The organism is Pseudomonas sp. WS 5078, assembly GCF_012985745.1.
GTDB classification, from domain to species: domain Bacteria; phylum Pseudomonadota; class Gammaproteobacteria; order Pseudomonadales; family Pseudomonadaceae; genus Aquipseudomonas; species Aquipseudomonas lundensis_A.
In genome coordinates, this window is record NZ_JAAQWX010000003.1 from 172,798 (window position 1) to 288,140 (window position 115,343).

Annotated in this window: 96 protein-coding genes, 1 tRNA gene and 4 pseudogenes (2 of these 101 only partly in view); 44 read left to right on the forward strand and 57 right to left on the reverse strand. The window is 57.4% G+C overall.

From position 1 onward, the window contains the following. The 3 genes in view from HBN68_RS06190 to HBN68_RS06200 are tightly spaced (at most 8 nt apart) and all read left to right on the forward strand, a layout consistent with a single transcriptional unit that may run on beyond the window. Positions 1-906, forward strand: the final stretch of a protein-coding gene (locus HBN68_RS06190) for an ATP-binding protein (protein ID WP_169963201.1). It extends 999 nt beyond the left edge of the window; 906 of the gene's 1,905 nt are visible here — the last part of the coding sequence; the start codon falls outside the window, past its left edge; it ends in the stop codon at positions 904-906. Then, a complete protein-coding gene (locus HBN68_RS06195; protein WP_169963198.1) occupies positions 903-2,228 on the forward strand; it encodes a sigma-54 dependent transcriptional regulator in 1,326 nt (441 codons plus the stop codon). The genes HBN68_RS06190 and HBN68_RS06195 overlap by 4 nt, the downstream gene beginning before the upstream one ends. Positions 2,229-2,236: 8 nt before the next feature. Next, positions 2,237-2,563, forward strand: coding sequence for a GlpM family protein (locus HBN68_RS06200; RefSeq protein WP_169963354.1), 327 nt, complete (start codon positions 2,237-2,239; stop codon positions 2,561-2,563). Between the two features lie 218 nt (positions 2,564-2,781). Here HBN68_RS06200 and metE read toward each other — a convergent pair whose 3' ends face one another. After that, positions 2,782-5,094, reverse strand: a complete 2,313-nt coding sequence (metE, locus tag HBN68_RS06205; RefSeq protein ID WP_169963196.1) for a 5-methyltetrahydropteroyltriglutamate--homocysteine S-methyltransferase — start codon at positions 5,092-5,094, stop codon at positions 2,782-2,784. Positions 5,095-5,201: 107 nt separating this feature from the next. Here metE and metR point away from each other — a divergent pair, with 107 nt between their 5' ends. Beyond that, a complete protein-coding gene (gene metR, locus HBN68_RS06210; RefSeq protein ID WP_094993772.1) occupies positions 5,202-6,119 on the forward strand; it encodes a transcriptional regulator MetR in 918 nt (305 codons plus the stop codon). Positions 6,120-6,151: 32 nt separating this feature from the next. Here metR and HBN68_RS06215 read toward each other — a convergent pair whose 3' ends face one another. From HBN68_RS06215 to HBN68_RS06225, 3 genes are read right to left on the reverse strand one after another with little or no spacing between them, the layout of a single operon-like run. Continuing rightward, complete coding sequence (locus tag HBN68_RS06215; protein WP_094993771.1) at positions 6,152-6,682, reverse strand: GNAT family N-acetyltransferase; 531 nt, start codon at positions 6,680-6,682, stop codon at positions 6,152-6,154. A 12-nt stretch (positions 6,683-6,694) separates the two neighbouring features. Next, complete coding sequence (locus HBN68_RS06220) at positions 6,695-7,333, reverse strand: LysE family translocator (RefSeq protein ID WP_169963352.1); 639 nt, start codon at positions 7,331-7,333, stop codon at positions 6,695-6,697. Positions 7,334-7,362: 29 nt separating this feature from the next. Beyond that, complete coding sequence (locus HBN68_RS06225) at positions 7,363-7,800, reverse strand: NUDIX domain-containing protein (protein ID WP_346010201.1); 438 nt, start codon at positions 7,798-7,800, stop codon at positions 7,363-7,365. A 362-nt stretch (positions 7,801-8,162) separates the two neighbouring features. On the opposite strand from HBN68_RS06225, the gene HBN68_RS06230 reads away from it, so the two are divergent. The 3 genes from HBN68_RS06230 (at position 8,163) to HBN68_RS06240 (ending at position 16,297) form a co-directional block, all read left to right on the forward strand. Beyond that, positions 8,163-9,782 carry an FMN-binding glutamate synthase family protein gene (locus HBN68_RS06230; protein WP_094993768.1) on the forward strand — a complete coding sequence of 540 codons (1,620 nt, stop codon included), beginning with the start codon at positions 8,163-8,165 and terminating at the stop codon, positions 9,780-9,782. A 209-nt stretch (positions 9,783-9,991) separates the two neighbouring features. Further along, on the forward strand, positions 9,992-15,016 hold the full coding sequence (locus HBN68_RS06235; protein ID WP_169963192.1) for a DUF6543 domain-containing protein: 5,025 nt from the start codon (positions 9,992-9,994) through the stop codon (positions 15,014-15,016). Positions 15,017-15,190: 174 nt separating this feature from the next. Beyond that, positions 15,191-16,297, forward strand: coding sequence for an OpgC domain-containing protein (locus HBN68_RS06240; RefSeq protein WP_169963190.1), 1,107 nt, complete (start codon positions 15,191-15,193; stop codon positions 16,295-16,297). A 53-nt stretch (positions 16,298-16,350) separates the two neighbouring features. Here HBN68_RS06240 and HBN68_RS06245 read toward each other — a convergent pair whose 3' ends face one another. Beyond that, on the reverse strand, positions 16,351-17,781 hold the full coding sequence (locus HBN68_RS06245) for an amino acid permease (RefSeq protein WP_094993765.1): 1,431 nt from the start codon (positions 17,779-17,781) through the stop codon (positions 16,351-16,353). 370 nt (positions 17,782-18,151) lie between these two features. Between HBN68_RS06245 and HBN68_RS06250 the strand changes: the two genes are divergently transcribed. From HBN68_RS06250 to HBN68_RS06260, 3 genes are all read left to right on the forward strand, one after another. Next, the gene (locus HBN68_RS06250; RefSeq protein ID WP_169963188.1) at positions 18,152-21,250 is read left to right on the forward strand and encodes a transglycosylase domain-containing protein; all 3,099 of its coding nucleotides are present in this window, start codon (positions 18,152-18,154) and stop codon (positions 21,248-21,250) included. Between the two features lie 132 nt (positions 21,251-21,382). After that, positions 21,383-21,958, forward strand: a complete 576-nt coding sequence (locus tag HBN68_RS06255) for a PadR family transcriptional regulator (RefSeq protein WP_094993763.1) — start codon at positions 21,383-21,385, stop codon at positions 21,956-21,958. After that, positions 21,955-22,740, forward strand: coding sequence for a siderophore-interacting protein (locus HBN68_RS06260; protein WP_169963186.1), 786 nt, complete (start codon positions 21,955-21,957; stop codon positions 22,738-22,740). The genes HBN68_RS06255 and HBN68_RS06260 overlap by 4 nt, the downstream gene beginning before the upstream one ends. Positions 22,741-22,797: 57 nt before the next feature. Here HBN68_RS06260 and HBN68_RS06265 read toward each other — a convergent pair whose 3' ends face one another. Both HBN68_RS06265 and HBN68_RS06270 read right to left on the reverse strand, forming a co-directional pair. Further along, the gene (locus HBN68_RS06265; protein ID WP_094993761.1) at positions 22,798-23,445 is read right to left on the reverse strand and encodes a Pr6Pr family membrane protein; all 648 of its coding nucleotides are present in this window, start codon (positions 23,443-23,445) and stop codon (positions 22,798-22,800) included. A gap of 7 nt (positions 23,446-23,452) precedes the next feature. Beyond that, the gene (locus HBN68_RS06270; RefSeq protein ID WP_094993760.1) at positions 23,453-23,683 is read right to left on the reverse strand and encodes a VF530 family protein; all 231 of its coding nucleotides are present in this window, start codon (positions 23,681-23,683) and stop codon (positions 23,453-23,455) included. A gap of 222 nt (positions 23,684-23,905) precedes the next feature. Here HBN68_RS06270 and HBN68_RS06275 point away from each other — a divergent pair, with 222 nt between their 5' ends. From HBN68_RS06275 to HBN68_RS06300, 6 genes and pseudogenes are all read left to right on the forward strand, one after another. Beyond that, complete coding sequence (locus HBN68_RS06275) at positions 23,906-25,942, forward strand: TonB-dependent receptor (protein ID WP_094993759.1); 2,037 nt, start codon at positions 23,906-23,908, stop codon at positions 25,940-25,942. 448 nt (positions 25,943-26,390) lie between these two features. Further along, positions 26,391-27,773 (forward strand): carbohydrate porin, encoded by a 1,383-nt coding sequence (locus tag HBN68_RS06280; RefSeq protein WP_169963184.1) that lies wholly within the window; start codon positions 26,391-26,393, stop codon positions 27,771-27,773. Positions 27,774-27,911: 138 nt separating this feature from the next. Continuing rightward, positions 27,912-30,341 (forward strand): glucose/quinate/shikimate family membrane-bound PQQ-dependent dehydrogenase, encoded by a 2,430-nt coding sequence (locus HBN68_RS06285; RefSeq protein WP_169963182.1) that lies wholly within the window; start codon positions 27,912-27,914, stop codon positions 30,339-30,341. Between the two features lie 426 nt (positions 30,342-30,767). Then, a pseudogene (locus HBN68_RS06290) lies at positions 30,768-31,428 on the forward strand (IS5 family transposase). 182 nt (positions 31,429-31,610) lie between these two features. Then, a pseudogene (locus HBN68_RS06295) lies at positions 31,611-32,108 on the forward strand (Hcp family type VI secretion system effector). Then, entirely contained in the window at positions 32,105-32,812 is a 708-nt protein-coding gene (locus tag HBN68_RS06300; protein ID WP_169963180.1) for a DUF4225 domain-containing protein, read from the forward strand. The pseudogene HBN68_RS06295 and the gene HBN68_RS06300 overlap by 4 nt, the downstream one beginning before the upstream one ends. A 251-nt stretch (positions 32,813-33,063) precedes the next feature. Here the strand turns inward: HBN68_RS06300 and HBN68_RS06305 are convergent, their stop codons facing one another. The 3 genes and pseudogenes from HBN68_RS06305 to HBN68_RS06315 all read right to left on the reverse strand — a co-directional run bounded on the left by HBN68_RS06305 (position 33,064) and on the right by HBN68_RS06315 (position 35,999). Next, positions 33,064-33,252 (reverse strand): hypothetical protein, encoded by a 189-nt coding sequence (locus tag HBN68_RS06305; protein ID WP_094993754.1) that lies wholly within the window; start codon positions 33,250-33,252, stop codon positions 33,064-33,066. A 159-nt stretch (positions 33,253-33,411) separates the two neighbouring features. Then, positions 33,412-33,600, reverse strand: a pseudogene (locus tag HBN68_RS06310) (transposase); the annotation flags it as partial. A gap of 56 nt (positions 33,601-33,656) precedes the next feature. Beyond that, positions 33,657-35,999 (reverse strand): GGDEF domain-containing phosphodiesterase, encoded by a 2,343-nt coding sequence (locus HBN68_RS06315; protein WP_169963178.1) that lies wholly within the window; start codon positions 35,997-35,999, stop codon positions 33,657-33,659. A gap of 400 nt (positions 36,000-36,399) precedes the next feature. Here HBN68_RS06315 and lon point away from each other — a divergent pair, with 400 nt between their 5' ends. The 7 genes from lon (at position 36,400) to cmoB (ending at position 43,011) form a co-directional block, all read left to right on the forward strand. Further along, positions 36,400-38,829: an endopeptidase La gene (gene lon, locus HBN68_RS06320; RefSeq protein WP_094993752.1), complete on the forward strand. Its 2,430-nt coding sequence runs from the start codon at positions 36,400-36,402 to the stop codon at positions 38,827-38,829. Between the two features lie 259 nt (positions 38,830-39,088). Continuing rightward, positions 39,089-39,484 carry a hypothetical protein gene (locus HBN68_RS06325; RefSeq protein WP_346010202.1) on the forward strand — a complete coding sequence of 132 codons (396 nt, stop codon included), beginning with the start codon at positions 39,089-39,091 and terminating at the stop codon, positions 39,482-39,484. Positions 39,485-39,573: 89 nt separating this feature from the next. Then, positions 39,574-39,966, forward strand: coding sequence for a protease inhibitor I42 family protein (locus tag HBN68_RS06330; RefSeq protein WP_094993750.1), 393 nt, complete (start codon positions 39,574-39,576; stop codon positions 39,964-39,966). A gap of 1 nt (position 39,967) precedes the next feature. Continuing rightward, positions 39,968-40,603, forward strand: coding sequence for a lysoplasmalogenase (locus HBN68_RS06335; protein WP_169963174.1), 636 nt, complete (start codon positions 39,968-39,970; stop codon positions 40,601-40,603). 90 nt (positions 40,604-40,693) lie between these two features. Continuing rightward, entirely contained in the window at positions 40,694-41,203 is a 510-nt protein-coding gene (locus HBN68_RS06340; RefSeq protein ID WP_094993748.1) for a hypothetical protein, read from the forward strand. Between the two features lie 111 nt (positions 41,204-41,314). Then, positions 41,315-42,058 carry a carboxy-S-adenosyl-L-methionine synthase CmoA gene (cmoA, locus tag HBN68_RS06345; protein WP_169963172.1) on the forward strand — a complete coding sequence of 248 codons (744 nt, stop codon included), beginning with the start codon at positions 41,315-41,317 and terminating at the stop codon, positions 42,056-42,058. Then, complete coding sequence (gene cmoB / locus HBN68_RS06350; RefSeq protein ID WP_094993746.1) at positions 42,055-43,011, forward strand: tRNA 5-methoxyuridine(34)/uridine 5-oxyacetic acid(34) synthase CmoB; 957 nt, start codon at positions 42,055-42,057, stop codon at positions 43,009-43,011. Before cmoA ends, cmoB begins: the two co-directional genes overlap by 4 nt. Before the next feature lie 29 nt (positions 43,012-43,040). Here cmoB and tadA read toward each other — a convergent pair whose 3' ends face one another. The 7 genes and pseudogenes from tadA to treP all read right to left on the reverse strand — a co-directional run bounded on the left by tadA (position 43,041) and on the right by treP (position 52,350). Continuing rightward, the gene (gene tadA / locus HBN68_RS06355) at positions 43,041-43,538 is read right to left on the reverse strand and encodes a tRNA adenosine(34) deaminase TadA (RefSeq protein WP_094993745.1); all 498 of its coding nucleotides are present in this window, start codon (positions 43,536-43,538) and stop codon (positions 43,041-43,043) included. After that, complete coding sequence (locus tag HBN68_RS06360; protein ID WP_094993744.1) at positions 43,538-44,914, reverse strand: multicopper oxidase family protein; 1,377 nt, start codon at positions 44,912-44,914, stop codon at positions 43,538-43,540. The genes tadA and HBN68_RS06360 overlap by 1 nt, the downstream gene beginning before the upstream one ends. Positions 44,915-45,034: 120 nt before the next feature. Next, positions 45,035-45,301 carry a PTS transporter subunit EIIB gene (locus tag HBN68_RS06365; protein ID WP_169963170.1) on the reverse strand — a complete coding sequence of 89 codons (267 nt, stop codon included), beginning with the start codon at positions 45,299-45,301 and terminating at the stop codon, positions 45,035-45,037. A gap of 2 nt (positions 45,302-45,303) precedes the next feature. Further along, positions 45,304-47,826 (reverse strand): phosphoenolpyruvate--protein phosphotransferase, encoded by a 2,523-nt coding sequence (gene ptsP, locus HBN68_RS06370; protein WP_169963168.1) that lies wholly within the window; start codon positions 47,824-47,826, stop codon positions 45,304-45,306. 59 nt (positions 47,827-47,885) lie between these two features. Beyond that, positions 47,886-49,109 (reverse strand): carbohydrate porin, encoded by a 1,224-nt coding sequence (locus HBN68_RS06375; protein WP_169963166.1) that lies wholly within the window; start codon positions 49,107-49,109, stop codon positions 47,886-47,888. A gap of 111 nt (positions 49,110-49,220) precedes the next feature. Next, positions 49,221-50,867 (reverse strand): alpha,alpha-phosphotrehalase, encoded by a 1,647-nt coding sequence (gene treC / locus HBN68_RS06380; RefSeq protein WP_169963163.1) that lies wholly within the window; start codon positions 50,865-50,867, stop codon positions 49,221-49,223. Positions 50,868-50,915: 48 nt separating this feature from the next. After that, positions 50,916-52,350: pseudogene (gene treP, locus HBN68_RS06385) on the reverse strand (PTS system trehalose-specific EIIBC component). Between the two features lie 267 nt (positions 52,351-52,617). On the opposite strand from treP, the gene treR reads away from it, so the two are divergent. Beyond that, positions 52,618-53,322 carry a trehalose operon repressor gene (gene treR / locus HBN68_RS06390; protein ID WP_094993738.1) on the forward strand — a complete coding sequence of 235 codons (705 nt, stop codon included), beginning with the start codon at positions 52,618-52,620 and terminating at the stop codon, positions 53,320-53,322. A 149-nt stretch (positions 53,323-53,471) separates the two neighbouring features. Here treR and guaA read toward each other — a convergent pair whose 3' ends face one another. The 4 genes from guaA to HBN68_RS06410 all read right to left on the reverse strand — a co-directional run bounded on the left by guaA (position 53,472) and on the right by HBN68_RS06410 (position 58,169). Continuing rightward, entirely contained in the window at positions 53,472-55,049 is a 1,578-nt protein-coding gene (gene guaA / locus HBN68_RS06395; RefSeq protein WP_169963159.1) for a glutamine-hydrolyzing GMP synthase, read from the reverse strand. A 102-nt stretch (positions 55,050-55,151) separates the two neighbouring features. Further along, positions 55,152-56,621: an IMP dehydrogenase gene (guaB, locus tag HBN68_RS06400; RefSeq protein ID WP_094993730.1), complete on the reverse strand. Its 1,470-nt coding sequence runs from the start codon at positions 56,619-56,621 to the stop codon at positions 55,152-55,154. A 150-nt stretch (positions 56,622-56,771) separates the two neighbouring features. After that, positions 56,772-57,320: a sugar ABC transporter ATPase gene (locus HBN68_RS06405; protein ID WP_169963157.1), complete on the reverse strand. Its 549-nt coding sequence runs from the start codon at positions 57,318-57,320 to the stop codon at positions 56,772-56,774. A gap of 102 nt (positions 57,321-57,422) precedes the next feature. Next, on the reverse strand, positions 57,423-58,169 hold the full coding sequence (locus HBN68_RS06410) for a sulfite exporter TauE/SafE family protein (protein WP_169963155.1): 747 nt from the start codon (positions 58,167-58,169) through the stop codon (positions 57,423-57,425). An 80-nt stretch (positions 58,170-58,249) separates the two neighbouring features. On the opposite strand from HBN68_RS06410, the gene xseA reads away from it, so the two are divergent. The 3 genes from xseA to leuA all read left to right on the forward strand — a co-directional run bounded on the left by xseA (position 58,250) and on the right by leuA (position 62,466). Next, on the forward strand, positions 58,250-59,629 hold the full coding sequence (gene xseA / locus HBN68_RS06415; protein ID WP_169963153.1) for an exodeoxyribonuclease VII large subunit: 1,380 nt from the start codon (positions 58,250-58,252) through the stop codon (positions 59,627-59,629). A gap of 3 nt (positions 59,630-59,632) precedes the next feature. Next, entirely contained in the window at positions 59,633-60,457 is an 825-nt protein-coding gene (locus HBN68_RS06420; RefSeq protein ID WP_169963151.1) for a M23 family metallopeptidase, read from the forward strand. 329 nt (positions 60,458-60,786) lie between these two features. After that, the gene (leuA, locus tag HBN68_RS06425; protein ID WP_094993101.1) at positions 60,787-62,466 is read left to right on the forward strand and encodes a 2-isopropylmalate synthase; all 1,680 of its coding nucleotides are present in this window, start codon (positions 60,787-60,789) and stop codon (positions 62,464-62,466) included. A 111-nt stretch (positions 62,467-62,577) separates the two neighbouring features. On the opposite strand, the gene HBN68_RS06430 is transcribed toward leuA, so the two are convergent. From HBN68_RS06430 to trmJ, 21 genes are all read right to left on the reverse strand, one after another. Beyond that, positions 62,578-63,372: an amidohydrolase gene (locus HBN68_RS06430; RefSeq protein ID WP_094993111.1), complete on the reverse strand. Its 795-nt coding sequence runs from the start codon at positions 63,370-63,372 to the stop codon at positions 62,578-62,580. Then, on the reverse strand, positions 63,360-64,508 hold the full coding sequence (locus tag HBN68_RS06435; protein WP_094993100.1) for a pyridoxal phosphate-dependent aminotransferase: 1,149 nt from the start codon (positions 64,506-64,508) through the stop codon (positions 63,360-63,362). Before HBN68_RS06435 ends, HBN68_RS06430 begins: the two co-directional genes overlap by 13 nt. Before the next feature lie 123 nt (positions 64,509-64,631). Beyond that, positions 64,632-66,101 (reverse strand): ribosome biogenesis GTPase Der, encoded by a 1,470-nt coding sequence (der, locus tag HBN68_RS06440; RefSeq protein WP_047273868.1) that lies wholly within the window; start codon positions 66,099-66,101, stop codon positions 64,632-64,634. Between the two features lie 139 nt (positions 66,102-66,240). Continuing rightward, positions 66,241-67,392, reverse strand: coding sequence for an outer membrane protein assembly factor BamB (bamB, locus tag HBN68_RS06445; protein ID WP_222931617.1), 1,152 nt, complete (start codon positions 67,390-67,392; stop codon positions 66,241-66,243). Beyond that, the gene (locus HBN68_RS06450) at positions 67,385-68,026 is read right to left on the reverse strand and encodes a tetratricopeptide repeat protein (RefSeq protein ID WP_094993098.1); all 642 of its coding nucleotides are present in this window, start codon (positions 68,024-68,026) and stop codon (positions 67,385-67,387) included. Before HBN68_RS06450 ends, bamB begins: the two co-directional genes overlap by 8 nt. A 41-nt stretch (positions 68,027-68,067) precedes the next feature. Beyond that, complete coding sequence (gene hisS, locus HBN68_RS06455; protein ID WP_047273862.1) at positions 68,068-69,357, reverse strand: histidine--tRNA ligase; 1,290 nt, start codon at positions 69,355-69,357, stop codon at positions 68,068-68,070. A gap of 22 nt (positions 69,358-69,379) precedes the next feature. Continuing rightward, positions 69,380-70,489 (reverse strand): flavodoxin-dependent (E)-4-hydroxy-3-methylbut-2-enyl-diphosphate synthase, encoded by a 1,110-nt coding sequence (gene ispG, locus HBN68_RS06460; protein ID WP_169963147.1) that lies wholly within the window; start codon positions 70,487-70,489, stop codon positions 69,380-69,382. A 3-nt stretch (positions 70,490-70,492) separates the two neighbouring features. Then, the gene (locus tag HBN68_RS06465) at positions 70,493-71,491 is read right to left on the reverse strand and encodes a RodZ family helix-turn-helix domain-containing protein (RefSeq protein WP_169963145.1); all 999 of its coding nucleotides are present in this window, start codon (positions 71,489-71,491) and stop codon (positions 70,493-70,495) included. Beyond that, positions 71,491-72,249, reverse strand: a complete 759-nt coding sequence (gene pilW / locus HBN68_RS06470) for a type IV pilus biogenesis/stability protein PilW (RefSeq protein WP_169963143.1) — start codon at positions 72,247-72,249, stop codon at positions 71,491-71,493. The genes HBN68_RS06465 and pilW overlap by 1 nt, the downstream gene beginning before the upstream one ends. A gap of 12 nt (positions 72,250-72,261) precedes the next feature. Continuing rightward, positions 72,262-73,398: a 23S rRNA (adenine(2503)-C(2))-methyltransferase RlmN gene (gene rlmN / locus HBN68_RS06475; RefSeq protein WP_094993094.1), complete on the reverse strand. Its 1,137-nt coding sequence runs from the start codon at positions 73,396-73,398 to the stop codon at positions 72,262-72,264. A gap of 28 nt (positions 73,399-73,426) precedes the next feature. After that, positions 73,427-73,852 (reverse strand): nucleoside-diphosphate kinase, encoded by a 426-nt coding sequence (ndk, locus tag HBN68_RS06480; protein WP_047273854.1) that lies wholly within the window; start codon positions 73,850-73,852, stop codon positions 73,427-73,429. 94 nt (positions 73,853-73,946) lie between these two features. Further along, entirely contained in the window at positions 73,947-74,147 is a 201-nt protein-coding gene (iscX, locus tag HBN68_RS06485) for a Fe-S cluster assembly protein IscX (RefSeq protein WP_003443363.1), read from the reverse strand. A gap of 107 nt (positions 74,148-74,254) precedes the next feature. Then, on the reverse strand, positions 74,255-74,596 hold the full coding sequence (fdx, locus tag HBN68_RS06490; protein WP_094993093.1) for an ISC system 2Fe-2S type ferredoxin: 342 nt from the start codon (positions 74,594-74,596) through the stop codon (positions 74,255-74,257). 3 nt (positions 74,597-74,599) lie between these two features. Further along, entirely contained in the window at positions 74,600-76,462 is a 1,863-nt protein-coding gene (hscA, locus tag HBN68_RS06495) for a Fe-S protein assembly chaperone HscA (RefSeq protein ID WP_169963141.1), read from the reverse strand. 50 nt (positions 76,463-76,512) lie between these two features. After that, entirely contained in the window at positions 76,513-77,034 is a 522-nt protein-coding gene (hscB, locus tag HBN68_RS06500; RefSeq protein WP_169963139.1) for a co-chaperone HscB, read from the reverse strand. Positions 77,035-77,042: 8 nt separating this feature from the next. Continuing rightward, positions 77,043-77,366: an iron-sulfur cluster assembly protein IscA gene (gene iscA, locus HBN68_RS06505; protein ID WP_169963137.1), complete on the reverse strand. Its 324-nt coding sequence runs from the start codon at positions 77,364-77,366 to the stop codon at positions 77,043-77,045. Positions 77,367-77,428: 62 nt separating this feature from the next. Continuing rightward, positions 77,429-77,815, reverse strand: a complete 387-nt coding sequence (gene iscU / locus HBN68_RS06510; protein ID WP_007929523.1) for a Fe-S cluster assembly scaffold IscU — start codon at positions 77,813-77,815, stop codon at positions 77,429-77,431. 94 nt (positions 77,816-77,909) lie between these two features. Further along, positions 77,910-79,124 (reverse strand): IscS subfamily cysteine desulfurase, encoded by a 1,215-nt coding sequence (locus tag HBN68_RS06515; protein WP_094993090.1) that lies wholly within the window; start codon positions 79,122-79,124, stop codon positions 77,910-77,912. A 49-nt stretch (positions 79,125-79,173) separates the two neighbouring features. Continuing rightward, complete coding sequence (gene iscR, locus HBN68_RS06520; RefSeq protein WP_094993089.1) at positions 79,174-79,665, reverse strand: Fe-S cluster assembly transcriptional regulator IscR; 492 nt, start codon at positions 79,663-79,665, stop codon at positions 79,174-79,176. 238 nt (positions 79,666-79,903) lie between these two features. Continuing rightward, positions 79,904-80,680: a serine O-acetyltransferase gene (gene cysE, locus HBN68_RS06525; protein WP_094993088.1), complete on the reverse strand. Its 777-nt coding sequence runs from the start codon at positions 80,678-80,680 to the stop codon at positions 79,904-79,906. Between the two features lie 2 nt (positions 80,681-80,682). Continuing rightward, on the reverse strand, positions 80,683-81,453 hold the full coding sequence (gene trmJ / locus HBN68_RS06530; RefSeq protein WP_169963135.1) for a tRNA (cytosine(32)/uridine(32)-2'-O)-methyltransferase TrmJ: 771 nt from the start codon (positions 81,451-81,453) through the stop codon (positions 80,683-80,685). A 143-nt stretch (positions 81,454-81,596) separates the two neighbouring features. On the opposite strand from trmJ, the gene suhB reads away from it, so the two are divergent. Continuing rightward, complete coding sequence (gene suhB / locus HBN68_RS06535; protein WP_094993086.1) at positions 81,597-82,412, forward strand: inositol-phosphate phosphatase; 816 nt, start codon at positions 81,597-81,599, stop codon at positions 82,410-82,412. A 118-nt stretch (positions 82,413-82,530) separates the two neighbouring features. Here suhB and HBN68_RS06540 read toward each other — a convergent pair whose 3' ends face one another. The 6 genes from HBN68_RS06540 to queA form a co-directional block, all read right to left on the reverse strand. Then, a complete protein-coding gene (locus HBN68_RS06540; protein WP_094993085.1) occupies positions 82,531-83,058 on the reverse strand; it encodes a glycine zipper 2TM domain-containing protein in 528 nt (175 codons plus the stop codon). A gap of 121 nt (positions 83,059-83,179) precedes the next feature. Continuing rightward, the gene (secF, locus tag HBN68_RS06545; protein WP_094993084.1) at positions 83,180-84,094 is read right to left on the reverse strand and encodes a protein translocase subunit SecF; all 915 of its coding nucleotides are present in this window, start codon (positions 84,092-84,094) and stop codon (positions 83,180-83,182) included. Positions 84,095-84,103: 9 nt separating this feature from the next. Then, the gene (gene secD / locus HBN68_RS06550; RefSeq protein ID WP_094993083.1) at positions 84,104-85,972 is read right to left on the reverse strand and encodes a protein translocase subunit SecD; all 1,869 of its coding nucleotides are present in this window, start codon (positions 85,970-85,972) and stop codon (positions 84,104-84,106) included. A gap of 67 nt (positions 85,973-86,039) precedes the next feature. After that, on the reverse strand, positions 86,040-86,375 hold the full coding sequence (gene yajC, locus HBN68_RS06555) for a preprotein translocase subunit YajC (RefSeq protein WP_047273832.1): 336 nt from the start codon (positions 86,373-86,375) through the stop codon (positions 86,040-86,042). A 42-nt stretch (positions 86,376-86,417) separates the two neighbouring features. Beyond that, on the reverse strand, positions 86,418-87,533 hold the full coding sequence (gene tgt, locus HBN68_RS06560) for a tRNA guanosine(34) transglycosylase Tgt (protein WP_047281236.1): 1,116 nt from the start codon (positions 87,531-87,533) through the stop codon (positions 86,418-86,420). Between the two features lie 11 nt (positions 87,534-87,544). After that, positions 87,545-88,606, reverse strand: coding sequence for a tRNA preQ1(34) S-adenosylmethionine ribosyltransferase-isomerase QueA (queA, locus tag HBN68_RS06565; RefSeq protein WP_169963133.1), 1,062 nt, complete (start codon positions 88,604-88,606; stop codon positions 87,545-87,547). Positions 88,607-88,712: 106 nt separating this feature from the next. On the opposite strand from queA, the gene HBN68_RS06570 reads away from it, so the two are divergent. The 9 genes from HBN68_RS06570 (at position 88,713) to HBN68_RS06610 (ending at position 96,913) form a co-directional block, all read left to right on the forward strand. Then, positions 88,713-88,797, forward strand: a tRNA-Leu gene (locus HBN68_RS06570). 164 nt (positions 88,798-88,961) lie between these two features. Next, on the forward strand, positions 88,962-90,203 hold the full coding sequence (locus tag HBN68_RS06575) for a tyrosine-type recombinase/integrase (RefSeq protein ID WP_169963131.1): 1,242 nt from the start codon (positions 88,962-88,964) through the stop codon (positions 90,201-90,203). A gap of 273 nt (positions 90,204-90,476) precedes the next feature. Continuing rightward, positions 90,477-91,322, forward strand: coding sequence for a hypothetical protein (locus HBN68_RS22120; RefSeq protein ID WP_262373463.1), 846 nt, complete (start codon positions 90,477-90,479; stop codon positions 91,320-91,322). Between the two features lie 92 nt (positions 91,323-91,414). After that, the gene (locus tag HBN68_RS06585; RefSeq protein WP_169963129.1) at positions 91,415-91,696 is read left to right on the forward strand and encodes an AlpA family phage regulatory protein; all 282 of its coding nucleotides are present in this window, start codon (positions 91,415-91,417) and stop codon (positions 91,694-91,696) included. After that, positions 91,693-92,034, forward strand: coding sequence for a hypothetical protein (locus HBN68_RS06590; protein WP_169963127.1), 342 nt, complete (start codon positions 91,693-91,695; stop codon positions 92,032-92,034). Before HBN68_RS06585 ends, HBN68_RS06590 begins: the two co-directional genes overlap by 4 nt. Positions 92,035-92,562: 528 nt before the next feature. Continuing rightward, on the forward strand, positions 92,563-92,847 hold the full coding sequence (locus HBN68_RS06595) for a hypothetical protein (protein ID WP_169963126.1): 285 nt from the start codon (positions 92,563-92,565) through the stop codon (positions 92,845-92,847). Continuing rightward, positions 92,844-95,726 (forward strand): DUF927 domain-containing protein, encoded by a 2,883-nt coding sequence (locus tag HBN68_RS06600; RefSeq protein ID WP_169963124.1) that lies wholly within the window; start codon positions 92,844-92,846, stop codon positions 95,724-95,726. The genes HBN68_RS06595 and HBN68_RS06600 overlap by 4 nt, the downstream gene beginning before the upstream one ends. 93 nt (positions 95,727-95,819) lie before the next feature. Beyond that, positions 95,820-96,662 (forward strand): chromosome segregation protein SMC, encoded by an 843-nt coding sequence (locus tag HBN68_RS06605; protein WP_169963122.1) that lies wholly within the window; start codon positions 95,820-95,822, stop codon positions 96,660-96,662. Between the two features lie 62 nt (positions 96,663-96,724). Next, a complete protein-coding gene (locus HBN68_RS06610) occupies positions 96,725-96,913 on the forward strand; it encodes a hypothetical protein (RefSeq protein WP_169891710.1) in 189 nt (62 codons plus the stop codon). Between the two features lie 587 nt (positions 96,914-97,500). Here the strand turns inward: HBN68_RS06610 and HBN68_RS06615 are convergent. Next, a complete protein-coding gene (locus tag HBN68_RS06615) occupies positions 97,501-99,900 on the reverse strand; it encodes a membrane-bound PQQ-dependent dehydrogenase, glucose/quinate/shikimate family (RefSeq protein WP_088500413.1) in 2,400 nt (799 codons plus the stop codon). Between the two features lie 874 nt (positions 99,901-100,774). Here HBN68_RS06615 and HBN68_RS06620 point away from each other — a divergent pair. From HBN68_RS06620 to HBN68_RS06630, 3 genes are all read left to right on the forward strand, one after another. Further along, positions 100,775-102,067, forward strand: coding sequence for a carbohydrate porin (locus tag HBN68_RS06620; protein ID WP_047292077.1), 1,293 nt, complete (start codon positions 100,775-100,777; stop codon positions 102,065-102,067). A gap of 791 nt (positions 102,068-102,858) precedes the next feature. Then, positions 102,859-103,575 (forward strand): Cthe_2314 family HEPN domain-containing protein, encoded by a 717-nt coding sequence (locus HBN68_RS06625; protein WP_169963120.1) that lies wholly within the window; start codon positions 102,859-102,861, stop codon positions 103,573-103,575. Between the two features lie 240 nt (positions 103,576-103,815). Beyond that, on the forward strand, positions 103,816-104,145 hold the full coding sequence (locus HBN68_RS06630; protein WP_169963118.1) for a hypothetical protein: 330 nt from the start codon (positions 103,816-103,818) through the stop codon (positions 104,143-104,145). Here HBN68_RS06630 and HBN68_RS06635 read toward each other — a convergent pair. After that, complete coding sequence (locus HBN68_RS06635) at positions 104,139-104,534, reverse strand: cytochrome c family protein (RefSeq protein ID WP_094993080.1); 396 nt, start codon at positions 104,532-104,534, stop codon at positions 104,139-104,141. The genes HBN68_RS06630 and HBN68_RS06635 overlap by 7 nt on opposite strands. Positions 104,535-104,714: 180 nt before the next feature. On the opposite strand from HBN68_RS06635, the gene HBN68_RS06640 reads away from it, so the two are divergent. From HBN68_RS06640 to HBN68_RS06650, 3 genes are all read left to right on the forward strand, one after another. Further along, positions 104,715-105,221, forward strand: coding sequence for a sigma-70 family RNA polymerase sigma factor (locus HBN68_RS06640; protein WP_094993079.1), 507 nt, complete (start codon positions 104,715-104,717; stop codon positions 105,219-105,221). Further along, positions 105,218-106,186: a FecR domain-containing protein gene (locus tag HBN68_RS06645; protein WP_169963116.1), complete on the forward strand. Its 969-nt coding sequence runs from the start codon at positions 105,218-105,220 to the stop codon at positions 106,184-106,186. Before HBN68_RS06640 ends, HBN68_RS06645 begins: the two co-directional genes overlap by 4 nt. A gap of 99 nt (positions 106,187-106,285) precedes the next feature. Beyond that, on the forward strand, positions 106,286-108,718 hold the full coding sequence (locus tag HBN68_RS06650; RefSeq protein WP_169963114.1) for a TonB-dependent receptor: 2,433 nt from the start codon (positions 106,286-106,288) through the stop codon (positions 108,716-108,718). Between the two features lie 41 nt (positions 108,719-108,759). Here HBN68_RS06650 and HBN68_RS06655 read toward each other — a convergent pair whose 3' ends face one another. Further along, a complete protein-coding gene (locus tag HBN68_RS06655) occupies positions 108,760-109,374 on the reverse strand; it encodes a LysE family translocator (protein ID WP_047273822.1) in 615 nt (204 codons plus the stop codon). A 159-nt stretch (positions 109,375-109,533) separates the two neighbouring features. Here HBN68_RS06655 and HBN68_RS06660 point away from each other — a divergent pair, with 159 nt between their 5' ends. Further along, the gene (locus HBN68_RS06660) at positions 109,534-109,986 is read left to right on the forward strand and encodes an Lrp/AsnC family transcriptional regulator (RefSeq protein ID WP_047273821.1); all 453 of its coding nucleotides are present in this window, start codon (positions 109,534-109,536) and stop codon (positions 109,984-109,986) included. A gap of 26 nt (positions 109,987-110,012) precedes the next feature. On the opposite strand, the gene HBN68_RS06665 is transcribed toward HBN68_RS06660, so the two are convergent. The 6 genes from HBN68_RS06665 to HBN68_RS06690 form a co-directional block, all read right to left on the reverse strand. Continuing rightward, the gene (locus tag HBN68_RS06665) at positions 110,013-111,563 is read right to left on the reverse strand and encodes a hypothetical protein (protein ID WP_141232176.1); all 1,551 of its coding nucleotides are present in this window, start codon (positions 111,561-111,563) and stop codon (positions 110,013-110,015) included. A gap of 72 nt (positions 111,564-111,635) precedes the next feature. Further along, positions 111,636-111,956, reverse strand: a complete 321-nt coding sequence (locus HBN68_RS06670) for a hypothetical protein (protein WP_094993075.1) — start codon at positions 111,954-111,956, stop codon at positions 111,636-111,638. Between the two features lie 159 nt (positions 111,957-112,115). Then, positions 112,116-113,216, reverse strand: coding sequence for a polyamine ABC transporter substrate-binding protein (locus HBN68_RS06675; protein ID WP_169963112.1), 1,101 nt, complete (start codon positions 113,214-113,216; stop codon positions 112,116-112,118). A 417-nt stretch (positions 113,217-113,633) separates the two neighbouring features. Beyond that, the gene (gene cyoE, locus HBN68_RS06680; RefSeq protein WP_047273811.1) at positions 113,634-114,521 is read right to left on the reverse strand and encodes a heme o synthase; all 888 of its coding nucleotides are present in this window, start codon (positions 114,519-114,521) and stop codon (positions 113,634-113,636) included. A 10-nt stretch (positions 114,522-114,531) separates the two neighbouring features. Then, positions 114,532-114,858: a cytochrome o ubiquinol oxidase subunit IV gene (gene cyoD / locus HBN68_RS06685; protein ID WP_047278868.1), complete on the reverse strand. Its 327-nt coding sequence runs from the start codon at positions 114,856-114,858 to the stop codon at positions 114,532-114,534. Then, positions 114,859-115,343, reverse strand: partial view of a cytochrome o ubiquinol oxidase subunit III gene (locus HBN68_RS06690; RefSeq protein ID WP_094993072.1) — the 3' portion only. 142 nt of this gene lie beyond the right edge of the window; the window shows 485 of its 627 coding nt (coding positions 143-627); its start codon lies beyond the right edge, outside the window; its stop codon occupies positions 114,859-114,861.

Below are 115,343 nucleotides of genomic sequence, written 5' to 3' on the forward strand. Positions count from 1 at the left end.
CTGCTGATCGCGTGGAACGAGCGGCGCAAGGTGATCGCCACCCGACTGGCCGCCCGGGAAGCCCTGCAAGAAGCCAACAATCAGCTGGAACGCAAAATCACTGAACGCACGACGCACCTGCGCGCCAGCAACGAACGTCTTAAAGGGCAGATTCGCGAACGTCGTCAGGCCGAAGACACCCTGCGCCGCGCTCAGGATGAGCTGGTGCAAGCTGGCAAACTCGCCGCCATCGGGCAAATGTCCACCAGCATCGCCCACGAGCTCAACCAACCCTTGGCCGCCTTGCGCACGCTGTCGGGCAACACGGTCCGGTTTCTGGAACGCGGTGACTTCAAGGTTGCGGCTGAAAACCTCGGCACCATTAACAACCTGGTGGACCGCATGGGCCGGATCACGGCCAACCTGCGTTCGTTTGCACGGCGCGGCGACGATCATGGTCACGCCAACCTGAGTCACGCCGTCGATGCCGCCCTCCAGCTGCTCGATAGCCGGCTCGAGGCGTCGGGTGCGCAAGTGCACCGTGAGTTCAGCGACGCCGATCTGAGAATCGACCAGACGCGGCTCGAACAAATCCTGATCAACCTGATCGGCAATGCGCTTGATGCCATGCACGGTCAGAGCGCGCCGCAACACGTGTGGCTCGAAGGCCATACCAGCGAGGGCAAATACCGCCTGCAAGTGCGCGACAACGGCCCCGGTATTGACCCTGAAACCCGAAAGCATCTGTTTGAACCGTTTTTCACCACCAAACCCGGTGAGCAAGGTCTGGGCCTTGGCCTGACCCTGTCGGCCAGCCTCGCGGCCGCCGCCGGTGGCAGCTTGAGTGTTGAATTTCCGGCCAGCGGTGGTGTTGCGTTTGTCCTTTTATTACCGTTGCTGCAACCCGTTAAGGCCGAGCCGCTATGAACCCTGAATTAAGCGTCCTGATTGTCGAAGACGACCCCCATGTTTTGCTGGGTTGCCAGCAGGCACTGGCCCTTGAAGACATTCGCAGTGAAGGCGTAAGCAGCGCCGAGCAAGCGTTGGCGCTGGTGGGTGACAACTTCCCCGGCATTGTCATCAGCGATATCCGCTTGCCCGGCATTGATGGCCTTGAACTGCTCAAGCGCCTCAAGGCCCGCGACCACAGCTTGCCTGTGGTGCTTATCACCGGGCATGGCGACATCTCCATGGCCGTGGGTGCGATGCGCGACGGTGCCTATGACTTCATGGAAAAACCGTTTTCCCCCGAGCGTCTGGTGGACGTCGTGCGCCGTGCGCTGGAGCAGCGCAGCCTGGCCCGTGAGGTCTGGTCCCTGCGTCGGCAACTGGCTGAGCGCGACTCCCTCGAAGGCCGCATCATTGGCCGCTCGCCGGCTATGCAGAACTTGCGCGAACTGATTGCCAACGTCGCCGATACATCTGCCAACGTGCTGATTGAAGGCGAAACAGGCACTGGCAAAGAGCTGGTCGCCCGCTGCCTGCACGACTTCAGTCGGCGCCACCCCCAGCAGTTCGTCGCCCTGAACTGCGGGGGCCTGCCCGAGAACCTGTTTGAAAGTGAAATCTTCGGCCACGAAGCCAACGCTTTCACCGGGGCGGGCAAGCGGCGAATCGGCAAAATCGAACATGCCGACGGCGGCACGCTGTTCCTCGATGAAGTCGAAAGCATGCCCCTCAATTTGCAGATCAAACTGTTGCGCGTGCTGCAAGAGCGCACCTTGGAGCGGCTTGGTTCCAACCAAAGCATTGATGTCGATTGCCGGGTGATCGCGGCCACCAAGTCCGACCTCGACCAACTGGGCAAAGCTAACCAGTTTCGCAGCGACCTGTATTACCGGTTGAACGTTGTCACCCTCGAACTGCCGCCCTTGCGCGAGCGCCGTGAAGACATCCTGCAATTGTTCGAGTACTTCCTGCAGCAGTCTTCGCTGCGCTTCGACCGCACCGCACCGGAGCTCGACAACCAGACCCTCTCCAGCCTGATGAGCCATGACTGGCCCGGCAACGTGCGGGAACTTCGCAACGTGGCCGAACGCTTTGCACTCGGGCTGCCCGCATTTAAAAAGACCGGCGGCACGGTCGCGCAAGGGTTGGGGTTTTCTGAAGCGGTGGAAGCCTTCGAACGCAATCTGCTCAACGACGCCCTGCAACGCAGTGGTGGCAACTTGACTCAAGCCAGCCAGGAACTGGGGATGGCCAAGACCACACTGTTCGACAAAGTTAAAAAATACGGTTTGGCACACTGATGGATCTGATTTTAAAAGCCGCGCTCGGGGCCGGCGTGGTGATCATTCTGGCCATGCTCGCAAAAACCAAAAACTATTACATCGCCGGACTGGTGCCGCTGTTTCCGACGTTTGCCCTGATCGCTCACTACATCGTGGGCAAAGGCCGGTCCATTGAGGACCTGAAAACCACCATCGTGTTCGGCATGTGGTCGATCATCCCCTACTTTGTGTATTTAGCGGCCTTGTACCTGCTGGTCGATCGCATGCGCCTTGAAGCTTCGCTGGCGCTGGCTGCCGTGGCCTGGCTGATGGCTGCAACCGTGTTGGTCAGCGTCTGGGTCAGGCTCCACTAACCCAAAACCGGCAGCGCCGTTCTCCTCATTGAGGCTTCTGCCCGCCACTCGACGTTCCCCGTTAAAGCCCGCCGAAGTAAACCCGGCGGGTGTTTAACGGGGTGCATCTGAGGTTGAATACACTCGATCTCGATTCCAGCCTGACGGTGCAAGAGCCATCGCTCAGCGTCTGGGGGCCACCGAGCGCACCCAGCGGACCGAGTGCGCCTGGCGACAGATCAGGCCGCTTCGGCCCGCAGCTTGCGGGCCGCCGCGACCATATTGATTAACGCGGCTTCGGTCTCGGCCCACGCGCGGGTTTTAAGGCCGCAATCGGGGTTGACCCACAACCGTTCAGCCGGGATGCGCTGTGCGGCCTTGCTCAGCAACGTCACCATCTGCGCCGTGTCCGGCACCCGTGGCGAGTGAATGTCATAAACACCCGGGCCAATGTCGTTCGGGTAATCGAACGCTTCGAACGCCTCCAGCAGCTCCATGTCCGAGCGCGAGGTTTCAATGGTGATGACGTCCGCATCCATCGCCGCAATCGACTTGATGACGTCGTTGAATTCGCTGTAGCACATATGGGTGTGGATCTGGGTGGCGTCACCCACGCCCGAGGCACACAAACGGAACGCTTCCACCGCCCAGTCCAGGTACTCTTGCCACTGCGCACGGCGTAACGGCAAGCCTTCTCGAAACGCCGCTTCGTCGATTTGCACAATTTTGATACCCGCGTTTTCCAGGTCCACCACTTCGTCACGCAGGGCCAGCGCCAGCTGTTGCGCCTGGACTTTGCGCGAAACGTCTTCGCGCGGGAAGGACCACATCAACATGGTCACCGGGCCGGTCAGCATGCCCTTCATCACTTTGTCAGTCAGGCCTTGAGCGTAGGTGATCCAGTCCACGGTCATGGCTTTCGGACGGCTCAGGTCACCCACAATGATTGCCGGTTTCACGCAACGCGAGCCGTAGCTCTGCACCCAGCCATATTGTGTGAACGCGTAGCCGTCCAGTTGCTCGGCAAAGTATTCAACCATGTCATTGCGTTCGGCTTCGCCGTGAACCAGCACGTCCAGACCCAGGCGCTCCTGAGTCTCTACAGCGTTTCGGATTTCGCTGTGCATGGCATCGGTGTATTCGCTGGCCGACAACTTGCCCTGCTTGAAGGACTGACGCGCCAGACGAATCGAAGCTGTCTGCGGGAAGGAGCCGATGGTGGTGGTCGGAAACGCTGGGAGATTCAAGCGCGCACGTTGCACTTCAATACGTTCGGCAAAGGGCGATTGACGCTGACTGTCAGCGGCCGTAATGGCATCCAGGCGCGCTTGCACCGCCGGTTTGTGAATGCGCGGTGAGTGGGCGCGGCGCTGCTCTACAGTGCGGCTTTCGGCCAGCGCCTGTTGCACCTGTGGGGCTTGCGGGATGTTCAAAGCGTCACGCAGCACGGCGATTTCGCTGCATTTTTGTTTGGCGAAGGCCAGCCAGCTTTTCAGTTCCGCATCCAGTTTGGTCTCGCGGTCCAGATCCACCGGACTGTGCAACAGCGAACACGAACCGGCGACCCACAGGTTGTCCCCAAAACGTTCTTCGGCCAGTTGCAATTGCGCCAAGGCATTTTCCAGATCGCAGCGCCAGACATTGCGGCCGTTAACCAGTCCTAGCGACAGCACCTTGTAGGTGGGCAGGCGATCCAGAATCCCGTGCAACTGGTCCGGGGCACGTACCAGGTCAACGTGCAGCCCTTCCACCGGCAGGCTGACCGCCAGACCGAGGTTGTCTTCCAGGCCACTGAAGTAGGTCGCCACCAGCTTTTTAAGCGGGGAATACTGAAGAATGTGATAAGCGCGCTCGAACGCGCTTTTCCAGGCTTGCGGCAAGTCCAGCGACAGGATCGGTTCGTCAATCTGCACCCACTCCACACCTTGCTCAGCCAGACGCGACAGGATCTGGGCGTACACCGGCAGCAGGTTTTCCAGCAGCTCAAGTTTGTCGAACGCGTTACCTTTGGCCTTGCCCAGCCACAGGTAAGTCAGCGGGCCGATGATCACCGGTTTGACCCTATGGCCTAGCGCCAACGCTTCATCGACCTCTTCAAACAGCGCGCTCCAGCTCAACTCAAAACGCTGATCGAGACTGAACTCCGGGACCAGGTAGTGATAGTTAGTGTCGAACCACTTGGTCAGCTCCTGAGCGTACTGGCCTTGGCTGTGTTCTGCACCGCAGCAACTGTGGCTGGCGCCACGGGCCATGCCGAACAGGGTGTCCAGCGTCGGACGGCCGTTGTTGTCCCGCGTATTGGCAAAGCGCTCCGGGATAGCACCGAAGGTCAATGAATGGGTCAGCACCTGGTCGTACCACGCGAAGTCACCTACGGGCACCAAGTCGATGCCAGCGTCTTTTTGCAGTTGCCAGTGTTTGGCGCGCAATTCACGGCCCACGGCTTGCAGCGCGGCTTGATCGATGTCGCCTTTCCAATAGGCTTCAAGGGCTTTTTTAAGTTCGCGATCCGCGCCGATGCGTGGGAAACCAAGATTGTGGGCCAGGGCCATGACGGCATTCCTCCATGTCAGTAATGGCCCAATTATCGACAGACGGCACAACATGAGACAAACTCAACGTTTTCGTGTTGATCATCAAAATTACTCATGGAGCACCCGTGCTGGAAATTCGTCACCTCAAAACCCTGCACGCCTTGCGCGAATCCGACAGCCTGGTGGAAGCGGCAGAACGCCTGCACCTGACCCAGTCAGCCTTGTCTCATCAATTCAAAGAGCTGGAAGAGCGCATGGGCATGCCGTTGTTCGTGCGCAAGACCAAACCCGTGCGCTTCACCAGTGCCGGTTTGCGCCTGTTGCAACTGGCCGACGCCATGTTGCCGCTGATGCGCAGCGCCGAACGTGATATCGCACGCCTGGTGGGTGGCACGGCCGGGCGTCTGCACATGGCCATCGAATGCCACAGTTGCTTTCAGTGGCTGATGCCCACCATTGACCAGTTCCGCGATGCATGGCCCGAGGTGGAACTCGATTTGGCGTCGGGATTTGCCTTCGCGCCACTCCCGGCACTGGCCCGTGGCGATCTGGACCTGGTGGTGACCTCCGACCCGCAAGAGATTGCGGGCCTGACGTATGTGCCGCTGTTCACCTACGAAGCCATGTTGGCGGTGGCCAATCAGCACCCATTGGCCAGCAAAGCGTTCATCGTGCCCGACGACCTGAAAAGCGAAACGTTGATTACGTACCCGGTCGAGCGGGATCGTCTCGATATTTTCACGCGTTTTCTGGAGCCCGCAGACGTGGAGCCGGCGCAAGTGCGCACCTCGGAGCTGACCGTCATGATGATGCAACTGGTGGCCAGCGGGCGCGGGGTCTGCGGCATGCCGCACTGGGCGTTGCACGAATACAGCTCGCGGGGCTATGTGAAGGCCAAGCGTTTGGGTGAAAAAGGATTGTTCGCCACGCTGTACGCGGCCATCCGGGCAGACATGCTGGATGCGCCCTATATGCGCGACTTCCTGCTGACCGCCAAGGACACCTCGTTCTCGACGCTTGATGGCGTCAGCGCGGTGCGTTGAACCCTCTGCGCACCTGTAAACGCCAGGCGCAGCTACCCAACTGCGCCTGCCGGATCATCCGCTTGATTCACGCGCCGGCGCATGTGCACACGGTCGTAATAATTCTCGCCCACCCTGATAGCGCAGTCTTCCAGGCCCGATTGTTGAAACCCGCAGCGGGTGTACAACGCCAATGCCGGGAGGCTGTTCGCACTCACGGTCAGCTCAATCACGTTGATGTCGGGCTCTTCTTCGGCCAATGACAGCACGGCGTGCACCAGTTGCTCGCCCAGGCCCTGCCCGCGGCAGCGCTCACACACGTACAAGCCAAATAAGGTGGCCTTGTGTTGCATGTCTTCCCAGGGTTCAAACGCCAGGCCGACAATCCCAACTAACTGCCCTTCCACAAACGCGCCATACAGCGTGCTCAGTTCGTCGTCCAGTTGTGATTCCCACCAACTCAGGGGCAATTTCTCACGATGGGCAATGCGGGAGACAAAGGCCTCCGGGTGCTGTGCGTACGCCTCAAGCATTAATTGGCGATACGCCCTGGCGTGTGAAGGATCAAGCAGTTCTATAGCCATTACAGGTCCACGTCATACGGTTTTACGTTGCTCCAGCATCAGTCTCACGGCCAGCGCAGCCAGCACGCCGCCCATCACATAACGCTGCACGGACAACCACAGCGGGTTACGCACGAACCAGACGGCGATGGCGGAAGCGAACAGTGCAATCAAGAAATTCACGGTGAAACTGACACTGATTTGCGTCAGGCCCAACAGGATACTTTGGATAAACAGCGAACCGTGCGCCGGGCTGATGAACTGCGGAAAAATCGACAGGTAGAACATCGCCACCTTGGGGTTCAGCACGCTGGTCAAAAAACCCATCATCACCAACCTGGACGGGGTGTCCGGCGCCAGCGCCCGGGCTTCGAACGGCGAGCGCGCGCCGGGCCGCACCGCCTGCCAGGCCATCCATAACAGATACAGCGCGCCTGCCCACTTCAAGGCTTCATAGGCCAGTGGAACGGCGAGAAACACAGCTGTAAGCCCTACAGCCGCCGCCAGCATGTGCACGAAAAAGCCTGCAACCACACCAAGCAGCGAGGTGACGCCGGCTTTGCGGCCCTGACAGATTGAACGTGAGATCAGGTAAATCATGTTCGGCCCGGGGGTCAGCACCATCACCAGGCACGCGGCGGCAAACATCAGCACATCATGGACAGGCATCAGGGACAGTCCTTGTCAGCAGTGAGTCGGGATCAAGCAGGAATAATCTGGCGGTAAAACGGCAAAATCACGTCACGGGTCAAGGGCGCCAGCGTCAGACCGCCGTCCCCCTGCGGATCAATCCACTGCACTTCCTCGATCTCGGCGGCAGGCGACACCCGTGCGTCGATGTGCAGCAAAAACAGTTCGGCCTGCACCTCAAAGCCGGGTTCGTTCACAGCCGGTGCACAAAAGTGCCCTAGATAAGTGGCACGCGTCGGGTCGATCACGAGCGCCAGTTCTTCTTGCAGTTCCCGGACAAGTGCCTCAATGGGTTGCTCATGGGCATCAATCTTGCCACCCGGTTGCATGAACGCTTGCGTGCCGCGTTTGCGCACCAGCAGTGTCTGGCCGTCAGGCCCAATCAGTACGGCCGCGGCAATGCGAAGGGTGTTGGGGGGAACAACGCGGGAAATATCTGAAACACTCACGGGCATCTGCCAACAAACCGGAAAGGGCGCGAAGGATCACATGCCAGCAGGCTGACGAAAAGACACAGATAGCGTGGTGTCAGCATCCGTCTGTATGGTGACTCGCTGAAAAGGCCACCATTGGCGTTGGCGGGACTCAACCCGCGACTTTCGTCGGGATGCTGCGTGCTGCGAAATCTCGTTCAATGGCTAGTCTGCTTTCTGTGCGGCGTTTACTTGATGCAAAGCAAGCGCCTCCCCCGGGAAACCTCCAGGCTAAAGAGAGGGTCCTAACCACACCGTGAGTCTCCCGCTCGTGTTCTGCGCGAGCCCTTCAGGCGCAATGGCCTGACTGAACAAATAAGCCTGAAACAGGAAACCGTATGAGCCTGTCACTGTTGAGCCGTTATGCGTTTTTTGCCTTTTGCGTGATTTTCACCCTCGCCAGCCTGCCGTTTATGCACCACGAGTGGTTGTGGCCGTTCACCGCGGTCACCCTGGTGTTGAGCCTGATCGGTATTTTCGATCTGCTGCAAACACCCCACGCCGTGCGTCGTAATTACCCGATTCTGGGCAATATCCGCTACATGGTGGAAACCATCCGCCCGGAGATTCGCCAGTATTTGCTGGAGTCCGACAGCGACGCGCTGCCCTTCTCCCGCGCCCAACGCTCGCTGGTCTACTCCCGCGCCAAGAATGAAAGCGCCGACAAACCGTTCGGCACACTGATTGACGTGTACCAGTCAGGCTTCGAATTCATCGGTCATTCCATGCGTCCCGCGCCGCTGAGCGACCCGGCCAGTTTTCGGGTGATGGTCGGCGGCCCGCAGTGCACCCAGCCTTACTCAGCATCGGTGTTCAACATTTCGGCCATGAGTTTTGGCTCCCTTAGCGCTAACGCGATCCGCGCGCTGAACCAGGGCGCAAAACTGGGCAACTTCGCCCATGACACCGGCGAAGGCAGCATCAGCCCCTACCACCGGGAAAATGGCGGCGACCTGACCTGGGAACTGGGCAGCGGCTATTTCGGTTGCCGCACCGCCGATGGCCGCTTCGACCCGGAACGTTTCGCCGTCCAGGCGCAAAACCCGCAAGTGCGCATGATTGAAATCAAGATGAGCCAGGGCGCCAAACCCGGCCATGGCGGGATTCTGCCCAAAGACAAAGTCACCCAGGAAATCGCGGAAACACGCGGCATCATGATGGGCGAAGACTGCATTTCACCGTCGCGCCACAGCGCATTTTCAACCCCCCTTGAGCTGATGCACTGGATTGCACAACTGCGCGCGTTGTCCGGTGGCAAACCGGTGGGCTTTAAATTCTGCCTGGGCCATCCATGGGAGTTCATGGGCATCGCCAAGGCCATGCTCGAAACCGGCATCCTGCCAGACTTTATCGTGATCGACGGTAAAGAAGGCGGGACGGGCGCAGCCCCGGTGGAGTTCACCGACCACATGGGCGCGCCGATGCGTGAAGGGCTGCTGTTCGTGCACAACACACTGGTGGGGTTGAACCTGCGCAACAAGATCAAACTGGGCGCCAGCGGCAAAATCGTCAGCGCCTTCGACATCGCCAGCGTACTGGCCATCGGCGCTGACTGGGCCAACTCCGCACGAGGGTTTATGTTCGCCATCGGCTGCATTCAGTCCCAGTCGTGCCACACCAACAGATGCCCTACCGGGGTTGCTACCCAAGACCCTTTGCGTCAGCGCGCACTGGTGGTGCCCGATAAGGCGCAACGGGTGTTCCACTTCCACCGCAACACACTCAAAGGCCTGGCGGAGATGCTGGCAGCTGCCGGCCTAGAGCATCCCTCCCAGCTCCAGGCCAAGCACTTGGTTCGCCGGGTATCGGCAACCGAGGTGAAACTGTTCTCCCAATTACATGTGTTCCTCAAACCCGGTGAACTGCTGACCGGCGAAGTCAACGGCGAGTTTTATTCGCGCATGTGGCAAATGGCGCGAGCCGACAGTTTTGAACCCAACGTGATCGCGGCGGCCTAAACTGACTCGCATTGCGCCGGGAGAAATAAAGACATTCTCCCGGCGCATTTAACCCCTTTAACTTTTTTTATAAAACCGGGTATTAAATAACTATACCTTCAGCGCAAAAATAGCGTCGAAGCGTAACTTGCCCCATCAACTATTTAACCTTTTTAGCCCCCCGCAAACTTTCTAAACTTGACGTCTCCCCCCCGACTGGACGTTAACGCATGCCCTCTTACTTGCCTTCACCCGCCTCCGAACTTGCTCCCGACTTACCGATTCTCGGCATCCATCACGACCTCATTAAAGAGGCCGTGCATGAGCCAATACGCCAAGCGCCGCATCAAATTATTTCCCGCCTGCCTCATCATCAACTGGAACTTCCACTCTGGTTTACCGACGCCACCGATGCTCAGCGTGATGCCCTCAAAGAAATTCACGCCCTTAATAATCTGTCGCTGGCAGCGGTCAATAATTACTTGAACGACATCCGCTCGGTTAACGAATTCGCCGCACCGTTATTAAGCGCCGCCTTGCACGCCCGGTTCGGTATTGCGTGCGATGTCGAACACAACATCATCACCCAAACCAGCCTTAACTTTTTCACCCAGGAAGTTGAAAGCACCGCGACGCAAACCTTACTGCAAGCGGCTTTGCATAATTTTGATGACAGTCAGGCCCAGCCCGCCGGCATGCCCAGAGGCTCTCACCTGTGGAGTCATCAATCCGGGGGCTATGATCAACCGGCGCCCAGGTTGATTGAGATCGAACCCGTGGATTTTGCCCGCCTGTGTCGGGACCTGGATATCGGAGGGCAATACCAAACGCATTTAAACGGAATTTTCATCCCCGTCGATACGGCGGCAAAGCATCAACTGCTGTACACCTTTGAACGTCACGAACGCCACACGTTGATGCTGCAATCGCAAATTGCATTGATGAAAGGCGATATCAGCGCCAGCACGCACACGCTGTTGTTAGCGTATTGCCGGGGCGAAGAAAACCTTTTATTTAACGGATTTCCGCTGACGTGCAACGCCTTGCACATGGACGATATTCTTTTTCCGTCAATGATTTTGTCCCACGGCTCTGCGCTTGAACGTGACCGGCGGTGCATTCTTTATATTCCAGGGGACCCGGTCAGTTGTATTAAAGAGTACGACTCCATCCGTCTGGCATCTTCAGACTGGATGCGCAAGATGCAAGATCCCACCTATCGCCAATTCTTTATTCACCTCGTCCCTCAACGCCAAAAATTACAACTGACTAAACGGTTGAACGCACGCTTTGTCGATAAGAACAATGACCCGCTGGAAATGACGCCTAACCCGATACAGGACAATCTGTTTCGCTACCTGTTTGAACAAAAGAAATTCCAGATCATCAATGACGCACGTTTTCTGGCTGTGCCCACCGCGGAAATTAACCGCCTCTCGCTCCTCAAGCGCATCGAGCATTACTTCGACGTCAGCCTGAATGTATTGAACGTGGCTGCCCTGTTTTTTCCCGGGCTTGGGGAAATCATGACCGTCGTGTTTGCCGCGCAAATCATGACGGACATCTATCACGGCATTGAGGCTTGGGAACAGGGCGATCAGGCGCTGGCCTGGTCCTATACCCGCAGTGTGCTGATCAATGTGGCATTCATCGCCGCTGCCGGAAAGCTGGCCAAAGAATTCACGGCCCCCCCGGCCATTGAGAAATCGCCGCTTGTGGAAGAGCTGGAGATCCTTGAACGGCCAGAGGGCAAGAGGCAGTTGTGGAAGCCGGACCTCGCCCCCTTTGAACACGATGTGCCCCCGGAGGCCGCTGACAAAGCGGATGAACGCGGGCTTTATAGGCATCAGGGCAAACAGTACCTGCAACTCGAAGGCAAGCACTACCGAGTGCATCACGAAGCCCATCATGCCTACCGCGTGCTACACCCCACCCGTCCCAATGCCTACGCCCCGCTGATCACATCAAACGGTCAAGGGGCATGGACCCACGAATTTGAGGAAATCGAGGCTTGGGAGACGTCGACTTTTGTTCGTCGCCTGGACGCCTCACTTCAAGATTTGAGTGATGGACAGGCACTGAATTTTTTAAACGCTTCCGGCACCGATGAGTCAGTCCTGCGGCAGGCGTTCGTCGATCAGCAACCTCCCCCGGCTCTGCTAGGTGACTGTGTGCAACGATACAACGCACGCGCAAAGCTCAAAGCGTTCGTGACAAAAATGCGTGCCGGCGATGTGACAGCCGATCCTTTGATGCAAATCCAGGTGCTGGCGCATGCTGACCTGTGGCCATCAACCAAGATCCTGCGCTGCGTCGACAGTGCGGGGAAAACCCTTATCGAGTACGGGCCGGTCAAGGCAGGCCATGTATCGGTTGTTCAAGTGCTCGACAGCCAGGTGCGCCGCGGGGAGTTGTTCAAGACGGTGCTGATGTCCCTGGACACCGCGCAAATACGTCAGTGGATTGGAACCGATCCTCTTACCGGTACGTTTGTCTCGGACATCGACGAGCAGGTCAGGCTGTTGAGTGCCAAGGTGGCCGATCACGCCGAGGTGCTGCAAGAAGATCTGCTGCGCGCGCAATACGACCAATCTCAGGCGAGCGATGATCCCCTGATAAAAACCCTGACTCATGCATCGCCCGGTCTACCGGTATCGGCCGCCAGCGAAATGATCGGTGCTGCCACGACCTCTGAAATCGAGCAACTGACGCAAGGGCGTATCCCCTTACGGTTAAAAGAAGAATCGACGATTTTTGAACAGGAAAATCGCTTGATGCGCGCGTACGAAGGGTACTACTTCGATGATGCCCTCTCGCTGGACTCACAGAAACTGATCCTGCACAGCCTGGCGGACATGCCGGGCTGGCCGCAAGACGTCAGGCTGGAGGTGCATGACAGCGTGCTGTCCGGCCCCCTGATCGATGAAATTGGCGCCCCCGATGCCACGGTTCGCAAAGTACTGGTCAAACAAGGCAACCGTTACGAGACCTACAACGGCCAGGATCAAATGCTGCATCCGCTGGATGATGTCTACGCATCCGTTCTGCACGCCTTGCCGGACGCGCAAAGAGCCGCACTGGGTTTTCCAGCAACCAATCAGGGCCAAATGCTCAAACAAGCCCTCAAACAACGCCCGCCCCTGTCACGCGCCACACTCAGACGCCTCTTGGGGATGCCCCCGGAACAGCCGCACGCGCACTCCCCGCTTCGCCTGGCAAAGGGGCGCGCCGGGTATCCGCGCCGTGACACAGAGGGCCTGCGTTGTGCGCGCGCCCCGTTTGCCTGTATCTCCACCCATCCTCGAAGGATCAGGCACCTGAAGTCCAAGTTGTACCCGGCGCACAGCACGGAAGAGGTTCAAGGCTTTATCGGTGTTGATAGCTTGTTCAGCCGCGAAGGGTTGAGCCGACTTGAAGCCCTGAACAAGGAGTTCAAGGGGCTGAAAATGAGCCTTGAAGAATGGCAAAGGGAACCCTTGGAGTTTGTGCAGTTCAGCGAACACCACATCCGTCCGGTGCATCTGCGGGACAAAAATATTTTTGCGCAACGTTTAATCAAATGCTGGCAGCGAATCCCCGAGCCAGATGTCCCGATTCCGGGGTCCCGTCTCAATATCAGCAGTGTTCAGCTCGGCAGACTGCCAACCCTTGATGCCGATTTCAGCCATGTCACCTCGCTGGAAGCGAACCACCTGTTTTTGGGCTCGCACTTTGAGACGTTTTTGAAGCGGTTTCCCAAATTGCGAACACTTTCCATGGAATCGGCCAACCTGCGAGAACTGCCCTCGACAGTGTTTAACTTGCAGGAACTGACTGAACTCAAATTGCATATGAACAAGCTGACACTCACCCAAGCGAGCGCCAGCAAACTGGCCAGTCTCAAAAACCTCAGGGTGCTGGACCTCAGCCACAACAAACTCAACCTCGCGCCTGACTTCAGCCAGATGACCGAGCTGCGCAGCCTGAACTTGAGTCAAAATCGACTGACCCAGTGGCCTGCCGGTGTAGGCAACCTGCCGCACTTGACCCATCTCGACCTGCGCGCCAACCGGCTCGTTACCGTACCTGATGCGTACTTCCAACTGCCGGCAAGCAGGCTGAGTTCCACCTCTTTGCATGACAATCCACTGGAATTGCGAACCCTGGAGGCCGTCAATGAGCTCAGAACACGGCTCGGGCTTGCTTTGGAGTCACGTACCCATGTGCCTGACGCACCGCCCCCTGGCGGTCTATGGTTGAGCCAGGAGTTGCCCGCCGCCGAACTCAGCTTGAAACGTGACCTGTGGGAAGCCTTGAGTGCAGAGCCACACGCCGAAAACTTCTTCAAAGTCATTCGAGACCTGGTCGCCAGTGCGGACTTCGAACATGACCGGGCACTGTTGACCGATCGCGTGTGGCGCGTCCTCGAAACCGCAGCAGAAGACAGTGAGTACCGCGCAACGGTGTTTGCACATGCGATCGAAAACGAAACCTGTGTCGACCGTGTTGCAACTATTTTCAGCCGTTTTGGCTACCGAGTGCTGCTGCGCGAAGCATTGCTGGCTGAAGGGGCTGAAAGGGAACTTAAATTACTCAAATTGATGAAAAGTGAAGTTCGCCTGATTGAACTCAATGACATCGCTGAAACCCAGATTGCCTTGCAACAAGAGGCCTATGACACCGCGTTGCGCGAAGGCGTAATGCCCATGTCGGACGTTAGCCGGCTCAAACCCGATCCCCTGCAGGTGAAACTGATTTATCAAGTGGACTTGGCAAAACGGCTTGAGTTGCTATGGCAGCCTGCCCACATGAAATTCAGGATCAGCGCAAAAATCACGCCGGTTCAAATCGAGGAGGCGTATCACATCATCCTCAATAAAGAAGCCACCCCAGGCTTCATGGCCAAACAGCTTCTGGCGCAGGAGCCGTGGCGAAACCATATCGAATCGGCCTACAAGGGCAACATCAAGACCACCAATGCATTGTTCGATCAGCGCTATCTGGACCTTGAAACCCTGCGTGAAACTCATACGCTGTGGGTCGCCGCCGTGGAAGCCGGGGATCAAGCCGAGGTGTCGAGCCTGGAAAGCGAGCTCAACGCGCTGTCACAAACGCTGGTAATCGATGAAAGCAAGGTATTCACGCAAACCACGGCGTTTGAAGATCTTTACAGCAGGGAACTCACCGCGCTGGCCAACAACAAAGCCAAAACCCTGGAAGTCATCACCCAAGGCATCCTGGATAAAAAACCGCTGGAGACGATCCTCGAAGAATGACCGGATGCCAAGCCCTGTGTGCCGCCCATACGCGTAATGATTGGCCACAATACGTCCTGTCAAAGCTTTGCATTTACCGTGGTTTCCCTTCACCCTGCGCGCCGCCGTTGTGCGGCGCGCAACCTCTGCCGTATAGGCAGGTCTTTTTATAACCTTTGTCTGAGAACTGCCGTGATGACGACCGGACGCGACCACCGCATCGATTTCTTCCGCGGGCTGGCGCTGATTTTTATTTTCTGGGATCACATTCCGCACAATCCGCTGGCCGAATTAACCGTGCGCAACTTCGGCTTCAGCGATGCCGCGGAAATTTTTGTCTTTCTGGCGGGGTACGCCGCCGTACTGGCTTACGGCAAGATTGCGCAACGTGATGGCTTTGTTCGGGCCGGGATCAAAATCCTGCGCCGCGCCTGGGTGCTGTACGTGGTTCACATTTTTTTGCTGGCGGTGCTGATGGGCATTGTGTTCTTCGCCAACAGCCACGTCGAAACCCGCGATCTGGTGCAAGAAATGGGCTTGCAGTACTTCTTGAGCAACCCGCAACAGGCGCTCACCGATGAACTGTTATTGCGCTTCAAACCCAACCTGATGGACCCGTTGCCCCTTTACATTCTGCTGTTACTGGGTTTACCGCTGGTGTTGCCACTGCTACTGCGCAGGTGCGCCCTGGTAGTGGGTATTTCGTTTCTGGTGTACCTCACGGCCCCTTACTGGAACTTGGCGGCACAAGAAGGCGGCGTGTGGTTTTTCAACCCGCTGGCCTGGCAGTTTCTGTTTGTACTGGGGGGCGCGGCGTCCCTGTGGGCGCAACGCGACAAGGTGCCTGATAGTCGTCCCCTGACACGTCAACCGCTGTTCATGGGCGCTGCGCTGTACCTGTTGTTGACCGGGCTGCTGGCGTTGTCCTGGAAATGGCCTCAGCTACACGATGCCATCATCCCGCTGTGGCTGGGCGAGTACCTCTATCCGATCAGCAAGACCAACCTGTCCCCGGTGCGTTTAGTGCACTTTCTGGCACTGGCGTATGTGGCGGCAAAACTGGTCCCCCACAGCCATTGGCTCAACCTCTGGGTGGCACGCCAAACCTGTCGAATGGGGCGCTATTCGCTGGAAGTGTTTTGTCTGGGGGTAGTGCTGGCGCCGCTGGCTGACATGCTCAATGCACTGGGCGGTGACACGCTGGCGATCAAACTGATCAGCGCCGTGATGGGCGTGGGGGTGATGGTGCTACTGGCAGCGTGGCTGGACTGGAACAAGCGGTTGAATGCCCCTGCAACATGACAGTGCCGCAGCGAGGTCACTCGCTGCGGCACGTTGTACTACGGGGTTAGCGATCAGCTTTTTTTAAGCTGCGCACCCTGGTTCGACTCGCTCACTTGAGTCGGCTGCAACTTGAACACGTAAAACAGCACGGTCAGCAGGATCAAGAAAGCAGGGCCAACAAACAGCGCCACGCGGGTTTCTTCGAAGTACGCCATCAGCCCGACCACCAACAACAAGAACGCCAGTGCAGCGTAGGAGCTGTACGGGTACAGCCACATGCGGTATTTCAGGCCAGCGGCTTCTTCCGGGCTCAGGTTTTTGCGAAAGCGCAATTGTGCCAGCAGGATCATCAACCAGGTCCAGATCGCACCGAAGGTGGCAATGGCGGTTACCCACACAAAGACTTTTTCCGGGGCCAGGTAGTTAAGGACCACGCCCAGCAGCAACATCGCAATCGACAGAAGCAACGCCTGACGCGGCACGCCGTTTTTGGAGGTTGTACCGAAGTTGGCCGGTGCCTGACCATTTTGCGCCAGGCTGTAGAGCATGCGACCGGTGCTGAAAATGCCACCGTTGCAAGACGACAACGCCGCCGTGATGACCACGAAGTTGATGATCCCCGCGGCAGTTTTGATGCCCAGACGCTCAAAGGTCATCACAAACGGGCTGCCCTGAGTGCCGATTTCGTTCCACGGGTAGATCGACAGGATCACGAACAACGCGCCGACGTAGAACAGCAAAATACGCCAGAACACCGAACCAATCGCGCTCGGGATGGTTTTTTGCGGGTTCTTGGCTTCACCGGCGGTCAGGCCGATCATCTCAACGCCCAGGTACGCAAACATCACCATCTGCAGGGACATCAGCACGCCCTGCACACCATTGGGCATGAAGCCGCCGTGGGTCCACAGGTTAGAAATACCCAGCGCGACGCCATCGTTGCCAAAACCGAAGGCGATGATCCCGATGCCGCCAAGCACCATCGCAATGATGGTCACAATCTTGATCAGGGCAAACCAGAACTCGAACTCACCAAACGCCTTGACCGCGATCAGGTTGATCGAGCCCATGCTGATCAGCGCGGCAAGCGCCCAGATCCAACGCGGGACATCCGGGAACCAGATCCCCATGTACACCGCCACTGCAGTGATTTCCGCGACGCAGGTCACCAGCCACAGGAACCAGTAGTTCCAGCCGGTCAAAAAGCCCGCCAGCGGGCCCAGATAATCTTGTGCGTAGCGGCTGAACGAACCGGCTACCGGGTTGTGCACGGCCATTTCGCCGAGCGCACGCATGATCACCAGAATGGCCAAGCCACCGATGATGTAGGACAGCATGATGGCAGGCCCTGCCATTTCAATTGCCTTGGCCGAGCCCAGGAACAGGCCTACGCCGATACAGGCGCCAAGCGCCATCAAGCGAATATGACGTTCGCCCAGTTCACGCTTGAGCGGACCGCCCTGAGCGGTGTCGCTGTGGGGCTGGTGGTTGCCGACTGGCATAAAAGTACAACCTCATATTGTTATTGGATGTGGCATCAATCGGGCGCTCTACCAAGCCGGGCGTGTGACCCGGCTCCCCTCTTGATCGGCCCGGACCTCGTGGGTCGACAGGTCAAAAGGGAAATGCCCTACTGAGATCGGCGGCGAGTATTGCACAGCGTTGGTGCACAGTCATGCCCCTACCTAGGACGTATTTACCTGACTTGAAGGCTCTATCCCTATGCTTTCAGGCAAATTATCTGACAGAAGGAAGTGCGGCGCGTGTCGGAAAACCAGAGTAAAGAACGGCGCACAAAGTGCTCGCCTCTTTGGGGGCAGCGTCTACGCTTGATTCAAGCGCAGCCAAAATGCGTAGGTGGATCGGTCGACTATGGGCGCACTGTGGCATTCAAACTCCAGCAAACTCGCAGTGCCTGAAACGGCAGTGGAAGACGTCCCGTCCCCGCCGCCCAGGTCGCGCGGGCGGCGTTATGGCTGGATGTTGTTTGGCCTGCTGCTGTTGATCGCGCTGGGGGTGCTGGGAGTTGCCGTGGAGAAGGAAGTCCGTACTTCAAGGCTACAAGCGCAGGAATTCAGTCGCTTTGCCGCAGCCCTGAACTACTCGATACACGCAGGCGCCAGCGATTCCATGCTGTATCCCGGCGCAGGACCGTTCGACAAGCGTTTGGGCTACAGCTCGCTGGGCGACTTTTTGCCGCGCCTGTTAAAACGCGACTACGTAATTGCAGAGCAAACTCGTTTCTCGCCAGCGCTATTGAGCTACAGCAAAAAAGGGTTTTTCGTCCCCTACTCAGAAAAGATTCAGGCCGGACTGTCTATCACGGACTGCTCGGGGGCGCCGCTGTACCACTACAACTACCCGCAGCAGCTTTATTCCAACTTCGCCAGCATCCCGCCCGTGGTGGTGCAGAGTTTGCTGTTCATTGAAAACCGCGACTTGCTCGACCCCGCAAAGCCGCTGGCCAACCCGGCGGTGGACTGGCCGCGCTTTGCCATGGCTGCGTGGTCACAAGTGGCAAAAATACTTCATTTACCCGGTCAGTCGGCAGGGGGCAGCACGTTGGCCACCCAGCTTGAGAAATACCGGCATTCCCCCGATGGCCTCACTGTATCTGGCAGTGAAAAACTGCGGCAGATGATTTCTGCCAGCGTGCGCGCGTACCAAGACGGCCCCGATACCCTGCAGGCACGCGAGACAATTGTGCGCGACTACCTCAACAGTGTGCCCTTGTCGGCTGTACCGGGGCATGGCGAGGTTCACGGCATGGCCGAAGGCTTGCGCGTCTGGTACGGCGCGGACTTCAATCAGGTCAATCAGCACCTGGCAAGCACCGCCAGCGATCCGCAAAGCCTTGCGCAGCGCGGGTTGGCGTTACGCGAAGTGCTGTCACTGATGATTGCCCAGCGCCGCCCTTCGCATTACCTGGCCAAAGGCCGCGACGAGTTGGCGGTGCTGACGGACAGCCATATCCGCCTGCTGGCCCAAAACAAGGTGATCGATCCCGCGCTGACGACCGCCGCGCTGGCCAGCCGTGTGACATACCGTGACTGGAACGCCGCGCCGACGATCCAGCCGATCGAAACCAACAAAGGCATCAGCGTGGCCCGCGGTCGTTTGTCGGCCCTGCTCCAACGCCCTTTGTACGACCTTGACCGCCTCGACTTGTCTGCCACCAGCACCTTGCAATACGACTTGCAGCGCCAGGTCAGTGAATACCTGCGCAAATTGGCCGATCCCGCCTTTGCCGGCCAATTGGGGCTGCTGGGCGAGCGCTTGCTCACCCCCAGCAGCACGGCGCAGGTGCGTTACAGCTTCACCTTGTTTGAACTCACGCCCGATGGCGCCCGTGCCCGGGTACAAACCGACAACACAGATCAACCATTCGACATCAATGAAGGCAGCAAACTGGAGCTGGGCTCGACCGCCAAACTGCGGGTGCTGACCACTTACCTGCAAATCATTGCCGAATTGCATGCGCGTTACGGCGGCCAGTCCAGCGCCAATCTGAAAAAAGTTCAGGTCGAAGATCAAGACCGCTTGAGTCGCTGGGCGCTGGATTATCTGATCCGCGACCCTGACGCGAGCCTTGCCAGCATGCTCGATGCAGCGCTCAACCGTACCTATTCGGCAAACCCGGGCGAGCGGTTTTTCACTGGCGGCGGCATGCATCACTTCAACAACTTTCGCAATCAGGACAACGGCCGCAACCCGACCCTGCGCGACGCCATTCGCGAGTCCATCAACCTGCCGTTTGTACGGTTGATGCGCGATGTGGTGCGTTACACGACGTATCAGGCGCCGAGCAACAGCGCAGAACTGCTCAAGGACGACCTAAACCCCCGTCGGCAGGAATACCTGGCACGCTTCGCTGACCGTGAAGGCACCACCTACATGCTCAAGTTCTGGAAAAAATACAAAGGCAAGGACACCCAGGCGCGCCTCGATACCTTTCTGGACAGCATGCACCCGACGCCGATTCGCATGGCGGCGGTGCACCGTTATCTGTTTCCTCATGCCGATCAGGCGACCTTCAACAGTTTCGTCCGTTCGCATTTACGCACTGACAAGGTGCCTGACGAGCGTCTGACCACGCTGTATCAAAGCTACGGTCCCGGCGCTTATGACCTGCCGGATCAAGGCTACATCGCCAAGGTGCACCCGCTGGACCTGTGGCTGATGGGCTATTTGCTGAACAACCCGCAAGCCACGTTTCAACAGGCCGTAGCCGCCAGCCAGTTCGAGCGTCAGGAGGTTTACAGCTGGCTGTTCAAAAGCCGACACAAGAGCGCGCGGGACAGCCGGATCCGCACGATGCTGGAGATCGAAGCGTTCCTTGATATCCATCAACGCTGGCAGAAAGTGGGTTACCCGTTTGATCACTTGGTGCCTTCGCTGGCGACCGCGCTGGGCAGCTCAGGGGATCGCCCGGCAGCGCTCTCCGAGCTGATGGGGATTATCTTGAACGATGGCGTGCGTTTGCCGGTGTTGCGCATCGATACGTTGCATTTCGCCGCTGGCACACCCTATGAAACCCGCTTGGTCAATGACCCGGACAAGGGCGAACGGGTAATGCCCAGTGAAGTGGCCACCGCGCTGCGCGAGGCCCTTTCGCAGGTGGTGGACGCCGGTACGGCACGCCGTGTGTCGGGCAGCTTTAAACAACCCGACGGCAGTGTGCTGGCCATGGGCGGCAAAACCGGCACTGGCGATAACCGCATTGAAAGCATGGGGGCTGGCGGGCGGCTTATCAGTTCCAAGTCGATCAACCGCACAGCGACGTTTGTGTTCTACATCGGCGAACAACACTTTGGCACCCTGACCGCATTTGTGCCGGGCCGCTCGGCCGAAGCCTTCAAATTCACTTCCGCGTTGCCAGTGCAAGTGCTCAAAGGCATGGCGCCCATCCTCACTCCCTACCTACAACCCGCCACCCACACGTTATGTAATTCGCCCACCGCGCAACTGTAGCCCCTGCCAAGCACCCGTGAGTGAAAAAAGCCCTCCGTGCATTTGAGAACCATTACCGTTCATCACTTCATCTTGAACAGTCTTAAGATATATCTTAGGTTGTATCTAATTTATACAAAGAGCGAAGAGAAAATGAGAGAACACCATCACCCCCGAGAGCATGGCGTGCACGCGGATGGTTTCGAGAAGCGCCCCGGCCGTGAACGCGGTGGCCGGGGGCCTCGCGTATTTGCACCGGGCGACCTGAAACTGCTGTTGCTGGCCCTGATCGCCGAACAGCCTTGCCACGGGTATGACCTGATCCGCCAGATTGAAACCCTGTTCGATGGCGCGTACAGCCCAAGCCCCGGCGTGATTTATCCGACCCTTACGTTCCTTGAAGAAAGCGAGATGATTGAGGGCGATACCGAAGGCGGCAAAAAACGGTATTGCATCACCGACGCGGGTCGCCAGTCGTTGACCGAACAGGCGATTGCCCTGGAAGGCGTGCGGATGCGCATTGAAGTGAGTAAACGCTCGTTGCGTGGCCATGACCGGCCGCAAGAAATCCACGAGGCCGTTCACAACCTGCGCCATGCCCTGCAAATGCACCACGGTCGTTGGAATCCGGAAGAAATCCTGCGTGTGCGCGACCTGCTCAATAGCACCGCCAAAGCCATTGTCGATGGCACCGTAACTGCACGGCCTGCGCAGGAGAATGCTCAATGAATGCCGTAACCGCCCAGACCATTCACCGCGTCATGCATGAAATTAAACGCCGAAAACTGGACGTACTGCGTGTCGTCGAGCTGACCCCACGCATGCGCCGCATCACCCTAGGCGGGCCTGAGCTGGCCGGGTTTATCAGTTTGGGCAGCGATGACCACGTGAAGCTGTTCTTCCCGCAAAACGCCGAAGAACAAGCCGCACTGGAAAGCCTTGAACTGAGCGCAGGCCTGAAAAGCCAGGCCATGCCGCCGATGCGTGATTACACGCCGCGTCGCGTTGATCTGAAGGCACTCGAACTGGACATTGATTTCGTGCTGCACGGCGATGGCCCTGCGTCCACTTGGGCGGCGCAGGCCCAACCCGGTCACACCCTGCACATCGGTGGCCCGCGCGGTTCGATGGTGGTGCCGGACATGTTCGACAGTTACCTGCTGATCGGGGACGAAACGGCCCTTCCCGCCATCGCCCGCCGCTTGGAAGAGCTGCCGGCCAACCGCCGTGCCACTGTGGTGATCGACATCGAAAATGCCGCAGAAGAGCAACCGCTCAACAGCGCGGCGACCGTCGAAGTGATTTGGGTGCACCGCGATGAGCCCGGGGAAGAATTGCTCAGTACGGTCGCGCAATTGAAAATGCCTGAAGGCCAGTTGTATGCATGGGTGGCGACCGAAAGCGCACTGTCGCGCAAGGTACGCAAAGTGTTGCTCGATACCCATGGGCTGGAGGAGGCGTGGATAAAGGCCGCAGGCTACTGGCGGCTGGAGACCGGTGCCGAAGAATGAGTGACCTGGCCGATTGCTGGCTCAGCCAGAGGGCCATGATTACCCGCTGCTCAGCCCTTACTTCCAGCGATCCAGCCCCACCACAATGACCGCCACGGCGATAAAGCCTGCCAATATGCCGCTGGCATTCATGATCGTCAGCGCATAACCCAGCTTGTCGACATCGACAAACGGATACGGGTAGACCCCTAACAGATGCCCGCGTAACAGGATGTAGCCGAAATACACGATCGGGTACAGCACCCACAGACCGATGTGCCGGATACGCAGCGCGCCCTTGGGCACGCACCACCACCAATACAACGCGTACAACACCGGCATCACATCGTGCAGCAGTTCATTGGCCAGCCATTGCAGCCCCTCGGGTTGCCAGAGATTGCGCAACAACAGGCTATAGGCCCCGCCCACAACAATGATGCTCACGCATATCCCGCTGCTGACCTTGGGTTGCAGGAAGAACCGCCTGCCAGCTGATTCACGCCGCGTGGCTTCGCAGGTCAACACCACAGCAGCCAGGGTGTTGGTGAGGATGGTGAAAAAGCCGAAGTAATTGACCAACCCGCCCAACACGCTGGCGCCTGACGTCCAGCGCGCCAGCAGAATCAGATCGAGTTGAATCGCCAAGCCGCTCCAGCCGAGGATCGCCAGCCAGGTGCACAGCGTGCGGACCGTTGCTGCGCTCAATTTCACCGGGCGAGACGTCATGAGGGCGTCAAATATCGCGCTTGGTGCGGGCGTATTTCACATACAGCTTCTCGACCTTTTCCCGCGCCCAAGGGGTCTTGCGCAGGAAAGTCAGGCTCGACTTGATGCTCGGGTCACTCTTGAAGCAGCGAATATCAATGCGCTGCGCCAGCCCGTCCCACGTGTAGTGCGCCACCAGCGCGGTCAGGATCTGCTCCAGCGTCACGCCGTGCAGGGGATCGTTGTTGGGTTCAGTCATGCCGAGCCTTAAGTAAGCAAATGTAGGAAAGCCGCGCACCTTAGCCGAGCGCTGGCTCAGGGGGAAGTGCGCGTGCCTTGGCGCAGTTTAGCCCTGAGTGGGCATCCGGGATGAAAGTTCCCCATGGTTACAATTAAAGAGATGTTATATTGTAACTATTGATATCCCTAAAGAGCGTACGCCTCGCCCGATTTCCCTGCCCACTTTGCCAAGGAACTTGCAATGCCGTCCCCCGTTTTCCCACGACATTTCCGCCGTTTACCCCTTACCCCGTTAGCCGCCGCCCTCTTCATCACCTCTCCCGTCTACGCACTGGAACTGCAACCCCAAGTGATTACCGGCAACCCGCTGGGCAGCCGCCAACTGGCGTCACCCACCAGCGTGCTGGAAAGTGACGACCTGACCCTGCAACAGCAAGGCAGCCTGGGAGAAACCCTGAACAAGCAACCCGGCGTGTCGTCGTCCTACTTTGGGCCGGGCGCCAGCCGCCCGATCATTCGCGGCCTGGATGGCGACCGTATTCGCATTCTGCGCAATGGCGTGGGCGCGCTGGACGCTTCGTCGCTGTCCTACGACCACGCCGTGCCACTGGACCCGGTCAATGTCGAACGGATTGAAACAGTGCGCGGCCCCGCCGCCCTGCTATACGGCGGCAATGCCATGGGTGGCGTGGTCAACACCTTCGACAATCGCATCCCGACACAAGCCATAGAGGGCATTCAGGGTGCGGGGGAACTGCGCTATGGCGGCGCCGCCACGACCCGCAGCAGCGCCGGCAAACTCGAAGCCGGTAATGGCACTTTCGCCCTGCATCTGGACGCCAATGCGCGGGCGTTCAATGACTTGAGAATCCCCGGCGATGCTCGCAGCCGTCATGCACCGCAAAGCGAAAGCGGCGACGAAAAGAAAGGCCGTTTGGGCAATAGCAATGGCCGACAAGATGGCGGCGCAGTAGGCGGTTCCTACACCTGGAACGACGGATACGCGGGCCTGTCCTACAGCAACTACGACGCCAATTACGGTTCACCGGCTGAGCAGGACGTGCGCATTCGCATGAAACAGGACCACTACGCCTTCGCGTCAGAACTGCGCAACCTGCAAGGCCCCTTCAGTTCGCTGAAATTCAACGCGGGCTACACCGACTATGAGCACCGTGAAATTGAAGACGGCGAAGTCGGCACCACCTTTAAAAACAAGGGGTATGAGGCGCGTATGGAGGCAAGACACATGCCCCTTGGCTCACTCAATGGGGTAGTCGGCGCACAGTTCAATCGAAACGCGTTTTCCGCCTTGGGCGAAGAAGCGTTTGTCCCGCACACCGACACCACCAGTGGCGCGCTGTTTATTCTCGAAGAGTTTCAGGCCACCGACCGCCTCACATTCAGCCTGGGCGGGCGACTGGAGCACACCGTGGTTGACCCGGACGCCAAAGGCAATGAGCGCTTCGAGGCAACGGACAGCTCAAAAAGCTTCACCGCCGGCAGCGTGTCTTCCGGTGCGCTGTTGAGCCTCACCCCGGTCTGGTCGCTTGCAGCTACGCTGGGCTACACCGAGCGCGCCCCGACGTTCTATGAGCTGTTCGCCAACGGGGCACACGTGGCCACTGGAACCTATGAAGTGGGGAGCGCGAACCTGTCGAAAGAAAAAGCTGTCTCCAGCGACCTGGCACTGCGTTTTGACACTGGCACCCACACCGGCAGCGTTGGCGTGTTCTACAGCCACTTCTCCAATTACATCGGCCTTCTGGGCACAGGTCGCACGCTCAATGACGAAGGCGTACCCGACGCCGATGGCATTCCCGAATACATCTATTCCGGGGTTCGCGCACGTTTCACCGGATTTGAAGCGAAAGATCACTGGAAGCTAGGCGAAAGCGCCTACGGTAAGTTCGCTCTGGAACTGGCTGGCGATTACACCCGCGCCACCAACCTCGACACGGGCCAAGCCCTGCCCCGGATTGCCCCCTTGCGCTTGCGCAGCGGCGTCCTCTGGGAGCTGAACCGCTGGCAGGCGCGAGTGGACGTCGAACACGCCAGCAATCAGGGGCGCGTCCCGGACAACGAGTCTGGCACCGACGGCTACACCACGTTGGGCGCCAGCGCCGGTTATCACTTTGAGGTGGGCAACAGCCAATGGCTGGCGTTCGTCAAAGGCGAGAACCTGACCAACCAGACCGTGCGTTACGCCAGTTCGATTCTGCGAGACATCGCGCCAGCCCCCGGCCGCAGTATTGAAGTCGGCTTGCGCACGACGTTTTAAGGCATCAATCCGGACGCACGGCTGCAGGTTAAACCCTCAGTTGTGCGGTTTGCTCAACGTGCGGCTACGCCTCGATTCGAGTCTTTCTAGCGAAGGGGAAACACCGTTCACGCACGAAAAAAGGCCTCAAACCTTCATTTCGCCGCCGTGCGTGGAAGATCGACGAAGATTTTTTTCTAGCCGGACAGGTTGCGACGGGGGACCGACGAAGGCCAGTAAATACTGGGCGAAACAGCCTGAGACGATCGGTCGCAGCACACTGTTACCAATTACGAAATGATCCATGTCATTTAAAGTGCTGTTTCAAAACGTTACAGCACTTTATCATTCCATTTTTAGAGGCTGAACCGATTCATTCCGCCTCAAAATCTTGAAGGGCTAGCACCGTCTCCACCAGACAGCGCTACCACAGCCACAGCCATACCTATAAAGACTCACACCTCAACCTATGTCCAAATTTTTGATGTTGCGCAAACACAGTGCGTTGTTTCCTATTGCCGGGCAAAAAGCCCTGAACCTGATGGGCGGACTCACCGCTCTCGGTCTGGCGACCTGCGTTCAGGCGGCCCCCGCCTTCGACAGCGATTCCAAATGGATGCTCGGCGACTGGAACGGCACCCGCAGCGAGCTTGAGCAAAAAGGCTATGCCTTCTCCCTCGATTACGTGGGCGAAGTGGGTTCCAACCTGCACGGCGGCTATGACCACGACCGTACGGCGCGCTACAGCGATCAGTTCGGCCTGGGCACGCACTTGGACCTGCAAAAGATTTTGGGGTGGGACGATGCTGAGTTCCAGCTGACGATTACCCACCGCAGCGGCAACAACATTAGCAACGACCGCATCAACGACCCGCGCGTGGGCGGCTTCACGTCGGCTCAGGAAGTCTGGGGCCGCGGTCAGACCACTCGCCTGACGCAGATGTGGTACCAGCAAAAATTCTTTGACCAGAAGCTCGACATCAAAGTCGGCCGCTTTGGTCAGGGCGAAGACTTCAACAGCTTCCCGTGCGACTTCCAGAACCTCGCGTTTTGCGGTTCGCAAGTCGGCAACTGGGCTGGCAGCATCTGGTACAACTGGCCTGTCAGCCAGTGGGCGTTGCGCGTCAAATATCACCTGACGCCCGAGCTGTATGCGCAGGTTGGCGCTTACGAACAGAACCCGTCCAACCTGGATCGCGGCAATGGTTTCAAGCTCAGCGGCAGCGGCACCCAAGGCGCAGTGTTGCCGGTTGAATTGGTGTGGACGCCAAAAATCAATGGCCTGCCGGGGGAATACCGTGCCGGTTACTACTACAGTAGTGCCAAGGCAACCGATGTTTACAAAGATGCCAATGGCCAACCTGCCGCCCTGAGCGGTGAAGCCTACCGCAGCAGTTCGAGCAAGCACGGCATGTGGCTGGGTGTGCAGCAGCAACTCACCAGCCGCGCCAGCGATCAGTCGAGGGGCTTGAGTGTGTTCGCCAATGCCACTGTGCACGACAAGAAGACCAACCCTATCGACAACTATGTCCAGGCGGGCATCGTCTACAAAGGCGTATTCGATTCACGCGCCAAAGACGATATCGGCTTTGCCGTGGCACGGGTTCACGTCAACCCGGCGTATCGCAAGAACGCCCAGGCGACCAATCAGGCTCGCGCTGTCTACGATTTCGACAACGCCGATTACCTGCCCCCTCAGGACACTGAATACAGCGCCGAACTCTACTACGGCGTGCACGTGACCAACTGGCTGACCGTTCGGCCGAACCTGCAATACATCCGTCACCCGGGCGGCGTCAGCCATCTGGACGACGCGCTGATTGGCGGGTTGAAGATTCAAAGCTCGTTCTGATCCAAGAACGGACTAACGCGACGAGCACGAAGCTTGAAGCTGACTCACAAGGACTTATTTCACTGATTCATACCCGCGTCGCGCCATGCTCTGCAGGGCCCGCGCGGGGACACTATCAACGTAACGGAGAACCACACTATGAGCACTGAAGGTGCTTCAAGTCGTAGCCGCCTGTTACCGACGTTGCTCGGTATCCTGCTGCTGCTAATGGGCCTGGCCATGCTGGTCGGGGGTATCAAGCTGGTCACGCTGGGCGGGTCGATGTACTACCTGCTGGCGGGTATCGGCTTTGGTCTGTCGGGCGCATTGCTGATGGCGGGACGCCGCGCGGCGCTTGGCTTGTATGCAGTGGTGCTGTTCGCCAGCACCGTGTGGGCACTGATGGAAGTGGGCCTGGACTGGTGGCAGTTGGTACCGCGTCTGGCCCTGTGGTTTGCGATCGGTATCGTATTGCTGCTGCCTTGGTTCCGTCGTCCGCTGACCGGCGGCCAATCGGCCCCTGTCACGACCGGCGCGCTGAGCGTTGCTGTCGTGCTGGCCGGTCTGGCAGCATTGGCCAGCCAGTTCACCAGCCCTGGCGAAATCAAGGGCGAACTGGACCGCGATGCCGTTCCAGGCATGACCAACACTGCACCGGCCATGCCGGACGGTGACTGGCAGTCCTACGGGCGCACCGCCCATGGCGACCGCTACTCGCCGCTGAAAGAAATCACCCCGGAAAACGCCCACAAGCTGGTTCCAGCGTGGACCTTCCGCACCGGTGACATTCCAGGCGAAGGCGATCCGGGCGAAACAACGGCCGAGAACACCCCGCTGAAAGTCAACGGCATGCTGTATGTGTGCACCCCGCACAGCCAGGTGATTGCCCTTGACCCGGATACCGGTAAGGAAATCTGGCGTTTCGATCCGAAGATCAGCACTCAGAACGCTGAAAACTTCAAGGGTTGGGCCCACATGACTTGCCGTGGCGTGAGCTATCACGACGAGGCGGCCTATGCCAAAGCCAGCACCGAGCAGAGCGCTGCCGAGCCAGCGGTTGAAGCAGCCACTGCCACTGCCAGCAACTCGTGCCCGCGTCGCCTGTTCCTGCCGACCGCCGACACCCGTCTGATCGCCCTGAACGCTGACACCGGTAAAGTGTGTGAAGAGTTCGGTGACCACGGTTCTGTCGACCTGCGCCACAACATCGGCAGCTTTGCACCGGGTGGTTACTACTCCACTTCGCCACCTGCCGTGACCAAAGATCTGGTCGTGATTGGCGGCCACGTGACCGATAACATCTCGACTGACGAGCCATCGGGCGTGATCCGTGCGTACGACGTACGTACCGGCAAACTGGTGTGGAACTGGGACAGCGGCAATCCGGACGACACCACGCCGATTGCTGAAGGTAAGCACTACACCCGCAACTCGCCAAACATGTGGTCGATGTTCGCGGTCGATGAAAACCTCGGCATGCTGTACCTGCCGATGGGCAACCAAATGCCCGACCAATACGGCGGCGACCGTACCGAAGACTCCGAGCGTTACAGCGCTGGCGTGACTGCGCTGGACATCAACACCGGTAAAGTTCGTTGGTATCGTCAGTTCACTCACCATGACCTGTGGGACATGGACGTGGGCGGTCAGCCAACCCTGATGGACATGAAAACTGCCGATGGCGTGAAACCGGCCCTGCTGGCGTCCACCAAACAAGGCAGCATCTACGTTGTTGACCGTCGCACCGGCGAAGACATCGTACCGATCCGTGAACTGCCGGCTCCGGGCGGCGCTGTTGAAGGCGACCACACCGCACCGACCCAGCCACGTTCGGACCTGAACATGATTCCGCCGGAACTGACCGAGCGCGACATGTGGGGCGTAACACCGTTTGACCAAATGCTGTGCCGGATCAACTTCAAGTCCCTGCGTTACGATGGCATGTACACCCCGCCATCGCTGCAAGGTTCGATCGTTTACCCCGGCAACTTCGGTGTATTCGACTGGGGCGGCATCTCGGTTGACCCAGTACGTCAAATTGCTTTCCTGAACCCGAGCTACATGGCCTTCACTTCCAAACTGGTTCCTCAGGCGGACGTGGCGGCAATGGGCCCTCGTAAAGGCGAAACATCCGGTGTACAACCGAACAAAGGCGCACCTTACGGTGTGATCCTGGAACCTCTGTTGTCCCCTGTCGGCCTGCCTTGCCAGGCACCCGCGTGGGGTTACGTTGCTGCGGTCGACCTGACCAACAACAACGTGATCTGGAAACACAAAAACGGCACCGTGCGTGACAGCTCGCCGGTACCAATTCCATTGTCGATGGGCGTTCCAAGCCTGGGCGGGACCTTCACCACTGCCGGTGGCGTAGCCTTCCTGAGCGGTACCCTCGACCAATACCTGCGTGCCTACGACGTCCGTAACGGCAAGCAGCTGTGGGAAGGTCGCCTGCCAGCAGGCGGTCAGGCCACCCCGATGACCTACACCGGCAAAGACGGCACGCAATACGTCGTCGTCATGGCGGGCGGTCACGGCGGCCTGGGCACCAAAAAAGGTGACTACATCATGGCGTTCAAACTGGCCGACTAAGTAACACGGCTCGTTGAAAGAGAAGCGGCTATCGAGAGATAGCCGCTTTTTTTATGGGTAAACACCGCCACGTGCTCTGAGCGACACATTTATTAATTGATCTTAATGGTGCTCCGCCTCGCTCTATATGCCGCGCTAAAGACGCTAGCCGAGGCATACGCCAAGCCAATTCATAGCATTGGCATGCGATATATCACTGCTTTTAGGGGAAGTGGATTTGCCGTTTAGGTGACTTGCGACGTACTCAACTGCATGCAGCTAAGTACACGCAGGAAAAATACCCATCGCCACAATCTAGGCTCTGTACGAAATCAGCTGAAACCAATTTGAATTCCGCGGGCGTTGAGATTCAGTAAAGTCCGCGACCATCAAAGGCAGGAGCCCATGATGGCCAAACGGTACGAACTACCCGACGCAGCCTGAGATTTGGTTGCAGATATCTTCTATGAGCCACGCCGTAGCGGGCGCCCACGAACAGATGATCGCTTGATGCTCAACGGCGTCCTTTGGGTGCTCTGCTGCGGCGCTGCCTGGCGCGACATGCCCGAGCGCTTCGGCCCTTGGTCAACGGTGTTTCAGCGCTTTCGTGATTGGCGCAACCGAGGTGTCTTCGATCAATTACTCACACGTCTCCACATCAAACTTAACGAGCAAGGCTTGATCGAACTTGACACCTGGATGATCGACTCCAATGCAGTACGTGCAACCCGAGCCTCGTCAGGCGCCGGAAAAAAAGGGGGCCTGATGAATTGCAAGATCACGCGCTCGGACGCAGCCGTGGTGGCCTGACAACCAAATTCACATGCTGTGTGATGCCAATGGCGTCCCCCTGCGCTTTCTACTTTCAGGCGGGCAGACCAGCGATATTGCCTATGCTCAACCGCTGCTGGATGAGGCTTATATTCCAAGCCTGCGCGGTCGCCCCAAATACCGGCAGCGCAACATCATCGAGCGCATGATCGGATGGTTGAAAGAGAACCGCCGCATCGTTACGCGTTTCGACAAGCTCCCGAAAAGTTTTGCGGCGATGGTCTCATTGGCCTGTGCCATGCGGTGTTTGCGGCATTACTTTTCGTACAGAGCCTAAGGCAAATCGGCTTTGCGCCAGAGTCGATCTGGTTCGCGAACAACCTCAGCTGTGATTACGGCAGGAGGGGGTTAATAGGAATTAAATAATTTCAAGGATACTAAACTTAACATTTAGGAATCATCCTACAGCAAGCTGGTCACGACTGTCATATGATGATTAGTAAATACAGGGGGTATTAAATGGCCAACCATGGATACATATCTATTACAGGAAAAAAACAAGGCCTAATCTCTTCGGGCTGCTCTAGTCAAGATTCCATCGGCAATAAATGTCAGATCGGCCACTTTGATGAAATCATGGTATTGGCTTACTCGCACGACATGGTTGCGGGGAGCGATGGAACAGTTACAGGTGGTCGTGGGCAACACAGGCCTGTTGTTATAACTAAAAATATTGACAAGTCCTCTCCGCTGATTTCCGGCGCTTTGCATGATGGTGAAGAAGTTTAATGCGTAATTGACTTTTATCGCACTTCACCAATAGGGAGTCAGGAAAAATACTTTGTTGTTCGTTTATCCGGCGCACGAATTGCGTACATAAACTTTCAAGTACCGCATGTGATCAATATGTCGGAAGGTCAGCCGCAAGAAGTCGTCGCGATTCGCTATCGGGATATTACGTGGACACACGTTGGGGCCGGCACCAGCGCGCACAGCTCATGGAATAATGATGTATGAGCGACCAACAGTGCGACATCCATGATGTCACGAAAGCAGCCTCTGACCTGATGTCGTTGGGCTGCACGACGAGCGCTACTTACCTTGATAGCATCATGCAGCTGAAGTTCAGCTCGATTATTGCGAACTACGTAAACGAACTCATTCGCGAAGTTAATGACGGCGTTATTAGTGCCTGGGACGGGATGCAGGAACTGATCAAAGAATATGACGAGCTAGCCAATAAAGCGTGGTTTTATGCCAAAAATAATGCAGGGATTGCCGGTGGATTCATGCAATTCAAAACAGGCATTGAATCTGCTGTTATCACAAGAGGTTTTAGCCTCCCTTATAGCGGACCGATGATTGCGCACGGACTTAATAATATATACGAAGGCGGAATGAATATTTATAACAGCACCAATAACACTGCAGGACCAGTTAAGGAATTCTACAGGGAAATATTTAGAAGCGACTATTATGGAGATATGACATATTATTCTTTTGACTTAGCGCTAGCTGGAGTGGGGCTTGGGAGAAAAGTCCAAAAAGAAAATACATTTAAGCTATTTAAAAACATCCCAGAAGATTATGAGCGAGCTTACAAGCAAACAGGGAAAATCGCTCTAACATTAGAAGCTTTTGTTGATGCAATAAACATACAATCAATACACACATTAAAAACAGAGCACCATCCTAAAGATGGTGCTGATGGTCAGCACTAAAGCTGCACTCATCAGAAAATTCCTCTTAATCGGGGGATAGCATGAATTAATCCTACTACGCATATGACAGTATAAGTCACAGCAGCTGTGGCGTAGAGAGCGCTATCAGACAATATGAAAAGCCTCTCAATCACCCAAAGTACAATCATAGTATTTAAACCTGCCGACCCTAAAACCAGCAGTGTTACTACTGTGTAATACCGAATATCTTCCATTTTCATAAAAAACCTTTAGATGTATTTAGTTACGACTTATTTGTAATAAATTCTCAATCCCCACCATGGCCGTACCGTGTTGCTCCAGCCTATTTCGATTTCATCAGTTAGCTCATCAGGTTCACGCTCAATTAAACGCAAAGCCTGCCTAAGTTTAGCTACTTTTCTTGTAATAGCCTTAAGGATGGTCTGAAGTAGGCCGTTATCTTTCGACTGCTGAGCCATAGGTGCTTTCAATAAACGGCAGCCGTTCAAAACCGATCAAGTCTGCCACCTCTTCCATCCAAGTTTGCCGCTGAACGCTCCTCGCAGCAACTATCTCCCTCATTACGGACGCACCTCTCCTGCGCTGGAGAGTAAATATCGACGCGCCATCCAAAGGCTCTACAGGACGAACAGCGTCATCCTCTGAGCAGTGTTTTTCACCAAGCCTCGGAAACGCACTTTCGTATAATCAAACTCACGCTTGATCACTCGAAATGGATGCTCAACCTTGTAGGTACTGCGCAGGGATGCAATCTGCCAGATGACGTGGCGCCCAGCATGCTCTTCGCGCTTCTCGACACCGGTATAGCGGCATGGACTCTGGAAAGTTAATGCCGCCACGAAGCCCGTCGCAAAACGTATTTTCAGGCCGTTTCCTCCAGTCGCGACAGCCATGTTTCAAACGCTGAAACCTCCAACGGGCGACTGATCAGGTAACCCTGGGCCGTGTCGCATTGCCAGCGCTGCAGGAGGTCAAGGGTGTGCTGGTACTCCACGCCTTCGGCCACGACCTTTAACCCCAGGTTATGGCTCATCTCCAGGGTCGAACGCACGATGACCGCGTCTTCACTGCGCTCGTCAAGGTTACGAATAAATGACTGGTCGATTTTCAACTCTTGTACCGGTAGCCGTTTGAGGTGCGCCAGTGACGAATAGCCGGTGCCGAAATCGTCCACCGACAGGCCAATGCCGCCCTCGCGCAGTTTTTCCAGCACGCTGAGTGAATGCTCCGGGTCGCGCATGACCGCACTTTCGGTGATTTCGAAAATCAATTGCCCGGCCGACACTTGATAGCGCGAGAGCAAGGCTTCGACGCTCAACAGCAAGTCTTCGCCCTGTAAATCCGCCGCCGATATGTTGAGTGAAAGTTGCAGGTGCAGCCCTTTGCGGTTCCACTCGGCCAATTGGCGCACGCCCTCCTCAATGACCCATTGCGTGAGCAACGGCATGCTGCCAGTGCGTTCGGCCAGAGGGATGAATTCGGCAGGCGACACCACGCCCAGCTCCGGATGGCGCCAGCGCAGTAGCGCTTCCGCCTGATGCACTTGGCCGCTGCGGATATCCAGCTTGGGCTGGTAGAGCAAAAACAGCTCGCCCTCGCTTGCCGCGCTGCGCACGTCGCGTATCAACTGGATTTGCCGTTGATGGGCCAGGTCGCGGTCCTGCTGGTAAACCTGCAAGTAACCCGGCAGCGCAGCGGCATCCCGTCGGGCAAGCGCGGCGCGGCTGATCAGCTCTTCGACGCTTTGCCCATTAATCGGATAGGCCGCAATGCCCATGCAGATTTCCAGCGACACCTCATGCCCGTCGATGCTCAGCGGTCGATTCAACAGCCGGTAGAGCCTGTCGGCCACGGCCACCGCAGCATCGACCTGGGTGCTTTCCAGTAGCAGTAAAAATTCATTGCCGGTGATGCGCGCAGCGGTGTCCCGCGCGTGCAACGTGTCGAGCATGACGCGGCTGATTTCGCACATGATCAATTCCATGCCGTCCTGGCCGAAACTTTCGTTGATAACCCGGTAGTTTTCGACGCCCAGATAAATCAGCACCACCCCCCTTCGCGCACTGATGGCGCTGCCCAATCGCTCCATGGCGAGTGCGCGGTTGGGCAAGCCGGTCAGTGCGTCGTGCAGCGCGTTATGTGCCAGTTGCTGCTCGCGCAGCGCGATTCCGCTCTGCATCGCGTTGATCGCCTTGGCCAAAAAGCCCAGTTCATCCTTACGCTTGAGTTCTACCGGAACCTCGTAGTTGCCGCGCCCGATTCGCTGAGCGGCCTCGGCCAGCAAACTGACCGGACGCGACACCGCGCGCGCCAGCCATAAGGCCCCGAACAAAGACAGCAGCAACGCGCCAAGGGATATCCACAGAAACTTGCGATCCAGGGCGTTGAATGCGTGCATGGTCTGGTCCAGCGGGCTTTGCAGAAGCGCGAGCACTTGCCCGTTGGCCGGGTCCCCAGAATTGGCCAGTTGCAGTAGCTGCCCGAGAAAACGCTTGCCATGAAATACGCTGAAGTGAACCTTCATACCGGGCGCGTGATCGCTCAAAAACTGCTCGATGCTGGCGTTCATGACGTCAGGCTGGGTGCTGCTGAGCGCGCCGTTATCGCCCTGTTTGATGGTCATGAACGACACTTCAAGGTTGCTCAGTGAGCGCAACTCGTGAGCAAACACGTCGTCCATCGGCATGCCCGACACCACGCGCACCACGGGCAACGGTGCCAGTACCACGCTTTGCACCATCATGTACGGGCGATCATCCAGCACGCCAATGACCATCGATTGAGAATGTCGGCGCGCCAGCCTCAAGGCTTTGGCGTAGGGAAAGGGCTGCCCGGCCGGTAACGCTTTGAGAGTGCTGGTGATGATGTTGCCCTGCAGATCCAGCACGAACAGTTCACTGCCCCGGATGCTCGGCTCAAACTCTTGCAGCGCGGCGTTGATTTGAGCGCGATTGCCATTGAGTGCAGCCTGACGGAAGTCCGAGTCATTGGTCAGCCAGTTGAGGCCGTACTGGATGCGTCGCCAACGCAAATCCATGAACCGCTCGAACACCCGTGTGCCGGTACGCAGTTGTTCTTCGGCCTGATCGCGGGCCACCGTGATCGTGACGGCTTTGACCGCGAAATACACCGCGCCAATGACCAACAGCAGGAGCATCGCCAAAAACAGGCTGATGCGCGCCTGAAAACTGTTACGCAGCTTCATGCCACGCCCTCGGCACACCGCGTCATTGCGCTGATTCCCTGAGGCATACGCGCTCCTTGTGCGCCTTGCAGGCAGCCTGCCAGGTGGCCGCTTGCTCCATCTTTATTGTTATAAGTCGTAACTGTCGCTCAGCAGAAGATCGCCTAATAATTTCGGGCCGTCTACCGTCAAGTTGTTGGCGACAAAGGCCTAGCGAACGCGAACCTCGCGCAAGGTTTTATCAATCACCAGCAGGCGCTTTGCGCCGTTCAATCGCATGCACTCATCCGTGCTCAGGTGCTCATCGTCTACGCTCCACGGCGAAGCTTTGGCAGCGGCGAGCGCATGAAAAACGTTTCACCATTGAAACCACTGACACCGCGCCCCATCTAACCCCCATACCCCATTGCGCAGGTGCCCCATGAGCGACCAGCAAGATTTCCCGGATAACACCCCTGAATACGCAGACATAGAACACACGGAATCCGTACACACACCCCACTCGGCCGGAACTGAACTGGCGTTGCCGGAGCAGAATCTGCCCGACAAGGTTTACATCATCCCGATTCACAACCGCCCGTTCTTCCCGGCACAAGTGCTGCCGGTCATCGTCAATGAAGAGCCGTGGGCCGAAACACTGGAGCTGGTCAGCAAATCACCCCATCACTCGCTGGCCCTGTTTTTTGTCGATACGCCACCGGATGACCCTCGCCACTTCGACACGTCCAGCCTCCCGGAATACGGCACGCTGGTAAAAGTGCATCACGCCAGCCGCGAAAACGGCAAATTGCAATTTGTGGCCCAAGGCCTGACCCGTGTGCGCATCAGCATGTGGCTCAAACATCACCGCCCGCCGTATCTGGTGGAAGTCGAATACCCGCAGCAGCCCAAGGAGCCCACCGATGAGGTGAAGGCTTATGGCATGGCGCTGATCAATGCCATCAAGGAGCTGTTGCCGCTCAACCCGCTGTACAGCGAAGAGTTGAAAAACTACCTCAATCGCTTCAGCCCTAACGATCCGTCGCCGCTAACCGATTTCGCGGCCGCGCTGACGTCGGCAACCGGCAATGAGCTGCAAGAAGTGCTCGATTGCGTGCCCATGCTCAAACGCATGGAGAAAGTCCTGCCAATGCTGCGCAAGGAAGTTGAAGTTGCGCGCCTGCAAAAAGAAATCTCCGCCGAAGTGAACTTGAAAATCGGCGAGCACCAGCGTGAGTTCTTTCTGAAGGAACAGCTCAAGGTGATCCAGCAGGAACTGGGTCTGACCAAAGACGACCGCAGCGCGGACATCGAACAGTTCAAGCAGCGTCTGGAAGGCAAGACCCTGACGGCTCAGGCGCAAAAGCGCATCGACGAGGAACTGAACAAACTGTCGATTCTGGAAACCGGCTCACCGGAATACGCGGTCACCCGCAACTATCTGGATTGGGCAACATCGCTGCCCTGGGGTGTGTTCGGGCAAGACAAACTCGACCTCAAGCATGCCCGCAAGGTGCTCGACGCCCACCATGCGGGGCTGGATGACATCAAAAACCGTATCCTCGAATTTCTGGCGGTCGGCGCCTACAAGGGTTCGGTAAGTGGTTCGATCGTGTTGCTGGTTGGCCCGCCGGGCGTGGGTAAAACCAGCGTCGGCAAATCGATCGCCGAGTCCCTGGGGCGGCCGTTCTACCGCTTCAGTGTCGGCGGCATGCGTGACGAAGCCGAGATCAAAGGCCATCGTCGCACGTACATCGGTGCCCAGCCGGGCAAGCTGGTGCAGGCCCTCAAAGACGTCGAAGTGATGAACCCGGTCATCATGCTCGACGAGATCGACAAGATGGGCCAGAGCTTCCAGGGCGACCCCGCGTCCGCCCTGCTCGAAACCCTTGATCCGGAACAGAACGTCGATTTCCTCGACCACTATCTGGATTTACGCCTGGACCTGTCCAAGGTGCTGTTCGTCTGCACCGCCAACACGCTGGATTCCATTCCGGGGCCGTTGCTTGACCGGATGGAGGTGATTCGCCTGTCGGGTTACATCACGGAAGAAAAGGTGGCAATTGCCAAGCGCCATCTGTGGCCCAAACAGTTGGAGAAAGCCGGTGTTTCCAAAAACAGCCTGAGCATCAGCGACAGCGCCTTACGCGCCGTGATCGATGGCTATGCCCGCGAAGCCGGGGTGCGTCAGTTGGAGAAGCAGCTCGGCAAACTGGTGCGTAAGGCCGTGGTCAAATTGCTGGAAGACCCGAAGGCGGTGATCAAAATCGGCCCCAAAGACCTCGAAGCTTCGTTGGGCATGCCGGTGTTCCGCAATGAACAAGTCATCAGCGGTACGGGCGTGATTACCGGGTTGGCCTGGACCAGCATGGGCGGCGCAACCCTGCCAATCGAAGCGACGCGCATCCATACCCTCAATCGCGGGTTCAAGCTAACCGGGCAGTTAGGGGATGTGATGAAAGAGTCGGCAGAGATCGCCTACAGCTATGTCAGCTCCAATCTCAAGCAGTTTGGCGGCGACCCCAAGTTCTTCGATGAAGCGTTCGTGCATTTGCACGTGCCCGAAGGCGCCACACCCAAAGATGGCCCAAGCGCCGGTGTGACCATGGCCAGCGCACTGCTGTCGCTGGCACGCAACCAGCCGCCGAAAAAGGGCATCGCCATGACCGGCGAGCTGACCCTCACCGGGCACGTACTCCCGATTGGTGGCGTGCGTGAGAAAGTCATCGCGGCACGTCGGCAGAAAATCCATGAATTGATCCTGCCCGAAGCCAACCGGGGCCATTTCGAGGAACTGCCGGACTACTTGAAAGAAGGCATCACCGTGCACTTTGCCAAACGGTTCAATGACGTGGCCAAAGTGCTGTTTTAAACCGTAGAACGTTCCCGATGACAGCGCCGCCGCCCCACAGCGGCGGCGCTGTCACATCTTCATCTCAAACCCCCTGTCAATTCTGTCAGTAGACACAAAATCCAATCCCGTCACTAATAGGCCCAGAACCGTTAGCGCTGGATGGGCTTAGATCATGGCACTGCAACACCCTGGATATGGAAACCCTGCTGTTATATGGCAGAAGGCTTTGGGCACACCGCTGTTCCATCCCAGAACAACGGGTGAGATGAGGGCCGAGGTGTCTTGCCGCCATCTGTTCGAAGCGCAGGAAATCACCTTTGCCAGCAGCCAAAAAAAGATTGTGATTACCGCAGAATTCGAAGACTTCGGGTCGCCGCAGTATCGTTGCGTGTCCTTGACTCTGGACGTCAATATCCAGTCCGGCATTTACCTGTACAAACGCGGGCAGCAGGGTCCGGTCAGAGATATGTCTTACACAGAATGCATCGAGAAAAATGGCGACCTGGTGTATCACCTGACTCAGGCCGAGGTGGGCACCCTGCACTTGTCTGTGATCGAGAGCTGCTACAGCGCACGCCTGTTCACCTTTGAAGGTACAGACCATCTGACCGACCCTTTTGAGGTCTGCGGCAACTTCACGGTGACCCCTCCTCACGCCTCATTCAATTATTAAGGCCCGCTCGCGACTTTGACCGCGTGGCATAGCCCGATAGCCGTCTTGGGTTATGCTGCGCGCTTGTTATTGTCCCGACGGAGCCTTCAATGTCCCCCGCGCGTCTGATCCCCTTGCTCAGTTTCACCTTGCTGACAGCTTGCGCTCAGCAACCGGCACATAACGTGATTGTGGAAGAACAAAGTGACTGCCCGATGCAATTGCACACGGGGCAAAACCTGACGCTGACCCTGCCCAGTAACCCCACGACCGGTTACCGCTGGGCCATTCAGGATTCGGCAGGCGGCGTGTTACGCAGCCTCGGCCCAGAAGTCTACAAAAGCGCCGACAGTGGCCAGTTACTGGGCAGCGGCGGGCAATCCACCTGGCGCTTTCAAGCATTTGCCCCGGGCACCGGTCGCCTGCGCCTGACGTATCAACAGCCTTGGGAGCCTGAGGCCGAACCCGCTCAAGTGTTTGACTGCCCTGTTACGGTGAACTGACATGCCATGGCTGATCCTCGCTGTCATGGGGGCCGCCGCGTATCTGTACGGCGTGAACATGCACTCCACGCTGTTGTGCCTGCTGAGCAAACCCCTGCCCGTGCTGGCATTGCTCGGCTGGCTGCAAGATGCGCCGCCCAGCCTTTACCGGCGCTGGATCAGTATCGGTTTGCTGTTTTCGTTGCTCGGTGACCTGCTGCTGGCTTGGCCCGTGGACTTGTTTGTGTTTGGCCTCGGGGCGTTTCTGCTGGCCCATTTGGCTTACCTCAAGGCCTATCTGGCCGATTGCCGCCGTCTCGCAGCACTGCCCCTGATACTGGCGCTGGCAGCCGGTGCCGGTTTGTTGAGCGTCATGGCCAGCCATGGCCTGGGGGAGATGCTGATTCCAGTTTTTGTCTACGCCTTCACGATCAGCGCCATGCTGTGGCGCGCCCTCGCCCGCGTGGGGACTGATGTACCTGCACGCTCGGCGTGGCTGGCAGCGGGCGGCGCACTGGCGTTTGTGGTCTCCGACAGCCTGATCGGAATTGACCGCTTCGTGCTTAAGTTCGGTGCGGCGCCGTACCTGATCATTCTCAGCTACTGGCTCGGCCAATGGGGCATTGCCGCATCGGCGTTCAGCCAGGGCAAACGCTGACCCCTCAACTGTTATTTATGACAGTAGACGCCATGCCCGCAGCCATCATTAATACCGTCTCCGTACACCCAATCAGTCACCGAGGGTTCGATGATGGCCAATCACTTTTCTACCCGCGGCAAAGACAGAGTCAAAGGCACACTCAAGCCAAGCCCCAAGCATTCGCCACGCCATAAACAGGCACTGATCAGCGACGCGTCGGCCACCATTACTGACCGCGCTGATTTCAAAGCCGATGACATCATGTTAGGCAGCGGCCTCAACACCCTTTCCATTGCAGCCTCAGCTGCAACCTTTGGTTCGTACGAATACCGGGTAATTAATTTCATTGTTGACCTGGGTATTGAAAGCGGAACACACACGTTCAAACAGGGTGAACCCGGACCGATTCAGGGCTTGTCGTATGTGGAGTTCGCTGTCGTCGGTGGCAATGAAATCTATTACAACTGCGAAGGGATAAGCGGCGCCTTGACGCTGGACATCATCGACCACGCGTATTACATCCGTGAGTTCACGTTCACCGCGCAGGACAGCGAGCAGAAGAACATCACCTTGACCGGCCACGTGAGTGTCTCGTCATCATTGTGTGAATGCCCCTGACACTGTGTAGGCATGTTCAGAATGCTGCGCGGTTTATCAGACAGACCGCGCACTCCGGCGCCAACTTGGCTAAAATGCCGCCCCTTTTAAATTTCCATCGCCGGAACCCTCGTGAGCAAAGAACCCGACCGTATTTTCGCCCAGCCCCTGGCCCAGGTGCCGGACTTCGCCTTTAACGAAGACGTGGTGCGGGTGTTCCCGGACATGATCAAACGCTCGGTGCCCGGTTACCCGACCATTGTGGAAAACCTCGGTGTGCTGGCTGCGCAATTCGCCCAACCAAACAGTGTCCTTTATGACCTGGGCAGCTCGCTGGGTGCGGTGACGCAGGCGTTACGCCGCCATGTGCGCAGCGAAGGGTGCAAGGTCATTGCGGTGGACAACTCGGCGGCGATGGTCGAACGCTGCCGCGAATACCTGAACGGGCAAAACTCGATGTTTCAGGAGCTGTTGCCGGTTGAGGTGATCGAAGGCGACATTCTGGCGCTGGCGTTCGAACCCGCTTCGGTGGTTGCGCTGAACTTCACCCTGCAATTCATAGCCCCCGAGCAACGGCTGGCTTTACTCGGGCGCATCCGCCAATCGCTGTTGCCGGGCGGCGCGCTGATTCTGTCGGAGAAGCTGCGCTTCAATGACGCCGAAGAACATGCCCTGCTCACTGACTTGCACATTGCCTTCAAACGCGCCAATGGCTACAGCGATCTGGAGATCGCGCAAAAACGCAGCGCCATCGAAAACGTCATGAAGCCCGACAGCCTCGAAGAACACCGTGAACGCGTGCTCGCGGCCGGGTTCTCGAAAGTCGTGCCGTGGTTCCAGTGTCTTAACTTTGCCTCGTTGATTGCCTTGCCATGATTGATCTTTCCCCTCTTGCCCGGCGTCTGGCCGGTACGCCCCTGGCTGAATGGGCCAACACCCTGCAAGCTCAGCTCGACATCAAAATGGAAAAAGGCCATGGCGACCTTGAACGCTGGCAGAGCGCCCTGGACGCGTTACCTGACGTCAAGCCCACCGAAATCGACTTGCTCAACGGGCTGACCCTCGACACCGACTGCGACGACGAAACCCGCGCGCGGATGCGTCAGGCACTGATGGGCCTGTCGCCGTGGCGTAAAGGCCCGTTTGACCTGTTCGGTGTGCATGTCGACACCGAATGGCACTCGGACTGGAAATGGTCGCGGGTCGCGCCGCACATCGATCTCAACGGTAAACGCATCCTCGATGTGGGCTGCGGCAACGGCTACTACATGTGGCGCATGCTGGGCGCAGGTGCCCACAGCGTCATCGGCGTTGACCCGAACTGGCTGTTTTTCTGTCAGTTCCAGGCCGTGCAGCGCTTCTTGCAGCAAGACGCCGCGTGGCATTTGCCCTTCCCGTTCGAAGACCTGCCACCGAACCTTGAAGGCTTCGATACCGTGTTTTCCATGGGCGTGTTCTACCACCGCCGCTCACCCATCGAGCATTTGCTGGCGCTCAAGGACTGCCTGGTCAAGGGCGGCGAGCTGGTGCTGGAAACCTTGGTGATTGAAGGCGACGAGAATCAAGTGCTGGTGCCGGAAGACCGCTACGCACAGATGCGCAACGTGTGGTTCCTGCCGTCGATTCCGGCGCTGGAGCGTTGGTTGCGGCGCGCCGGTTTCAGCGATGTGCGCTGTGTGGACGTGAGCATTACCACCGTCCAGGAGCAGCGGGCGACGGAGTGGATGAAGTTCCAGTCGTTGAGCGACTACCTCGACCCCAACGACCACAGCAAAACCATCGAGGGTTTGCCTGCGCCGATGCGCGCAGTGATTGTTGCCCGCAAGTGATCCGCCGCTAACCCGCGACGCGTCAGCCGCTACAACGGCGGTTTGGCGCGACGGGCCTTGAAAAAATCGCTCAGGATCGCGCCGCATTCGTCGGCAAGCACCCCGCCTTCAAACAGCACCCGGTGGTTGAGAAAGCCTTGGGTGAAGAACTGCCCCTGACTCTGCACAATCCCGGCCTTGGGCTCCAGCGCGCCATACACCACGCGTGACACCCGCGAATGCACGATCAGGCCCGCGCACATGCTGCACGGCTCCAGCGTGACGTACAGCGTGCTGCCCGGCAGGCGGTAGTTGCAGGCCGAAGCGGCTGCGGCACGGATGGCGACCATTTCAGCATGGGCGCTGGGGTCGTGACCGCTGATCGGGCAGTTGAAACCGCGCCCGATAATCTCGCCGTTTTGCACCAGCACTGCCCCCACGGGTACTTCACCCAGGGCCGCGCCCTGGGCCGCGAGGGCCAGCGCTTCTCGCATGTAGTCTTGATCGCGGCTGCGGTCGATGATCCGGGGTTGACGCCCTTGTCGCATCAGGAAACCTCAATAGCGGCCATCAGGCCCGTTTCCATGTGGTCAATCACATGGCAGTGGAACATCCACACGCCGGGATTATCCGCCACCAACGCCACGCGGGCACGCTCGTTTTTACCCAACAAATAGGTGTCGGTGAAATACGGGGTGATTTTTTTGCGATTGGACGCCAGCACCTTGAAGGTCATGCCGTGCAAATGGATCGGATGCTGGTACTGGGTCATGTTCTTCAATTCGAAGATGTAGCTTTGCCCCAATTTGAGTTTGGCGATCGGCCGATCAGCGCAGGTCTTGTCCTTGATGTCCCAGGCAACGCCGTTGATTTGCCACAGGCTCGGGGGTTGATCGCCGCTTTGATTGACCGACACCGACCCTACCCATTCAAAGTTGAAATTGAGTTTTTCGGCGTTCGCCACGTCCGGCTCGGCGATCGGATTGGCAGGCAGTGCGGGCGGCCATTGCGTCGCTGAACCGGGGCTGGCGACCGCACGCAACGTGCCCAGGCGCACAGGCCCGTCACGCAGGGACAATTCTTCGCCTTCGGCAGGCGCCTTGATTGCCAGGCAAATGCGCATGCCGGGGCCCAGCCAGTACTCCTTACCCAGCGGCCTTGGTGCGATGGGATTGCCGTCCAGCGCGTAGATTTTGGCCTCCACCCCCGGAATGTTAATGCGGTAGGTCAAGGTGTTATCGAGGTTAAGCAGGCGCACACGGGTGATTTGCCCGGCAGGCAGTTCGATAGTCGGCACGTGGCTGCCGTTGATCGTGGACAGGCGCCCGGCCGTCCCGCCGCGTGCGGCTTCGCGGGTGATGCTGAATGGCATGAATCCGCCCTCCTCATCCACGTGCCAGTTTTTGATGCTCAACGTGCGCTCGTGCTCAAAGCCGGTTGACTCGCGCTCCTCGACAATCAGCGGCCCCACCAGCCCGCGGCCCAGTTCTTCGCTACTGTTGACGTGTGGGTGATACCAGTAGCTGCCAGCGTCCGGCACCCGGAATTTGTAGTCGAAGTATTCGCCCGGCAATACCGGCAACTGGGAAACATAAGGCACGCCGTCCATTTCCAGCGGCAGGCGGATACCGTGCCAGTGAATGGTGGTGGGCACTGGCAGGTGGTTGATAAAGCGTACCCGCAGCCATTCGCCCTGGCGCACCCGCAGCTCGGTGCCCGGCGCCGAAGGACCAAAGGCCCAGGCTTCGGTTTGGTGGCCGGGCACCAGCTCAACGTCCAGCGGCGCGGCAATCAGTTCGTAATCGTGGCCCGCCTCGGCGTCCGCCATTTTTCCCAGCCAGTAGCGCGAAGCGCCACCCGCCCCGACACCCACCACGACCAGGCCGGCCAAACCACCGAGTATTTGTCGACGGGTAAAGGACATGGGCTCAACTACCTCTCGTATCGTAAACAGGCTCAAGGCCCGCAAAAGGCGAATACGATACACCTGCAGTTGAGAAACAGTAAGGCCGGGGTGGCGAAGGGCCGCACCCCGAAACGTGGGTTAACTGCCGTCGAGCACATGCACCACGCCATTGGCAAAGACCATGACGTTGGGTAAGGCCTGCACATGCGCGGCCATTTTCGAGGCATCGCACACTTCGACACGCACGCGGGTCAGTGCGACTTTTTGTTCGGATTTAACGTTATCAGCCCCGCCCAAGGCCGCCAACATAGCGCTGTCCAGCAAGGATGAGGCAGCACTGGCCGCATCGGGCACCAGATCCGGGCTCAGCGCTTTCCAGAGCGCCTGACGCATTTTTTCAAACATATTCAGATCTCCACACCCACAGATTGAGGCTGCAAGGTGGCTCGTACATGCTCGGCACTTTCAAGCGCCAGCACCTTTTCTGCCAAAACCTTACAGGCCTTGAAATCGATCTCGCGCACCCGCCCCTTGATCGCCGGGATCAGCGGCACGCTGACCGACAGCTCATCCACTCCCAGGCCAAGCAGCACCGGCACCGCCAACGGCTCGGACGCCAAGGCGCCACAGACGCCCACCCACTTGCCATGGGCGTGGGCTGCCCGGACCGTGTGAGCGATCAAACGCAGCACTGCCGGGTGCAAGCTGTCGGCCTGACGGGCCAGACGTGGATGATCGCGGTCCATGGCCAAGGTGTATTGAGTCAGGTCGTTGGTGCCAATCGAGAAGAAATCCACCTCCGGTGCAAACAGATCGGCCATCAAGGCAGCGGCGGGCACTTCGATCATGATGCCCAGCTTGGGCAAGTGGGCGAGCCCCAACCGTTGCGCCTCCTCCTGCACCATTTGCCGTGCAATTCGCAGCTCCGACAGATTCGTCACCATCGGCAGCATGATGTGCAACTGTGTTAGCCCGGCACAGCTCAGAATGGCGCGCAATTGGTCGCGCAACAATTGAGGGCGTTCAAGGCATAAACGGATCCCGCGCATGCCCAGAAACGGGTTGATTTCACTGGTCATCGGCACGTAGGCCAGCGGCTTGTCGCCGCCCACATCCAGCGTGCGCACGACTAACGGGTGTTCAGGGCCTACGGTGCGGGCAATCTCGCTGTAAGTCGCCACTTGTTCATCATGGGAAGGGGCGCGGTTGCGATCCAGATACAAAAACTCCGAGCGCAGCAGCCCGACACCGTGGGCGCCCAGCGTCATCGCGTGTTCAGCTTCTGCTCGCGAGGCAATGTTGGCCGTGATTTCAACCGGGTGCCCGTCGCGGGTGCAGGCGGCCAACGACGCGTGTTGCACATCCCGTTGGTGACGGTCCTGACGCAGTGCGCGCTGCTCACCCAGCCGCTCCATTTGTTTCACATCGGGCTGCAAGTGCAACTGACCCGCATCGGCATCCAGCAAAACCGGCAGGCCGCTGGCCAGCGCCAGCACCTGAGGTGACACCCCGCACAACGCCGGGATGCCCAGGGCGCGGGCCAAAATGGCGACATGGCTGGTCGCGCCCCCGCCCACGGTGGCAAATCCGACGACTTTGCGGGTATCCAGCCTGGCCGTTTGCGAGGGCGTCAGTTGTTCCGCCACCAATATCGCCTGATCGGGCAATGCCAGCGCACTGTCATCCACGCCGAGAATCCGTTTCAGCACGCGCAGTCCCACGTCTTCCAGATCCAGCGCCCGCTCCGCCAGTAACGGACTGCCCAACCCTTTGAATAACGCCGCGGTGGCTTCGGTGGCATTGCGCCAAGCGAAGGCCGCACTTTTGCCGGAGTTGATCAGTTCAGCGGCATGCTCCACCAAACTCGGGTCTTGCAACAGCTGCTGATGAGCCCGAAAGATCTCACTCTGCGCCGGACTTGCTGCGTCATCGCGCAAGCCTTGCAGTTCAATGGCCGCACGGTCCAGCGCGTGTTGCAGCGCCGCATGCTCGCGTTGTGCCTCGCTGGCCTGTTCGACCACCTCCAGCGCGCTCTGTGCCACGTGCACCACATACCCATACGCCGAACCCGTGGAGGCGCACACCCCGCGCAGCACATCCGACACCTCATCATTGGCGACGGGTTGTGGGTCAGGAGCCAACACCACGCACTCAACCTCTTCGCCGCATCCTTGTGCCAGCAACTCGGACAGCTCACGGATGGCCGCGTCGGCATCCGGCCCCGCAGCACTGAGGTAAACGCTGTCTGCATACGCGGTTTGCAACGCCATGATCGCTACCAGCGACTTGGCGTTGGCGCTGTCGTGCTGGCGATGCAGTTGAACACGCGCAGCAAAACCTTTCGCAGCCTGAGCCAAAACCGCAGCCGGGCGCGCATGCAGGCCGTTGGGGTTGGGCAGCAACACGGCCTGCGAATGCAACACTGGACGATCTTCATGGCTGGCGGACGCAGGTTGCGTCCCTGTTTTCACGTGCACGTGCAACACAGGCTGACCGGTCTCGACCTTCACCCCGCATTGCGCCAGCGACTGAATCGCTTCGCCGCTGATGACCAGCATCAACGTCAGCAAACTGCGCGCATGAAGCGCCAGGTAATCGGCATCAAACTCGATCAACGGTTGCCCGGCCTCAACACGCTGGCCGTCTTCCACCTGCGCGATGAAACCTTTGCCTTGAAGGTTCACCGTGTCCAGGCCAATGTGCAGCAGCACCTGCACGCCGCTGTCATGGGTGATGCTCAGGGCATGGCCGGTGTGCTGCACGTTAGTGACGACGCCCGCCAGCGGGGCGCACAACATCTGCGACGTTGGATCGATGCTCACGCCGTCGCCCATCAGGCGGCTGGAAAACACCGGGTCGGGGACATCATCAAGTGCACGCACGATTCCCGACAGGGGCGCCAGCAGTTCCAGTTGTGAGGGTGTAACCATGACTTCACCTGCAATAGAGAGTTTGAGTGCCGATGGCGTGCGAGCCCCGGCAGCGTCGCTTATTTCCACCAGTACTCGACCTGCAACCCCATGTTTGAACCATGCCGCGCCCTGCCAAACGCGCCGCTGTCAGATAACGCCGAACCGGCGTCCAATTGATTGGCGGCGAGCTGCGCAGCTTTGTTCCAGCGGGCATAGGTGTAATACAGGCGAATTTCGGGGCGCTCCCAAAAGCCGGGCCCCTTGGGCGACCAGGTGGGCGCGAAGGTGAATTTGCTCAGGGTGCGGGTGCCGTCTGCGGCCCTGACTTGATCGTGGCCCAGCTCCGTCACCAGTTTGAATTGCTCACTGATCGCGTAGGCCGGGCGTACGCCAAGCGACGTCCAGTGCTGATTGCCACCCTGGGGACGAACGTCCTTTTGGTAGACCGCTTCGATTTGGCCGCCAAAACGCGGTGTCACTTGCCAGTCGAAAAACTCAACCAGGCGATAGCGTTTGCTGCTGTTGTCCAGTTGAGTATTGCCGGTGTAACCGAGTCCCGTGCCCGACCCTTCGCCGTACTGCACTGCGAACTTGTTGCGGCCGCCCAAAAAGTCGTTTTGCACATGCTGGGCGGTGATCGCCCAACCGCTGTGGGCATTGCTGCGCGAAGGCTTTTCCAGGTAGGTCAGACCAAACTCCAGCTCGCCCCCGGGATTGACCTTGAATCCGGCCACGTTAACGTCGTGACGGGTGACAGGGTCTTTTTGATACAGGCTGTCTTTGCGGGACAAGGCGTAGCTGTATTTCAGGCCGCCGATCAGTACATCTTCGATGCCCCCGCCTGTGGCGCTCTGGTTCCAGTAGTAGAAATCAGAGATGTGGATGTCGTAACGTTTGTAGTAACGGCGCCCGGCCCACAGCGAACCGCCATTGAGACTCGGCAGGTTCGACCATTGTGCATACAGCTGGGGCATGCGCACCGAACCGTTCTCCCCCTGGAAGGTGAGCTGGCGGTTATACCGGTTATAAAACGACGCCATGCCGTCGACGCTGAGCGCCGAGCCGTCATCGAGGGTCAAAATGTCCTGGCGAAGTTCCAGCTCCGCGTACTGCTCGCACTCGTTGCCCAGCCGGTATTTGGTTTCAGCGCCGGGGAGCTTGAAACAGGTTTGTTTTCCACCGTTGAGCGCGTTGCCAACGCCACTGCGCAGGTAGCCCGAGAACTCCAGGGCCTGTGATGGCAAGGGCGCAAGCAAGCCTAAGCACGCGGCGATTACGCTGCGGTTGAGTGTTGTGTTCATACATCCACCTTTTTTTATTTTTATGGGTAAAACGCTGCGGGCAAAACGCCTGTCGCCGCTGCAACAGGCTGCTTGAGACCGCACAACGCGGCCTGCAAGGCTGAATGCGCGTCAGGACTGCACGTGCAGGGCGAACGATTCGTAGGGCCTTAACGTGATGCGCCGCGTTCGCTGCGGGCAGTCGTCGTAGTTGCTGATGAGTACACGCTGCGGCATGTGCTCGCTGATGACCTCAGCAGGCAATTCGATATCGCAGGGCATGCCGTAAAAGTTGTTGAGCACCAGTAATCGCTCGTCATCGCCCTCGCGCAGGTAGGCCCAGACGTGCGGGTGCTCCAACAATAACGGGCGATATTTGCCGTGTTGCAGTAACGGCTCAGCGCGACGTAAGGCAATCAGGTGGCGGTAGTGGTGCAACACCGAAGACGGGTCATTGCGCTGGTCTTGGACCGTGATGCGGGCGGCATTGTCAGGCAGGTCTATCCAGGGCCGGGCGCTGCTGAAACCCGCATTCGGCTGATGGTCCCATTGCATCGGGGTGCGGCCGTTGTCCCGCGACTTTTGCATGATCGCGGCCATGCACCCGGCATGGGACTCGCCTGCGTCGCGCTTGAGGCGGTAGATGTTCAAGGTTTCGACGTCGCGGTACTGTTCGATGTGCTCGAAGCCCGGGTTGGTCATGCCTATTTCTTCACCCTGATAGACAAAGGGTGTGCCTTGCAAGCCATGCAGGGCGGTGGCCAGCATTTTGGCCGACAGCACGCGGTACTCGCCGTCATTACCAAAGCGCGAAACGGCGCGGGGCTGATCGTGGTTACACCAGAACAGCGCATTCCAGCCACCACCGGCCTGCATGCCCTGCTGCCAGTCAGAGAGAATGCGTTTGAGTTCCAGGAAATCGACGTCGCCGTGCACCCACTTTTGTTGGTTTGGGTAGTCCACCTTCAAGTGATGAAAATTGAACGTCATCGACAGCTCACGGCTCTGCGGATTCGAGTAACGGATGCAGTGTTGCAGGGAGGTCGAAGACATCTCGCCGACGCTGACCAGATCGTGCCCGGCGAACACCTCGCGGTGCATCTCTTGCAGGTAGGCGTGCACACGCGGGCCATCGGTGTAAAAACGGCGGCCGTCGCTGTCATCCTGGGCAAAATCGGCGGGCTTGGAGATCAGGTTGATGACGTCCAGACGGAAACCGCCCACGCCTTTGTCGCGCCAGAAGCGCATCAATTTATAGACCTCGGCGCGCACCGTGGGGTTGTCCCAATTGAGGTCGGCCTGGGTGTGGTCAAACAGGTGCAGGTAGTACTGGCCAGTCTGCGCTTCGTACTCCCACGCTGACCCGCCAAACTTGGAATGCCAGTTGTTTGGCTGGTCGCGCCAGATATAAAAGTCTCGATACGGGTTCTCGAGGCTGCTGCGGGCTTGCTGAAACCAGGGGTGTTCCGTGGAGGTGTGATTGACCACAATATCGAGCATCAACTTGATGCCCCGGGCACGGGCTTCGAGAATCAGCAGCTCGCAATCGGCCATGCTGCCGTAGCTCGGATCAATGGCGTAGTAGTCGCTGATGTCGTAGCCATTGTCCCGCTGGGGCGAACGCAGAAACGGCGTCAGCCACAGGTAATCGACCCCCAGCCATTGCAGATAATCGAGCTTGTCGACCACCCCCAGCAAATCGCCCGTGGCATTGCCGGCGTGACTGTAAAAACTCTTGGGGTAGATCTGGTAGATCACCGAACGCTGCCAGTCGTGCATATCAAGTTCCTTGCTTTGCTCTGCGTCATTGCCGGCAAATGACGGAAGTCAGGCCACGCGGAAACCGGGGCGGATGATTTTCATGTTCAGGACACAGGTCAGGACGAACGGCACCACGATGGCCACGAGCATCCCGATCACGAACATGGGGATGTGTTGAGGGATGATCGAGATAAAACCGGGCAAGCCGCCGACACCTATTGCCGAAGCCTGGACCTGATTTAACGACAGGAAAATGCTGCCCAGTGCCGAGCCTGTGAGCGCCGCATAAAACGGGAATTTGTAACGCAAGTTGATGCCGAACATGGCCGGTTCGGTGATTCCGAAATAGGCCGAGACTGCCGAGGTGGAGGCCATGCTGCGCTCACGCACATTGCGGCTCATGTAGAAAACCCCGAGTGCCGCGCTGCCTTGCGCCAGGTTGGACATCACAATCATCGGCCAGATAAAGGTGCCGCCCTGCGTGGAGATCAACTGCAAGTCGACCGCGAGGAACATGTGGTGCATGCCGGTAATCACCATAGGGGCATACAGCAGGCCAAAAATCAGGCCGCCGATCAGGGGGGCCAGATTGAACAGCGTGACCACGCCCTCGGTGATCAAAATACCCAGGTGCCGCGTTACCGGGCCGATGATTGCCAGCGCCAGCACACCGGTAATGACGATGGTCGTTATCGGCACGACCAGTAATTGAATGGCATTGGGCACCCGCGCACGCAACCATTTCTCGATCACGCTCATCACATAGGCGGCCAGCAGGATCGGCAGGATTTGCCCTTGATAGCCGACCCTCTCGATCTGGAACAGACCAAAAATGTCGAAGTAGGGAAGGCTTTGACCCTCCAGCCCGGCCACGGCCTTGCCATAGTTCCAGGCATTGAGCAGGTCGGGGTGGACCAGCATCAGGCCCAGCACAATGCCCAGGATTTCACTGCCGCCAAATCGTTTGGCTGCCGACCAGCGCGGGCAGAAATACAAAGGAGGTATTGGCCATCATGTTGATCAGGCTCCACAGCCCGTCCAGCTTGGGGTAGGCCTCAAGCAAGGTCTGACCTTCGATAAACATGCCCTTGGCGCCGATCAGGTTGTTGATGCCCATCAACAGGCCGGCAATGATCAGCGCGGGGAGAATCGGCATGAACACATCCGAAAACACCCGTACCAGACGCTGCATGGCGTTGGCCTTGTCGACGCCCTTTTGTTTGACGTCAGCCAGGGTGGCAGCCGCCAGCCCGGTTTGCTCGCGTAAGGCGGCATACACCTTTTCGACGTCGCCGGGGCCGATCACGATTTGAAACAACCCGCCGTTGAAGAAAGACCCCTTGACCAGATCGATCTGATTGAGCGCTGCACTGTCGACCCGATTCACGTCTTTTAGCGCCAGGCGCAGACGCGTGACGCAGTGCGCAGCCTGTTCGATGTTGTCGGCACCACCGAGGCTTTTTAGCAGCTCGCTGGCGATGGATGAGTAATCGTGGCTCATGCCGTATCTCCCGCTTGTCATTATTTTTATGGCGCGTCGTTGAGGCAGCACGCTGAAACGAAAAATACTCGTCTGTACCAGTTAAATCAATAACTGGTACAGACGAGTTGAGTTATTTTATTTTTCATTCGCGGGCACAGGATTGAGTCTGAGAGGACGTTCTGAAAACTGCGTATGAAGACTCCCAATCCTTTATGAGACTTGCGCTGCCTGAGCCCTGCCCTTAAGGTTCGGGCCCTGAGCACCCATCGGCATAGAGCCATCGCCATGACCAAATACAACCAGATCTATAGCGATCTGCTTGCCAGCATTACCACCGAGCGGCTGCAACGCGGTGCCCGCCTGCCCTCGGAAGCAGAGCTGATGACCACCTACGACGCCAGTCGCGGCACGGTGCGCAAAGCGATTGAGCAACTGCAGGAGCGCGGTTTTGCGCACAAGGTGCATGGCAAAGGGACGTTTGTACTGTCTTCCAGCCCGATTGAATTTCAACTGGGTGGCATCGTCAGCTTTCAAGAAACCTGGCCGCGGCTGGGTGAAAACGTCAGCACCGATGTCGTCGAGTTCAGCCAGGTTGCCCTCGAAGGAGCCCTGCACAAGCACATTGATGCCGAGGCAGGTAGCGCCATCACCCGCATCAAACGGGTCAGGCGCATCGATGGCAAACGCGTGATTCTGGACATCAACCACTTCGTGACCGACCTGATCCCGGGGCTGGACGAAGGCATCGCCCAGCACTCGATTTATGCCTATATCGAACAGCAACTGAAGCTGCAAATCAGCTACGCCCAGCGCACCATCGAAGCCGTGCCGCGCAGCCAGGACGATCAGCAACACCTGGACATGGACGGCCAAAGCCATGTGATCGTGGTCAGCAACCAGACGTTTTTGCAGGACGGCCGGCAGTTTGAGTACACCGAGTCGCGGCACACGCTGGACAAGTTTTACTTTTCCGATGTGGCGCGGCGCTAGGTCGTTCACTCACTGGTTGCGCGCAGGCTTGCTCTCCTCAGTGACCAGGCCCCGGACAGCCGAACAGTGACAACCCGGAGAAACAAAAAAGGCGGCCAACACTGAGTGTTGACCGCCTTTTTCACATCGAACCGGTTAACCGGCCAGACTTATTCCCACTCAATCGTTGCCGGCGGCTTGCTCGACACGTCGTAGGTGACGCGGGAGATGCCTTCGATTTCGTTGATGATGCGACCGCTTACGGTTTCCAGCAGTTCGTAAGGCAGGTGCGCCCAACGCGCGGTCATGAAGTCGATGGTTTCTACCGCACGCAGGGCCACAACCCAGGCGTAACGACGGCCGTCGCCCACAACACCTACCGACTTCACTGGCTGGAACACCACGAATGCCTGGCTGACTTTGTGATACCAGTCGGCCTTGCGCAGTTCTTCGATGAAGATGTGGTCAGCACGACGCAGGATGTCGGCGTATTCCTTCTTCACTTCACCCAGGATGCGCACACCCAGGCCCGGGCCCGGGAACGGGTGACGGTAGACCATGTCGTACGGCAGGCCCAGTTCCAGACCCAGACGACGCACTTCGTCCTTGAACAGCTCGCGCAGAGGTTCAACCAGCTTGAGGTTCATTTCTTCCGGCAGGCCGCCCACGTTGTGGTGCGACTTGATGACGTGTGCCTTGCCGCTTTTGGCGCCAGCCGACTCGATCACGTCCGGGTAGATGGTGCCTTGGGCCAGGTACTTGATGTTGTCCAGCTTGCAGGACTCGGCATCGAACACGTCGATAAAGGTACGGCCGATGATCTTGCGCTTTTTCTCAGGATCGGATTCGCCAGCCAGGTTGTTGAGGAACTGGTCTTCAGCGTTGGCGCGAATCACTTTGACGCCCATGTTCTCTGCGAACATGGCCATCACTTGCTCGCCTTCGTGCAGGCGCAGCAGGCCGTTGTCGACGAACACACAGGTCAGTTGGTCGCCAATGGCCTTATGCAGCAAGGCCGCCACGACCGAGGAGTCCACGCCGCCCGACAGACCGAGCAACACGTTGTCGGAGCCTACCTGGGCACGGATGTTGGCGATGGCGTCTTCAGCGATCTTCGACGGCGTCCACAGGGCTTCACAGCCGCAGATGTCGAGGATGAAGCGCGACAGGATGCGGCCGCCCTGCTTGGTGTGGGTCACTTCCGGGTGGAACTGAACGCCGTAGTAGCCGCGTTCGTCGTTGAACATACCGGCAATCGGGCAGCTCGGGGTGCTGGCCAGAATGTGGAAGTCAGAAGGCATTTTGGTGACTTTGTCACCGTGGCTCATCCATACGTCCAGGCCGAACAGGCCGTCGGAGTCGATGTGGTCTTCAATGCCGTCGAGCAGGCGGCTTTTACCGACTACGTCTACACGGGCATAACCGAACTCACGCAGCTCGGAACCTTCAACCTTGCCGCCCAGTTGCTCGGCCATGGTCTGCATGCCGTAACAGATGCCGAATACCGGTACGCCCAGATCGAACACGGCCTGCGGTGCGCGCGGGCTGTTGGCTTCGTGAACCGACTCCGGGCCGCCTGCCAGGATGATGCCTTTTGGGGCGAACTCGCGGATCGCGGCGTCGTCCATGTCGAACGGGTGCAGTTCGCAGTAAACACCGATCTCGCGCACGCGGCGGGCAATCAGCTGGGTGTACTGGGAACCGAAGTCCAGGATCAGGATGCGGTGAGCGTGAATGTCGAGGGCCATGACAAAATCTCGATTAATTTCAGAAACGACACGGGGCTGAATCAAACAGCCCCGGTTACTTAATTCGCATCGCACCCGGCACTGGCCTGGGTGCGATCACTATCAACCTACGCGATAGTTTGGCGCTTCCTTGGTGATCTGCACGTCATGGACGTGAGATTCAGCCATGCCGGCACCTGTGATACGCACGAACTCTGGCTTGGTACGCATTTGCTCGATGTCGGCGCTGCCGGTGTAACCCATCGAAGAACGCAGACCGCCCATCAGTTGGTGAATGATCGCTGTCAGCGAGCCTTTGTACGGTACGCGACCTTCGATGCCTTCCGGCACCAGCTTCTCGGCACCCGCAGAAGAGTCCTGGAAGTAACGGTCAGACGAACCCTGGGACTGCGACATCGCACCCAGCGAACCCATGCCGCGATAGGCCTTGTACGAGCGACCCTGGAACAGCTCGATCTCGCCCGGTGCTTCTTCAGTACCGGCAAACATCGAACCCATCATCACGCAGGACGCACCGGCCACGATGGCCTTGGACAGGTCACCCGAGAAACGGATGCCGCCATCGGCGATCAGGGGAACGCCAGTGCCTTCAAGGGCAGCAGCCACATTGGCAATCGCGCTGATTTGCGGAACGCCAACACCGGCCACGATACGGGTGGTGCAGATCGAGCCTGGGCCGATACCGACCTTGACCGCGTCAGCGCCCGCTTCGGCCAGCGCCAGCGCCGCAGCGCCGGTGGCGATGTTGCCGCCAATCACCTGAACCTCAGGGAAGTTCTGCTTGACCCAACGTACGCGGTCGATCACACCTTTGGAGTGACCGTGCGCGGTATCAACAACGACAACGTCTACGCCGGCAGCAACCAGCGCTGCAACGCGATCGGCGGTGTCTTTGCCGGTGCCGACCGCAGCGCCCACACGCAGACGACCTTGATCGTCCTTGCTGGCCAACGGGTAAGCCTTGGCTTTTTCGATGTCGTTAACGGTCATCATGCCTTTGAGGGCAAATTTGTCGTCAACGATCAGGACGCGCTCGATGCGGTGCTTGTGCAACAGCTCGCGGGCTTCTTCTTTGTCGGCACCTTCCTTGACGGTGACCAGACGCTCTTTAGGCGTCATCACATCGCGTACGGAGGCTTCCAGACGGTTTTCAAAGCGCACGTCACGGGAGGTCACGATACCGACCAGGTCGCCATTTTGCAGGACCGGAACGCCGGAGATGTTGTGCTGACGGGTCAGTTCGAGCAATTCACGGACGGTTGCATCCGCCTCGATCGTGATGGGCTCTTTAACCACACCGGCTTCGAAGCGCTTGACCTTGCGGACTTCGTGAGCTTGCTGCTCGATGGTCATGTTCTTGTGGATGATACCGATACCGCCTTCCTGAGCCATGGCGATTGCCAGACGGGCTTCAGTTACGGTGTCCATTGCGGCGGAAACCAGCGGAATATTCAGTTCAATGCCACGGGTCAAACGAGTCTTGAGGCTGACTTCGTTCGGGAGAACCTCGGAATAACCGGGGACGAGAAGGATGTCATCGAAGGTGAGTGCTTCTTGGCTGATACGCAGCATCGCTGGGGCTCCCGAGCGGGAAAATGGAAGCGCGCCATTGTACTTAAAACACCTGTGCGGCTCAACGGAAACCTTTAGAGAGTTTTGCGCTAAGGGTCAATGATTTGCTGACTCACAAGGCAGAAAAACGCCCTGGCACCGGCACAAGCGTTAAAGCTCCACCTTCACCCACGCCACCGGCTGATCCAGCCAGTCGGCAAATTCATCCAGGAAGCTCTGCTTGAAACCCGCTTCGGCCCAATTATTAAAGATGAACCCCAGATTGGAGAACGCGCACGGCTGCAAGAACAGGAAGCCATTGATGTCATCTTCATGGCCACATAACGGGCACGTGAAGTTGTCTGTACGCCCCGGCATCCAGTCTTCAAGGCTTTCGAACAACGCCTCACCGACTTCCTTGCGGCACTCGGCGCATCCGGCCTCTTCAAGAAACCCCTTGGCCGGGGTATAGATGCAGCGCTTGGTAATGATTTCCAGGCCATTGACCGGCTCCGCGAACGGCAGCGCCTCGGGATGAAGCACGACGTCGGCAGCCCCCGGCGCGATCGCATGGGCCATGCCGTTGCCGGTGCGGCCGCACGTGGTCAGGGCTTCTTCAATGATGCTCTTGCGCACCAACCAGCGCACGATCGCGCGGGCGCGCGGCTCATGAACCGGCAAGGTGGAGATTTTGGGGACGATGATGCTTTGCGAATTCATGACAAACGACACGTATAAAAAAGAAAACAAAGCCAAAAGTGTAAACACTGGCGCAGGCTGCTGGGTCTCAGGGGGCGCAGCTTAAAGCCTGATCCCCTGAGGTCAAGCGCTCAAGTAGCGGACGATCAGCGCGATGCCGCTGGCCAGCACCAGCCATGTCACCAGTCGCACAAAGGCCTCGCGGGACAATTTGCGCGTCAGTCGTCGCCCTGCCCATAGCCCAAGCGCCATTGCCGGTAACAGACACACGGCCAATAGCAGCAGAGCGCCATCGGCGTACACCCCGGCAATCACAAACAAGCTCAGGCGCACCACCGTGCTGCAACTGATCAACGCACTTTGCGTGGCCCGCGCCGCCTCTTTGGGCAAACGCGCATTGAGGTACAGCGCATACAAAAAGCCACCGCTGCCAAACAATGCACCAAATAATCCGCCCACGGTGCCGGTCGGAATCGCCCAACCGGCAGGCACGTGCTTCGGCCGTACCTTCACGGCCAAGCTATAAACCGCATACGCGCTGATGAATATTCCCATCAGCAGCAGTAATAAATCTGACTTGAGGTTCAGCAGAAACACCACCCCGACAACACAACCCAACGCCATACAAGGGAGTAAACGTAAAAGTTCGAGACGCGCCACGTCGCGACGCGCAGGCAACCAATTGCCAAATGCCGCTACACAATCAAGCAACACCAGTAGCGGGATTATTTTCGACAGGGGAAGGCACAGGATCAACAGCGGTCCCGCCACCAGCGCCGTGCCGAACCCGGCTACGCCAAACACGATGTACGCCAGTGCAATGGCCAGCTCCAGCAACAGCCACTCGCTCCCGGTATAAGGCAGATCCATGGGGCAACTTCCTTGTTTTTAGTGCGCGGACTGTAACCAGATACGTGCAGTCATAACAATCCGCCCTTATGATGGCCGACATGATTAAAGACCCCTTTGCAAGACTCAATCTCGACCGCGAAGTCCTGACCGTCAGCCAGCTCAACGGCCGAGCCCGGGTGTTGCTCGAAGACGTGTTCAGCAACATCTGGGTCGAAGGCGAAATCTCCAACCTCGCCCGCCCGGCGTCCGGCCACGTGTATTTCACACTCAAAGACAGCGGCGCTCAGGTGCGCTGCGCGCTGTTTCGCAACAATGCTGCCCGCGTGCGCCAAGCATTAAAAGACGGCCTGGCGGTCAAGGTGCGCGGCAAGGTGTCGTTATTCGAAGGCCGGGGCGATTACCAACTGATCCTCGATACCGTTGAACCCGCGGGTGACGGCGCGCTGCGGTTGGCCTTTGAGGCACTGAAAGAAAAGCTCAGCGCCGAAGGCCTGTTCAGCGCTGAACGCAAGGTTGCCCTGCCCGCCCACCCGCAGCGTATCGGGATTGTCAGTTCGCCCACCGGCGCGGTGATTCGCGACATCATCAGCGTATTTCGCCGGCGCGCACCTCACGTCGAGCTGACCCTGATTCCTACCGCCGTCCAAGGACGCGAAGCCACTGCGCAGATCGTGCGCGCGTTGAAAATGGCCGACGCGCGCGGCTTTGATGCGCTGATCCTGGCCCGTGGCGGCGGCTCCCTGGAAGACTTGTGGTGTTTCAACGAAGAGGCCGTGGCCCGCGCCATCGATGCCTGTGTAACCCCGATTGTGAGCGCTGTCGGTCACGAGACCGATGTCTCGATCAGTGACTTCGTGGCCGATGTGCGCGCGCCTACACCGTCTGCCGCCGCCGAATTGCTGGCCCCGGATTCCAGCGACTTGCAGCACCGTATTGAAAGCCTGCACAGGCGTCTGATGATGCGTATGCGTGATCGCTTGATGCGCGAACGCCTGCGCCTTGACGGGCTCGCGCGCCGCTTGCGTCACCCGGGGGAACGTCTGCGCCAGCAAGCGCAACGTCTGGATGACCTGGATATGCGCATGCGACGGGCCTTTGAACGCAGCCTCAATACGCGTCGCGAACGCTTGATTCGTCTGGAAACTCGTCTGGCAGGCCAGCATCCCGGCCGTCAGTTGGCCCTCTTGCGTCAACGCCTCGACAGCTTGGCCGAACGCTTGCCGCGGGCCATGCGTGAAGGCTTGAAAGCCCGTCGCCTGCAGTTGCACAGTCAGATGCAGACGCTGAATGTGGTCAGCCCGCTGGCTACTTTGGGCCGCGGTTACAGCATTCTGCTTGACGAGCGAGGCAACGCCATCCGCAGTGCCGAACAAACCCACAATGGCCAACGCCTGAAAGCCAAGCTCGGTGAAGGCGAACTCCACGTGCGCGTCGAGGATAATCACATCACGCCTGTCACCCTTTCACTACTGGATTAATCGATGCTGCGTTTCGCTTCTGCCTTTTTGTTGCTATGCCTGACTGTCAACGCGCACGCGGCTGACAGTTACATCACCCGCCTACTCAATAAACCGGTGCCAGGGGGCGTGGCCGTAATTGAACTGGGCAACGGCGTACAGGCGCCCAAAGCCACCTATCAGGGCAAACCGGTGCTGGTGGTCAAGGAACAGGACACCTGGCGTGCCATCGTTGGTATCCCGTTAACCGTCAAACCCGGTACTCAGTCCATCAGCACGGGAGGCCAAGACCTGAATTTCACTGTTGGCCACAAAAAATACCCCGAGCAACGGATCACGCTGAAAAATCAGCGTCAGGTCAACCCGAACCCCGCTGACATCAAACGCATCGACAACGAGCTGGCCATTCAGATCAAGGCCTACCGCACGTTCAGCCCTAATACGCCGAGCAACCTGCTGCTGGATAAACCGGTTACTGGCCCCCTGTCGAGCAAGTTCGGGGTGCGACGTTTCTTTAATGGCGAAGAACGTAACCCACACGCGGGTCTGGATTTTGCCGTGCCTGCAGGTACGCCGATCAAAACGCCCGCCGCAGGCAAGGTGATTTTGATCGGCAATTATTTCTTCAATGGCAATACGGTGTTTGTCGATCACGGCCAGGGCTTCATCAGCATGTTTTGTCACATGTCGAAGGTTGACACCCAGGTCGGGCAGCAACTGGCACGGGGTGATGTCGTGGGCAGGGTTGGATCAACCGGCCGCGCCACTGGACCGCACATGCACTGGAACGTCAGCCTGAATGATGCGCGCGTCGATCCGGCGATTTTCATTGGCGCTTTCCAGCCGTAACATTTGCACACAGCCACACAGCACAAAACGTCGACGACTCTTTATGTAGCGCAATCCACAGCAACAAATAAATTAGATTGCGCTATTTACCTTCGAAAAAATGTCATTTAAGAGCATTTCTCTCAAAGTTTTTTGGCCGCTTGCCATCCTCCCTGCCAATGGTTAGGGTTGAGGCCATGAAAACCTCTCACACCCTCATTCTGCAACGTCAACATCGCAGCCTTTGCCTCGTCAGCGCACGACTGCAAAGCTGATTGCGGTGCCTCGCCCCTCTGCTTTGTATCTCCGGTTAGCCGCCTTTTTTCGGCTCGTACAATAAGGATTGCCTGATGACCATGCTCAAAAACCCGTCTTCGAAGTACCGGCCGTTCCCTGTCATTGATTTGCCTGACCGGACCTGGCCGTCGAAAACCATCACTCAAGCACCTATCTGGTGCAGTTCCGATCTGCGCGACGGCAACCAGTCGCTGATCGAACCGATGGATGCCACCAAGAAGCTGCGCTTCTGGAAGACGCTGGTGAGTGTGGGCGTGAAAGAGATTGAAGCGTCGTTCCCGGCCGCTTCACAAACCGATTTCGACTTTGTGCGCACCTTGATTGAAGACGGCCATATACCGGATGACACGACCATTCAGGTCTTGACCCAGGGCCGTGAAGACTTGATCGCGCGCACGTTTGAATCATTGCGCGGAGCAAAAAAGGCCATCGTTCACTTGTACAACGCGACCTGCCCGGCCTTCCGCCGAATCGTGTTCAATCAGGACAAGGACGGCATCAAGGAGATCGCCGTCAGCGCAGCCAAGCTGTTCGTCAAATACGCCGCGCAACAGCCCGAAACCCAGTGGACCTTTGAATACTCGCCCGAAACGTTCAGCGCCACTGAGCTGGAGTTTGCCAAAGAAGTATGTGACGCCGTGATCGAGGTCTGGAACCCGACCCCGGAGCACAAGATGATTCTCAACCTGCCTGCAACGGTTGAATGCGCCACGCCGAATATTTATGCCGACCAGATCGAATGGTTCGGTCGCCATATCAATCGTCGCGACAGCGTCATCATCAGCCTGCACACCCACAACGACCGGGGCACCGGCGTAGCGGCCACCGAACTGGGCCTGTTGGCGGGCGCTGACCGTGTCGAAGGTTGCCTCTTTGGTAACGGCGAGCGCACCGGCAACGTCGACTTGGTGACGGTGGCATTGAACATGTACACACAGGGCCTGGACCCGCAACTGGACTTCTCGGACATCGATGGCGTGCGCAAAGTCGTCGAAGAGTGCAACCAGATTCCGGTCCACCCGCGTCACCCGTATGTGGGCGATCTTGTGCATACGGCCTTCTCCGGCTCGCACCAAGACGCTATCCGCAAAGGCTTCGCGCAGCAGAAACCGGACGCATTGTGGGAAGTCCCCTACTTGCCTATCGACCCGGCTGACATCGGTCGCAGCTACGAAGCAGTGATTCGTGTGAACAGCCAATCCGGCAAAGGCGGTATTGCTTACCTGCTCGAGCAGGAATACGGCATCAGCTTGCCGCGCCGCATGCAAATCGAGTTCAGTCAGGTCGTGCAACGCGAAACCGACCGTCTGGGCCTGGAGATGACCGCGCAGCAGATTCACAGCCTGTTGCACAGCGAATACCTGCAAGCCAACACGCCTTACGCGTTGGTGAGCCATCGGTTGCAAGAAGAGAATGGCCACAGCGCCGTCGACGTCGAGGTGTCCGCCAAGGGCGCGGGCGAAACCAACCTGCGTTGGAGCGGCAAAGGCAATGGCGCTCTGGAGGCGCTGGTAGCGGGCTTACCGGTCAAGGCCGAGATCATGGATTACAACGAGCATGCAATCGGGGCGGGCACCAATGCCAAAGCGGCGGCCTACATTGAACTGCGTGTCAACGGCGAGCGTGCCGTGCATGGCGTGGGCATCGATGAAAACATCACCACAGCCAGCTTCAAAGCCCTGTTCAGCGCACTGAACCGCGCACTGAGCGAAGCCGAGGCAAAAGCCGCGTAACGCACGCCAGCTACACAAAAGCCCCCATGGTGAACGCCATGGGGGCTTTTTTGCACGCCACACACTCAACACCCTCGCCGCCCGGTTGCGCAGGCAGGCCGGGGGTTGCCCTCAGACTTTCAGCTCGAACTCATCCGCATCGAGGTCAGCCGGAAAACGCTCACGGTAAGCAGCGAGTTCACCGGCATTCAAGCTGACTTGAAACACACCATCTGCCTCACCCGCACTGAGCAGCGACTCGCCCTGAAAATCGAGAATATGGCTGTCACCCGTGTACACCAGCCCTTTCCCATCCGCCCCGACCCGATTCACTGCAGCGACGTAACAGAGGTTTTCAATGGCGCGTGCAGGCAGCAGGCGATTCCAGTGAAGACGCCGCGCTCCCGGCCAGTTGGCGGTGTAAAGCAACAGATCGGTGTCATGGGGATCGCAACTCCAGACCGGGAAACGCAGGTCGTAACAAATCAACGGCCTGATTCGCCAGCCCTTCACTTCAAACTGAACCTGACGCTCACCGGGGGTAAAGTGTTCGTGCTCGCCCACCATACGGAACAGGTGACGCTTGTCGTAGTGCAGCACGACACCATCCGGACGGGCCCACAGCAGTCGATTGCGATGGCTGCCATCAGCCGCTTCAATAATGACGCTGCCAGTCACGACGGCATTGAGTTTTTTGGCCTGATCGCGCAACCACTGGGTAGTTGGGCCATTTTCTGCTTCAGCCAGGGCTTTGGAGTCCATGCTGAAACCGGTGGTGAACATTTCAGGCAGCACTACCAGGTCCGCGCCCGCGGCCTGCTGCAACAGCTCATCGAAATGATCGAAATTGGCCTGACGGTCATGCCAGGCCAGTGTGGTCTGGACCAGCGCCACAGTTAAATCGGGTAAACCACTTAGATCACGCATAGTTTTTCTGCTGCTTCACGCAGCGTCTCCTCGCGTTTCGCAAAACATAGGCGAACCAGCCGCTGCCCTTCGGGCGGGGTCTGGTAGAACACCGAAACCGGGATTGTCGCCACGCCATGCTCGCGGGTCAGCCACACGGCCATGTCGACATCATTAAGGTCCGGACGAATAAGGGAGTAATCAACCAATTGAAAGTAAGTCCCTGCCACCGGCTTGAAGGTAAAGCGCGATGGGTTTAACAAATCACAAAACAGGTCACGCTTGGCCTGGTAAAAAGCGGGCAGTTCTTCGACATGCTGCGGGCAGGCTGCCATAAAATCGGCCAGCGCATATTGCAGCGGCGTCACCCCGCAAAAACTGACGTATTGGTGCACTTTACGCAGCTCTGCCGTCAAGGCGGGCGGCGCAACCACATAGCCGGTTTTCCAGCCCGTGACGTGGTATGTCTTGCCGAAAGAACTGACAACGAATGCGCGATGGTACAACTCGGGATGTGACAAAACACTGACGTGGGGCACCCCGTCGAACACCAAATGTTCATACACCTCATCGCTGATGAGGTAGATGTCACGGTTTTCGATAAGTTTCGCCAACTGGTCCAGTTCCCGACGGCTGATTAGCGCGCCACTCGGGTTGTGAGGACTGTTGAGAATAATCATCCGCGTGCGTGGGCTAAGGGCCTCACTGAGTCTTTGCCAATCGATGGAGAAATCATCCAGTGCCAGCGGCACATGAACGCAACGGCCACCGGCCAGTTCGACTGAAGGCTCGTAACTGTCATAACACGGGTCGAACACGATGACTTCGTCACCCGCATGGATCACGGCCTGAATGGCACAGAAAATGGCTTGGGTCGCACCCGGCGTGATGGTGACTTCAGCGTCCGCATCCACTTTAACGCCATAGCTGCGGCTTATTTTGGCAGCCACTTGCTGACGCAGCGCGGGTAAACCGGTCATCGGGGAATATTGATTGTGGCCACTGGCAATGTGTTGACCGACGGCATCACGCAACGCTTGCGGGCCATCAAAGTCAGGGAAGCCCTGAGACAAGTTGAGTGCGCCGGTTTCCGTCGCGAGCTGCGACATGCGCGTGAAGATAGTGGTGCCGACGTTCGGCAACTTGCTGGTTATCATGGCCGTTCCCTGTTGAGTTCCCGGCACTGACTGCGGCACAGGACTCACCGAGGATAGCCCAAACACCCGGCACGAAAAAGGGCCCGTTGGGACCCTTTCTCATTACGCGTCGACGTTGCGCTATCAGCGCTTGTCTTTGCGTTTTTTCTCGGCTTTCTTGTGGTGCGACATCATGCGGCGCTTCTTGTTGACCTGACGGTCGGTCAACGAGTTTTTGTTCGCCTCGTACGGGTTCTCGCCACCTTTGAACTCGATGCGGATCGGCGTACCGACCAGTTTCAAGACACGGCGGTAGGTGTTTTCAAGGTAACGGACGTAAGACTTCGGCACCTTCTCAACTTGGTTACCGTGAATCACGATAATCGGCGGGTTAGCGCCACCCAAGTGGGCATAACGCAGCTTGATACGGCGGTTGTTGACCATCGGCGGCGCGTGCTCGCCTACCGCATCTTCAAGGATCTGAGTCAGGCGGTTGGTCGGCCAGCGTGTCACCGCAGACTTGAAGGAGTTCTGCACCGACTGGTACAGGTTACCCACGCCCGTGCCGTGCAGCGCCGAGATGAAGTGGATGTCGGCAAAGTCAACGAAGAACAGGCGGCGCTGCAGCTCGGTCTTGACGTAGTCGCGTTCGCTTGGGGTCATGCCGTCCCATTTGTTGATTGCGATGACCAGAGCGCGACCGGCCTCCAGCGCAAAACCCAACAGGTTCAGGTCGTGATCCACTACGCCTTCGCGCGCGTCCATGACAAAGATCACCACGTTGGCGTCTTTAATCGCTTGCAGCGTTTTGACCACGGAGAATTTTTCAACTTCTTCGTGGATCTTGCCGCGTTTGCGAACACCAGCCGTGTCGATCAGCGTGTACTTTTCGTCGTTACGCTCAAACGGGATGTAAATACTGTCTCGGGTAGTGCCTGGCTGGTCGTACACGATTACACGGTCTTCACCGAGCATGCGGTTGACCAGTGTCGATTTGCCGACGTTCGGACGACCGATGATCGCGATCTTGATACCGTCTTTTTCGCCCGGACCCGGAATGCGCTTGGCTTCCTCGCCTTCGAGAACGATTTCAGGTTCGCCTTCTTCGGCATCATCCTCGTCACGCGGGAAGGAGGACAACGCCACTTCGAGCAACTGCGAGATACCGCGGCCGTGTGCACCGGCGATAGGGATTGCGTCGCCCATGCCCAACGGTGCGAATTCTGCGCGTGCCATGTCCGGGTCGATGTTATCGACCTTGTTAGCCACCACGTAGGAACGCTTGTTTCGTTTGCGCAAGTGTTCGCCGATCATCTGGTCAGCGGCAGTGAAACCCGCCTTGGCATCTACCAGGAACAGCACCACATCTGCTTCTTCAATGGCCAGCAGTGACTGCTCGGCCATCTTTTCGTCCATACCGTGCTCGTCACCGGAGATACCACCGGTGTCGACCAGAATGTAGGAACGCCCTTGCCACTTGGCCTCACCGTATTGGCGATCACGGGTCAGACCGGACAAGTCGCCGACGATGGCGTCGCGAGTCCTGGTCAGGCGGTTGAACAAGGTGGACTTGCCGACGTTTGGTCGGCCCACCAGGGCGATTACGGGAACCATGCGGCTCTCCACTTCGTTATTTCAAAAAATACAAAAGCCGCTGCAGGGCAGCGGCCAGAGTTCGGAACAGCACAAAATGTGCCGCAAACCTTGCCAGAGCAAGGCTGCCTGAGGCCCTAGAGCCTCAAGCATAGACGCCTTAGCGAATGGTCAGGGCTTCCAGTTTGCCGCTGTTACCAAACACGTAAATCATGTCACCGACCACCAGCGGACGTGCCCGCAGGCCATCGCTGTCAATGCGGGTACGGCCTACGAAACGCCCGTCGACCTGGCTCAGCAGGTGCAGATAGCCTTCCATGTCGCCGACCGCTACATAGCTGGAGAACACTTCCGGTGCCGACAGCTGACGGCGGGCCAGAAATTCGTTGCTCCACAAAGCGGTGGTCGAACGCTCGTCGACGCCTTCAACAGTGCCGGACGCCAGGCTGACATAGACGCTGCCAAAACCTTGTGCGACACCGGCATAACTGGATGCATCGCGCTGCCACAGCACACGGCCGCTTTCAAGTTCCAGTGCAGCCATGCGGCCCTGATAGCTGGCGACATACAGCGTGCCACCGGACAGTAGCAGACCACCGTCGATGTCAACTATGCGCTCCAGCTCGGAACGGCCTTGCGGGATGGCAACACGCTGTTCCCATACCGGCACGCCATTACGAGTGTCCAGCGCCACCACTTTACCGGTGGAAAGACCTGCCACCGCCAAGTGATTGGTCACCACGGGGGCACCCGTTCCACGCAGGGTCAGAACACCCGGCGTGCTATCGTAGGTCCAGCGCTGGTCGCCGGTCGAGGCATCGAGGCCGATCAGGCGATCGTCCTGGGTTTGAACCACAACCACGTCGCCGTTGGTTGCAGGCGGAGCCAGGACTTCGCTGGTAACACGGGAGCGCCATTTTTCTTCGCCAGAACTGGCGTCAAGCGCAACCACTTCACCTTGCAGGGTACCCAGCAGGACCAGACCATAACCGGCGCCAACAGCACCGGACACAGGTAGTTCCAGGTCCTTTTTCCATTTGACGTCGCCGTTCATACGGTCCAGCGCCATCACGACACCCGTTACATCGGCGGCGTACAGGGTATTACCTTCAACGGCTGGCACCAGCATGTTGTAGGTTTTGCCCTGGCCATCGCCAATCGAACGGCTCCACTGCTTTTGCAAAACGACTTCTTCTTTGAAGTCGGTCAGCGCGGCCGGTGGCAGTTCTTTTTTGCTGTTGCTGCTGCAACCCGCGGCCAAAATGGCCAGAGCCAGCAATGCTGCATGTTTCCAACGAATCACGTTACGCATCCCCTTTGGCCAGGTCGTCGAGCTTGATTTGTAAGCCGCCGACTGCCGCCTCATCCGAGAGCGCCGCCTTGGCTTTTTCGTAGGCTGCACGTGCGTCATCAGTACGGCCCTGCTGAACCAGCAGGTCGCCCTTGAGCTCTTCACGGCTGGCCAGGAATGCTTTGTCCGAATCACCTTCCAGCAGCTTCAAGGCTTCATCCACCTTGTTCTGTGCAGCCAGAACCTGGGCCAGACGCTGACGCGCCACTTCGCCCAACGTAGCATTGGCAGGCTTGTCGACGATAATTTTCAGCTCATTGGCCGCGTCATCCAGCTTGCCGCTGTCAACCGCGACCTTGGCCACAAACAGACCGCCAAATTGCGCGTATGCGCTGCCGCCGTACTGGCTCTTCAGCTTGTTGGCCAGATCCGCAACTTGCGCAGCGTCAGGCTGACCATTGGGCGTCAATGTGGTTTCAAGCAGTTGTTGGTAGAGAATCGACGCACCCTGCGACTGATTGCTCTGATATTTGTGCCAAGCCTGCCAGCCGAACACCACCACCAGCGCCAGCAAGCCGCCAGTGACCAGGGGTTTGCCGTTGCGCTGCCACCAGTCTTTCAACTCGCCCAGCTGATCATCATCGTTACTCGACACCCCAACACTCCTTATTCGATAAATCGGCTGTTTTTACAGCTTCAACCCTGCACGACGCAGGTGGCCAAGTGCTCTGAAAGAGCATCCCAGGCAATAGTTTGTTGTTCGCCCTGGCCACGCAGGGGTTTGACACCTACCACTTGCCGGGCCAATTCGTCGTCGCCCAGGATCAGCGCATACAACGCGCCGCTCTTGTCGGCCTTCTTGAACTGGCTTTTAAAGCTGCCCGCGCCGGCATTGACTTGCAGGCGCAGGTTCGGCAACTGATCGCGAACACGTTCGCTCAAGGCCAGTGCGGCCAATTCAGCAGCTTCACCGAAGGCGCACAGGTACACATCGACCTGACGCGAGATTTCTTCAGGGATTTGCTCAAGGGTTTCCAGCATCAGGATCAGGCGCTCGATACCCATGGCGAAACCAACACCCGAGGTGGGTTTGCCACCCATTTGCTCAACCAGGCCGTCATAGCGGCCACCAGCACAGACGGTGCCCTGAGCGCCGAGTTTGTCAGTGACCCACTCGAATACGGTTTTGCTGTAGTAATCAAGCCCGCGAACCAGTTTCGGGTTGATGACGTAAGGTATGCCTGCCGCATCGAGACGCGCCTTGAGGCCTTCAAAGTGCACGCGGGACTCTTCGTCGAGGTAGTCCACCAGCTTGGGAGCGTCAACCAGAACTGCCTGTGTATCCGCATTCTTGGTATCCAGAACACGCAGCGGATTGGATTTGAGACGGCGCTGACTGTCTTCGTCCAGTTCGCTCAGGCGCGACGTCAGGTATTCAACCAGGGCGGCACGATAACGGGCACGGGCTTCGCTGGTGCCCAGACTGTTGAGCTCAAGTTTGACTGCGTCACGAATACCCAGCTCGCCCCACAGGCGCCAGGTCAGCACGATCAGCTCGGCATCAATGTCCGGACCGTCAAGGTTGAACACCTCGACACCCACCTGATGGAACTGGCGATAACGGCCTTTTTGAGGACGCTCGTGGCGAAACATCGGACCGACGTACCACAGTTTTTGAACCTGACCACCGCCCGTGATGCCGTGCTCTAGTACAGCACGCACGCAGGCCGCGGTGCCTTCGGGACGCAAGGTCAGCGAATCGCCGTTGCGGTCTTCGAAGGTGTACATCTCTTTTTCGACAATGTCGGTCACTTCACCGATTGAGCGTTTGAACAGCTCGGTGAACTCAACGATCGGCATGCGGATTTGTTTGTAACCGTAGTTATCCAACAGCCGCGCGACCTTGCCCTCAAAAAAACGCCATAGGGGCGTCTGCTCGGGCAGGATGTCGTTCATGCCACGAATGGCTTGCAGTGACTTGCTCACAAAAAATCCTTAATTCGTTTGATTAGCCGCGCGCAATGACAGCTGCGTCGGCTTCGACCTTTTCGGCCGCTTTCTGGCGGATCAGTTTTTCGAGCTCATCCACCAGATTTTCATTCGTTAACTTCTGCGACGGCTTACCGTCGATATAAATCAGGTTTGGCGTACCGCCGGTCAGGCCCACGTGGGCTTCCTTGGCTTCGCCGGGGCCATTTACCACACAGCCGATCACAGCAACATCCAAGGGGACCAACAAATCTTCAAGGCGCCCTTCCAGCTCGTTCATGGTTTTTACCACGTCGAAGTTCTGGCGCGAACAGCTCGGGCACGCGATGAAGTTGATCCCGCGGGAACGCAAACGCAGGGATTTGAGAATGTCGTATCCGACTTTCACTTCTTCCACCGGGTCGGCCGCCAGCGAGATACGGATGGTATCGCCGATGCCTTCGGCGAGCAGCATACCTAGGCCCACTGCAGATTTCACTGTGCCGGAGCGCAATCCGCCCGCCTCGGTGATCCCTAAGTGCAAGGGCTGTACGATTTCTTTGGCCAGCAAGCGATAGGCTTCTACGGCCATGAACACATCGGACGCCTTCACGCTGACCTTGAAGTCCTGGAAATTCAGGCGCTCAAGGTGTTCCACGTGACGCAGTGCCGACTCGACCAGCGCGGCAGGTGTCGGTTCGCCGTATTTCTTTTGCAGATCCTTTTCGAGGGAGCCGGCATTCACGCCAATACGAATTGGGATACCCCGATCACGTGCTGCATCCACAACCGCACGGACACGGTCTTCGCGACCGATGTTTCCGGGGTTGATACGCAGGCAGTCCACGCCCAGCTCGGCGACACGCAACGCGATGCGGTAGTCAAAGTGAATATCGGCAACCAATGGCACCTTGACCAGTTGCTTGATGCGACCAAACGCTTCGGCAGCATCCATGTCTGGTACAGAAACGCGCACGATATCGACGCCTGCGGCTTCAAGGCGATTGATCTGCGCAACGGTAGCTGCAACATCATTGGTGTCACTGTTGGTCATGCTTTGAACCGCGATAGGGGCATCGCCACCTACCGGCACAGAGCCGACCCAGATTTTGCGCGATTCGCGACGTTTGATTGGTGATTCGCCGTGCATGACTTATTGACCTAGCTTCAGGCGAGCAGTCTCGCCACTGGTGAAAGGAGCCACATCCACTGCCTGACCGTTGTAGGTCACTTGCGCACCCCGGGCATAACCCAGACGCAGGCTTAGTGGAGGCTTGCCGCTCACTTCAAGATTTTCGCCCTTGCGCTTCAGGCCGCCAAATAGCACTTTGCCATTCGCATCGGTGACCTGAGTCCAGCAATCAGCGGTGTACTGCACGCCCACCTTGCCAGCACCCGCCACTGCGGGGGCTGTTTCAGTCACTGGCGCGGCGGGAGCGACCGCAGAGGCAGGCGCTACTGGAGCAACCGGCGTTGGCGCAGCTTGAGCCACTGGCGCAGGAATAGCCGGCGCCGGGGCAACAGCAACGGCCGCTTCAGGCGCTGCCGGGAGCGTTAAAGCTGTCGCCCCGGTCTGGTCGCCTGCAGGTTCGACGGGGACAGCCGCGTCACCTTCCGTTTTCGCTTCAGCGACGGCTTGATCTTCCGGCTCGTCCAGCGGATGGATCTGGGTTGTACCGTCCGCGCCTTCGACTTCAACGTGTTCAGGCGTGAGACCGATCAGGTCCTTTGTGCGCATGGATGTCTGGTCCTGCCACCAGAGAAAGCCGCCACCGATTACAGCCAGCAGCAGTATCAGGCTGACGATACGCAAGATGGTATGCGAAACACGTACGGGCTCTTCGATACGGCCAAGGCTGTGAACGCTGCTGCCGGTCGAATCCGTCCCTGTGTAGACGTCAAATTCATGCACCAGCGCAGCCTGGTCCATGCCCAGCAATTTGGCATAAGCCCGGATGTAGCCACGGGCAAACGTATGACCGGGCAATTTGTCGAATGCGCCCGCCTCAAGATTACTCAGGGAGCTGACCGTGAGATTGAGCTTCAAGGCGACTTCGGCCAATGTCCATCCATTGTTCTCACGGGCCTGACGCAAGGTCTCACCGGGATTGACTCGAGTCGCTGCTGGAACTTCGGGTTGCGCCGCTTTCATCATTGCTCCGACAGGTATTGCTGATATTCCGGCGTGCCGGGATAAAGTCGTTTTAGTTGCTGGCCGAACGTTGCAGGTGTGGCGCGATCATCGAAGACAGTCGCCAGCCGCGCGCCGAGCAATAGACTACGTGCATTTTGCCCACTAAGCAGGCTAAAACGATCGTAATACTCACGTGCTGGCACATATTGCCTGTCCTGATACGACAATTCGGCCATCTCCAGCAAGGCTCGCGGCTGGTTTGGATTCAGGCGTAGCGCTTTTACCAGGTACTTGCGAGCCACATCAGGTTGCCCAAGCTTGAGCGCCGTTATACCCAAATTTTCGTAAAGACGGGAGCGTTCGGGATAAAGATTATCGGTCGAGGCTTTCTGAAACTGCGCAAAGGCCTCTTGATAGCGTTGCTGCTCGAACAGGAAGCTACCGTAGTTATTGAGCGTGCGCGCATCGTGCGCGCGGGCACTCAGTGATTGACGGTAACTGTTCTCTGCAAGCTCGGGCTCCATTTCGGACTGATACAGCAAAGCCAGTGCGGCGTGGGTGTCCGGGTCATGCTTGTCGAGCTCGAGCGCTTTACCCAGGGGGATCTTTGCCTGCTCGGCCAAACCTTGCTGCAAATAGCCGAGCCCCAGTTGCACATACGCCTGACGCGCTGCATCGCGACCCTTGTCGGTGCTCAACGGGTTTGATCCACCCGATGAAACGCAGCCAGCCAACACGCTGACCAACACCACACAAAGCGCCACGCGCAGGGTCATAGCGTTCCTCTCTTAAGGTCGGGCAGCAGCGTTAAGCGCCAGATCGGCTTCAATCGAAGCAATATGACGTTCGCTGCGACGTGTCCGGTCATTGACCTGGCCGACGAGTTGCCCGCATGCCGCGTCAATGTCTTCACCGCGGGTAGTGCGTACTGTTACGTTGTAACCCGCGTTTTGCAGCAGTTCCTGGAAGCGGCGAATCGCATTGTTGCTTGGTCGCTCGTAGCCGGAATGCGGGAACGGGTTGAACGGGATCAAGTTGATCTTGCACGGCGTGTCTTTGAGCAGCTCGATCATTTCACGCGCGTGATCAACGTGGTCGTTCACGTCTTTGAGCAAGGTGTACTCAACGGTCAGAACGCGCTTTTCACCCAGGGTCGCCATGTAGCGACGGCAAGACTCAAGCAGCATTTTAAGCGGGTACTTTTTGTTGATTGGCACCAATTGACTGCGTAGCTCGTCATTGGGTGCGTGCAGCGACAACGCCAGCGACACGTCGATGTGCTTGGCCAGCTCATCGATCATCGGTACTACGCCAGAAGTGGACAGGGTTACCCGGCGCTTGGAGATGCCATAGCCCAGGTCGTCCATCATCAAATGCATGGCAGAAATGACGTTGTCGAAGTTCAGCAGCGGTTCGCCCATGCCCATCATCACCACGTTGGTGATGGCGCGGTCGATGGTTGCCGGTACGCTGCCAAAGGATTTGTTGGCAATCCACACTTGGCCAATTACTTCGGCGGCAGTGAGGTTGCTATTGAAACCTTGCTTGCCGGTGGAGCAGAAGCTGCAGTCCAGGGCACAGCCAGCCTGGGACGAAACGCACAAAGTGCCACGTTTGCCCTGGGGAATGTAAACGGTCTCGACGCAGCTGCCGGACGCCACACGCACGACCCATTTACGGGTACCGTCGGTGGAGATGTCCTCGCTGACGACTTCAGGACCGCGAACTTCAGCAATGGCCTTGAGCTTGTCGCGCAAGGCCTTGCTGACGTTCGTCATGGCGTCGAAATCATCGACGCCAAAGTGGTGAATCCACTTCATGACCTGACCGGCACGGAAACGCTTCTCCCCGATTGAGTCGAAGAATTTCTCCATTTCCGGCTGAGTCAGACCCAACAGGTTAGTTTTGCCAGTCGTTGCAATCATGTCTTCACCCTCACTCACAAGCCGATGCTTATCGAGTGGTTACTTCAGTAGCTGCGAAAAAGTAAGCGATTTCGCGAGCAGCGGCTGCTTCGGAGTCGGAACCGTGAACAGCGTTAGCGTCGATGGATTCAGCGAAGTCAGCACGGATAGTGCCAGCAGCTGCTTCTTTAGGGTTGGTAGCGCCCATCAGCTCACGGTTACGAGCGATAGCGTTTTCGCCTTCCAGAACCTGAACAACAACAGGGCCGGAAGTCATGAAAGCAACCAGATCACCGAAGAAACCACGTTCGCTGTGCTCAGCGTAGAAACCTTCAGCTTCGGCTTTGGACAATTGCTTCATTTTCGAAGCAACAACGCGCAGGCCAGCGTCTTCGAAACGAGTAACGATCTTACCGATAACGTTTTTAGCAACGGCGTCAGGCTTGATGATGGAAAAAGTACGTTGAACAGCCATGGTGTAACTCCAGAAACAGTGATTGAAGCGAAAAATTAAACCCGCGAATTATACGCGGGTTCCGGGGTATTGCATAATTGCGTGCGTTGCAGGCTTAGTCAGCCTCTTCGATCCACAACCCCTGAATGGCTTCGAGGACCTTTTCCCCTCCGCGATCAGGAATGTCATCGAACTCTGGCAGTGCCATAACCAGATTGCGCAGCTTGACGAAGTTGACCGTGAGCGGGTCTACATCTGGGTGAGCTTCAGCCAGCTGAATCGCGATTTCCTGCACATCAACCCATTTAAGGCTCATGAGACTTCCTTTATAAGCAAATACTGATGCTGCCCCAAACCGTGGGGCGACTGTATATCAGGCTTGCCTGACACAGCCGGCATGCCAAGGCAGGGCGTGCATCATTATCAATGCGGCGCTTCGGCAGCATGGTTGAGCGAGTATTTCGGTATCTCGACAGTCAGGTCTTCAGTCCCGACCTTGGCCTGACAGCTCAGCCGCGATTGCGCCTCAAGACCCCAGGCACGATCAAGGTAGTCTTCTTCCAGCTCGTCAGCCTCTTCCAGCGAATCAAAACCCTCGCGAATGATGCAGTGGCACGTCGTACAAGCGCAGACACCGCCACAGGCGCTTTCGATTTCAATATGGTTTTCGTGCGCCACTTCGAGAATCGACTTACCGGTCTCGGCTTCGACAACCATACCGTCCGGGCAATGCTCGGCGTGTGGCAGAAAAATGATCTGCGGCATCAGTTATTCCTCGATTTCGTTCAGGTTGCGGCCTGCCAGAGCGGCCTTGACAGTCAAGTCCATACGGCGGGCAGCAAAGGCATCGGTCACTTGCGACAGACGTTTAGTCTGCTGCTCGATGGCGTAACCATCGGTGCCTTTCAACAATTCGGACAAGGCCTGCATTTGCAGTTCGATGACCATGCGCTCCTCGGCATCCAGCAGACGATCGCCATCTACCTCAAGAGCGGCCTGCACGGCTTCAATCAGACGCTGTGCATCGACTTGCTGCTCGCGCAACACACGCGCAACCTTGTCGTCACCGGCGTACTGGAACGAATCCTTGAGCATTTTGGCAATTTCGCCGTCGGTCAGGCCGTAGGACGGTTTTACCTGAATACTGGCTTCAACGCCCGATCCCATTTCGCGGGCCGACACGCTGAGCAAACCATCCGCATCCACTTGAAAGGTCACGCGAATTTTTGCAGCTCCAGCCACCATGGGCGGGATCCCACGCAACTCGAAACGGGCCAGTGAACGGCAGTCGCTGATCAGCTCGCGCTCACCCTGCAACACATGGATCATCATGGCCGTTTGGCCATCTTTGTAAGTGGTAAAGTCTTGTGCACGCGCCACCGGGATCGTGGTATTGCGCGGGATGACTTTCTCCATCAGGCCGCCCATGGTCTCAAGCCCCAGGGACAACGGGATAACGTCCAGCAACAGCAACTCGCCACCATCGCGTTTGTTACCCGCCAGGGTATCGGCCTGAATCGCTGCACCAATGGCAACCACTTGATCCGGGTCGATATCCGTCAACGGCTGACGACCAAACATTTCAGCAACCGCTTCACGCACCCGCGGGACACGGGTCGATCCACCTACCATAACCACGGCTTGTACGTCTTCTACTTCAATATTGGCGTCGCGCACGGCACGACGACAGGCTTTGAGGCTGCGGGCGACCATGGGTTCTATCAGCGCATCGAAGGCTTCACGGCTCAATTGGGCTGACCATTGACCAAACGTAACAGTCACGCTTGGTGCGTCAGTCAGCGCTTCTTTGGCCGCGCAGGCGGCTTGCAGCAATTGACGCTGGGTGCCGGGATCCAGATTGGCCGACAAACCTGCCTGGGCAACCATCCAGTTGGCGATTGCATGGTCAAAATCGTCGCCGCCCAGCGCGCTGTCGCCGCCGGTGGCCAACACTTCGAACACACCACCGGTCAGACGCAGGATAGAAATGTCAAACGTGCCGCCACCCAAGTCATAGATAGCAACAACGCCTTCCGCCGACTGGTCAAGGCCGTAAGCCACCGCCGCAGCCGTCGGCTCATTGAGCAAACGCAAGACATTCAGACCGGCCAGTTTGGCCGCATCTTTAGTGGCCTGACGCTGAGCATCGTCAAAGTAAGCGGGAACCGTAATCACGGCACCGACCAATTCTCCACCCAGGGTTTTCTCGGCACGCTCGCGCAGCACCTTGAGTATGTCCGCCGACACCTCGACCGGGCTTTTAGGTCCTTGCACCGTCTCGATGAACGGCATGTGCGACTCACCACCGACAAAGCGATAAGGCAATTGCTCACCCAGCTGCTTGACGTCGGACAAGCCTCGCCCCATCAGGCGCTTGACCGACAGCACTGTATTGAACGGGTCGGCGCAAGCCGCCAGGCGGGCGGATTCACCCACCTCAATACGATCAGGGTGATAGCGCACAGCAGAAGGCAAAATGACGTTGCCGTTCGCGTCAGCCAAAGGCTCGGAAAGGCCACTGCGCAATGCAGCGACCAACGAATTGGTAGTGCCCAAGTCAATCCCCACAGCCAGACGGCGCTGGTGCGGTTGAGGACTTTGGCCGGGTTCGGCGATCTGCAGTAGGGCCATCGTTATCAGGACTTATCTGTAATCAGGCGTGCAATGGGAAAAGCACGGAGTTAATCGTCGAGGCGCTCTTCTAACTGGCGCACTTCGTAAGTGAGCTTGTCGAGGAACTGCATGCGCCGCATCAGGCGTTCTGCCTGTTCACGTTGCGCCACGTCATCCCAACAAGCAGCGAAGCTGTCGTTCAATGATTGCTGATCGAGTTTCAGTCGACGCTTGAAAGCTGCAATACCCGCCATGTCGGCGCTGTCGCGCAGATCTTCAAGTTCTTCGCGCAACTGCATCTGCTGCATCAAAAACTCGGGATCATGCACCGTTGCTTCCAGAGGCACCTCATTACCCTTGAGTTCGAGTAAATAACGCGCACGTCTGGATGGCGTTTTGAGTGTCTGGTAGGCCTCGTTAAGGCTAGCGGACTGCTCCAGCGCCAGACGCTGCTGTCGCTCGGAAGCATCGGCAAAACGATCCGGGTGAACTCCGCGCGCCAACTCACGGTAGCGCGCAGCCAACTGATCGAGATCCAGATTGAAGCTCGGTTGCAGTTCAAACAAAGCAAAATGACAAGGAGTACCCACGACTGGCCTCAAATGTTGAAGCTCTCGCCGCAGCCACATTCGCCACGTACGTTAGGATTATTGAACTTGAAGCCTTCGTTCAGGCCTTCCTTGACGAAATCCAGCTCGGTGCCGTCCAGGTAGGTCAGGCTCTTTGGATCAATGATCACTTTTTCGCCATAGGTTTCGAAAACCTGATCGTCTTCGCCCACTTCATCGACAAACTCCAGCACATAGGCGAGGCCGGAGCAGCCTGTGGTGCGAACACCCAGACGAATCCCCTCACCTTTGCCGCGCCCGTCAAGGGAGCGGCGAATATGTCGGGCAGCCGCTTCTGTCATGCTGATAGCCATCGTGACTCCTTACCTCGTGCCAGTTTCTTCACCACATAGGCGCCATATAAGGGCGCAATGGATCAGATCAAACCTTTCTTCTGCTTATAGTCACGGACTGCAGCCTTGATAGCGTCTTCAGCCAGTACCGAGCAGTGAATCTTCACAGGCGGCAGCGCCAGCTCTTCAGCCAACTGAGTGTTTTTGATGGTCTCTGCTTCATCCAGAGTTTTGCCTTTCATCCACTCGGTTGCCAAGGAACTTGAAGCAATGGCCGAGCCGCAGCCGTAGGTTTTGAACTTGGCGTCTTCGATGATGCCCTGTTCGTTCACCTTGATCTGCAAGCGCATTACATCGCCGCAAGCCGGGGCGCCGACCATGCCGGTACCGACATCCGGGTCTTCCGCGTTCATCTTGCCGACGTTACGCGGGTTCTCGTAGTGGTCAATGACCTTTTCGCTGTAAGCCATGGTACTAATCCTCACTCATCAGAGAGTCGCTCTGGAACCGCTGGAACGCTGCTATTGCGGCATTTACAGCGGTTATTGGCGGCGACTTGAAATATCAGTGCGCCGCCCACTCGATTTTCGAGATGTCGACACCGTCTTTGTACATGTCCCACAGTGGCGACAGAGCGCGCAACTTGGTCACCGCCTCGCACACTTTCTGCGCGGCGTAATCGATTTCTTCTTCAGTGGTGAAACGCCCGAACGTGAAGCGAATCGAACTGTGGGCCAATTCATCGTTACGTCCCAGAGCGCGCAATACATAAGACGGCTCAAGGGAAGCCGAGGTACAGGCGGAACCGGAAGAGACAGCCAGATCCTTGAGCGCCATGATCAGCGACTCGCCTTCAACATAGTTGAAGCTCAGGTTCAGGTTGTGCGGCACGCGAGCAGTCATGCTGCCGTTCACGTACAGCTCTTCGAGGTGTTCAACCTGCTTGAAGAAACGATCGCTCAACGCCTTGATGCGCACGTTTTCAGCTGCCATTTCTTCTTTGGCGATCTGGAATGCCTCACCCATGCCCACGATCTGGTGGGTAGCCAGCGTGCCTGAACGCATACCGCGCTCGTGACCACCGCCGTGCATGGTCGCTTCAATTCGTACGCGAGGTTTGCGGCTGACATACAACGCGCCGATACCTTTAGGGCCATAGGTCTTGTGCGCCGAGAAGGACATCAGGTCGACTTTGAGCTTGGCCAGGTCGATGTCTACCTTGCCGGTGGACTGAGCGGCGTCAACGTGGAACAACACGCCGCGCGAGCGAGTCAGCTCACCAATGGCAGCGATGTCGTTGATGGTGCCGATTTCGTTGTTCACGTGCATGACCGAGACCAGGATGGTGTCTTCACGCATGGCGGCTTCAACCATCGCTGGCGTTACCAGACCGTCTTCACCCGGCTCAATGTAGGTCACTTCAAAGCCTTCACGCTCCAGCTGACGCATGGTGTCGAGCACGGCTTTGTGTTCAATCTTGTCGGTGATCAGGTGCTTGCCCTTGGACGCATAGAAGTGCGCAGCGCCCTTGATAGCAAGGTTGTTGGCTTCGGTCGCGCCGGAGGTCCAGACAATTTCACGCGGATCGGCGTTTACCAGATCGGCTACCTGGCGGCGGGCGTTTTCAACTGCTTCTTCCGCCTTCCAGCCGAATACGTGGGAGCGCGAAGCCGGGTTACCGAAGTTCCCGTCAACCAGCAGGCAGTCACTCATCTTTTGAGCAACACGCGGATCAACCGGGGTGGTGGCTGAGTAATCAAGGTAAATCGGCAATTTCATGGACTATCTCCTAAATCAGGCTGGCTGGCGCACCGTCGTTTTTATGCAATCACTCGACGGCGGACGCTTCGATCTTATCCAGGTACTGCGCCTTGCCATTACAGCGGCGCTGATCCTGACGCTGGGCTACTTCTTGTACCTCACGGCGAGTGACAAGATCAGCCAAGCTGATACCGCTGAGAAACTCGTGGATTTGCAGGCTCAGGTCGCACCAGAGGTGGTGGGTCAGGCATGTATCGCCAGCATGGCAATCACCCAGGCCCTGGCAACGTGTCGCATCGACAGATTCGTTGACTGCATCGATTACCTGGGCAACCTGAATACCTTGCATGTCGCGCGATAGCTGATAGCCGCCGCCTGGACCACGCACACTGGAAACCAGGCTGCTGCGGCGCAATTTAGCGAACAGTTGCTCAAGGTAGGAAAGGGAAATGCCCTGGCGTTCGGAAATATCGGCCAGGGACACCGGCCCGTGCTGTGCGTGCAACGCCAAATCGAGCATTGCAGTTACGGCGTAACGGCCTTTTGTAGTCAGTCTCATGGACAGGTACCACGGAATTCGGAATGGGGGCGAGTATGCTATTCCCGAGTATTTAAGTCAACTATTAGACCTAGTACTTTAGTCGGGATTACCCGCAAAACAGCGCGCGCATTGTAGCAGGGTCTGCGTCGTAATGGCACATGAGCAACACAGCGTTTGCTCATGCACCTACACGTCAAGGATTGAGAAAAGCGGCTTGCACAGCTCCCGCTCGCCGGTACAAAAAGCGCCTACTACGCTAGTCCGGTTTAATCTCTTCCTTACCCTGAACACAAGCGAAGTCTTCCTCGCGCAACGCCGGCAAATCCTTGGCGCAGTACGGACTCCCGAGATCCTTCAGTGCCCCGCACATACCGTCCAGCTTGCCATCGACTGCCTGCAAGTGATCCAGCAATTGAGCAATAGCGCGCGCCACAGGATCAGGCATGTCTTCGCTGACACCATAAGCATCGAACCCAATTTTTTCAGCCATTGCCTTGCGCCTGGCCTCCACATCGCCATCAGCCTTAATGATGATTCGCCCCGGAATACCCACCACCGTTGCGCCAGCCGGCACCGGCTTGGTGACCACAGCATTCGAGCCCACCTTGGCACCCGCACCCACCGTAAACGGGCCCAGCACTTTGGCACCCGCACCCACGACCACACCATTCTCCAGGGTCGGATGGCGCTTGCCTTTATTCCAACTCGTGCCGCCCAGGGTGACCCCCTGATAAAGCGTGACATCGTCACCGATCTCAGCAGTTTCGCCGATGACAATTCCCATACCGTGATCAATGAAGAAACGACGCCCTACCTTGGCCCCCGGGTGTATTTCAATCCCCGTCATCCAGCGCCCGAAGTTAGAGACCAGACGCGCCATCCACTTCCAACCGGCATTCCACAGCCACCCGGACAACCGATGCAGCCAAATGGCATGCATGCCCGGGTAACAGGTCAAGACCTCAAAAGCATTGCGCGCAGCAGGATCACGATGAAACACACTCTGGATATCTTCACGCAGACGCTCAAACATCATTAATCCTTGCGCTTTAGCAACTCGCCGCGGGCGGCTTTTTGGGTTTCGGTCAGAATGCCACGCAAAATATTCATCTCGGCACGACTTACCGCGCTGCGGCCATACAAGCGGCGCAGGCGCGCCATCAGATGACGCGGCTTCTCAGGATCGAGAAACTCGATCGCCACGAGGGTCTGCTCAAGGTGCTCGTAAAAACGCTCAAGCTCGTCCATGGTGGCCAACTCGCCACTTTTAGTGGAGGCCACTTCATCTTTCTCAACCTTGCTTGGCTGCCCCTGAGCGGCGAGCCAGGACATGCGAATCTCATAACTCAGCACCTGCACAGCCGCCCCCAGGTTCAGGGAGCTGAACTCAGGATCCGACGGAATGTGCACATGGTAATGGCAGCGTTGCAGTTCCTCATTGGTCAGACCGGAATCCTCGCGCCCGAAAACCAACGCAATTTCCGCCCCCTGAGTCGCCTCCTCCACAACCTTTTGCCCGCATTCGCGCGGATCAAGCAGCGGCCATGGAATCCGACGGTCGCGTGCACTGGTGCCCAGCACCAGATTGCATCCAACCAATGCATCTTCAAGGGTCGCTACCACTTGAGCATTTTCGAGGATGTCACCCGCCCCCGAAGCACGCGCATCGGCTTCGTGATGAGGAAACAGTCTTGGCTCAACCAGAACCAGTCGCGACAAGCCCATGTTTTTCATGGCACGCGCAGCACCGCCGATATTGCCGGGATGACTGGTATTGACCAGAACGACACGAATATTTGACAGCAATGGAAGCGCTCACAGACCGTTAAGAGGGTGCAAATCTTACCTAAGCCCATCACCTTACGCCACGAAAGCTAATGCAAACCTTCATATGCCAAACTTTTCTGCTAGAATGTTCGGCTTTCTTTAACGACCTAGGTGAAACGTCCATGCAGCCCATGCTGAATATCGCGCTGCGCGCCGCCCGCAGCGCCAGTGAATTGATTTTCCGCTCCATCGAGCGCCTGGATACCATCAAGGTTGACGAAAAAGACGCCAAGGATTACGTCTCTGAAGTCGATCGTGCTGCCGAACAGAAAATCATCGACGCCTTGCGCAAGGCTTATCCGACACACGGCATTCTCGGTGAAGAAACCGGTATGCACGCAGGCAGCGGCGAAGGCGCCGACTACTTGTGGATCATCGACCCGCTCGATGGCACCACCAACTTCCTGCGCGGCGTTCCGCACTTCGCCGTCAGCATCGCCTGCAAATACCGCGGCCGCCTCGAACACGCCGTAGTACTTGACCCGGTACGCCAGGAAGAATTCACCGCCAGCCGTGGTCGTGGCGCACAATTGAATGGTCGCCGCCTGCGTGTCAGCGGCCGCACCAGCCTGGAAGGCGCCCTGCTGGGCACCGGCTTCCCGTTCCGTGACAACCAGATGGACAACCTGGACAACTACCTGGGCATGTTCCGCAGCCTGGTTGGCCAGACCGCAGGCATTCGTCGCGCTGGCGCTGCAAGCCTCGACCTGGCTTACGTCGCCGCCGGTCGTTTCGACGCATTCTGGGAGTCGGGCCTGTCTGAGTGGGACATGGCTGCAGGCGCCCTGCTGATCCAAGAAGCGGGCGGCTTGGTCAGCGATTTCACTGGCAGCCACGATTTCCTTGAAAAAGGCCACATCGTTGCCGGTAACACCAAATGCTTCAAAGCTGTACTGACCGCTATCCAGCCGCACTTGCCAGCCTCGCTGAAGCGTTAAGCGAACCGCGCAAATAAAAAAGCACCCTGTCGGGTGCTTTTTTTTGGCCATTGTTTCCAACAGCCCTATTCTGTGAAGCAACGAAGCTGCGATCAACTCCACAGCCTTGCCAGCGACCTTAATTCAGTATCAGCTTGCCCTGCTTGTCGACGGCAATTTCACTGCCAGGCTCGCGATCCATCCGCACCTTGCCTTCCTTGCCATCCAGCACGTAACGCACGTCGTAGCCGACAACCTTATCGCTGATGTCATTGACAGTGTTACAGCGGGTCTGAGTCGTGGTGTAGGTATCACGGTTCTGCATGCCTTCCTGAACCTTGTTGCCAGCATAGCCACCACCTACAGCACCAGCAACGGTCGCAATCTTCTTGCCGTTACCACCGCCCACCTGATTACCCAACAAACCACCCGCTACAGCGCCAATAACACTACCAACGATTTGATGCTCGTCCTTAACCGCTGCGCGGCGGGTGACAGTCACATCCTTACACACCTCACGAGGGGTTTTAATCTGTTGCTTGACCGGCTGAACAGCCAGCACCTGCGCAGACTCAGGGGCTTTAACCAAGCTGTAAGTAGCAACAGCACCACCGGCAGTCACACCGACAGCACCCAAAACAGCACCTACCAGCAAAGATTTATTCACGTGAACCTCCAGGCCTTTCTACGCAGGAACAATCCCGCGCTAATCCCAGCCTTGGAGCATAAAAAAAGGCGCGAGTTCAATACTCGCGCCTTTTTAGTGACCATTGGCCATCAACTAACTGTCATGGACGGTCGTCGATTTCCTTCTCACTCGCCACTGGCGGAATCAGGTCCTCAGCATTGAGGTTCAGCCAGATCAGCACCACGTTGGCGATGTAGATCGACGAGTAAGTACCCGCCAGAACCCCAACGAACAGGGCAATCGAGAAGCCCCACAGATTGTCACCACCGAAGATCAGCAATGCCGCAATCGCCAGCAACGTGGAGATCGAGGTCGCCATGGTCCGCAGCAGGGTCTGCGTGGTCGAGATGTTGATGTTCTCGATCAGACTCGCCTTGCGCAGCACACGGAAGTTCTCCCGCACACGGTCAAACACGACGATGGTGTCATTGAGCGAGTAACCAATGATCGCGAGCACTGCCGCCAACACGGTCAGGTCAAACGTGATTTGAAACCACGACAACACACCCATGGTCACGATCACGTCGTGCACCAGCGAAACAATGGCACCGACCGCGAACTTCCACTGAAAGCGGAACGCGAGGTAAAGCATGATGCCACCCAAGGCCATGAGCATGCCCAGACCACCCTGGTCGCGCAGCTCTTCACCCACTTGCGGCCCCACGAACTCGACACGCTTGATCACGGCCGGGTTATCGGTATCCGCTTGCCCCAATGCCGCAGCCACCTTGTTGCCCAGCAACGGATCATCACCCGGCATGCGCACCAGCAAGTCAGTGGTCGCGCCGAAGCTCTGCACTACCGCATCGTGAAAACCCGCGGTCACCAGCTCGTTGCGCACTTTCGTCAGATCAGCCGGCTTCTCGTAGGTCAGCTCGATGAGCGTACCGCCAGTGAAGTCCAGGCCGTAGTTCATGCCTTTGTGGAACATGCTGAACAAGGCCAGCACGGTAAGCAGCACAGTGACGCCGAACGCAATGTTGCGAACGCCCATGAAGTTGATTGTACGTAACATGGCAGCCCCTTAAATCCACAACTTCTTGAAGTCCCGACCGCCGTATACCAGGTTGACCAACGCGCGGGTCACCATGATGGCCGTGAACATCGAGGTAAAGATCCCGAGGGACATGGTCACCGCAAAGCCTTTGACCGGCCCGGTACCCATGGCAAACAGAATCCCGCCGACCAACAGGGTTGTCAGGTTGGAGTCGACAATCGCCGTGAACGCACGATTGAAGCCTTCATTGATCGCCCGCTGCGGCGTCATGCCATTGGCAATTTCCTCGCGAATGCGCGAGAAGATCAGCACGTTGGCGTCGACCGCCATACCCATCGTCAACACGATACCGGCGATACCCGGCAGGGTCAGTGTTGCGCCCAGCAACGACATCAAGGCCAGCAGCAAGACCATGTTGCCCGCCAGCGCCACCGTCGCAATCACACCGAAGAAACGATAGATCGCGATGATGAAGATGGACACGAACAGCATGCCCCACAGCGACGCATCAATACCCTTGGTGATGTTGTCGGCACCCAGGCTCGGGCCAATGGTGCGCTCTTCAGCGAAGTACATCGGCGCAGCCAGACCACCGGCACGCAACAGCAGCGCCAATTCAGAAGCCTCACCCTGACCGTTCAAACCGGTAATCCGGAACTGACTGCCCAGCGGTGACTGAATAGTGGCCAGACTGATGATCTTTTTCTCTTCCTTGAAGGCCTGAACCGGCACTTCTTTCTCGACACCATCAACCACTTGCTTGGTGTAAGTCGTCACCGGCTTCTGCTCGATGAAGATCACCGCCATGCTGCGACCGACGTTACTGCGAGTGGAACGACTCATCAACTCGCCACCGTGACCATCAAGCTTGATGTTCACCTGTGGACGGCCATGCTCATCAAAACCTGCCTGCGCATCCGTTACCTGATCACCGGTAATGATCAGACCACGCTCAATTTGCGCGGAAGGACGATTGCCCTCACGGAATTCGAACGTCTCGGAAGTGGCTTTGGAAGCGCCCGGCTCTGCCGCCAGACGGAACTCAAGGTTGGCCGTCTTGCCCAGAATACGCTTGGCTTCGGCGGTGTCTTGCACGCCCGGCAGCTCGACCACGATGCGGTTGGCACCCTGACGCTGAACCAAAGGCTCGGCAACACCCAACTCGTTGACCCGGTTACGGACAGTTGTCAGGTTTTGCTTGATGGAATATTCACGGATTTCCGCCAGCTTGGCCGGGGTCATCGCCAGACGCAGCACCGGCTGACCATTGAGGTCGGCAGCGGTAATGTCGAAGTCGTTGAAGTTTTTGCGAATCAGGCTACGTGCTTGCTCACGGGTCGCCTCGTCGGCAAAGCCCAACTGAATGGCGCCATTGAGTTGCGGCAGACTGCGATAGCGCAGTTTGTCTTTGCGCAACAGGCTTTTGACGTCGCTTTCGTACACTTTCATGCGCGCGTCAACGGCCTTGTCCATGTCCACTTCCAACAGGAAATGCACACCACCCGACAAGTCCAGACCCAGTTTCATCGGGTGAGCACCCAGGTTACGCAGCCATTGCGGCGTGGTCTGAGCCAGGTTCAGTGCAACGACATAGTCGTCACCCAGTGCCTTGCGCACCACATCCTTGGCCGGCAACTGATCATCTTTGCTCGCCAGACGCAACAAGCCGCCCTTGCCATTTTGGGCCAGTGTCGCGCCTTTCACCGCAATACCAGCATCCTTGAGCGCCTTGCTCGCACGCTCCAGGTCAGCTTCGGTGACTTGCAGCGCCGTGCTCGCGCCCGACACCTGAATTGCAGGGTCATCCGGGTAGAGATTGGGAGCGGAATAAATAAAACCGATCGCCAGCACCGCCAGGATCAGTACGTATTTCCACAGAGGGTATTTGTTCAGCATCAATCACGCCGCCCGCTTAGAACGCGGGGCGCCTTGCGCGCCCCGTCGATTGTTAAAAGTTGAAACTTTAGATCGCTTTCAGCGTGCCTTTAGGCAACGTGGCGGCTACAGCGCCCTTCTGAATTTTCAGCTCGACAGTGTCAGACACTTCAATCACAACAAAAGCGTCAGTCACTTTGGTGATTTTGCCGGCGATACCGCCAGTGGTAACGACTTCGTCGCCTTTTTGCAGGTTACCCAACAGGGCTTTCTGCTCTTTGGCGCGCTTGGCCTGCGGGCGCCAGATCATCAAGTAAAAGATGACCAGGAAGCCGACCAGGAAAATCCACTCAAAACCAGTACCGGCTGGACCAGCAGCAGGTGCAGCAGCGTCCGCGAAAGCGGGAGAGATGAAAAAGCTCATTAAGCACTCCAGTTGCAAAAAGTGTTTCTTAGGGTCCGAAAATCAGTCCAGGGGCGGTACAGGCAACCCGCGCTTGGCATAGAAGGCATCGACAAAGGCGGCCAATGTACCCTGTTGAATAGCCTCGCGCAAACCAGCCATGAGCACCTGATAGTGGCGCAAATTGTGGATGGTATTGAGCATGCTGCCCAGCATTTCGCCGCACTTGTCCAGGTGGTGCAGATAAGCACGGGAGAAGTTCTGGCAGGTATAGCAATCACAGGTCGGATCCAGCGGCGAATCATCATGGCGATGAAATGCATTGCGGATCTTCAACACACCAGTGTCGATAAACAGATGCCCGTTGCGGGCATTACGGGTTGGCATCACGCAATCGAACATGTCCACACCGCGGCGCACACCCTCCACGAGATCTTCAGGCTTGCCAACCCCCATAAGGTAACGAGGTTTGTCAGCCGGCATCATGGCGGGCAAGTAGTCCAGCACCTTGATCATCTCGTGCTTGGGCTCACCGACCGACAGACCGCCAATAGCCAGACCATCGAAACCGATCTTGTTCAGCCCCTCCAGCGAACGCTCGCGCAGGTTCTGGTGCATGCCGCCCTGAACGATACCGAACAGTGCCGCCGTGTTGTCGCCATGGGCGTTTTTGGAACGCTGAGCCCAGCGCAACGACAGCTCCATCGAAACACGGGCCACGTCTTCATCAGCCGGATACGGGGTGCATTCGTCGAAAATCATCACCACATCAGAACCCAGGTCACGCTGGACCTGCATCGACTCCTCGGGCCCCATGAACACCTTGGCGCCATCGACCGGGGAAGCGAAAGTCACGCCCTCTTCTTTAATCTTGCGCATGGCGCCAAGGCTGAACACCTGAAAGCCGCCCGAGTCGGTCAGGATTGGCCCTTGCCACTTCATGAAGTCATGCAAGTCGCCGTGCTTCTTGATGACTTCAGTGCCCGGGCGCAACCACAGGTGAAAGGTGTTGCCCAAAATCATCTGCGCGCCAATCGCTTCGATGTCGCGCGGCAGCATGCCTTTGACCGTGCCGTAGGTACCTACCGGCATGAACGCAGGGGTTTCCACCACACCACGCGGGAAGGTCAGACGACCGCGACGCGCCTTGCCATCAGTGGCCAGCAGCTCGAAGGACATACGACAGTTGCTCATGCTTGATCCTCTGGGGCCGGGGCGGGAGCCGTCGGCGCAGGATTGCGGGTGATGAACATTGCATCACCGTAACTAAAGAAGCGGTATCCATGCTCAACCGCAGCCTTGTAGGCCGCCATGGTTTCGGGATAACCGGCGAACGCCGAAACCAGCATCAACAGCGTGGATTCCGGCAAATGGAAGTTGGTTACCAGCGCATCGACCACATGAAACGGCCGGCCCGGGAAGATAAAAATGTCTGTGTCACCACTGAACGGCTTGAGCGTACCGTCGCGCGCCGCACTCTCAAGCGACCGCACACTGGTGGTGCCAACGGCAATCACGCGACCACCCCGTGCGCGGCAAGCAGCCACGGCGTCGACTACATCCTGGCCCACTTCCAGCCATTCGGTATGCATGTGGTGATCTTCAAGACGCTCAACCCGCACCGGCTGGAACGTGCCAGCCCCTACGTGCAAGGTCACGAATGCGGTCTCAACACCTTTGGCGGCGATGGCCTGCATCAGCGGCTCATCGAAATGCAGCCCGGCCGTAGGCGCTGCAACAGCGCCAAGACGTTGAGCGTAGACCGTTTGATAACGCTCACGGTCTGAACCTTCGTCAGGCCGATCAATGTAAGGCGGCAATGGCATGTGCCCGACACGGTCCAACAATGGCAGTACTTCTTCAGCAAAGCCCAGCTCGAACAACGCATCGTGGCGCGCCAGCATCTCGGCCTCGCCCCCGCCATCGATCAGGATTTTCGAGCCCGGTTTCGGCGACTTGCTGGAGCGCACATGCGCCAGCACCCGATGGCTGTCGAGCACGCGCTCAACGAGGATTTCCAGCTTGCCACCCGAGGCCTTCTGGCCAAACAGGCGGGCCGGAATCACCCGGGTATTGTTAAACACCATCAAATCGCCGGGCTGCAAATGTTCAAGCAAATCAGCGAATTGACGATGAGCCAGCGCCCCGCTCTCCCCATCCAGGGTCAGCAGGCGGCTGTTGCGGCGCTCCGCCAAAGGATGGCGTGCGATGAGCGAATCAGGGAGTTCGAAAGTAAAGTCAGCAACGCGCATGATAGGTTTCGTCTAGCAGGGCCGGGGAGTTTAACGGAGTTAGCAAAAATAGACCAATAAGTTGTTGACCGACCTAAATCTCATCTCTATACTTCGCCGCCATTGAGCCCTGATGGCGGAATTGGTAGACGCGGCGGATTCAAAATCCGTTTTCGAAAGAAGTGGGAGTTCGAGTCTCCCTCGGGGCACCATCTAGCAGTATCTGCAAGTCTCTAACAGGACTTGCAGCACAGGAAAACCGGCCACTGAGCCGGTTTTTTTGTGCCTGACGATCTACCCCTGTCTCCCCCTATCCGTTGTATCCCTGTATCCCCACTTGTATCCTGAGAAAAATACTGAACTTTGGGATACAAGGATGAAGCGCGCCGACATTAAGCGCCGCCCCCTAGCAGATACCACGCTGGCCGGGCTGGAGGCAGAGTCAAAAGAATATCGAGAGCTGGATGGAAGCGGTCTCTACTTCCGGGTAAAGCCTGACGGCGGAAAATCATGGCAACTGCGCTACAAACGCCCGGCGGGCAATTGGGCTTGGATGGGGCTCGGGGGTTATCCAGAGGTCAGCGGTGCCGTGGCACGAGAAAAAGCTGCTGAACTACGCAAAGTAGTGAGTAGCGGTGCCGACCCTCTGGAACAGAAACGTTCTGCCAAAGCTGCCATCGACATTGCCAAAGCCCGCACTTTTCGCGCAGCCGCTGACGCATGGCTCAAGGCCAAAGAGGAAAAGGGCCTGGCCCCCTCCACTCTCAACAAGATCCGCACCTACCTCGACAAAGACATACTCCCAGCACTTGGCGACAAACCTCTCGACGACATCACCCGCACCGATTGCGCCGACCTGCAGGCCAGCATTGAGGCTCGTGACGCCCACAACGTTGCCGAGAAATGCCGCACCTGGGTCAATCAGATCTTTGGCCGGGCCATTGGCTTGGGACTAACAGAGAACGATCCGGGGAGCCGCTTGAGGGATATTGCCGCGCAAGCTCCCAAGACTCAGCAACACCCTCACCTACTCGAGCATGAGCTGGGTGAGTTTCTTCAGGCACTCAAAAACACCCCCAGCAGACTCACCGCTCGCACAGCGGCATGGCTTTGCCTGTGGACAGCCTCAAGACCGGGCATGGTCCGTTTTGCTGAGTGGAAAGAAATCGATCTTGAGAAAGCCCTGTGGACCACACCGGCAGAGAAAATGAAGATGCGTAGGGATTTTGTAAGTCCTCTACCCAAGCAAGCTATAGAGGCACTGAAGGAGCTACAGGCATTAACCGGTCGTAGTCGATGGCTATTCCCCGGAGTCGGCGCGAAGAACCCGACCATAAGCGAAAACACCATCAACAAAGTGTTCTCCACTATTGGTTACAAAGGTCGTCTTGTAGGTCATGGCACTCGACACACCGCGAGCACACTTCTGAGGGAGCATGGGTGGCCAAAAGAGCACGTTGAGGCTCAACTGGCACACAAGGAACAAGGCATCTCCGGGATTTACAACAAGGCCCAGTACCTCGATAACCGCATCAAGATGATGCAGTGGTACGCCGACCATCTTGAAGAGCTAAGTGCTGGGAATGTGGTGCAGGGGAATTTCGGTAAAGTAATCTGACACTGCCAACTCATACCCCCCTCTCAAAAGCCGTGTTACGGGTGTTACTCGTGTAACAACACCAATCAACTCATTGAAAATAAAGGACTATTTAGACGTTACACTCAGCACACACACAAAATCTACTAAGTGTAACGCTCTCAAGTAGTGTAACGCTCGAAACGCATTTACTGACCTGCAGGTAGCTGCTCGCCAAGGTTTGCTACGCTGGACTTGTGCTCGTCGCACGGGGCCAGGGGGTAGATGCCAGTCGTTCGAAAAACGGAGACTCATTTGGATTTAATTGATGGCATTGATCTCACGGCAGGCGTGCATCCCACAGCCAAGCTGATCGAGTACCTATCCGTCCTGCCCCTCTACGCCTATTGCGGAGAGCAGATACAGGACGCGTGCCGAATACTTGATCAATGCACCTCTCGGCTCATGGTAAGCAACGCAACCGATGATTTGAAATTACTCTGCATCGAGGCGATCAGGAATGAAGAGTCAATTTTCCAGTTTGCATCGACGCCACCCGTAACACGCCTGGCTGATGGCATTCGCCACTTCACTTGCTGCGAGTCAGCATCAGACGAGGAGGCTTATGCTGCCTACGCAATCGCATGTGCGATCAGAGCAATTGAATCACTCAACGACTGGATGCAGGCGACCGCAGAGGACGCCGTATCAATTAACTGGAAGATTCTTGAGCTGTCGTGGGAGGAATTCGAAACCGCTGTTGTGGCAGAAGTGAGCCCTTACGAACGCATTGAGGCACTAGACAACTATGTCGCACACCTAGAGGTCATCACATCTCTGCTTTCGGTTTACGACAATGACATAACCGAGCTCGCAGCCGCAGCCATGAAAAGCGCAACAAAACGGAAGGGCGGCATTCTGAGCGGCCTGGATCGTAAAGAAGAAATCTCAGTCCGCGACGCAGCCATTGTGCAACACGCACGCGACCTTCGAGATAAAGGGTTACCGCGCCGAAACGTGACTACCCGGGTTCATCGCTGGCTGGAGAATCAAGTGGCCCTTCCATCGCAGCTAAGGCCAAACTGGCTACCACCCGAAGTTGAGAAAGCACTGACCCGTAGGCAAGTGGATGCGATTCTTGATCGTTATGAAGTCGTATAACCCGAAGTTTCAATGTGGAAGTGAACTGCTCACACCATCTAAATCTCTAGAACATTGCTCTCGCCAGTCCAAATCAAGCGAGAGCAGTGCCTATGAACATCAATGTAACCACCCCTCCCAGCAAAACTACGACACATATCCCCACCCTGTTTGATCCTGCCTCAACGCTGATCCGCATGCGCGAAGTCGAAACCATCGTCGGCATGAAGCGATCCACCATCTACAAACTGATGCAACGTTCTGATTGCGGCTTCCCCCAGCCGGTGAAGCTCAGTATGAGCACCGCACGTGGTGCGCCAGTTGCTTGGGTTCTTGCTGAAGTTCAAGCCTGGGCACGCGGCCGTATCGAAGCTCGCGATCAGGTGGCCGCATGACGCCAATATTCCTTCACCACCAGGCCATGGATCTCTTCGGCGTAATTGAAACGGGCCTTCCATCCAAAGACGCGGTGAAAGCGCGCCGCCGACTGTGCTCCATTCGTGATCTGGCTGTCTCGTCCGGCGCTCATGTCTTGATCGTTCTGTGGCAAGACATGGAGTGGACGCTGCTGGCTATTCAACCGCCTGCAGACGTTGAGATTACCGACGCTCGCGAGCTGATTCCTAGATTGCTGCGCAACCCCGAAGCTCTTGAGCAAATGCGGCAACGGTCACGCGAAGGGAACCACATGCAATGGCTCGTGCTCACCCGGCCCGGCGCTTTCAAGCACTAATGAAAACGCCTCCGGGGGCGATCCGGAGGCGTTGAGGTATATCTACATGCCTGTTCAATTTAAGCCGCATCGGAAAAATGCGCAAGATCCACACACTGTTGCACTTTCCAAAATGGGGCGGTACTCTCTGGACGTCGCTGCAAATTCAGCGACCGGACGTCGCGGTCCGATCAACAATAGGCGCACAGGCGCCCCCATTACGATTGCAGGCGCTTTTTTTGTGCCCGCTAGTCTGTTTTATGGCGGCTGTGCGTGGGAGACCTTCGGGTCTGCCGGGTTCCTATTGTCCCGGTCCGCGAACCCGCGTACAGCTGCCACCCTCCATCGTTTCGCGGCGATTCGTGGCAGCTCCTCAACAATAGGAGTTTCGCCCATGCACGCCCTCAATCCGTTCAAAAATCGCGCCGCTGCTCATCGAGCAATGGCTCTCGCCGCTTTACATGCAAACTCCAGCCTCGCAACACGTCTCGCCCGCTATAACGCTCATATGTCCAAAGCTCGCTCCCTCGAATCTGCAGGGGGTGCCCAATGAAAAGCCTTCTGAATTTCGCCCTGCCGGAAGATCTGCTGTGTGTCAGCAAAGAGGCCGAAGCCGGTATCCCGATTGACGCCATCACCTGCGCCATTGATCGCGCCTCGTCTGTGCTGACCCTCCTGGAAGATCACTTTGAAGGTGACACCCCTCGCCTTTCCAATCACATCATCGCCTCCGTGCTTTGGGATGTTCGCGGCACGCTGGGCTTGATCAGAACGCTGGCCATGCATGCTGATACGGCATCGAACCAGAGTGATTCCGTTGGGGGTGCAAAATGAATACTCCCCCAAAAGGTAAATCACGACGCCCTACTTTTGCCCAAGTCAAAGCTGCAGCTTTGCGCAACATTGATCGCGTACTGAATCAATGGCTGCCAGACGGCAAGCGTGTAGACGGTGGCAAGGAATACACAGCACCCAATCCAACCCGCAACGACAAGCGCTCCGGCTCACTCAAAATCAACCTGAGTAAAGGCACATGGGCTGATTTTGCGACCGGCGATAAAGGCGGCGATCTAATTGATTTGGTACGCTACCTGGATGGAGGGACGGACGTAGAGGCCTGCAACAAGCTTGCGGATCTGCTTAGGCTGAGCGCTGAAGATTCGCCATCGGAACCAGCCCAGACTAAAAGTCCAACACCTGAGTGGATAGCAATTCAGCCAATCCCGACCGAGGCCATGAACAAGTGCCCAGCCAAGCATCGGCAACACGGCACACCGTCCAAGGTCTGGATCTATCGCGATACTCAGGGCCAGCCCCTGATGGCGCTTTATCGCTTTGACCTCGACCCTGACGAAGATGGTAATCCCAAGAAAGTCTTCGCTCCGCTAACGTGGTGCCAGAGCTCCGATAACCAATCGGCACAATGGCGGTGGCAAGGCTTGCCCGAGCCACGCCCATTGCTGCGATTGCACGAACTGAGCTTGCAAGCAGAAGCCACAGTAGTCCTGTGCGAAGGTGAAAAGGCTGCAGATGCTGCCGCCGAACTCTTTCCAGACTGTGTGGCTACCTGCTGGCCAAATGGCTCGAATGCCTGGCACAAAGCCGACCTGTCCCCGCTCCAAAATCGCAAGGTCGTGCTGTGGCCCGATAATGACCCGAGCGGCACAACCTGCATGGAAGCTGTTGCTAAAAAACTGGAAGCAATCGGAGCCGATTCAGTTCGCGTAATTGCGCTGGAAAACTTCAAACGCAAACCCACCCTCAAAAATGACCTGCCCGGTTTCGCCAAGGGCGGTGCGTGGGAGCAAGGCGACGATGCAGCGGACGCACTCGCCAAAGGCTGGACATCGAGCCACATTGCCGAACTGGAGCGCACTGGCGAGCTATTTGGTGTTGTCCCTGCTCCGGCCGCAGAGAACAAGGCAAAAGCACCGGCCAAACGCGCAGCTAAGCCCAAGACAGACACTCTACCCAGCGGCTTTCGCCTGACTCACGAAGGGGTGTTTTATTCCGGTGAAGATGGTGAGTCGCGCCCTGTGTGCTCACCACTGGAAATCCTCGCTCGCACCCGTGATGCCAAAGGTCATAACTGGGGCTTGCTGGTCGAGTTTGACGATCCGGACGGCGCCAAAAAACGCTGGAACATTCCGGCGCGCACAATGACCGGCGACTTCGGAAAAGACGTTCTAGGCCCGCTCGTAGATATGGGTCTGCGCCTTGCCGGCACACGCTCCAGTCGCAATGCGCGTAACGATCTGCAGAGCTACTTCCAAGGTTTCGACAGCGCCCAACGCGCACGTCTGGTCACTCGACTGGGCTGGCATGGCAGCGCCTTTCTACTGCCCGAGCAACAAGTCGGCTCCCACACCGAGCACCTGCACTTCTACGAAGCAGGCGCCCAACTTCCGCCTATCAGCGAGGCTGGCACCCTGGAGCAATGGCAAGAGCAAATCGGCGCCTTGTGCGTTGGTAATCATCGCTTGGCATTTGTGGCCAGCGTGGCGTTTGCTGGACCATTGCTGCACATGCTTGGCCATGAGTCTGGCGGCTTTCACCTGTACGGCGATAGTTCAGGCGGCAAAACCACCCATCTGCAAGTCGCGGCCTCAATATACGGCGGGCCGCGCTTGGTGCGGTCATGGCGCTCGACCGATAACGCACTGGAGTCCATCGCTGCCGCGCACTCGGACGGCCTCTTGGTACTCGACGAAATCGGCATGTGCGACCCGCGCATCATTGGCGAAACCGTGTACATGCTCGGCAACGGCACCGGCAAAGCACGTGCTAATGATCGTGGCCAAGCTGGCCGACAGGTTCAAGAGTGGCGTTTGCTGTTTCTCTCCACCGGCGAGAAAACCTTGGCGCAACACATGGCCGAGGCCAACAAAGAGCTCAAAGCTGGCATGGAAGTACGCATGCTCGCCGTACCTGCAGATGCCAGTAAAGGGCTCGGCATGTTCGACGTACTTAATGGTTTCGAGGACGCTGCCGCCCTTTCTGACGCACTCAAAGCCCGAGTATCCAAGTACTACGGCACACCACTCACAGCCTTTCTATCAGCGCTGTGTGAACCCGCAAAAATGCACGGCTGGGCGATCATCCTACGCCGCACGCTTGAAGGGTTTATTGCCAGATCCCTACCCGCCTCAGCGAGCGGCCAAGCCCATCGTGCTGCCCTGCGCTTTGGCCTTGCGGCTGCAGCGGGTGAGCTGGCTACCGCATTGGGCATCACTGGCTGGCCAGATGGCACTGCGACCACGGCAGCCCGTGTCTGCCTCAACGCATGGCTGAATGAGCGTGGCGGCGCCGGTAACTATGAGGGTGACGCCATCGTTGCTCGGCTGCGCCAAGTCATCGAACGCTTCGGCGAAAGCCGCTTCACTCGATGGGAGTCCGCCGCAGCCAAGATCGACGAGCACGGCCCGCGCACCATCGACCGGTTGGGCTTTCGCAAATCATTGGAGCATGGCCTGGGCGACGAACTGCACACCACCAACACCTACTACGTGCTGCCCGAGGCGTGGCGCTCCGAAGTATTCAAAGGCATGAACATCAATGCAGTGAATAAGGAGCTGCTGCGTCGTGGCGTGCTCGAGCCGGGGAGCGACGGGAAGGCGTCCAGTCTCGTCCGACTTCCCGGGCTAGGGCCACAGCGTTGCTACATCGTAAATACGATTCCTGGGACGGATGAGAGCGAGGCCAGGGCTGCCTGACGGTTGCCCATTGTTCGAGGTAGCGCCGGCTCATTCCCGGCCTCGCCAGCCGCTCAACCAACCCACAATCGAATTACACAGAGACAAGAAAAAATGAACGAACTCCAAGAAATGAAAAAAAGCCACGAAAAACTAACCATTGATCTGGAAACACTGCGGACTGAACTTATCCCCTTCGAGGCAGCACTTGAATGCCCAAAAGTCATCGCAGAAGGCCGCGAACTCCAAGCCCGGGATCAATACAACAAACAAAAAAGGGAGTTTGATTCACTGGACCTACAAGTACTCACGCTCTCTCGAAAAATATATCGCCGTGAACAGCTTGTTAATCACAAGAGCTTAATGGCTGGCTATATCGAGTCTATGACGACTTGGAAGTCAGATGAAGAAGAGCTCCAAGAAAAACGTTGCAGCATCAGTACTCGCTTAGAGCAGGTCCGCCAGCAAGCACATGATGATATGGCAAAAGCCCGGCAGGCCGAGACTGAGGCTGCAACAGCGTATGCGCAGGCAGTCGCTTGGGGGGATGTAGATGGTGAAAAAAATGCCAACAGTGATGCAGAAAAGGCGGCGAAAAAACTCTGCACTGCAACTGAGCATAACCGTCGCCAACAACTGATTATCACTGCGCTAGAGCAGGAACTCATCGCCATAGACAAACACATCATTGAGGCCAAGAAAGAGTACGAAGCTATCGAAAAAAAAGCTGCGCATCTAGCCTATACAGTACTCGAGGAGAAATGGAACGAAGCAGCAATCGCACTACTCGATGTGGGCGGCAAGCTATGGGCAGCCCAGCATCTTATTAACAGGGACTCGCCTGCGCTGTATAAGCTGAACATTCCGCAGCAGGGAGAAAACTTTTGGAGCTGGACATCGAGTGAGCTTGCAGAGCGCTCTTACAAACACAGCTTGCAAGATGTGCTCACTATGTAAAAAGCGAATCCCCCGAAACAGCCTTGTGACCAGGCTGTTTCGGTCACCCGCGAGGTCCAACCATGAACGCTGCCATACAAAGCAAAATCAGTTATTCAGATACCCTGAAAGCAAGAAAAGCCCACCTAAGCGGACTGATCAATCTCGTCAAGCCAAAGTCAGGGAAAACTACAAAAATAGAAACCATGACGATTGCAGCAATCAAGGCAGAGATTAGCGTCATAGAACAACAGCTCGCAAAACGGAGCTAATGTTTAGACGGAAGCCCGCAGGGCTTCCGTCTAAACCTGAGCTTCAAATTTCTGCCAACAGCACTACAACCCTTCACCAAAAAAAATCATATATTCACAACCTCTTTCGAAGCGACGTATTTGACCGATTGAAAGCCATCGCGACAGGCCTCTATCGGCCAAAAGCGGACGATTGGGTATGCCTACAATCAAGGGGCGATTCATTCGGATTGAATCGCCCCTGGTTTCGTAGAAACATTTGAGCGACTGCTTATGGCCCAGAGTGTGTAAAAACGAGTCGCCAAATTCGAAGTGCGCGCTTCTGCGTTAAATCTGAAATTCATCAGCACATCAGCAGATGTGGATTTGGGGTAGAAGCGCGGTTTCCAGTCTGGTTTTGAGTAACTTTCGCACCGAAAAACGTTTTTACACAGCCTGGGCCGAAAGCAGACTACCGGACCTATGAGATCAGTCGAAGTCCTCTTCTCGTAACAAGCACAAAATTTAATGCGTTATTTAGGCCGAAGCCGAACAACAACTGGTATAGAACAAAAAAGCCCACCTGTTGGAGAGCAGGCGGGCCATTTGAGTTAACGTCAATTAAGAGGTTATTTCTGGATGATGCTGTCCGGCAATGCATAGGCAATGATGTAGTCACCGACATCAGGCGAGTGGCTCATGCCACCTGCGGAGATGACTACGTACTGCTTCCCGGTATTGGGTGATTTGTAGATCAGCGGGGCTGCAACCGCGCCAACCGGCAGGCGGGCTTTCCAGACTTCTTTACCGGTGGCCGAATCCAGCGCTCGCAGGTAGTAGTCCTGGGTGCCGGCGAAGAACACCAGGCCAGATGCCGTTGAGGTCGGGCCACCCAGTGTTGGCATGCCCAGCGGGATTGGCATGTGCGTTTTGATCCCCAGAGGGCCAGTGTCCTGGACGGTGCCCAACGGAACCTGCCAGACCAGTTTCTGGGTGTTGAGGTCAATGGCGCTCATGCTGCCGAAGGGAGGTGTGTTGCACGGTACGCCCAGTGGCGACTGCAGAATGTCGATTTTCACCCCGCCATAGATACCGGCGACTTGTGGGCGAATGGTTCCCATGAAACCCGGGACTTCATCGGTCGACACGTTGAACTTCTTGGTGTCTTCCTTTTTGACTAGTGACATCCGCAGCGGCATGCGCATGTCATTGACGAACATCATGCCGGTGTTTTCGTCGATGGAGATACCACCCCAGTTCATACCGCCCAGCAAGCCAGGCCATTCGATGTACGGTTTTTCACTTGGCGGTGTAAACGGACCCAGGTAGACGGAGTCTTTGAACATGATCCGGCAATACAGTTGGTCGAAAGTTGTCACGCCCCACATCGACTTCTCGGTCAGCGGGTCGACACCAATGGTCGGCATCCCGACCGAGAACGGTTGGGTAGGCGACAGGTGCTCGCCTTCTGCTGCTGGAGAGGTAGGAACCGCACGCTCTTCAACTTCTGTAACCGGCTTGCCGGTACGGCGATCCAGCACAAAAATGTTGCCTGTCTTGCTGGTCTGGATCAAGACCGGAGTCTTCTCGCCCTGGGCGTTTTTGATGTCATAGAGCACAGGCTGCGAAGGCAGGTCATAGTCCCAGACGTCGTGGTGAACGATCTGATAAACCCATTTGGCTTTACCGGTTGATGCATCGACTGCAACAACGGCCGTACCAAACTTCTCTTTAACCTGGTTGCGATCACCACCCCAGTAGTCGGGCGGGCCATTGCCCGTAGGCAGGTAGACCAGATTTAACTCTTTATCGTAGGTCGGAATTGTCCAGACGTTAGGCGTCTCCAGAGCGAACTGATGATCGTCTGCCACTGCGTTCTTGCCCTCGGGTGCACCTACATCCCAGGCCCACACCAACGCACCTGTCAGAACGTCGAATGCGCGTACGGCACCGGAAGGTTCGCCCGCCACAATGTCCCGTACCCAGCCGCCGACCACGGTGAGGTGGCCCATGACAACCGGCAGCGAGGTGGGGTGATAGCGCTTGCTGTTTTCAGTCGGGCCCATGCCTTTCTTGAGATCGACATAACCGTTGTCGCCAAAGCTCGGGCACAGGGTGCCGGTATGCGCATCAACCGCAAACAAACGGGCATCCACAGACGACACCAGTATACGCTGGCGGCACTGCTGCTCATTGCCATATGACGCCTTGACTTCAGCGCTTAGGCTGTCGTCTTTATCGATGTCGTAATAACCCACGCCGCGGCAAGTCACGTGCTCTTCGCTTTTGGCTTTGGGATCGAATTTCCAGAGCGGGGTCCCGGTATCACCGTCCAGTGCGGTAATCAGGTTTTCCGGTGTGCACGAGTACAGAACATTGCCGATCTGCAACGGTGTATTTTCATCTACACCCGCGCCGGCACCTGTGGTGCGACGACCTGTTCTGTAGGTCCAGGCAACCTGCAGGTCCTTGACGTTGTCCGAGGTGATTTGCGTGTAAGGAGCAAACCGTGTTCCCGAGGCATTACGCCCAAAGAACTCCCAGTTTTCAGGGACGTTGGAGGGCTCTTCTGCCTTGGGTGCGTCAGTGGCGGCGACCGGGTTCGAGATCCCGCCGTGCGGGTAGAACGCAGCAATAAATGTCGCGACCAGTGCCAGGAATACGGCAAACCCGAACCGGTTAGCGGCGCGCCGGGTGCTCAAGGACGTGTCCGGCAATGCGGCGCCGACCCACAGGCTGAGTGTCAGGATGATGGCAGGAATGACCAAGCGTGGAAGCAGTTCCCAATAGCTGAACTGACCCACTTCATAAAAGGCCCAGGCACAGGTCGCAAGGAATATGGCAACAGAGAGAGTAATACCCGAACGCTTGCGAAACAGAAATAGTGCCGCCAGTACGAGATAAGTCAAGCCTGCGATCAAGTAATAACTTGACCCGTCCAGCGCCACTAGTTTGACCCCGCCATAAATCAAAGCTAGTGCCACGGCAAATACAAATAGGGAAAAGAGTACCCTCGCGATAGTGCTCATTGAGCGTCTTGAAGTTTGAGATGGTTGGTCATTCGTCATTTAGTGAATGCTCTATGGGTGAATACAAAACTGCCCGCACGCTGTGCGAACAGCTGGGTCAAATGTTCAGTTCAACCCGAACAGGACTGGGCATGGCAGGTGTTGGAATCAGAACTACCGCCCTGCCGACAGCAAGCGAGCACCGGCAATCAGTGTAGCAGGTTGCTGCAGTCGCAATGAATATGCCGAAGGCTCTACGAAACGCGGGAAGGTGTTTGTCCGGGCACTGCTGGCTCGACGTTCCGAGAGCGAGCTGAAGACTCTGAGCTAGTTTATACAGGTGCTTCTTGGGATAAATCCAAAGGTTTGAGAAACATTGTTGGTGAAACAGTAATAATCCATGGTAAGGAGGGGGGTTGAAGTCCCAAATGTTTTCTCTTCTTTTTGACGTGCGAGTGACCTCAAAAGCAATAAGCGCTGAACACTAACGATCGCCGTTTCTGCAAGCGAAAGGCCGGATATCGCCACCGCGATTATTACTGTCTCCCCAATAATGTTTCTTAGTTCCCTGGATTTATCTGAAAAAAATATCGACATAAACTTAGCCTTACGGCTCACACGGGATGACATTCACCAGCCCTGCCACTTTCAGGGCCTGTTAGTCATGTGAAGCGAACATCCGAACGGTTTCGAGCACCCGCACCCCCGTCATATACCCGCTCATGGACACCCTCTTGCACAGCCAAGGAGGGATCAACTCGGCCCGGGTTCAGGTTATGACACCGCAGTTCTCAAGACGGTATCAGGCCAGAAAAGCTAAAGCGGGCCAGTTTCCTGCCGTGCCAGCGTGTCGTTGAGCGATACACCAAAATTTTTTGCAACGGAGCACACCCCAATGTTTTTTTCTTTCCGCGCGCTGCTGACCACCAGCCTGTGCAGCGGTTTGTCGCTGTGTATCTTGAGCCCGACTTCAGCACTGGCTGACACTTCCGACCTGATGAGTCGTTCGACACTAACCGGCGATTGGGGGGGGGAGCGCCAAAAACTGGTGGACAAGGGCATCACACTGACCGGTGACTACAGCTCTGAAACGATTTCCAACTTGCATGGCGGGATCAAGCGAGGTACGCGCTATGCGCAACAAATACGCGTGGGCGCCAAGTTTGATCTGAGTAAACTGCTGGACACCCCGGACGCTGGATTTGTGCAAATTCTGGTTAACGACCGTCGCGGCCACAGCGCCACGGAAGACTTGCTCGGCAACCGCCTTTCTGCGCAAGAAAACTACGGTGGCGAATACACGCGACTGACCGAGTTCAGTTACCAGCGCAATCTGTTTTCTCCGGACGTGTCTGCCAAAATCGGTTACATGGTGATGGGCACCGATTTTGGTGGCATGCCGATCCTGACCAACTTTGTGAGCGCCGGCTTTTGTGCACACCCATTGACCATGTCCAGCGGCAGCGGGTGGGGCAACTACCCGACGGCCCACTGGGGTGGAGAGTTGCGTTACGACGTCAACGACTCACTGACGCTGCAAACCGCGGTATTCCAGGTCAACCCAGAGCACAACAGCCTTCCCTCTGAAGCGTTTTCCATGCCCAGCCACGACTCCACCGGGGCCATTCTGCCTCTGGAAGCCATCTTCAATAATAACGCCTTTCTCAATGGCCAATACAAAGTCGGCTGGTACTACGACAGCTCTAACTCGCAAAAAATTGGCAGCACAGAAAAAAGCAGCAATCGCACCGGGGCTTACGTGTTGATGGACCAGGCAATCTGGAGGGATGAGCAAGACCCTGAAAGGGTGCTACGCCTCTTCGGCCAGGCAGCCACCAGCAACGCAGCCACCTCACCAATGCGTCGCTGGTACTCGGTCGGCCTGGTTAAGCAAAAGCCTTTTGCCAGCCGCCCGCATGACAGCATTGCTTTGGGTTATGGCCGGGCCGTGCTCAACTCCCGTACGCGTGATGTACAAGAAGCGGCGGCGACCAGCTTCGGCGAATACGAGATGATTGCCAACCTCGACAATGGCGAGCAGATGATTGAGCTTAACTATGGCGCGCAGGTCACCCCTTGGCTGCTGCTGCGTCCTGACCTGCAGTACTACATTGAGCCTGGAGCGTTCTCCGGCAAAAAAAGAGGCAACGCTTTGGCCGTGGGCTTACAGATCAAAGCGACGTTTTAAACAAATGGAGTTTGAATCGCCCCGGCTTTCCTAGATAACTTTGAGCGGCTGCTTTTGGCCGATTGCTGCCTCAAGCCAACTTCAAGCTTGGGTCGATAGCGATCATTCCAGAGGACGTCACGTGTAACACCCGCAATTCTTGTAACACTTCCCTAAGAGGGCTACTCCAAACGATGTAACAATCATATAAAATCTTTAAAATCATATACTTATATTTATTTGTAACACCTGTAACACTGGTAACATCACTTTCTAGAGAACATCCCCTAGCCCCAAGATTGGCGGAGCCTTCAGCGATAGGAACGGGGGCACTTCCCTGCGCGTCAAAAGCACTGGGCCCCCTGGGACTTATTGCTAAGTACGGGGCAGGAAACCCGCACGAAATCGTTAGTGGCTGGGTTCCAAAGTTTGTTGACCACACTTGACCGGTTGACCCAGTTGACTCACCTAGGTGTTCACTATCAGCAACACATCCAATGCCCTTCTGCGGGCCAAGAGCCACCCCTCCTCTTTTCTTCAATACCTTTCAATTTCAACGATTGAAATTTCAATAAGGTGGATGCCCTGCTGCTAAAAAAATCCCGCGGGTTTCCTGCCCCGTGTGAGAGGAAAAGCGTCAGGGGCCCCGCCGCTTTTCAGGCCGGACCCCATTGGATCAGCAGGAATCGGAAACCTGCAGCTAGGCCAGGGAATCTCTGCGTTAAGTAATCTGAGGGTCCGGCACGCCGTATTCATGATTGCCCCGCAGACGCAAAGCCTAAACAGATAAAAGCACATTAAGGAGGTGCAATTTGCAAGACACATCGACAGACAAAAATTTGATAGATCATCCCAATCTGGTTGTTCTTCTCCCCCACATGCACAGCTACTGCGAAAAAGGCATAACCAATTTTTCTGCAGGCAAGGATAGCTTTTCCGTTTCAACCATTGAGACATACGCCAGTGGTGTCTTTGAGCGGGTCGCCGAACTAGACACCGCACTTATCTCCTTGCGCCTAGCACACAGATTCGTAAACGAGCTTAGCTCCGAGATAAACCCCAACCCAGATGTCTATCGCTACCACTACGAGAACTTCGTACTTCGGGTGATTGGATTGGTGGATCGGGCACATCGCCTTGTTGGGGCTTCTCTGCTGTTACCTTCAAAAAAATATGAGGGTGTGGGAGGAAATCAATTCGTTCAGAGCGAGACGAAAACAAAGCGTCCTAGGCTGCATGGGGCCTTGAGCGCAGTAGCTGCCGCCGTGAATAACTACCGTGGGCCTAGAAATGAGTTGATTCACTCAAATGCCTACTCGAGCCGGGAACTGGGGATCTTCATGGGTGTAGAGCAATTCAACGTGGACACCGGCTCCGTAGACATCAAAGAACTCAAACGGGACTACTCATCAACAGGAGCTGCTGAAATTGAGCAAACCATTGGGCGATTGGTTACAACTCTAACCGCGTTGCTGGACGAGCTAGGTCCCGCCTTTTCTACCGCACATGAGTTCAGCCTCAAAAAATGAACTGATTGAGACGACGTTTACAGTTAGCTACCATACATAGACCTCACTAGGATCGTGCAGGATGTATCCCTACATGTATCCCAACATGTACAATCCCGCTGCAAGGCACGGTTTATATGGAACGCACGAGTCTCCCTCGGGCACCATCTTAAAAAAAGACCTTGAAATTCAAGGTCTTTTTTTTCGCCTGCAGAAAAGTGAACACTGCTGTCCGGCACCTTTAAAACAGGAAATCTCTATATGGAATCGTCGCTGGAGACTGTCGCCCTTTTCTCTCTCAAGTTGGTCTATGAGACCGACGGTCATAGTCCGATTCTGCGCGACGACCCTGTAATGGATGAGTATCAGCGCGAAGTGTTTGCGTTGCTGGTGCGCAACGACGATGTGCCTGCCATTCAGGCAAAAATGGCCGATTGCCTGAACTTGGCACTGAACGCTTTAGGCAGCACACAGAAGCCATTGGGACGCGAGCTGCACAAGCTCGCCACCGCCTTCGCCCACGCTCAGACCCTGGAGCAAATGGGCACCCCGCTGACCCACCTCAGGGGTTATTTGAAAGACATTCAGTGATCTGCGTCCTGGAAGGTCTCCAGATAAGCCAGCAGGTTGTCGATTTTCTCCTGATCGCTAATCCCCCAGAAAATCATGCGCGTGCCACTGACCACTTTCTTCGGCGCCTCGATGTAGGCCGCCAGTTTGTCTCTGGTCCACACCACGCCTGAATTTTTCATGGCGTCAGAGTATTGATAGTCCTTGGTTGCCGCGGCAGGCCGCCCGATCACACCATTGAGTTGTGGGCCAAAACCGCCCCGGGCGCCTTTGCCGATGCTGTGGCAACCCGCGCACATTTTCGTGAATAACCTGCCGCCCGCTTCGGCATCCCCCGCTGCGACGGCCGATGAGCTCATCATTCCGGCAGCGACAATCAGGGCCAGGCCTGGCAAGACGGGGGATTTCATGGGCGACTCCAGTCAGATGTTGCAAACAATGTCAGTGACCAATTATGCCCGCACCCGCGGCGTCTCTCCAATCACGACCCGACACCGGTGTGTATGCATCCGCGCACGCAGTGATTGCAGTGGCCATCATCTCGCCGCTACTATTGAGAACTATTCGCACTCACATCTGGACGCCAACCGGTGCATTCTCCTTCGACCAGCAAGCTGGGTTTCTTTTTCAGCGATCATCATCGCTGGTTGCTGCAACACATTCAGCGCCGCTTACGTAATCACGCCGACGCACAGGACACGGCGGCGGACACGTTTTGCCAGTTGCTGGCGGCCCAGGTGGATACGGACAGCATTGAGCAACCCCGTGCTTATCTCTCGACCATTGCCCGGCGACTGATCTTCGATCGACACCGACGACGCCAGCTGGAACTGGCCTACCTGGAGCGATTGGCGCTGTTGCCGGAAGCCGTCGCCCCCTCGCCAGAAGAACAACTGCAACTGACCGAAGCACTGATTGCCATTGACCGCGCGCTCGACGGCTTGCCGATGGCGGTCAAAGCCACATTCCTTTACAGCCAGCTCGACGGTTTGAGCTACGTGGCCATCGCTCAAAAGCTGGGGCTTTCAGAACGCACCGTCAGCCGCTACATGAAGCAAGCCTTGCGCATGTGCTACCTGTGCGAGGCCAGCCAATGAGCAAGCCGCAACTGGACCCGCTCAGCGAACAGGCGATTGACTGGATGGTCAAACTGCGCGCCGAGACGCCCACGCCGGATCTGCTCAAGCGCTTCACGTGTTGGCTCAATCACGACCCGGCTCACCAGCAGGCGTGGACCACGCTGCAAAACCGCATCGGCGCCTCGTTCAACCCATTGCGCGCACTGGATAACCGCGTACCCGGCCAGGCCAGCGAAGCCCGCAAGGTCCTGCTTCAACCCCACACCACGCGGCGTGACGCCTTGCGCATGATCGCAGGGCTGGGAGTGCTGGGCGGCGGTGTATGGCTCGGCGCAAAAAGCCCGTCTGGTGTTTCCTTGCTGGCCGACCTGTCAACGGGCCGCGCTCAACGTCAAGACTTCAATCTGGCAGATGGCAGCCACTTGAGCCTCAATGCCAACAGCGCCGTGGACCTGCACTTCGATGCCGCTCAACGCCTGCTCATCTTGCGCCGCGGCGAACTGGTGATTCAGGTAGCGCCCGATCCACAACGGCCCTTGCGGGTGCGTACGGCGCAGGGTGAAGTCCGCGCCTTGGGCACGCGCTTTCTGGTGTCTCAAGAGCACGGGGTCAGCCGCGTCGTGGTGTTGCAGCATGCCGTTGAAACCCGCCTGCCCAACGGCGCTACGCTTAACCTGCAAGAAGGCCAGTCAGCGCTGCTGCATGCCGACCGCATCACCCCGGCGCCTGGTGAACAACGCCAGCGCGCCGACTGGCAAAGCGGCAGGCTGAACGTGCTGGATGATCCGCTGGAGCAGGTCGTGGATGCGTTGAGGCCTTATACCCGTGGCTTCGTACGCGTGGCGCCCGAGGTACGGCAATTACGCGTACAAGGCGTGTATCCGCTCAACGATCCCCAGCGGGCATTCGCCGCACTGGCAGAAACCCATGCCATTCGCGTGGATCACTACAGCCCATGGCTGACCGTGATCAGCGCCCGATGAGAGTGATGTTTTCTTTTTGAACATTAATCGTATTTGTGTCCGGTTTTCATTTCTCATCCCACCTATCTCCTGACACCTTCACACGATCAGGAGAATGCTGTGATCAACCCGTGGCCCAACGCCCTCTGCGTTGCCGTTGCTCTGGCAACGGTGGCGAGCCCTGCACTGGTTCAAGCGCAAGACGTGAATTTCAACCTTCGGGCTGGCCCCTTGGCCACTACCCTCAATTCGATTGCCAGCCAGAGCGGGAACATCATCTCCCTTGAACCCGCCCTCGTGCAGGGCAAACAGGCACCGGCTGTGGTCGGGCGCATGTCGCCCGAGCAGGCGATGGACGCGGCACTGGCAGGCAGCCGTCTGCAATTGCGCATCACGGGCCAGGGCAACTTCAGCGTCGAACCGGCTCCGCAAAACGGCGATGCACTGCAATTGGGGGTCACCCGCGTCGTCGAGCAAAGCCGCGACGCCACCACTGAAGGTTCCGGGTCTTACACGGCCCAGGCGGTCACCATCGGCAAAGGTTCACACAGCCTCAAAGAAACACCACAGTCCGTCACCGTGATCACCCGCAAAATGCTCGATGACCAAAACCTCAACACCATCGATCAAGTCATGGAGAAAGTCCCCGGAATCACCGTGTACGACTCCCCCATGGGCGGTAAGTACTTTTACTCGCGCGGATTTCGCATGAGCGGCCAGTATCAGTACGACGGCGTGCCGCTGGACATCGGCAGCAGCTACGTACAGGCCGACAGCTTCAACAGCGACATGGCAATTTATGACCGGGTTGAGGTGTTGCGCGGTGCCGCCGGCATGATGAAGGGCGCGGGCGGCACAGCGGGCGGAGTCAATTTTGTGCGCAAACGCGGCGGGTACACGCCGCACACGCAACTCTCGCTCTCGGCGGGCACATGGGACAACTATCGCGGCCTGGTGGACACCGGCGGGCCCTTGAATGAGTCCGGCACGTTGCGAGGCCGCGCCGTAATGGCCCAACAAACCCGCCAGTATTTTTATGACGTCGCTGAACGCCGCGACCAGATTTACTACGGCGCCCTTGATCTGGACCTCACCCCGGACACCACGCTCGGCCTGGGCCTGGCGTATGAAGACGTAGATGCCACCCCGTGCTGGGGTGGGTTGCCGCGCTATGCCAACGGCAGCGACTTGAAGCTCAACCGCTCCACCTGCCTGAATACCGCGTGGAATAACCAGCGCAGCAAACGCACGACCGTCTTCAGTGACCTGACCCACACCCTCAGTGACGACTGGGCACTCAAGGTGGCCGGGGTGTATTCCAAAAATACCCAGGACATGGAATACGCCTTCCCCAGCGGGCCTGTTCCCGTAGGTGCTACCCACACCAACACGCTCATGCTGGGGAGCATTTACGACTACGATCAGGTCGACTACGGCTTCGATGCCTATGTCGATGGCACGTTTGATGCCTTCGGCCAAGCGCACGAACTGATCGTGGGCTCCAACGCCAGTCGCTCGCATAAAGATGACTTCTACGCCGTGGCGGCCCTGCCCCAGCGCCAGGACATCTTCAATCCGGATCACCATCTGCCACGGCCGGACGAGGGCTACTACCTTGCCAATGCCTCGCGGGGCGGCCCGGTGGACATGCGCATCCAGCAATATGGCGCCTACAGCCTCGCCCGACTGAAACTGGCCGATCCTCTGACCGTTGTGGTTGGCAGCCGGGTCAGTTGGTACTCATCGGACAGCGACTCCACCACCTACTGGCGCGGTGAAGGCACCCCGGTCAGCTCCAAAGCCAGGGAAAGCGGGCAAGTCACCCCCTTTGCCGCCGTGTTGTTCGACATCAACGATAACCTCACCACTTACGCCAGCTATACCGACATTTTCACCCCACAAGGCGGCTACAAAACCATCGACGGCAGCAGCCTCAAACCGTTAATCGGCAAAAGTTACGAGCTGGGGATCAAGGGCGAATGGTTCGAAGGACGCCTCAACAGCGCTTTTAACCTGTTCCGCACCGTGCAAAACGATGCCGCGCAAGATGATCCGTTGTGCCCGGACAGCAGTTGCTCACTGAACTCCGGCAAAGTCCGCGCCCAGGGCTTCGAGGCAGAAATCAGCGGCGAAGTTATCGAGCGCCTGCAACTGCTGGCGGGCTACACCTACACCCAGAGCAAAGTACTGGAAGACGCCCAGCCCGATCAGAAAGGCCTGGCCTACACCTCTTACGTGCCGCGTCACCTGTTGCGGGTGTGGGCCGATTACGCACTGACGGGCGCCCTGGAGCGCGTCACGTTAGGGGCGGGCGTCAACGCGCAGAGCAGCAATTACCGCGTGTCGCCCATCAGCGGCAACGACGTCAGCCAGGCGGGTTACGCGGTATGGAACGGGCGCATTGGCTATCGCATTGATGACACCTGGTCGGTCGCGCTCAATGGCAACAACCTGTTCGACAAACGCTACTACGCCAGTATCGGCACTGAAGGGTTCGGCAACTTCTATGGCGAACCGCGTAACGTCGTTATGTCGCTCAAGGCAGACTTCTAAGCCCTGCACCCTCGCTGCCCTGACACACGGGCAGCGACGGGTTACAGCATCTGCTCGGCCAGCAATATCAGGGCAATCAGGATCATGATGGCGCCCGAGGTCTGACTGACCCGTTGCGCGGCGCCGGGCCGGGTTTGCAACACCGCGCGGGCACCGAATCCAACCAATAAATACACAACGCCGCAACTGACCGCATGCAGCCCGCCCAGGGCCACGATCTGCGCAGGCACTGGCCATGTCGACAGGGGGTCGGTGAACTGCGGCAACAGCGCCAGAAACAACAAAAACACCTTCGGATTCAAACCGCTGACGCACAACCCCTTCCACGCCCAACGTGACCAGGAGTCCGCCACCTGAACGCTTCCGGACACCGGGGTTGCGGGGTTTCTGAGCATCCCCACGCCAAGCCAGAATAAATACAGCGACCCAGCCACGGTCAGCACCTTAAGAATCATCGGATTGCTGGCCATCAACCCGCCGACGCCCGCCGCGACAATGATCGTCGCCAGTAGATGCCCCGACAACAAACCTGCGACTGCAGGCGTTACCCAACGTCCGCGCATCCCTGCCGAAATGGCGTAAGCCCAATCTGCGCCAGGGGTGATGATGAACAGGAACGACACCGCCCAGAACGCGGCCAGAACACTGAGAGTCACGAGATAAGCACCTTCTACGGGCGAGAGAGAGTTGAGGAACAAGCCACTTTGCGGACACCGCGCGCGGCGAAAGCAACGAGTAGAAGATTAGGTAAAGGCTGCTAGGATTACTTTGCGTTTATCCCCGACCAGCGCCACACAATTAGAAGGTTCTTCTCAGTGGATCGAATTGACCGAAAGATTCTTGCTGAACTGCACACCGACGGCCGACTTTCTCTCACCGAACTGGCTGATCGCGTGGGTCTCAGTCTGTCGCCGTGCCATCGTCGGGTGCGGGCATTGGAAGAGGCCGGGGTTATTTTGGGCTATCGCGCCGTGCTGGCGCCCAGCGAGCTGGGACTGAACTTTTCAGCGATGGTGTTCGTGACCCTGCGCGAAGTCACGCGTCAGGCCGTAGCCGACTTCGAGGCCGCGCTGCCAGACATCCCGCAAATCGTCGAAGCCCAACGGCTGTTTGGCGACCCGGATTATCTGCTGCACGTCATCGCCAAAGATTTGCCGGCCTACCAGCAGCTCTACGACGAACACCTCAGCGCGCTGCCCAACGTACAGCGCCTGGTGTCGACACTGGTAATGAAACGGGTCATCCATGACCGCGTGTTGCCGCTGTAACCCGGCCATCTCACCCGCCGTACCGGCTAGGCAAACAAGTCATCAATCGCCAGCTGAATGCACGCCATCTCTGAGGGAGGCGATGAACCCTGCGGCAAACCCTGCAAGCAATCAGCTTTCTTACGCTCTGCCATTCGGCTGAACGCTTGATGAAGTTTCAGCAAAAGATGAGGGGCCGTACGCTTAAAAGTGTTGAACGTCAGTTCCTGCAGGCAGGAACGTTTTAAGGCCAGGCCTTCGGCATACGTCGTAATCGCTTCAGCACGAATCTCCCAGCCGGTATTCGCAAAAAATATCTGCCCATAGATACTTTTGATCAGCTCCCGAGCATGCGGCGCCAAGGGCTTGAAGCGATACGCCAAACCCTGCTGCTTGTTCTGGGCGGGGAATACCGCATACGTGGGATACGTGCTTCCCGAAAATTCTTTGTCAAGGCTGATGCGCCCATAGAAACAGGCCACCATCGCCAGCGCGAACATAAATGAGTTTTCCGGGTTGCGGTGCGAATCCGGCGCAATCGATCCGCGGGTTTTCACGTAATGCTGTTGCACCTCGAAGGTGTGGTACAGCACCACTTCGAGGTTGTCGCCCTTCAAGGGCATCTCGAATCCAGGCTCATGCGCCAGCACACCTTGATCCCCAAACCACTGCTTGAGCGTGTCCCTGAGGTCATCACAACTGCGAAGTTCGGGGATATTAACCACCTGCTGCCGATTCAGTGCGCTGAGCAGGTCGACGCTGACACGGGCAGCTGCTTCGGCCAAATCCCCAATGCGGGCAGACTCCAGTAACGCCCGGTTACCCACCACATTGCACAGCAACTCCAGCGTGAGTTCACCCTCAGGCTTATGGGGAGGCTGACATGGCGTCGGGACATCCACGGGATCGTCTTCAGGAAGATCCTTGTCCAGCCAGGGAAGAGGCAGCGCTCCCCAGATAAACAGGTGCGCGTTAACCTTTTGTACAGCCTTGTCAGCCAGCCACCCCATCCATTCAAAAGGGATCGAATCGCGCTCCGGGAAGTTCTCCTGACGCCGTAGTTCGTCTTCACAGGCGGCGTACTCCCGATAAAACAGGTGATCCAGAGCATATACCGTGCGAGCCAGCGCCATATCTTCCAACACCGGCTGTGTCTGCGATTGAGGCTCGATCTGAGTCCACTCAAGCATCTCGGCGTACGTTTGGCGCATGTCCGCAGGTAAAACCTCGACCAGCGCTTTGTGCAATGCCCTGCGATTCTCAAGCTGGTTCCAGGCTGACGCATCCGCGTCTTCAGGTGCAGTAGCACTCATGTACTTGAGCGATGCTTCCTTAAGCGGCTCCACATAAAAAAAACCGTCTGCGCACTTCCAGCAATCAATGGGCAAACGTGACAACGTGTGCGCACGCCATTTGCGCGCGCTTTTGCCGTAATCCACCACACTGGTAGAAAAAGCCCCCAGCAACTTGGAAGCCTCATAGAGCGTGACGCTGTTTATCAGCGCCTTGCTCTCTTGCAACGAGACGGTAAGCATGTCGGCCATTGTCGGGGCCAGAGAATCGCGGGTACGGCTATCGGGTTTTTGAGACATGTTCATGCGCAGACCTTCTAACAATCAGCAAACAATCAGTAAAACGACAAGCGCTGAGCGCTTGTCGCACGGAGGCGTTCAAGCAAGCTCTGCGCCCACTGGCGCTGAAACATTCACCTGTGCTGATTGCGGCTTGGCCCTGGCCTTAAGCACGGCATGGGCGTGCTTATTGAGCTTTTCACCTGCCACCAGGCGGCGAGTATGATCGAGCGACAAGCGCGCCATCTCCAGCGCCTCCCACTCATCACCGGCCAATTCGCGCTCCAAAAAAACCTGCGCAAGCGCATGGGTATGAGCGATGGGACCGAATTTATTGATTGAACACACCGCATGGTAATGGTCATTACAGGCAGCGAGTTGTGAGGCGTAAGGGGAGCCAAGATGGTCGTGAGCAGGCATGACGTTATCCTTTCAATGAGGGGTTGGTAACACCTGCCACTGTCGCTCGAAGCGCCGTACAAAAAACCCCGAACATTATGAACCGCTCGAACGCCCCATACTGCCTGGCATTGGCGCCTTACCCGGCAAAGCCCCCCCACCTTGCCAAACCCCAGACCATTACTTATCCGACTTAATACTGGTCCAGACGCGTGTGCGCACCCGTTCCAGCTTTTGTGGCAGCGGTTGTACCACGTACAGGGTTTTAAGGGCCTCGGGAGTTGGGGTCAGGTTGGGGTTGCCTGTGATGTCTTTGTTGATCAGTGCAAGCGAGTCTTTGTTGGCATTGGGGTAGCCGAGAAAGTCACTGATCGGGGCGATGATGTTGGGGTCGAGCAAGGTGTTAATAAACGCGTGGGCTTCGTCGACATTCTTGGCACTTTTAGGGATGGCGAATGTGTCAAACCAGATCGGCGCGCCCTCCTTGGGCAAGCGCCAATCAACCACGACACCATTGCCAGCCTCCTTGGCTCGGTTGCCAAACTGGTAGAAGCTGCCCGAGTAGCCAATGGCCACGCAAATATCCCCGTTCGCGATGTCGGTCATGTATTTGGCGGAGTTGAAGTAAGTCACGTAAGGACGGATTTTCATCATCAACGCTTTGGCTTTTTCATAGTCCGACGGATTCTGGCTGTTGGGGTCCAGCCCAAGATAATGCAGGGCCAAGGGCAGGATTTCCGACGCAGAGTCGAGCATGGCCACGCCACAGGACTTGAGCTTCTGCATGTTCTCGGGCTTGAACACCAAGTCCCAACTGTTGACGGGCGCATTGTCGCCCAGCGCCGCTTTAACCTTCGCCGGGTTAAAGCCAATCAACACGGTTCCGTACATGTATGGAATGGCGAACTGATTACCGGGGTCGTTTTGATCCAGCAACTTGAGCAGCTCAGGGTCTTGATGCTGCCAATTCGGCAGTTTGCTGCGGTCCAGTTTTTGAAATACGCCTGCCTTGATCTGGGTATCAAGGAACTGGTTCGACGGCACTACAAGGTCATAGCCCGAATGACCTGTCAGCAGCTTGGCTTCCAGCGACTCGTTGGTGTCGAACGTGTCCCACGTCACGTTGATGCCCATCTCTTTGGCAAAGTCCTTGGGCACGGAGGGCAGGATGTAGTCAGCCCAGTTGTACACACGTAGCTCGCGTTGATCTGCCAACGTCGCGCCAGCCATTAACGCCAGCCCGCAGACGGAAGTCTTCAGTGCGCATTTCAATGCATTCATGACGTATTTCCCCAAATGGCGTGAGAGCAATCGTTTTTATGTTCTGTACACAGCAGTTACCCGCGCAGGCTGTTGTGCCGGGACGCCTGGCAGCGATGCTGTTTTGATTCTTGCCGCGCACCGCTCGGGTTCACAGTGGCAGACAGGCCAAAAGGGGATGATTGTGGCCACTGGGCGACAACAGAGAATGCGCCGCTTGGTGGTCGTCAGCGCCGCAGAACAACAAGCTCACGACGCCCTGATCTGTATCGCGCCCTTCCACAGCAATGAGCCAGTACGCCAGGCCATCGACCTCAACCCCCGCGTAACTCGTTTCAGCCGTCAATTTTGCGTAACACGTCCCTGCGCTGGCAGATCTGTGGGATAAAAAAATCCCCGCGCTTCTCTCGAAGGGCGGGGATTTTTTAGGCTGGACGCTTAGTGCGCGTAAGTCAGTAACAACTCCGTCGGCACTTTGAAATCCAGTGACATCATGACGCTCAGCGCGGTGATGGTGAAGATCGAGAACACGAACAGCTTGCGTGCCCAGACCTTGTCGTCGACGGCTTTATAGCCGGTCCACGCCATGTACAGCCAGTACATGCCCATCGCGGCCGCCACGGCCATGTAGCTCATGCCGGCGTAACCGCCGAGGGTGAGCATCAGGGTCGCGATCAGGAACGCGAGGATATAAAGCAGGATGTGCTTCTTGGCAACCTTGATCCCGCGCTTCACAGGCAACACCGGAATCGATGCGGCCAGGTAATCGTTGAAGCGGAAGATCGCGATGGCGTAGGAATGCGGCATCTGCCACAGGCTGAACATCACCAGCAATGTCAGCGCGGCCAGGTCGAAGCTGTTACTCACAGCCACGTAGCCGATAACAGGCGGCATTGCACCCGACAAACTGCCAATCAAGGTGCCGTGAACCGACTTGCGCTTGAAATACAGGCTGTACAGACCGACGTAGATCACGAAGCCAATCGCCGCGAACAATGCCGCCAGCGGGTTGGCCACACGATACAGCAGCACCAGGCCTGCGACCCCCAGCAAGGTGGCGTATACCAACGCCACCTTGAGGGAGATCAGGCCTTGCACCAGTACGCGGTTCTTGGTGCGGTCCATCTTGATGTCGATGTCACGGTCGATGCAGTTGTTAAACACACAACCGGACGCAACCACCAGGGAGGTGCCGATCACCGCGGCCAGGAACAGGGCCAGATCAAAATGCCCCTTCGAGGCCAGGAAGAACCCGCCTGCCACAGAAAGCACGTTACCGAAAATGATCCCCGGTTTGGTGATTTGGATAAAGTGCTTAAAGGACATCGGGCTTACCTCACTTCGCCATCATTACAGTGTGGATGCTGAACATGATCCACAGGGACAGGCCGACCAACAGCACAATAACCAGCGCCGAGAACACCAGCGCGGCGACGTTATTGCGTTGTGCAGGCGAACGGTCCAAGTGCAGGAAATACACCAGGTGAACGATCACTTGAATCACGGCGAACAACAGCACGATCGCCAGCGTGGTCATTTTTGGCAGGGTTGGGTACATCACCAGCCCGAACGGAATGACGGTCAGGATCACCGACAAGATGAAGCCGATTACGTAGGACTTCACGCTGCCGTGGTTCGCGCCGTCAGAATGTGCGTTAGCCATTTACAGAGTCCCCATCAGGTAAACAACGGTGAATACGCAGATCCACACCACGTCCAGGAAGTGCCAGAACAGGCTCAGGCAGCTCAGACGCGTCTTGTTGGTCGCCGTCAGGCCCTTTTTCTGGACCTGATACATCATGATCGCCATCCAGATCAGACCGCTGGTCACGTGCAGACCGTGGGTACCGACCAGGGTGAAGAACCCGGACAGGAAGCCGGAACGGCTCGGGCCAAAGCCTTCGGAGATCAACAGGTGGAACTCGTTGATTTCCATGGCGATGAAGCCTGCACCGCACAGGAAGGTCAGGGCCAACCAGAACAGCACCTGACTTTTCTTGCCCTTGAACAACGCCAGCATGGCGAAGCCGTAGGTGATCGAGCTGACCAGCAGCAGTGCGGTTTCACCCAACACGTACGGCAGTTCGAAGATGTCGTGGCCCGATGGACCACCCGCTACGTTGTTAACCAGTACCGCGTATACCGCGA

Excerpts from the sequence above, each read along its gene's own strand:
- HBN68_RS06195 (WP_169963198.1), top strand. The coding sequence starts at position 903 with ATGAACCCTGAATTAAGCGTCCTGATTGTCGAAGACGACCCCCATGTT.
- metE (WP_169963196.1), bottom strand. The coding sequence starts at position 5,094 with ATGGCCCTGGCCCACAATCTTGGTTTCCCACGCATCGGCGCGGATCGC.
- HBN68_RS06215 (WP_094993771.1), bottom strand. The coding sequence starts at position 6,682 with ATGGCTATAGAACTGCTTGATCCTTCACACGCCAGGGCGTATCGCCAA.
- HBN68_RS06230 (WP_094993768.1), top strand. The coding sequence starts at position 8,163 with ATGAGCCTGTCACTGTTGAGCCGTTATGCGTTTTTTGCCTTTTGCGTG.
- HBN68_RS06235 (WP_169963192.1), top strand. The coding sequence starts at position 9,992 with ATGCCCTCTTACTTGCCTTCACCCGCCTCCGAACTTGCTCCCGACTTA.
- HBN68_RS06240 (WP_169963190.1), top strand. The coding sequence starts at position 15,191 with ATGACGACCGGACGCGACCACCGCATCGATTTCTTCCGCGGGCTGGCG.
- HBN68_RS06245 (WP_094993765.1), bottom strand. The coding sequence starts at position 17,781 with ATGCCAGTCGGCAACCACCAGCCCCACAGCGACACCGCTCAGGGCGGT.
- HBN68_RS06250 (WP_169963188.1), top strand. The coding sequence starts at position 18,152 with ATGGGCGCACTGTGGCATTCAAACTCCAGCAAACTCGCAGTGCCTGAA.
- HBN68_RS06255 (WP_094993763.1), top strand. The coding sequence starts at position 21,383 with ATGAGAGAACACCATCACCCCCGAGAGCATGGCGTGCACGCGGATGGT.
- HBN68_RS06260 (WP_169963186.1), top strand. The coding sequence starts at position 21,955 with ATGAATGCCGTAACCGCCCAGACCATTCACCGCGTCATGCATGAAATT.
- HBN68_RS06265 (WP_094993761.1), bottom strand. The coding sequence starts at position 23,445 with ATGACGTCTCGCCCGGTGAAATTGAGCGCAGCAACGGTCCGCACGCTG.
- HBN68_RS06270 (WP_094993760.1), bottom strand. The coding sequence starts at position 23,683 with ATGACTGAACCCAACAACGATCCCCTGCACGGCGTGACGCTGGAGCAG.
- HBN68_RS06275 (WP_094993759.1), top strand. The coding sequence starts at position 23,906 with ATGCCGTCCCCCGTTTTCCCACGACATTTCCGCCGTTTACCCCTTACC.
- HBN68_RS06280 (WP_169963184.1), top strand. The coding sequence starts at position 26,391 with ATGTCCAAATTTTTGATGTTGCGCAAACACAGTGCGTTGTTTCCTATT.
- HBN68_RS06285 (WP_169963182.1), top strand. The coding sequence starts at position 27,912 with ATGAGCACTGAAGGTGCTTCAAGTCGTAGCCGCCTGTTACCGACGTTG.
- HBN68_RS06300 (WP_169963180.1), top strand. The coding sequence starts at position 32,105 with ATGAGCGACCAACAGTGCGACATCCATGATGTCACGAAAGCAGCCTCT.
- HBN68_RS06305 (WP_094993754.1), bottom strand. The coding sequence starts at position 33,252 with ATGGCTCAGCAGTCGAAAGATAACGGCCTACTTCAGACCATCCTTAAG.
- HBN68_RS06315 (WP_169963178.1), bottom strand. The coding sequence starts at position 35,999 with ATGAAGCTGCGTAACAGTTTTCAGGCGCGCATCAGCCTGTTTTTGGCG.
- lon (WP_094993752.1), top strand. The coding sequence starts at position 36,400 with ATGAGCGACCAGCAAGATTTCCCGGATAACACCCCTGAATACGCAGAC.
- HBN68_RS06330 (WP_094993750.1), top strand. The coding sequence starts at position 39,574 with ATGTCCCCCGCGCGTCTGATCCCCTTGCTCAGTTTCACCTTGCTGACA.
- HBN68_RS06335 (WP_169963174.1), top strand. The coding sequence starts at position 39,968 with ATGCCATGGCTGATCCTCGCTGTCATGGGGGCCGCCGCGTATCTGTAC.
- HBN68_RS06340 (WP_094993748.1), top strand. The coding sequence starts at position 40,694 with ATGATGGCCAATCACTTTTCTACCCGCGGCAAAGACAGAGTCAAAGGC.
- cmoB (WP_094993746.1), top strand. The coding sequence starts at position 42,055 with ATGATTGATCTTTCCCCTCTTGCCCGGCGTCTGGCCGGTACGCCCCTG.
- tadA (WP_094993745.1), bottom strand. The coding sequence starts at position 43,538 with ATGCGACAAGGGCGTCAACCCCGGATCATCGACCGCAGCCGCGATCAA.
- HBN68_RS06360 (WP_094993744.1), bottom strand. The coding sequence starts at position 44,914 with ATGTCCTTTACCCGTCGACAAATACTCGGTGGTTTGGCCGGCCTGGTC.
- HBN68_RS06365 (WP_169963170.1), bottom strand. The coding sequence starts at position 45,301 with ATGTTTGAAAAAATGCGTCAGGCGCTCTGGAAAGCGCTGAGCCCGGAT.
- ptsP (WP_169963168.1), bottom strand. The coding sequence starts at position 47,826 with ATGGTTACACCCTCACAACTGGAACTGCTGGCGCCCCTGTCGGGAATC.
- HBN68_RS06375 (WP_169963166.1), bottom strand. The coding sequence starts at position 49,109 with ATGAACACAACACTCAACCGCAGCGTAATCGCCGCGTGCTTAGGCTTG.
- treC (WP_169963163.1), bottom strand. The coding sequence starts at position 50,867 with ATGCACGACTGGCAGCGTTCGGTGATCTACCAGATCTACCCCAAGAGT.
- treR (WP_094993738.1), top strand. The coding sequence starts at position 52,618 with ATGACCAAATACAACCAGATCTATAGCGATCTGCTTGCCAGCATTACC.
- guaA (WP_169963159.1), bottom strand. The coding sequence starts at position 55,049 with ATGGCCCTCGACATTCACGCTCACCGCATCCTGATCCTGGACTTCGGT.
- guaB (WP_094993730.1), bottom strand. The coding sequence starts at position 56,621 with ATGCTGCGTATCAGCCAAGAAGCACTCACCTTCGATGACATCCTTCTC.
- HBN68_RS06405 (WP_169963157.1), bottom strand. The coding sequence starts at position 57,320 with ATGAATTCGCAAAGCATCATCGTCCCCAAAATCTCCACCTTGCCGGTT.
- HBN68_RS06410 (WP_169963155.1), bottom strand. The coding sequence starts at position 58,169 with ATGGATCTGCCTTATACCGGGAGCGAGTGGCTGTTGCTGGAGCTGGCC.
- xseA (WP_169963153.1), top strand. The coding sequence starts at position 58,250 with ATGATTAAAGACCCCTTTGCAAGACTCAATCTCGACCGCGAAGTCCTG.
- HBN68_RS06420 (WP_169963151.1), top strand. The coding sequence starts at position 59,633 with ATGCTGCGTTTCGCTTCTGCCTTTTTGTTGCTATGCCTGACTGTCAAC.
- leuA (WP_094993101.1), top strand. The coding sequence starts at position 60,787 with ATGACCATGCTCAAAAACCCGTCTTCGAAGTACCGGCCGTTCCCTGTC.
- HBN68_RS06430 (WP_094993111.1), bottom strand. The coding sequence starts at position 63,372 with ATGCGTGATCTAAGTGGTTTACCCGATTTAACTGTGGCGCTGGTCCAG.
- HBN68_RS06435 (WP_094993100.1), bottom strand. The coding sequence starts at position 64,508 with ATGATAACCAGCAAGTTGCCGAACGTCGGCACCACTATCTTCACGCGC.
- der (WP_047273868.1), bottom strand. The coding sequence starts at position 66,101 with ATGGTTCCCGTAATCGCCCTGGTGGGCCGACCAAACGTCGGCAAGTCC.
- bamB (WP_222931617.1), bottom strand. The coding sequence starts at position 67,392 with ATGCGTAACGTGATTCGTTGGAAACATGCAGCATTGCTGGCTCTGGCC.
- ispG (WP_169963147.1), bottom strand. The coding sequence starts at position 70,489 with ATGCACGGCGAATCACCAATCAAACGTCGCGAATCGCGCAAAATCTGG.
- HBN68_RS06465 (WP_169963145.1), bottom strand. The coding sequence starts at position 71,491 with ATGAAAGCGGCGCAACCCGAAGTTCCAGCAGCGACTCGAGTCAATCCC.
- pilW (WP_169963143.1), bottom strand. The coding sequence starts at position 72,249 with ATGACCCTGCGCGTGGCGCTTTGTGTGGTGTTGGTCAGCGTGTTGGCT.
- rlmN (WP_094993094.1), bottom strand. The coding sequence starts at position 73,398 with ATGATTGCAACGACTGGCAAAACTAACCTGTTGGGTCTGACTCAGCCG.
- ndk (WP_047273854.1), bottom strand. The coding sequence starts at position 73,852 with ATGGCTGTTCAACGTACTTTTTCCATCATCAAGCCTGACGCCGTTGCT.
- iscX (WP_003443363.1), bottom strand. The coding sequence starts at position 74,147 with ATGAGCCTTAAATGGGTTGATGTGCAGGAAATCGCGATTCAGCTGGCT.
- fdx (WP_094993093.1), bottom strand. The coding sequence starts at position 74,596 with ATGCCGCAGATCATTTTTCTGCCACACGCCGAGCATTGCCCGGACGGT.
- hscA (WP_169963141.1), bottom strand. The coding sequence starts at position 76,462 with ATGGCCCTACTGCAGATCGCCGAACCCGGCCAAAGTCCTCAACCGCAC.
- iscA (WP_169963137.1), bottom strand. The coding sequence starts at position 77,366 with ATGGCTATCAGCATGACAGAAGCGGCTGCCCGACATATTCGCCGCTCC.
- iscU (WP_007929523.1), bottom strand. The coding sequence starts at position 77,815 with ATGGCTTACAGCGAAAAGGTCATTGACCACTACGAGAACCCGCGTAAC.
- HBN68_RS06515 (WP_094993090.1), bottom strand. The coding sequence starts at position 79,124 with ATGAAATTGCCGATTTACCTTGATTACTCAGCCACCACCCCGGTTGAT.
- iscR (WP_094993089.1), bottom strand. The coding sequence starts at position 79,665 with ATGAGACTGACTACAAAAGGCCGTTACGCCGTAACTGCAATGCTCGAT.
- cysE (WP_094993088.1), bottom strand. The coding sequence starts at position 80,680 with ATGTTTGAGCGTCTGCGTGAAGATATCCAGAGTGTGTTTCATCGTGAT.
- suhB (WP_094993086.1), top strand. The coding sequence starts at position 81,597 with ATGCAGCCCATGCTGAATATCGCGCTGCGCGCCGCCCGCAGCGCCAGT.
- secF (WP_094993084.1), bottom strand. The coding sequence starts at position 84,094 with ATGTTACGTACAATCAACTTCATGGGCGTTCGCAACATTGCGTTCGGC.
- secD (WP_094993083.1), bottom strand. The coding sequence starts at position 85,972 with ATGCTGAACAAATACCCTCTGTGGAAATACGTACTGATCCTGGCGGTG.
- yajC (WP_047273832.1), bottom strand. The coding sequence starts at position 86,375 with ATGAGCTTTTTCATCTCTCCCGCTTTCGCGGACGCTGCTGCACCTGCT.
- tgt (WP_047281236.1), bottom strand. The coding sequence starts at position 87,533 with ATGTCCTTCGAGCTGCTGGCCACTGATGGCAAGGCGCGTCGCGGTCGT.
- queA (WP_169963133.1), bottom strand. The coding sequence starts at position 88,606 with ATGCGCGTTGCTGACTTTACTTTCGAACTCCCTGATTCGCTCATCGCA.
- HBN68_RS06575 (WP_169963131.1), top strand. The coding sequence starts at position 88,962 with ATGAAGCGCGCCGACATTAAGCGCCGCCCCCTAGCAGATACCACGCTG.
- HBN68_RS06585 (WP_169963129.1), top strand. The coding sequence starts at position 91,415 with ATGAACATCAATGTAACCACCCCTCCCAGCAAAACTACGACACATATC.
- HBN68_RS06590 (WP_169963127.1), top strand. The coding sequence starts at position 91,693 with ATGACGCCAATATTCCTTCACCACCAGGCCATGGATCTCTTCGGCGTA.
- HBN68_RS06595 (WP_169963126.1), top strand. The coding sequence starts at position 92,563 with ATGAAAAGCCTTCTGAATTTCGCCCTGCCGGAAGATCTGCTGTGTGTC.
- HBN68_RS06600 (WP_169963124.1), top strand. The coding sequence starts at position 92,844 with ATGAATACTCCCCCAAAAGGTAAATCACGACGCCCTACTTTTGCCCAA.
- HBN68_RS06605 (WP_169963122.1), top strand. The coding sequence starts at position 95,820 with ATGAACGAACTCCAAGAAATGAAAAAAAGCCACGAAAAACTAACCATT.
- HBN68_RS06610 (WP_169891710.1), top strand. The coding sequence starts at position 96,725 with ATGAACGCTGCCATACAAAGCAAAATCAGTTATTCAGATACCCTGAAA.
- HBN68_RS06615 (WP_088500413.1), bottom strand. The coding sequence starts at position 99,900 with ATGAGCACTATCGCGAGGGTACTCTTTTCCCTATTTGTATTTGCCGTG.
- HBN68_RS06620 (WP_047292077.1), top strand. The coding sequence starts at position 100,775 with ATGTTTTTTTCTTTCCGCGCGCTGCTGACCACCAGCCTGTGCAGCGGT.
- HBN68_RS06630 (WP_169963118.1), top strand. The coding sequence starts at position 103,816 with ATGGAATCGTCGCTGGAGACTGTCGCCCTTTTCTCTCTCAAGTTGGTC.
- HBN68_RS06635 (WP_094993080.1), bottom strand. The coding sequence starts at position 104,534 with ATGAAATCCCCCGTCTTGCCAGGCCTGGCCCTGATTGTCGCTGCCGGA.
- HBN68_RS06645 (WP_169963116.1), top strand. The coding sequence starts at position 105,218 with ATGAGCAAGCCGCAACTGGACCCGCTCAGCGAACAGGCGATTGACTGG.
- HBN68_RS06665 (WP_141232176.1), bottom strand. The coding sequence starts at position 111,563 with ATGAACATGTCTCAAAAACCCGATAGCCGTACCCGCGATTCTCTGGCC.
- HBN68_RS06670 (WP_094993075.1), bottom strand. The coding sequence starts at position 111,956 with ATGCCTGCTCACGACCATCTTGGCTCCCCTTACGCCTCACAACTCGCT.
- HBN68_RS06675 (WP_169963112.1), bottom strand. The coding sequence starts at position 113,216 with ATGAATGCATTGAAATGCGCACTGAAGACTTCCGTCTGCGGGCTGGCG.
- cyoE (WP_047273811.1), bottom strand. The coding sequence starts at position 114,521 with ATGTCCTTTAAGCACTTTATCCAAATCACCAAACCGGGGATCATTTTC.
- cyoD (WP_047278868.1), bottom strand. The coding sequence starts at position 114,858 with ATGGCTAACGCACATTCTGACGGCGCGAACCACGGCAGCGTGAAGTCC.